This window comes from Thioalkalivibrio sp. ALJ12 (assembly GCF_000378305.1).
Lineage (GTDB): Bacteria > Pseudomonadota > Gammaproteobacteria > Ectothiorhodospirales > Ectothiorhodospiraceae > Thioalkalivibrio.
On the sequence record NZ_KB899538.1, the window covers coordinates 619,908 to 731,931 of the forward strand.

The 112,024-nt window shown below is 65.8% G+C and carries 105 protein-coding genes, 1 tRNA gene, 3 pseudogenes and 1 riboswitch (2 of these 110 only partly in view); of the genes and pseudogenes, 59 read left to right on the forward strand and 50 right to left on the reverse strand.

Annotation, left to right across the window (positions count from 1 at the left end):
• On the reverse strand, positions 1–792 hold the 5' portion of the coding sequence (locus tag F467_RS0102960; protein WP_018137573.1) for an autotransporter domain-containing protein. It extends 3,258 nt beyond the left edge of the window; only the first 792 of its 4,050 coding nucleotides appear in the window; its start codon is at positions 790–792; the stop codon falls past the left edge of the window.
• Positions 793–1,060: 268 nt separating this feature from the next.
• On the opposite strand from F467_RS0102960, the pseudogene F467_RS13785 reads away from it, so the two are divergent.
• Positions 1,061–1,348, forward strand: a pseudogene (locus F467_RS13785) (DUF5362 family protein); the annotation flags it as partial.
• Between the two features lie 111 nt (positions 1,349–1,459).
• Positions 1,460–2,527 (forward strand): diguanylate cyclase, encoded by a 1,068-nt coding sequence (locus tag F467_RS0102975; RefSeq protein ID WP_012981553.1) that lies wholly within the window; start codon positions 1,460–1,462, stop codon positions 2,525–2,527.
• Between the two features lie 59 nt (positions 2,528–2,586).
• On the opposite strand, the gene F467_RS0102980 is transcribed toward F467_RS0102975, so the two are convergent.
• Both F467_RS0102980 and thiC read right to left on the reverse strand, forming a co-directional pair.
• Complete coding sequence (locus tag F467_RS0102980) at positions 2,587–3,246, reverse strand: hypothetical protein (protein ID WP_018138206.1); 660 nt, start codon at positions 3,244–3,246, stop codon at positions 2,587–2,589.
• Between the two features lie 153 nt (positions 3,247–3,399).
• Complete coding sequence (thiC, locus tag F467_RS0102990; protein WP_018138208.1) at positions 3,400–5,289, reverse strand: phosphomethylpyrimidine synthase ThiC; 1,890 nt, start codon at positions 5,287–5,289, stop codon at positions 3,400–3,402.
• A gap of 77 nt (positions 5,290–5,366) precedes the next feature.
• Positions 5,367–5,465: riboswitch (TPP riboswitch) on the reverse strand.
• A 100-nt stretch (positions 5,466–5,565) separates the two neighbouring features.
• Between thiC and F467_RS0102995 the strand changes: the two genes are divergently transcribed.
• Positions 5,566–6,246 carry a TIGR00153 family protein gene (locus F467_RS0102995; protein ID WP_012981556.1) on the forward strand — a complete coding sequence of 227 codons (681 nt, stop codon included), beginning with the start codon at positions 5,566–5,568 and terminating at the stop codon, positions 6,244–6,246.
• 27 nt (positions 6,247–6,273) lie between these two features.
• Positions 6,274–7,530: an inorganic phosphate transporter gene (locus F467_RS0103000; RefSeq protein WP_018138209.1), complete on the forward strand. Its 1,257-nt coding sequence runs from the start codon at positions 6,274–6,276 to the stop codon at positions 7,528–7,530.
• Between the two features lie 102 nt (positions 7,531–7,632).
• Here F467_RS0103000 and moaA read toward each other — a convergent pair whose 3' ends face one another.
• Positions 7,633–8,637 carry a GTP 3',8-cyclase MoaA gene (gene moaA, locus F467_RS0103005; RefSeq protein WP_012981558.1) on the reverse strand — a complete coding sequence of 335 codons (1,005 nt, stop codon included), beginning with the start codon at positions 8,635–8,637 and terminating at the stop codon, positions 7,633–7,635.
• Between the two features lie 229 nt (positions 8,638–8,866).
• Between moaA and F467_RS0103010 the strand changes: the two genes are divergently transcribed.
• The 3 genes from F467_RS0103010 (at position 8,867) to F467_RS0103020 (ending at position 13,611) form a co-directional block, all read left to right on the forward strand.
• Complete coding sequence (locus F467_RS0103010; protein ID WP_012981559.1) at positions 8,867–11,773, forward strand: molybdopterin oxidoreductase family protein; 2,907 nt, start codon at positions 8,867–8,869, stop codon at positions 11,771–11,773.
• Positions 11,774–11,840: 67 nt separating this feature from the next.
• Positions 11,841–12,536, forward strand: a complete 696-nt coding sequence (locus tag F467_RS0103015; RefSeq protein ID WP_018175142.1) for a 4Fe-4S dicluster domain-containing protein — start codon at positions 11,841–11,843, stop codon at positions 12,534–12,536.
• A 25-nt stretch (positions 12,537–12,561) separates the two neighbouring features.
• The gene (locus F467_RS0103020; protein ID WP_012981561.1) at positions 12,562–13,611 is read left to right on the forward strand and encodes a DmsC/YnfH family molybdoenzyme membrane anchor subunit; all 1,050 of its coding nucleotides are present in this window, start codon (positions 12,562–12,564) and stop codon (positions 13,609–13,611) included.
• 136 nt (positions 13,612–13,747) lie between these two features.
• On the opposite strand, the gene F467_RS13865 is transcribed toward F467_RS0103020, so the two are convergent.
• Together F467_RS13865 and F467_RS0103030 are read right to left on the reverse strand one after the other, a co-directional pair.
• A complete protein-coding gene (locus F467_RS13865) occupies positions 13,748–13,882 on the reverse strand; it encodes a hypothetical protein (RefSeq protein WP_012981562.1) in 135 nt (44 codons plus the stop codon).
• A 637-nt stretch (positions 13,883–14,519) separates the two neighbouring features.
• Positions 14,520–14,596, reverse strand: a tRNA-Arg gene (locus tag F467_RS0103030).
• A gap of 190 nt (positions 14,597–14,786) precedes the next feature.
• On the opposite strand from F467_RS0103030, the gene F467_RS0103035 reads away from it, so the two are divergent.
• The gene (locus F467_RS0103035) at positions 14,787–15,650 is read left to right on the forward strand and encodes a c-type cytochrome (RefSeq protein ID WP_012981564.1); all 864 of its coding nucleotides are present in this window, start codon (positions 14,787–14,789) and stop codon (positions 15,648–15,650) included.
• A gap of 64 nt (positions 15,651–15,714) precedes the next feature.
• Here F467_RS0103035 and F467_RS0103040 read toward each other — a convergent pair whose 3' ends face one another.
• From F467_RS0103040 to F467_RS0103050, 3 genes are read right to left on the reverse strand one after another with little or no spacing between them, the layout of a single operon-like run.
• Positions 15,715–17,220 (reverse strand): YifB family Mg chelatase-like AAA ATPase, encoded by a 1,506-nt coding sequence (locus F467_RS0103040; protein ID WP_012981565.1) that lies wholly within the window; start codon positions 17,218–17,220, stop codon positions 15,715–15,717.
• Positions 17,221–17,279: 59 nt separating this feature from the next.
• Positions 17,280–17,534, reverse strand: a complete 255-nt coding sequence (locus F467_RS0103045; RefSeq protein WP_012981566.1) for an accessory factor UbiK family protein — start codon at positions 17,532–17,534, stop codon at positions 17,280–17,282.
• A gap of 58 nt (positions 17,535–17,592) precedes the next feature.
• Positions 17,593–18,315, reverse strand: coding sequence for a pteridine reductase (locus F467_RS0103050; protein ID WP_018138211.1), 723 nt, complete (start codon positions 18,313–18,315; stop codon positions 17,593–17,595).
• A gap of 133 nt (positions 18,316–18,448) precedes the next feature.
• Between F467_RS0103050 and F467_RS0103055 the strand changes: the two genes are divergently transcribed.
• Both F467_RS0103055 and tsaD read left to right on the forward strand, forming a co-directional pair.
• Positions 18,449–19,582, forward strand: a complete 1,134-nt coding sequence (locus F467_RS0103055) for a class I SAM-dependent methyltransferase (RefSeq protein ID WP_018138212.1) — start codon at positions 18,449–18,451, stop codon at positions 19,580–19,582.
• A 70-nt stretch (positions 19,583–19,652) separates the two neighbouring features.
• Positions 19,653–20,663 (forward strand): tRNA (adenosine(37)-N6)-threonylcarbamoyltransferase complex transferase subunit TsaD, encoded by a 1,011-nt coding sequence (gene tsaD / locus F467_RS0103060; RefSeq protein WP_018138213.1) that lies wholly within the window; start codon positions 19,653–19,655, stop codon positions 20,661–20,663.
• Positions 20,664–20,672: 9 nt separating this feature from the next.
• On the opposite strand, the gene plsY is transcribed toward tsaD, so the two are convergent.
• On the reverse strand, positions 20,673–21,293 hold the full coding sequence (gene plsY / locus F467_RS0103065) for a glycerol-3-phosphate 1-O-acyltransferase PlsY (protein WP_018138214.1): 621 nt from the start codon (positions 21,291–21,293) through the stop codon (positions 20,673–20,675).
• A 105-nt stretch (positions 21,294–21,398) separates the two neighbouring features.
• Here plsY and F467_RS0103070 point away from each other — a divergent pair, with 105 nt between their 5' ends.
• From F467_RS0103070 to ccoS, 10 genes are all read left to right on the forward strand, one after another.
• The gene (locus F467_RS0103070) at positions 21,399–22,145 is read left to right on the forward strand and encodes an alpha/beta fold hydrolase (RefSeq protein ID WP_018138215.1); all 747 of its coding nucleotides are present in this window, start codon (positions 21,399–21,401) and stop codon (positions 22,143–22,145) included.
• Between the two features lie 10 nt (positions 22,146–22,155).
• Complete coding sequence (gene bioC, locus F467_RS0103075; protein WP_018138216.1) at positions 22,156–23,028, forward strand: malonyl-ACP O-methyltransferase BioC; 873 nt, start codon at positions 22,156–22,158, stop codon at positions 23,026–23,028.
• Positions 23,029–23,234: 206 nt separating this feature from the next.
• Positions 23,235–24,722 carry a cytochrome-c oxidase, cbb3-type subunit I gene (gene ccoN, locus F467_RS0103080; RefSeq protein ID WP_018138217.1) on the forward strand — a complete coding sequence of 496 codons (1,488 nt, stop codon included), beginning with the start codon at positions 23,235–23,237 and terminating at the stop codon, positions 24,720–24,722.
• Between the two features lie 18 nt (positions 24,723–24,740).
• Entirely contained in the window at positions 24,741–25,475 is a 735-nt protein-coding gene (ccoO, locus tag F467_RS0103085; RefSeq protein WP_018138218.1) for a cytochrome-c oxidase, cbb3-type subunit II, read from the forward strand.
• 29 nt (positions 25,476–25,504) lie between these two features.
• Positions 25,505–25,723, forward strand: coding sequence for a cbb3-type cytochrome c oxidase subunit 3 (locus F467_RS0103090; RefSeq protein ID WP_018138219.1), 219 nt, complete (start codon positions 25,505–25,507; stop codon positions 25,721–25,723).
• The gene (gene ccoP / locus F467_RS0103095; RefSeq protein WP_018138220.1) at positions 25,720–26,643 is read left to right on the forward strand and encodes a cytochrome-c oxidase, cbb3-type subunit III; all 924 of its coding nucleotides are present in this window, start codon (positions 25,720–25,722) and stop codon (positions 26,641–26,643) included. Before F467_RS0103090 ends, ccoP begins: the two co-directional genes overlap by 4 nt.
• A 160-nt stretch (positions 26,644–26,803) precedes the next feature.
• Positions 26,804–28,204 (forward strand): cytochrome c oxidase accessory protein CcoG, encoded by a 1,401-nt coding sequence (ccoG, locus tag F467_RS0103100; RefSeq protein WP_018138221.1) that lies wholly within the window; start codon positions 26,804–26,806, stop codon positions 28,202–28,204.
• A 276-nt stretch (positions 28,205–28,480) separates the two neighbouring features.
• On the forward strand, positions 28,481–29,308 hold the full coding sequence (locus F467_RS0103105; RefSeq protein WP_018138222.1) for a FixH family protein: 828 nt from the start codon (positions 28,481–28,483) through the stop codon (positions 29,306–29,308).
• 15 nt (positions 29,309–29,323) lie between these two features.
• A complete protein-coding gene (locus F467_RS0103110; RefSeq protein ID WP_018138223.1) occupies positions 29,324–31,885 on the forward strand; it encodes a heavy metal translocating P-type ATPase in 2,562 nt (853 codons plus the stop codon).
• Positions 31,886–31,916: 31 nt separating this feature from the next.
• Complete coding sequence (gene ccoS, locus F467_RS0103115) at positions 31,917–32,138, forward strand: cbb3-type cytochrome oxidase assembly protein CcoS (RefSeq protein WP_018138224.1); 222 nt, start codon at positions 31,917–31,919, stop codon at positions 32,136–32,138.
• A gap of 291 nt (positions 32,139–32,429) precedes the next feature.
• On the opposite strand, the gene rpoH is transcribed toward ccoS, so the two are convergent.
• The 4 genes from rpoH to ftsY all read right to left on the reverse strand — a co-directional run bounded on the left by rpoH (position 32,430) and on the right by ftsY (position 36,049).
• Positions 32,430–33,299, reverse strand: a complete 870-nt coding sequence (rpoH, locus tag F467_RS0103125; protein WP_018138225.1) for an RNA polymerase sigma factor RpoH — start codon at positions 33,297–33,299, stop codon at positions 32,430–32,432.
• A gap of 103 nt (positions 33,300–33,402) precedes the next feature.
• Complete coding sequence (locus F467_RS0103130; RefSeq protein WP_018138226.1) at positions 33,403–34,332, reverse strand: ABC transporter permease; 930 nt, start codon at positions 34,330–34,332, stop codon at positions 33,403–33,405.
• On the reverse strand, positions 34,329–35,000 hold the full coding sequence (gene ftsE, locus F467_RS0103135; RefSeq protein ID WP_018138227.1) for a cell division ATP-binding protein FtsE: 672 nt from the start codon (positions 34,998–35,000) through the stop codon (positions 34,329–34,331). The genes F467_RS0103130 and ftsE overlap by 4 nt, the downstream gene beginning before the upstream one ends.
• A gap of 5 nt (positions 35,001–35,005) precedes the next feature.
• Complete coding sequence (gene ftsY / locus F467_RS0103140; RefSeq protein ID WP_018138228.1) at positions 35,006–36,049, reverse strand: signal recognition particle-docking protein FtsY; 1,044 nt, start codon at positions 36,047–36,049, stop codon at positions 35,006–35,008.
• 89 nt (positions 36,050–36,138) lie between these two features.
• On the opposite strand from ftsY, the gene F467_RS0103145 reads away from it, so the two are divergent.
• From F467_RS0103145 to F467_RS0103165, 5 genes are all read left to right on the forward strand, one after another.
• A complete protein-coding gene (locus F467_RS0103145) occupies positions 36,139–37,527 on the forward strand; it encodes a pitrilysin family protein (RefSeq protein WP_018138229.1) in 1,389 nt (462 codons plus the stop codon).
• Positions 37,527–38,861: a pitrilysin family protein gene (locus F467_RS0103150; protein ID WP_018138230.1), complete on the forward strand. Its 1,335-nt coding sequence runs from the start codon at positions 37,527–37,529 to the stop codon at positions 38,859–38,861. The genes F467_RS0103145 and F467_RS0103150 overlap by 1 nt, the downstream gene beginning before the upstream one ends.
• Positions 38,862–38,889: 28 nt before the next feature.
• Complete coding sequence (gene rsmD, locus F467_RS0103155; RefSeq protein WP_255349322.1) at positions 38,890–39,456, forward strand: 16S rRNA (guanine(966)-N(2))-methyltransferase RsmD; 567 nt, start codon at positions 38,890–38,892, stop codon at positions 39,454–39,456.
• Between the two features lie 182 nt (positions 39,457–39,638).
• Positions 39,639–41,264 (forward strand): BCCT family transporter, encoded by a 1,626-nt coding sequence (locus F467_RS0103160; RefSeq protein ID WP_018138232.1) that lies wholly within the window; start codon positions 39,639–39,641, stop codon positions 41,262–41,264.
• Between the two features lie 9 nt (positions 41,265–41,273).
• Positions 41,274–42,155, forward strand: a complete 882-nt coding sequence (locus F467_RS0103165; protein ID WP_018138233.1) for an NAD(P)-dependent oxidoreductase — start codon at positions 41,274–41,276, stop codon at positions 42,153–42,155.
• 4 nt (positions 42,156–42,159) lie between these two features.
• Here the strand turns inward: F467_RS0103165 and F467_RS0103170 are convergent, their stop codons facing one another.
• From F467_RS0103170 to purH, 3 genes are read right to left on the reverse strand one after another with little or no spacing between them, the layout of a single operon-like run.
• Positions 42,160–44,646 carry a glycogen/starch/alpha-glucan phosphorylase gene (locus F467_RS0103170; protein WP_018138234.1) on the reverse strand — a complete coding sequence of 829 codons (2,487 nt, stop codon included), beginning with the start codon at positions 44,644–44,646 and terminating at the stop codon, positions 42,160–42,162.
• 40 nt (positions 44,647–44,686) lie between these two features.
• Positions 44,687–45,976 carry a phosphoribosylamine--glycine ligase gene (gene purD, locus F467_RS0103175; RefSeq protein WP_018138235.1) on the reverse strand — a complete coding sequence of 430 codons (1,290 nt, stop codon included), beginning with the start codon at positions 45,974–45,976 and terminating at the stop codon, positions 44,687–44,689.
• An 8-nt stretch (positions 45,977–45,984) separates the two neighbouring features.
• Complete coding sequence (gene purH / locus F467_RS0103180) at positions 45,985–47,550, reverse strand: bifunctional phosphoribosylaminoimidazolecarboxamide formyltransferase/IMP cyclohydrolase (RefSeq protein WP_018138236.1); 1,566 nt, start codon at positions 47,548–47,550, stop codon at positions 45,985–45,987.
• Between the two features lie 496 nt (positions 47,551–48,046).
• Between purH and F467_RS0103185 the strand changes: the two genes are divergently transcribed.
• A complete protein-coding gene (locus F467_RS0103185; protein WP_018138237.1) occupies positions 48,047–48,865 on the forward strand; it encodes a class I SAM-dependent methyltransferase in 819 nt (272 codons plus the stop codon).
• Positions 48,862–49,710 carry a methyltransferase domain-containing protein gene (locus tag F467_RS0103190; RefSeq protein ID WP_018138238.1) on the forward strand — a complete coding sequence of 283 codons (849 nt, stop codon included), beginning with the start codon at positions 48,862–48,864 and terminating at the stop codon, positions 49,708–49,710. The genes F467_RS0103185 and F467_RS0103190 overlap by 4 nt, the downstream gene beginning before the upstream one ends.
• 25 nt (positions 49,711–49,735) lie before the next feature.
• Here the strand turns inward: F467_RS0103190 and F467_RS0103195 are convergent, their stop codons facing one another.
• Entirely contained in the window at positions 49,736–50,476 is a 741-nt protein-coding gene (locus F467_RS0103195) for an arginyltransferase (protein WP_018138239.1), read from the reverse strand.
• Positions 50,477–50,627: 151 nt separating this feature from the next.
• On the opposite strand from F467_RS0103195, the gene metH reads away from it, so the two are divergent.
• Complete coding sequence (metH, locus tag F467_RS0103200; RefSeq protein WP_018138240.1) at positions 50,628–54,419, forward strand: methionine synthase; 3,792 nt, start codon at positions 50,628–50,630, stop codon at positions 54,417–54,419.
• A gap of 75 nt (positions 54,420–54,494) precedes the next feature.
• Here metH and F467_RS0103205 read toward each other — a convergent pair whose 3' ends face one another.
• On the reverse strand, positions 54,495–55,256 hold the full coding sequence (locus F467_RS0103205; RefSeq protein ID WP_018138241.1) for a sulfite exporter TauE/SafE family protein: 762 nt from the start codon (positions 55,254–55,256) through the stop codon (positions 54,495–54,497).
• Here F467_RS0103205 and F467_RS0103210 point away from each other — a divergent pair.
• Positions 55,249–55,905, forward strand: coding sequence for a DUF4124 domain-containing protein (locus tag F467_RS0103210; RefSeq protein WP_038049545.1), 657 nt, complete (start codon positions 55,249–55,251; stop codon positions 55,903–55,905). The genes F467_RS0103205 and F467_RS0103210 overlap by 8 nt on opposite strands.
• 24 nt (positions 55,906–55,929) lie before the next feature.
• On the opposite strand, the gene argB is transcribed toward F467_RS0103210, so the two are convergent.
• The gene (argB, locus tag F467_RS0103215) at positions 55,930–56,808 is read right to left on the reverse strand and encodes an acetylglutamate kinase (RefSeq protein WP_018138243.1); all 879 of its coding nucleotides are present in this window, start codon (positions 56,806–56,808) and stop codon (positions 55,930–55,932) included.
• A gap of 169 nt (positions 56,809–56,977) precedes the next feature.
• On the opposite strand from argB, the gene hmpA reads away from it, so the two are divergent.
• Positions 56,978–58,159 (forward strand): NO-inducible flavohemoprotein, encoded by a 1,182-nt coding sequence (gene hmpA / locus F467_RS0103220; RefSeq protein ID WP_018138244.1) that lies wholly within the window; start codon positions 56,978–56,980, stop codon positions 58,157–58,159.
• On the opposite strand, the gene F467_RS0103225 is transcribed toward hmpA, so the two are convergent.
• Both F467_RS0103225 and F467_RS0103230 read right to left on the reverse strand, forming a co-directional pair.
• The gene (locus tag F467_RS0103225) at positions 58,160–58,954 is read right to left on the reverse strand and encodes a gamma-glutamyl-gamma-aminobutyrate hydrolase family protein (RefSeq protein ID WP_018138245.1); all 795 of its coding nucleotides are present in this window, start codon (positions 58,952–58,954) and stop codon (positions 58,160–58,162) included.
• Positions 58,955–58,964: 10 nt separating this feature from the next.
• Positions 58,965–59,957 carry an amidoligase family protein gene (locus F467_RS0103230; protein WP_018138246.1) on the reverse strand — a complete coding sequence of 331 codons (993 nt, stop codon included), beginning with the start codon at positions 59,955–59,957 and terminating at the stop codon, positions 58,965–58,967.
• A 111-nt stretch (positions 59,958–60,068) separates the two neighbouring features.
• On the opposite strand from F467_RS0103230, the gene folB reads away from it, so the two are divergent.
• From folB to fetB, 6 genes are all read left to right on the forward strand, one after another.
• Positions 60,069–60,434 carry a dihydroneopterin aldolase gene (folB, locus tag F467_RS0103235; protein WP_018138247.1) on the forward strand — a complete coding sequence of 122 codons (366 nt, stop codon included), beginning with the start codon at positions 60,069–60,071 and terminating at the stop codon, positions 60,432–60,434.
• Positions 60,435–60,688: 254 nt separating this feature from the next.
• Entirely contained in the window at positions 60,689–61,426 is a 738-nt protein-coding gene (locus F467_RS0103240; protein ID WP_018138248.1) for a TorF family putative porin, read from the forward strand.
• Positions 61,427–61,491: 65 nt separating this feature from the next.
• Positions 61,492–61,830, forward strand: coding sequence for a P-II family nitrogen regulator (locus tag F467_RS0103245; protein ID WP_012981610.1), 339 nt, complete (start codon positions 61,492–61,494; stop codon positions 61,828–61,830).
• Between the two features lie 37 nt (positions 61,831–61,867).
• On the forward strand, positions 61,868–63,121 hold the full coding sequence (locus tag F467_RS0103250) for an ammonium transporter (RefSeq protein WP_018138249.1): 1,254 nt from the start codon (positions 61,868–61,870) through the stop codon (positions 63,119–63,121).
• Positions 63,122–63,323: 202 nt separating this feature from the next.
• Positions 63,324–63,944: an ATP-binding cassette domain-containing protein gene (locus tag F467_RS0103255; RefSeq protein ID WP_018138250.1), complete on the forward strand. Its 621-nt coding sequence runs from the start codon at positions 63,324–63,326 to the stop codon at positions 63,942–63,944.
• On the forward strand, positions 63,935–64,741 hold the full coding sequence (gene fetB, locus F467_RS0103260) for an iron export ABC transporter permease subunit FetB (RefSeq protein WP_012981613.1): 807 nt from the start codon (positions 63,935–63,937) through the stop codon (positions 64,739–64,741). The genes F467_RS0103255 and fetB overlap by 10 nt, the downstream gene beginning before the upstream one ends.
• 288 nt (positions 64,742–65,029) lie before the next feature.
• Here the strand turns inward: fetB and F467_RS0103265 are convergent, their stop codons facing one another.
• From F467_RS0103265 to speE, 3 genes are all read right to left on the reverse strand, one after another.
• The gene (locus F467_RS0103265) at positions 65,030–65,314 is read right to left on the reverse strand and encodes a type II toxin-antitoxin system RelE/ParE family toxin (RefSeq protein ID WP_012981614.1); all 285 of its coding nucleotides are present in this window, start codon (positions 65,312–65,314) and stop codon (positions 65,030–65,032) included.
• Complete coding sequence (locus F467_RS0103270; RefSeq protein ID WP_012981615.1) at positions 65,314–65,541, reverse strand: ParD-like family protein; 228 nt, start codon at positions 65,539–65,541, stop codon at positions 65,314–65,316. The genes F467_RS0103265 and F467_RS0103270 overlap by 1 nt, the downstream gene beginning before the upstream one ends.
• A gap of 318 nt (positions 65,542–65,859) precedes the next feature.
• Positions 65,860–66,711 carry a polyamine aminopropyltransferase gene (speE, locus tag F467_RS0103275; RefSeq protein WP_018138976.1) on the reverse strand — a complete coding sequence of 284 codons (852 nt, stop codon included), beginning with the start codon at positions 66,709–66,711 and terminating at the stop codon, positions 65,860–65,862.
• Between the two features lie 313 nt (positions 66,712–67,024).
• Between speE and speA the strand changes: the two genes are divergently transcribed.
• The 3 genes from speA to typA all read left to right on the forward strand — a co-directional run bounded on the left by speA (position 67,025) and on the right by typA (position 71,420).
• The gene (speA, locus tag F467_RS0103280; RefSeq protein ID WP_018138977.1) at positions 67,025–68,929 is read left to right on the forward strand and encodes a biosynthetic arginine decarboxylase; all 1,905 of its coding nucleotides are present in this window, start codon (positions 67,025–67,027) and stop codon (positions 68,927–68,929) included.
• Between the two features lie 4 nt (positions 68,930–68,933).
• Positions 68,934–69,182, forward strand: a complete 249-nt coding sequence (locus tag F467_RS0103285; RefSeq protein ID WP_018138978.1) for a YcgL domain-containing protein — start codon at positions 68,934–68,936, stop codon at positions 69,180–69,182.
• A gap of 417 nt (positions 69,183–69,599) precedes the next feature.
• Positions 69,600–71,420, forward strand: coding sequence for a translational GTPase TypA (typA, locus tag F467_RS0103290; protein ID WP_018138979.1), 1,821 nt, complete (start codon positions 69,600–69,602; stop codon positions 71,418–71,420).
• A gap of 225 nt (positions 71,421–71,645) precedes the next feature.
• Here the strand turns inward: typA and F467_RS0103295 are convergent, their stop codons facing one another.
• Together F467_RS0103295 and F467_RS0103300 are read right to left on the reverse strand one after the other, a co-directional pair.
• Positions 71,646–71,993 (reverse strand): DUF86 domain-containing protein, encoded by a 348-nt coding sequence (locus F467_RS0103295; RefSeq protein ID WP_018875235.1) that lies wholly within the window; start codon positions 71,991–71,993, stop codon positions 71,646–71,648.
• Entirely contained in the window at positions 71,983–72,294 is a 312-nt protein-coding gene (locus tag F467_RS0103300; RefSeq protein WP_018138981.1) for a nucleotidyltransferase family protein, read from the reverse strand. The genes F467_RS0103295 and F467_RS0103300 overlap by 11 nt, the downstream gene beginning before the upstream one ends.
• 330 nt (positions 72,295–72,624) lie before the next feature.
• On the opposite strand from F467_RS0103300, the pseudogene F467_RS13900 reads away from it, so the two are divergent.
• A pseudogene (locus tag F467_RS13900) lies at positions 72,625–72,732 on the forward strand (GTP-binding protein TypA); the annotation flags it as partial.
• Positions 72,733–73,612: 880 nt separating this feature from the next.
• Here F467_RS13900 and F467_RS0103305 read toward each other — a convergent pair.
• The 4 genes from F467_RS0103305 to F467_RS0103320 are packed head-to-tail and all read right to left on the reverse strand — an operon-like array spanning position 73,613 to position 77,322.
• Positions 73,613–74,767, reverse strand: a complete 1,155-nt coding sequence (locus F467_RS0103305; protein WP_255349325.1) for a prepilin-type N-terminal cleavage/methylation domain-containing protein — start codon at positions 74,765–74,767, stop codon at positions 73,613–73,615.
• Complete coding sequence (locus tag F467_RS0103310; RefSeq protein ID WP_231362265.1) at positions 74,764–75,972, reverse strand: PilX N-terminal domain-containing pilus assembly protein; 1,209 nt, start codon at positions 75,970–75,972, stop codon at positions 74,764–74,766. Before F467_RS0103310 ends, F467_RS0103305 begins: the two co-directional genes overlap by 4 nt.
• A gap of 16 nt (positions 75,973–75,988) precedes the next feature.
• Positions 75,989–76,777 carry a prepilin-type N-terminal cleavage/methylation domain-containing protein gene (locus tag F467_RS0103315; protein ID WP_081601211.1) on the reverse strand — a complete coding sequence of 263 codons (789 nt, stop codon included), beginning with the start codon at positions 76,775–76,777 and terminating at the stop codon, positions 75,989–75,991.
• Entirely contained in the window at positions 76,771–77,322 is a 552-nt protein-coding gene (locus F467_RS0103320) for a Tfp pilus assembly protein FimT/FimU (RefSeq protein WP_018138985.1), read from the reverse strand. Before F467_RS0103320 ends, F467_RS0103315 begins: the two co-directional genes overlap by 7 nt.
• Before the next feature lie 189 nt (positions 77,323–77,511).
• On the opposite strand from F467_RS0103320, the gene F467_RS0103325 reads away from it, so the two are divergent.
• The gene (locus tag F467_RS0103325; protein WP_026182212.1) at positions 77,512–77,928 is read left to right on the forward strand and encodes a type IV pilin protein; all 417 of its coding nucleotides are present in this window, start codon (positions 77,512–77,514) and stop codon (positions 77,926–77,928) included.
• Between the two features lie 31 nt (positions 77,929–77,959).
• Here the strand turns inward: F467_RS0103325 and F467_RS0103330 are convergent, their stop codons facing one another.
• Positions 77,960–78,493 carry a Tfp pilus assembly protein FimT/FimU gene (locus tag F467_RS0103330; protein ID WP_018138986.1) on the reverse strand — a complete coding sequence of 178 codons (534 nt, stop codon included), beginning with the start codon at positions 78,491–78,493 and terminating at the stop codon, positions 77,960–77,962.
• 163 nt (positions 78,494–78,656) lie between these two features.
• Here F467_RS0103330 and F467_RS0103335 point away from each other — a divergent pair, with 163 nt between their 5' ends.
• The 3 genes from F467_RS0103335 (at position 78,657) to F467_RS0103345 (ending at position 80,265) form a co-directional block, all read left to right on the forward strand.
• Positions 78,657–79,523 carry an SUMF1/EgtB/PvdO family nonheme iron enzyme gene (locus F467_RS0103335; protein ID WP_018138987.1) on the forward strand — a complete coding sequence of 289 codons (867 nt, stop codon included), beginning with the start codon at positions 78,657–78,659 and terminating at the stop codon, positions 79,521–79,523.
• Between the two features lie 139 nt (positions 79,524–79,662).
• The gene (locus tag F467_RS0103340; RefSeq protein ID WP_012981637.1) at positions 79,663–79,941 is read left to right on the forward strand and encodes a type II toxin-antitoxin system RelE/ParE family toxin; all 279 of its coding nucleotides are present in this window, start codon (positions 79,663–79,665) and stop codon (positions 79,939–79,941) included.
• A 24-nt stretch (positions 79,942–79,965) separates the two neighbouring features.
• Positions 79,966–80,265, forward strand: a complete 300-nt coding sequence (locus F467_RS0103345) for a HigA family addiction module antitoxin (protein WP_012981638.1) — start codon at positions 79,966–79,968, stop codon at positions 80,263–80,265.
• 96 nt (positions 80,266–80,361) lie between these two features.
• Here F467_RS0103345 and F467_RS0103350 read toward each other — a convergent pair whose 3' ends face one another.
• Together F467_RS0103350 and F467_RS0103355 are read right to left on the reverse strand one after the other, a co-directional pair.
• Positions 80,362–80,901, reverse strand: coding sequence for a protein disulfide oxidoreductase (locus F467_RS0103350; RefSeq protein WP_018138989.1), 540 nt, complete (start codon positions 80,899–80,901; stop codon positions 80,362–80,364).
• Entirely contained in the window at positions 80,898–81,329 is a 432-nt protein-coding gene (locus F467_RS0103355; protein ID WP_018138990.1) for a hypothetical protein, read from the reverse strand. The genes F467_RS0103350 and F467_RS0103355 overlap by 4 nt, the downstream gene beginning before the upstream one ends.
• A gap of 135 nt (positions 81,330–81,464) precedes the next feature.
• Here F467_RS0103355 and nadA point away from each other — a divergent pair, with 135 nt between their 5' ends.
• The 3 genes and pseudogenes from nadA (at position 81,465) to F467_RS13140 (ending at position 83,249) form a co-directional block, all read left to right on the forward strand.
• Entirely contained in the window at positions 81,465–82,547 is a 1,083-nt protein-coding gene (nadA, locus tag F467_RS0103360; protein ID WP_018138991.1) for a quinolinate synthase NadA, read from the forward strand.
• A 44-nt stretch (positions 82,548–82,591) separates the two neighbouring features.
• Complete coding sequence (locus F467_RS0103365) at positions 82,592–82,903, forward strand: nucleotidyltransferase family protein (protein WP_026182213.1); 312 nt, start codon at positions 82,592–82,594, stop codon at positions 82,901–82,903.
• A 4-nt stretch (positions 82,904–82,907) separates the two neighbouring features.
• A pseudogene (locus F467_RS13140) lies at positions 82,908–83,249 on the forward strand (DUF86 domain-containing protein).
• A gap of 88 nt (positions 83,250–83,337) precedes the next feature.
• On the opposite strand, the gene F467_RS0103375 reads toward F467_RS13140, so the two are convergent.
• The gene (locus F467_RS0103375) at positions 83,338–83,544 is read right to left on the reverse strand and encodes a hypothetical protein (protein ID WP_017926221.1); all 207 of its coding nucleotides are present in this window, start codon (positions 83,542–83,544) and stop codon (positions 83,338–83,340) included.
• 86 nt (positions 83,545–83,630) lie between these two features.
• Here F467_RS0103375 and F467_RS0103380 point away from each other — a divergent pair, with 86 nt between their 5' ends.
• Positions 83,631–83,987, forward strand: coding sequence for a hypothetical protein (locus F467_RS0103380; protein ID WP_018138995.1), 357 nt, complete (start codon positions 83,631–83,633; stop codon positions 83,985–83,987).
• 206 nt (positions 83,988–84,193) lie between these two features.
• Here F467_RS0103380 and F467_RS0103390 read toward each other — a convergent pair whose 3' ends face one another.
• A complete protein-coding gene (locus F467_RS0103390; protein ID WP_018138997.1) occupies positions 84,194–84,724 on the reverse strand; it encodes a hypothetical protein in 531 nt (176 codons plus the stop codon).
• Positions 84,725–84,805: 81 nt separating this feature from the next.
• The gene (locus F467_RS0103395) at positions 84,806–85,387 is read right to left on the reverse strand and encodes a thioredoxin family protein (protein ID WP_018138998.1); all 582 of its coding nucleotides are present in this window, start codon (positions 85,385–85,387) and stop codon (positions 84,806–84,808) included.
• Positions 85,388–85,530: 143 nt separating this feature from the next.
• On the opposite strand from F467_RS0103395, the gene F467_RS0103400 reads away from it, so the two are divergent.
• On the forward strand, positions 85,531–86,271 hold the full coding sequence (locus F467_RS0103400; protein ID WP_018138999.1) for a ferredoxin--NADP reductase: 741 nt from the start codon (positions 85,531–85,533) through the stop codon (positions 86,269–86,271).
• A 102-nt stretch (positions 86,272–86,373) separates the two neighbouring features.
• Here the strand turns inward: F467_RS0103400 and F467_RS0103405 are convergent, their stop codons facing one another.
• Positions 86,374–87,144 carry a carboxylesterase gene (locus tag F467_RS0103405; protein ID WP_018139000.1) on the reverse strand — a complete coding sequence of 257 codons (771 nt, stop codon included), beginning with the start codon at positions 87,142–87,144 and terminating at the stop codon, positions 86,374–86,376.
• Positions 87,145–87,233: 89 nt separating this feature from the next.
• On the opposite strand from F467_RS0103405, the gene F467_RS0103410 reads away from it, so the two are divergent.
• Positions 87,234–87,434 (forward strand): YdcH family protein, encoded by a 201-nt coding sequence (locus tag F467_RS0103410; RefSeq protein WP_017926214.1) that lies wholly within the window; start codon positions 87,234–87,236, stop codon positions 87,432–87,434.
• Between the two features lie 78 nt (positions 87,435–87,512).
• On the opposite strand, the gene F467_RS0103415 is transcribed toward F467_RS0103410, so the two are convergent.
• Entirely contained in the window at positions 87,513–88,808 is a 1,296-nt protein-coding gene (locus tag F467_RS0103415) for an NAD(P)/FAD-dependent oxidoreductase (protein ID WP_018139001.1), read from the reverse strand.
• 18 nt (positions 88,809–88,826) lie between these two features.
• Positions 88,827–89,141 carry a c-type cytochrome gene (locus F467_RS0103420; protein ID WP_018139002.1) on the reverse strand — a complete coding sequence of 105 codons (315 nt, stop codon included), beginning with the start codon at positions 89,139–89,141 and terminating at the stop codon, positions 88,827–88,829.
• A gap of 228 nt (positions 89,142–89,369) precedes the next feature.
• Here F467_RS0103420 and F467_RS0103425 point away from each other — a divergent pair, with 228 nt between their 5' ends.
• On the forward strand, positions 89,370–89,681 hold the full coding sequence (locus F467_RS0103425) for a PilZ domain-containing protein (RefSeq protein ID WP_018139003.1): 312 nt from the start codon (positions 89,370–89,372) through the stop codon (positions 89,679–89,681).
• A gap of 29 nt (positions 89,682–89,710) precedes the next feature.
• Here the strand turns inward: F467_RS0103425 and F467_RS0103430 are convergent, their stop codons facing one another.
• On the reverse strand, positions 89,711–90,106 hold the full coding sequence (locus F467_RS0103430) for a DUF3775 domain-containing protein (protein WP_018139004.1): 396 nt from the start codon (positions 90,104–90,106) through the stop codon (positions 89,711–89,713).
• A gap of 7 nt (positions 90,107–90,113) precedes the next feature.
• A complete protein-coding gene (locus tag F467_RS0103435) occupies positions 90,114–90,428 on the reverse strand; it encodes a DUF2288 domain-containing protein (RefSeq protein WP_018139005.1) in 315 nt (104 codons plus the stop codon).
• A gap of 96 nt (positions 90,429–90,524) precedes the next feature.
• On the opposite strand from F467_RS0103435, the gene F467_RS0103440 reads away from it, so the two are divergent.
• The 3 genes from F467_RS0103440 to F467_RS0103450 are packed head-to-tail and all read left to right on the forward strand — an operon-like array spanning position 90,525 to position 92,927.
• On the forward strand, positions 90,525–90,851 hold the full coding sequence (locus F467_RS0103440) for a PepSY domain-containing protein (protein ID WP_018139006.1): 327 nt from the start codon (positions 90,525–90,527) through the stop codon (positions 90,849–90,851).
• Complete coding sequence (locus tag F467_RS0103445; RefSeq protein WP_018139007.1) at positions 90,848–91,564, forward strand: response regulator transcription factor; 717 nt, start codon at positions 90,848–90,850, stop codon at positions 91,562–91,564. The genes F467_RS0103440 and F467_RS0103445 overlap by 4 nt, the downstream gene beginning before the upstream one ends.
• Positions 91,565–91,604: 40 nt before the next feature.
• Positions 91,605–92,927, forward strand: coding sequence for a HAMP domain-containing sensor histidine kinase (locus F467_RS0103450; RefSeq protein WP_018139008.1), 1,323 nt, complete (start codon positions 91,605–91,607; stop codon positions 92,925–92,927).
• Positions 92,928–93,044: 117 nt separating this feature from the next.
• Here F467_RS0103450 and F467_RS0103455 read toward each other — a convergent pair whose 3' ends face one another.
• The 8 genes from F467_RS0103455 to F467_RS0103490 form a co-directional block, all read right to left on the reverse strand.
• Positions 93,045–94,301 (reverse strand): FAD-dependent oxidoreductase, encoded by a 1,257-nt coding sequence (locus F467_RS0103455; RefSeq protein WP_018139009.1) that lies wholly within the window; start codon positions 94,299–94,301, stop codon positions 93,045–93,047.
• A gap of 25 nt (positions 94,302–94,326) precedes the next feature.
• Positions 94,327–98,250, reverse strand: coding sequence for an ATP-dependent RNA helicase HrpA (hrpA, locus tag F467_RS0103460; RefSeq protein ID WP_018139010.1), 3,924 nt, complete (start codon positions 98,248–98,250; stop codon positions 94,327–94,329).
• On the reverse strand, positions 98,250–98,834 hold the full coding sequence (locus F467_RS0103465; RefSeq protein WP_018139011.1) for an SPOR domain-containing protein: 585 nt from the start codon (positions 98,832–98,834) through the stop codon (positions 98,250–98,252). Before F467_RS0103465 ends, hrpA begins: the two co-directional genes overlap by 1 nt.
• A gap of 3 nt (positions 98,835–98,837) precedes the next feature.
• Positions 98,838–100,601 carry an arginine--tRNA ligase gene (gene argS / locus F467_RS0103470; protein WP_018139012.1) on the reverse strand — a complete coding sequence of 588 codons (1,764 nt, stop codon included), beginning with the start codon at positions 100,599–100,601 and terminating at the stop codon, positions 98,838–98,840.
• A 75-nt stretch (positions 100,602–100,676) separates the two neighbouring features.
• Entirely contained in the window at positions 100,677–102,872 is a 2,196-nt protein-coding gene (locus F467_RS0103475) for a primosomal protein N' (protein WP_018139013.1), read from the reverse strand.
• A 377-nt stretch (positions 102,873–103,249) separates the two neighbouring features.
• The gene (locus F467_RS0103480) at positions 103,250–104,638 is read right to left on the reverse strand and encodes an NAD(P)(+) transhydrogenase (Re/Si-specific) subunit beta (RefSeq protein WP_018139014.1); all 1,389 of its coding nucleotides are present in this window, start codon (positions 104,636–104,638) and stop codon (positions 103,250–103,252) included.
• The gene (locus F467_RS0103485; protein WP_012981664.1) at positions 104,635–104,946 is read right to left on the reverse strand and encodes an NAD(P) transhydrogenase subunit alpha; all 312 of its coding nucleotides are present in this window, start codon (positions 104,944–104,946) and stop codon (positions 104,635–104,637) included. The genes F467_RS0103480 and F467_RS0103485 overlap by 4 nt, the downstream gene beginning before the upstream one ends.
• Positions 104,943–106,076 (reverse strand): NAD(P) transhydrogenase subunit alpha, encoded by a 1,134-nt coding sequence (locus F467_RS0103490; RefSeq protein ID WP_018649190.1) that lies wholly within the window; start codon positions 106,074–106,076, stop codon positions 104,943–104,945. The genes F467_RS0103485 and F467_RS0103490 overlap by 4 nt, the downstream gene beginning before the upstream one ends.
• Positions 106,077–106,466: 390 nt before the next feature.
• Here F467_RS0103490 and F467_RS0103495 point away from each other — a divergent pair, with 390 nt between their 5' ends.
• The 5 genes from F467_RS0103495 to F467_RS0103515 form a co-directional block, all read left to right on the forward strand.
• Complete coding sequence (locus tag F467_RS0103495; RefSeq protein ID WP_018139016.1) at positions 106,467–107,048, forward strand: HNH endonuclease; 582 nt, start codon at positions 106,467–106,469, stop codon at positions 107,046–107,048.
• 109 nt (positions 107,049–107,157) lie between these two features.
• Positions 107,158–108,252 (forward strand): ferrochelatase, encoded by a 1,095-nt coding sequence (hemH, locus tag F467_RS0103500; RefSeq protein ID WP_018139017.1) that lies wholly within the window; start codon positions 107,158–107,160, stop codon positions 108,250–108,252.
• A 6-nt stretch (positions 108,253–108,258) separates the two neighbouring features.
• Positions 108,259–109,038, forward strand: a complete 780-nt coding sequence (locus F467_RS0103505) for a molybdopterin-binding protein (protein ID WP_018139018.1) — start codon at positions 108,259–108,261, stop codon at positions 109,036–109,038.
• 118 nt (positions 109,039–109,156) lie between these two features.
• Entirely contained in the window at positions 109,157–109,876 is a 720-nt protein-coding gene (locus F467_RS0103510) for a 2OG-Fe(II) oxygenase (RefSeq protein WP_026182214.1), read from the forward strand.
• Between the two features lie 108 nt (positions 109,877–109,984).
• On the forward strand, positions 109,985–112,024 hold the 5' portion of the coding sequence (locus tag F467_RS0103515; protein ID WP_018875233.1) for an adenosylcobalamin-dependent ribonucleoside-diphosphate reductase. It continues 96 nt past the right edge of the window; the window shows 2,040 of its 2,136 coding nt (coding positions 1–2,040); its start codon is at positions 109,985–109,987; its stop codon lies beyond the right edge, outside the window.

The following is a 112,024-nucleotide window of genomic DNA, read 5'->3' on the forward strand; positions in this document are numbered from 1 at the left end:
CTCGTTGGCCTGCTCGACTGAGACATCACCCAGGATCACTCCCGAGCCGTCCCCGGTGATTTCGGTGCCCGTTCCCACGAAGTCCTGCCCCGAAGTATTGACCTGGTCCGTGTCGAAGACCTGGACCCGAGACGCCGATTGGTCGGCGCGCAGTCCGGCACCTCCGGCCGTTATACGGCCCTTATTCACCAGGCGGGAGCGCCCGACCGTGCTTTCCGACACCACCCGGTGCTGCCTCAGGGTATTTCGCTGCAGGCTGGACTGAATGCCTGCAGAGAGGCTGTTCTCGCCCGCCTCGGCCTGCGCTTCGAGTTCCGCAACGTTGACCTGACCGGCGCCCTGCGTCTGCAGGGTCCGTGCGCGGGAGATCAGCCGCAGGCCGTCGTCACCCGCTACGGCATGCCCGGTGTTTTCCAGGGACGTCCAGCCGGCTTGGCTTTGCACGACCATCAGGTCGCGTTCAATGTGGTTTTCCTGATCCACGTCCTGAATGACCAGCGCCGTCGCATCCACCTCGGACACGGTGGATGCCATCCCCACCATGAAGGCCGCGTTCTCTTGCTGGGGCTCGTGGTCCTCCTGCGACTCGATCCAGTCGTGCACGAGCTCGATGCCTGTGGCTTCACGGGTGAGAGGCAGGCTGTTGCGGCGGGTCAGCCACCCCTCCGACTGTTCGACGATCCGGGCTTCCATCCGGTCATCGTTAATCTGGAGGACCATCTCGATCGTCTCGTCATCGGCATGCAGTGGGGCTGCGATACTGGCACCAAGCGCGGCAGCAACCGCAAGCACGAGCGTCCGGGGCTGCGGGTAAGCGCCAAGGACTCGCTGAAATGATGTCCGACAACATGCGAACCCTTGTTCGGAAATGACGCGCATGCTGGTCCCCCTATTTGTGACAGTCGGCCCGGCCCGCTTGAGGCGGGTTCTCGAGCCTACAAGTCCCATAAATAGGTATTCGAGTGAAAGGTGACGCGTGAGTCCGGCGTTAGGTTTCGCAGCGACCGCTCGTTGGGGTACCCCCCGTACGCGTGGGCGAGCCGTAGCACGGTGCGAAAGGCTGATCCGCTCGGACGTGCTCACCGCCCTGTCCATTGTCGGCATCATCATCGCCTGGACCCCGATCTGGGCCGGTGTGATGCTCATGCGGGCGGCGGGTGTCTGGCATTGCGCATTCGACAGCAAGGACCCGTTAGAGATTTAATACGCGCTGAGCCGACTGCGCATCTACTTCACCATCTTCGGCGTGCTGCTGCTGATCTACCTGGCCCTGATGATCGTCGGCATGCTGTTCGGCATTGGCGCTGGCATGATGGGCCTCGGCGCCATGGGCGAACACATGCAGTAACCGCAGGGCCATCTCCCGCCCGGAACGGCTTCCGCAAGCCGGGGTCATAACGGCCGACCCTGGCAAGCAAGGAACAGGATCTTGGATATAGCAAGGCGACTGCGGGGACGGATGGATCCGCTATACGCGGAGGGCGAGGACACACGGCGAGGGTTTGCGGCCTGGCTGCGTGCCACGCGCATTCCGCAGGTGCGCTACATCGCGTTTCTGACCGCTGCGCTATATCTGTTGTATGCCGCCATCGAGCAGACGGTAGCCGTCGATGCGTCGGGCCAGCGGCTGCTGGCCCATGGCTTGCTGGTGCCCGGCATGTTGCTGGCCGTGGCGGCGATGACTTTCCGCGCGTCGCTCCAGCGTCCGATGTGGGCCTTGCTGATTATCGCGCCAGTGGTCGCGAATGCCGCCAACCTCTACCTGAATGCCGGTTCGCCACAGTTTCTGGTGTTCGCCCCCGAGATCTATCTGAGCATCATGTGGACCTTTGCGATCTCGGGCCTGGCCCTGCGTCAGGCCGCACTGGCCGCTACCGGGATCGTGGTGCTGGTCGTGGCGGCCAGTCTCCTCCAGACCCTGGAGACCGGCTTGCTACAGCTGCACCTGCTGTGGGTGCTGGCGGCGTTTTCGTTTGGTTGCCTGAGTGCCTTCGTGCTGGAACGGGCCCTGAAACTTACCTTCCTGCAGCAACGGGAGCTGGCGCATTCGGCGCAGGTCGACGAGCTGACCTCATTGTCGAATCGTGCGCATATCGAGCAGTTGTTCGAGGAGGAGTGTGCGCGCACCGAGCGCTATGGCCAGCCATTTTCTGTGATCCTGATCGACATCGACTACTTCAAGGCCGTGAACGATACCTGGGGCCACAGGACCGGTGACACGGTCCTCAAACAGTTCGCCGAGCTTCTGCGCCAGAACCTGCGCAAGGTGGATGCCATTGGGCGTATTGGCGGCGAGGAATTCTTCGTGCTGCTGCCACAGACCGACGCCGAGCAGGCGCAGGCGGCGGCCCGCGACCTGCAGGCCCGGATCAACGCCTTTGACTTTGACGCCGTCGGGCGGCGCACCGCGAGCTTCGGTGTGACCGAATACCGCCCGGGCGAGCGCCGGGTCGATACCTTCGACCGGGCCGACCAGGCCCTGTACGCGGCCAAGAAGAACGGACGCAACCGCATCGAGGTGCGTTGAGCCCGGACAAGGGCACAGTAGTGGATTTCCGACGGCCGCTGGTGTGGCCGGTTAGCGTGTTATCGAGGGCCGAAGTGAAAGCGGACACCGGTGCCGATGAAATTGGAACCGCTGGCATCGCTGACCACACCAAAGACGCCGGAGCGGTGATGGATACGCAGGAAGGCCTCCCAGGAACTGTCTCGTGACGCGGACGGCGCGAAGGTGACTTCGGCCATCATGAACGCCTGGGTGCGGCTGGGGCGGCGATCCTCGATGACCGGATCGCCGAAGGCACGCGAGGGGCCGATGCCCCAAGCGGCCGAGGTGTCCACCAGGTGGTCCCAGGGGAAGCGGGTCCAGCGCAGGTTGGCGGCCGCGTTTAGTTCGAAGTGATCCTGCTGACCCCAGTGCCGGGCGACATTGATCTCGCCTTCGAGATGCAGATGGTCACTGAAGCGGTGGAGGCGGCGAGAGATGCCCACGGCCGCCAGGTGCGAGTCCTGCATCGCGGTCTGGAACTGGAGGATCTCGACGAAGCGGGTGTCGGTCCAGCGAGCGCCATAGGCGAAGACCGAGATGTCTGGCCGCTGCTGTACGGCCGCTCCGTCGTCTCGGGCTGTGGCCGCCCCAATCTGACAGGCGGCCAGCAACGCGGCGAGGGCGCTGGCGCTGCGATAGCGGCTGGCGGTCGCGATGCCGTGGTCCTCCTGGCGGTACTTGTGCCGGGCGCAGTACAACAAGCGTAGACGCCCATTCTGCGCGGGGCGAGCGATCGGTTAGTGGCTCGTCACAGAACCCGCCTCCCCGTCAGCCGATAACGCCGCCATGATCGCCTCTTGCGATTGAATCAGCGTGTCCCGGGCTGCCACCCGGGTTTCGTTGTTGGGGCCTCAGGTCTTCCGGTAGATCTCCGCGCCCTTCTCGACGAATTCCACCGCCTTCTCCTGCATGCCCTTCTGCAGGGCCTCGTCAGCGCTGATGCCCTGGGCCGCGGCATAGTCGCGCACGTCCTGGGTGATCTTCATGGAGCAGAAGTTCGGGCCGCACATGGAGCAGAAGTGGGCGACCTTGTGCGCCTCCTTCGGCAGGGTCTCGTCGTGGAATTCGCGCGCGCGCTCCGGGTCCAGTGCCAGGTTGAACTGGTCCTCCCAGCGGAACTCGAAGCGCGCCTTGGACAGGGCATTGTCCTGCAGCTGCGCGCCGGGGAAGCCCTTGGCCAGGTCGGCGGCGTGGGCGGCGATCTTGTAGGTGATGATGCCGTCGCGCACGTCCTGCTTGTTGGGCAGGCCCAAATGCTCTTTCGGTGTCACGTAGCAGAGCATCGCGGTGCCGTACCAGCCGATGTTGGCCGCGCCGATGCCGGAGGTGATGTGGTCGTAGGCCGGGGCAATGTCGGTCACCAGCGGGCCAAGGGTGTAGAACGGCGCCTCGAAGCAGTCCTCCAGCTCCTTGTCGACGTTCTCCTTCACCTTCTGCAGCGGGACATGGCCGGGGCCCTCGATCATCACTTGCACGTCGTGTTTCCAGGCCTTCTGCGTCAGCTCGCCCAGGGTCTCCAGCTCGCCGAACTGGGCGGCGTCGTTGGCGTCGGCCAGGCAGCCGGGGCGCAGGCCGTCGCCCAGCGAGAACGAGACGTCGAAGGCCTGCATGATCTCGCAGATCTCGTCGAAGTGCGTATAGAGGAAGTTCTCCTGGTGATGCGCCAGGCACCACTTGGCCATGATCGAGCCGCCGCGGGAGACGATGCCGGTCACGCGGTCGGCGGTCAGCGGCACGTACTGCAGGCGCACGCCGGCGTGGATGGTGAAGTAGTCCACGCCCTGCTCGGCCTGCTCGATCAGGGTGTCGCGGAACAGCTCCCAGGTCAGATCCTCGGGTTTGCCGTCGACCTTCTCCAGCGCCTGGTAAATCGGCACGGTGCCGATCGGCACCGGCGAGTTGCGCAGGATCCACTCGCGGGTCTCGTGGATGTTCTTGCCGGTGGACAGGTCCATCAGGGTGTCGCCGCCCCAGCGCGCGGACCAGACAAGCTTTTCTACCTCCTCCTCGATCGAGGAGGTGACCGCGGAGTTGCCGATGTTGGTGTTCACCTTCACCCGGAAGTTGCGGCCGATGATCATCGGCTCGAGTTCCGGGTGGTTGATGTTGGCGGGGATGATCGCGCGGCCGCGGGCGATCTCCTCGCGCACGAACTCGGGCGTGATCTCGTCCGGGATCGCGGCGCCGAACGACTCGCCGGCGTGTTGCCGCAGCAGCTTCCGGTAGCGCGGGTCGGCGCGCAGCTCCTGCAGGCGGTTGTTCTCGCGGATCGCGACGTACTCCATCTCCGGGGTGATGATGCCCTGGCGAGCGTAGTGCATCTGCGAGACGTTCGCGCCGGCCTTCGCGCGGCGCGGCGGGCGGATGTGCTCGAAGCGCAGGCGGGCCAGTTCCGGATCGGCGGCGCGGGCGCGGCCGTACTCGGAGCTCGGGCCGTCCAGCCACTCGGTGTCCGCGCGTTCGTCGATCCAGGGGCCGCGCAGGTCCGCCAGCCCCCGGTGCAGGTCGATGCTTGCGTCGGGGTCGGTGTAGGGGCCGGAGGTGTCGTAGACCGGGATCGGCGGGTTCTCTTCGGGGGTGCCGGAGGTCATCGTCGGCGTCTGCGCGACCTCGCGATACGGCACGCGGATGTCCGCGCGCGAACCCTCGACGTAACGCTTCTCGGAGTTCGGGAACGGGCGGGTGACCTCCGCGGAGACCTCGGCGGTCTTGCGGGCAAACGACTCGGGGATGGCGCTCATGATCGGACCTCTGCTGACGCGTGGGGCGAAGGGAGCGCGGGCAGGGCGATCGCGGGGGCAGGAACCCCAAGTACAGCAGACCGTTGACCGAGCTTCCCTCCGCCGGTGTTAACCGGTTCAGGTTCAAGGGGACTCTCTCAGCCCGACATGTGGTACGGGCACCCCCAGCTCTGGGCCACGATTGTAGCGCACGCGGCACACATTCGCCTGCAGGCGACAGGGTATCGAGGGTTGTTTTGCGGTACATTGCGCCTTTGTGACATTCTTCGCGCCGCCATGAGCCCCAAGAACTTCGTCTTCGAACTGTTTGGCCGTTCGCCGGTGCGCCCCCTGCAGGCGCACATGGAGAAGGTGCGCGCCTGCATCGCCGAGCTCCCGCCGTTCATCGAGGCCATGGCCCGGGACGACTGGGACACCGCGCGCGTTCAGCAGAAGAAGATCGTCAAGCTCGAGCACGAAGCCGACCGCCTGAAGAAGGACCTGCGGCTGCACCTGCCCAAGGGCATGATGCTGGCGATGTCGCGCCGCGACGTGCTCGACACCCTGCTGATCCAGGACCGCATCGCAAACATGGCCAAGGACATCGCGGGGCTGATGCTGGGCCGCCAGATGCAGTTCCCGGCCAATATGCAGGGTCCATTGCAGCGCTTTCTGGATCGCAGTGTGGATGCGGTCAATCAGGCCGGGCGCGCGGTCAACGAGCTGGACGAGCTGGTCGAGGCGGGCTTTCGCGGACACGAGGTCGAGGTGGTCAACGACATCCTGACCGAGCTGGACCAGATCGAGCACGAATCCGACGAGGCCCAGCGCGAGGTACGCGAGATCCTGTTTGCCCAGGAGGCGGAGCTGCCCCCGGTGAACGTGATCTTCATGTATCGCGTGATTGATTCCATAGGCGAGCTGGCCGATCTGGCCCAGCGCGTGGGCAGCCGCCTGCAGCTGATGCTGGCCAAGTAACCACTCGCACCACGTACCGAGGACCGCATGGAATACGGCACCCTGTTGCTCGGCCTTGCAGTCATCTTCGGGCTCTTCATGGCCTGGGGTATTGGCGCCAACGATGTCGCCAACGCAATGGGTACCTCGGTCGGCTCGCGGGCCCTCAACATTCGCCAGGCGGTCTTTGTGGCCGCGGTGTTCGTGTTTGCCGGGGCGTGGCTGGCGGGCGGCGAGGTGACGCAGACCATCCGCAGCGGGATGGTGGACTCGGCACTGCTCGCGGACAGTCCTTCGCTGCTGGTCTACGGCATGCTCGCGGCGCTGGCGGCGGCGGGCACCTGGCTATTGACCGCTTCCTATTTCGGCTGGCCGGTCTCCACCACGCACTCCATCATCGGCGCGATCATCGGCTTTGCGGTGGTGGGCCTCGGATTTGAAGTGGTGCGCTGGGAGCGCGTCGGGACCATCGCGATCTCCTGGGTGCTGTCCCCGATGATCGGCGGGATGATCGCCTTCGCGCTGTTCCGCAGCATCCAGTTGCTGATCCTCGACACCGTCGACCCGTTGAAAAACGCCAAGCGCTGGGCGCCGCTGTATATCTTTCTGACGGCCTTCGTGACTGCGCTGGTCACGATGTTCAAGGGGCTGACGCACGTCGGGCTGGACCTCACTAGCGCCCAGGCCTACAGCTTCGCCGTACTGATCAGCGTGGCGGTGGTGGTGGTCGGACTCTTCGCGATCCGGCGCCTGCGTTTCGAGGAGGCCTCCTTGCAAGCCCACGGCTCGCACTTCAGCGATGTCGAGAAGGTCTTCGGCGTGATGATGGTCGTCACCGGTTGTGCGATGGCCTTCGCGCTGGGCTCCAACGATGTCGCGAACGCGGTCGGGCCGCTGGCCGCGGTGGTGGACGTGATCCAGACTGGCGAGGTGGACCCGGAGACCGTGGTGCCGATGTGGGTCCTGCTGCTGGGCGGCTTCGGGATCGTGTTCGGGCTGTTTACCTATGGCCACAAGGTGATCGCCACGGTCGGCACCGGCATCACCCAGCTGACGCCCAGCCGCGGTTACGCGGCCACCGCGGCGGCGGCTGCGACCGTCGTACTGGCCTCCGGTACCGGGCTGCCAATCTCCACCACCCATACGCTGGTGGGGGCGATCCTGGGTGTCGGCATGGCGCGCGGGATCGCCGCGATCGACCTGCGCCTGGTGCGCATGATCTTCATGTCCTGGATCGTGACCCTGCCGGCCGGGGCGATCCTGGCCATCGTGTTCTTCTTCATTCTGCGCGGGTTGCTCGGTTAGCTGCAGAGGCGGCAAGCCCTGGCCCTAATAAAGCGGCCCCCCTAACAAGAAAGGCCCGTCTCGCTGGACGGGCCTTTCTTGTTAGCAAGCCTTGCGGTGGTGTCATCCGCCGGTCATGGACATGAAGCGCATGACCTTCTCCGGGCGTTCCGAGAACTCGTGACGCTCGGGTTTCAGGTTGATCGCCTGGATTACCAGGTCTTCCAGCTCCGAGTCGCTGCAGCCTTCGCGCAGGTAGGGGCGCAGGTTCAGGCTGTGTTCGTTGCCCAGGCAGGTGTAGATGGTGCCATCCACCGACAGGCGCACGCGATTGCAGGTGTCGCAGAAGTGCTGCGAGATCGGGGTGATGAAGCCGATGCGCACGTCGGTATCCGGGATCTGCATGTAGCGCGCCGGGCCGCCGCCGGGCATCACGCCGGGGACGAGGTTGTAGCGCTGCTCCAGACGGGCGCGCACGTCCTGCAGGTTCACGTAGTGACCCTCTTTTGCCTCGCGGCCAGTGTCGCCCATCGGCATGGTCTCGATGAAGCGCAGAGTGAAGCCGTGTTCGATGCAGAAGTCGACCATGTCCTCGACCTCCGGCTCGTTGATCCCGCCCATCACCACCATGTTGATCTTGATTGGGTCGAGCCCGGCGGCCTTGGAGGCCATCAGGCCGTCCAGCACCTTCTCCAGCTTGCCGCCGGTGATCTCCTTGAAGACCTCGGGTTTGAGCGAGTCGAGGCTGACGTTGATGCGGGCCACGCCGGCGTCCTTCAGCTCCTGGGCATGGCGCGCCATGCGCGTGGCATTCGTGGACAGCGAGATGTCGTCGATGCCGGGCAGGGCGTTCAGGCGCGCGGCCAGATCCGGGAGGTTCTTGCGCACCAGCGGCTCGCCGCCGGTCAGGCGCACGCGGCGGGTGCCGAGTCGCCCGAAGGCCCCCATCACGCGCTCGATCTCCTCGAAGCTCAGCCAGTGCTCCGGCTCCTCGAAGTCACGAAAGCCCTTGGGCATGCAGTAGAAGCAGCGCAGATCGCAGCGGTCGGTAACCGAGAGACGGACATATTCGATGCGGCGGCCGAAGGCGTCGACCAGGGCGTTCTCGTCCTTGAGGGCGTGTTGCATACGGTGTCCCGTCCTGCCGCTGGGGGCGATATGTTTCATGGTACACATCGTAGACCACTTTTCCGTGATTGCCACAACAAGGCCCCAGATTCGATGCGGCAATAAATAAATTCTCTCGCAGATTATTTCTGCTTATTCCTAGATAAGAACTTTTCGTTAGCCAAAAGGCTTCTTTATGGCCAATATGCCCAGCGTGAATAAGCAAACCATAATCTATGGGGTCGCCTGAATGAGTGCCTTACCCGAGTTCGAGAACCACAGCGAGCAGGAGATCAAGTACACCACCTGCTACATGTGTGCCTGCCGCTGCGGCATCAAGGTTACGGTCCAGAACAACAAGGTCCGTTATATCCAGGGCAACCGGCACCACCCGATCAACAAGGGTGTGCTGTGTGCCAAGGGCAACGCCGGCATCATGAAGCAACAGTCCCCGGCGCGCCTGCACCAGCCGATGCGCCGCAAGCCGGGTACCGAGCGCGGCGCCGGCGAGTTCGAGCCGATCTCCTGGGACGAGGCCCTGGACATGCTGTCCACGCGTCTGCAGAAGATCCGCGAGACCGACCCGCGCAAGCTGGCGTTCTTTACCGGCCGCGACCAGATGCAGGCCCTGACCGGCCTGTGGGCGACCCAGTTCGGTACCTACAACTGGGCGGCCCACGGCGGCTTCTGCTCGGTCAACATGGCCACCGGCGGCCTGTACACCACCGGTTTCGCGTTCTGGGAATTCGGCGACCCCGACTGGGACCGCACCAAGTACCACATGCTCTGGGGCGTGGCGGAAGACCATGCCTCCAACCCGATCAAGATCGGGCTGGAGAAGCTCAAGCGCCGCGGCGGCAAGTTTGTCGCCATCAACCCGGTGCGCACCGGCTACCAGGCGATCGCCGACGAGTGGGTGGGCATCAAGCCCGGTACCGACGGCCTGTTCGCGCTGTCGATGCTGCACGTGCTGCTGAAGAACGATCAGTTCGACTGGGATTTCCTGGTGCGCTACACCAACGCCACCCAGCTGGTCGTGCAGACCCCGGGGCAGAAGGGCGATGGCCTGATCCTGCGTGACGAGGCCGGCAACCCGCTGGTCTGGGAACTGGAGCAGGAAGCGTTCGTCGACGGCACCCAAGTCGATATCAAGCCGGCGCTGTTCGGCGAGTACACCGCGCCCGATGGCCGCCCGGTCAAGACCGTGATGACGCTGCTGGCCGAGCGCTATCTGTCGGAGGAGTATTCCCCGGAAAATACCGCCAAGATCACTGGCGTGCCGGCCGACCAGACCGAGCGTCTGGCGCTGGAGATGGCGCACGTCGCGTTCAAGGAGACGATCGAGCTCGACATCGAGTGGACCGACTCCTGGGGCCGCAAGCACGACAAGGTGTTCGGCCGTCCGGTCTCCATGCACGCGATGCGCGGCATCTCCGCGCACTCCAACGGCTTCCAGACCTGCCGCGCGATCCATCTGCTGCAGATCATGCTGGGCTCGGTGGACTGCCCTGGTGGTCACCTGGCCAAGCCGCCGTACCCCAAGCACGTCCCGCCGGGCATCAAGCCGGCCAAGGAATGCGCGCCGAACACCCCGCTGAAGAGCCCGCCGCTCGGTTTCCCGACCGCGCCGGAGGACCTGGTCATCGATGACGACGGCAACCCGCTGCGCATCGACAAGGCCTTCTCTTGGGATGCCCCGATCTCCAACCATGGCCTGATGCACATGGTGGTGACCAACGCGGTCAACGGCGATCCCTACCCGATCGACACGCTGATCTTCTTCATGGCGAACATGTCCTGGAACTCCTCGATGAATACCGCCGAGGTGATGGACATGCTGCGGGCGAAGGACGACAGCGGCGAGTACAAGATCCCGTTCCTGGTGGTCGCGGACGCGTTCCACTCGGAGACGGTCAACTTTGCCGATCTGGTGCTCCCGGACACGACTTATCTGGAGCGTTACGACACGATCTCCATGCTGGACCGCCCGATCTCCGAGCCGGCCGCGGCGGCGGACTCCATCCGCCACCCGATCCTCGAGGTCGACCGCGACGTGCGTCCCTGGCAGGAGGTCATGGTCGAGCTGGCCGGTCGTCTGAAGTTCCCGGCGTTCACCAACGACGACGGCAGCCGCAAGTTCGACGATTACAAGGACTTCATCGTCAACTTCGAGAAGGAGCCGGGGATCGGCTTTTTGTCCGGCTACCGCGGCAAGGACGGCAAGAGCCATCTGCGTGGCGAGCCGAACCCGAAGCAGTGGGAGGCGTACATCGAGAACCAGGGGTTCTTCGTGCATCACCTGGCGCCGAACCAGCAGTTCTACCGCTACGCGAACAAGGAGTACTTGGAGCTGGCCAAGCACGCCGGCTGGGTGGGCAAGACCGATCCGATCACGATCGAGCTCTATTCCGAGACCCAGCAGCGCTTCAAGCTGGCCGGCCAGGGCCTGTATGACGGTCCGCAGCCGACCAAGCAGGAGCACAAGGATCGCCTGACCCAGTTCTTCGATCCGCTGCCGATCTGGCACAAGCCGCTGGAGCAGACCCGTATCGACGAGGACGAGTACCCGTTCTACGCGGTCAACCAGCGCCCGATGTTCATGTACCACTCCTGGGACTCGCAGAACGCCTGGCTGCGTCAGATCTGCGCCCAGAACTACCTGTACATGAACCGTGGCAAGGCCGAGTCCATGGGCATCGAGGACCTGTCCTGGGTGTGGATGGAATCGCACAACGGCAAGGTCCGTGTGCAGGTCAAGCTGATCGAGGGCTGCGAGCCGAGCACCGTCTGGACCTGGAACGCGATCGGCAAGCAGAAGGGCGCCTGGGGCCTGAAGCCGGACGCGAACGAGTCCAACAAGGGCTTCCTGATGAACCACCTGATCAGCGAGCTGCTGCCGAAGAAGGGCGATCCGGTGGACAACATCACCAACTCCGACCCAGTAACCGGCCAGGCCGCGTGGTACGACCTGAAGGTCAAGATCACCCCGGCCGATCCGGAAGAGGCCAGCACCTGGCCCGACTTCGACACGGTCAAGCCGGCCCCCGGCATGTCCGAGGCCCCGGATCAGCTGCGCTACGCCGCGCACAAGCCGGTGCACCTGAATCGTTCCATCCGTGACGTGCTGACCCGCGGCTCGCTGGACGAAGACCGCTAGGCATCACGGATCCGGGCCATGCCGCCGGCCCCGGCCGGCGGCCCGAGGAAATTTGAGGAGTAGTTGTATGCGACTTGGACTCGTAATCGACATGGACACCTGCGTGGGCTGTCACGCCTGTGCGGTGGCCTGCAAGCAGTGGAACACCAGCGGCACCACCGGTGCGCTGACCGACTATCGCCCGTACGGCGAGGACCCGAGCGGCGTCTGGTTCAACCGCGTGCGCCACTACGAGGTCGGGGACTACCCCAACAACAAGACCGTCAACATCCCGATGTCCTGCATGCACTGCCAGCATGCCGACTGCGTGAATGTCTGCCCGACCGGCGCTTCCTACAAGCGTCCGGAAGACGGCATCGTGCTGGTCGACCAGGACAAGTGCATGGGCTGTAACTACTGTGCCTGGGCCTGCCCCTACGGTGCGCGCGAGCTGGACCGCGAAGACGGCGTGATGAAGAAGTGCACGCTGTGCGTGGACCGCATCTACGACGAGGCCCTGCCGCCGGAAGAACGCCAGCCGGCCTGCGTGATCACCTGCCCGGCCCATGCCCGGTTCTTCGGTGACTTCGACGACGACAACTCCGAGGTCAGCCGCCTGGTGCGCGAGCGTGGCGGCGTGAAGCAGATGCCGGAGCTGGGCTACAAGCCGGTCAACACCTATCTGCCCCCGCGTATCACCCGTCCCATCCCCATCGACGACGTGCGGGCCAACCGTCTGGTCAGCTCGGTGAAGGACTGGGTCAACAAGATGGTCGCGCGCTAGGCGCGGCCCGATCGGGAGAATTCATATGCATCCGGCATTTTCCGTCATCCTGTTTACCGTCATCTCCGGTGCGGGCTACGGCCTGTTCATCCTGCTGGCGGCCTTCCACCTCGCGGGCATCGGTCCGGCCATGAGCCACGGCGAGCTGCTGGCACACGGCGCGGTCTCGCTGGGGATGATCACCCTGGGGCTGATGCTCTCCACCGGCCACCTGGCGAACAAGAAGAACGCCTGGCGCTCGTTTATGCGCTTCAAGACCTCCTGGCTGTCGCGCGAGGCCGTGTTCGCGGTGCTGTTCTATCCCTTCGCCGGGATCTATGGCCTGGGCGTCCTGCTGCAGGGCGCGGCCATCGGGCCGTTGCCGGCGCTGGCCGGCGTGATCGCCGCCGTGCTGGCCGTGATCACCCTGTTCTCCACGGGGATGATCTACGGTTGTCTGAAGACCATCCGCCAGTGGAACACCGCGCTGACCCCGGCCAACTACATCATGCTGGGCATCGCGACCGGCACCACGCTGTTTGCCGCCATTGCCACCGTGTTCGGCAATGCCACGGCGATGCATGCGGGTGTCGCGATGGTCGCGCTGGTTGCTGCCGCCGTGCTGAAGGCGATCTACTACTTCTGGATCTCGCGCGTGAATGGCCCGACGATCAATACCGCCACCACCTTCAACCGTGCGACCGTGCGCCTGCTGGATACCGGCCACACCGCCGGCACCTTCCTGACCGACGAGTTCGGCTACGACCCGCGCAAGGACACCATCGACAACGTGAAGATGGGCGTCTTCCTGCTCGGCTTTGTGGCCCCAGTCCTGGTGTTCGCGTCGATCCTGTCAGGCGCCCCGGCCGGCATCGCCTGGCTGGCCGCTGTCTCGAGCCTGATCGGTATCGGCATGGAGCGGTGGCTGTTCTTCGCCGAGGCCAAGCACGTCGTGCGCCTGTACCACGGTGCCCAGACCTGCACCAACTCCCTGGCCGAGCCCGCTCGCGGCCGTACCTCGGTCGCGCCGGTCACGGACCCGACCGACGCGCGCCGCTGGGAGCTGGGGGATACCCCCGGGGGCTCCGGCTCCTGATGTCAGCCGGCCTTCGGCGGTTGCCGGGCGCAGTTGCCGGGTGACCACCGAGGGGGGGCTCGTCAGGGAATACCCAACTAAAACGGGCCAGCATGCTGGCCCGTTTTTTTATGGTGCCTGGTTTCCCCAAGGCGGGTTATTTCGCCTTGTCGTCCTCGTGCATGCCATGAAGGATGAAGTAGCCGACGTACACGAAGAACGCCACGATGCCCACCAGGGTCAGGATCGTCAGGATCCCGATGGGCGATTGAAACATGATTTCAGTCAACATCACGCACTCCCGGTTGCAGTGGTCACCTTCAAGCTAGCGCTGCTGCCGGGGCTTCGATTTGATCTGGATCAAGGGAGTGGCGGCATTTGCCGGTCAGGATGCCGGATCGCCGCGCTGGCCGGGCCAGGGCATGTTGGAAGCGGAACTGATGTTGCGCCCGAGAGGGTGAGCCGGGGTTTCGCGAAGCACGGCTTCGCGCCGGCGAACGCCCCGAGGCTGTCGCCGAGGGGGTGACTTGCGATGCCGTGCCGCTGCGCAGGCCTTGATTCGACGGGGGCGCGGCGTTGGGCTCGGGGGTGTTCAGGCGGCGCGCCCGAGAGGATGGCTTCGCCGCCTTTGGCGGCTCGGTCCTTCGGACCGGTGCAGCCGTTGGCTGCACCGCGATGTCGGCCCGCTTCGCGGGCCTCGATTCGAACGGGAGGTTCGCGGGGTTGGCTCCGAGGGCGTTTAAACGTCGCGCCCGAGAGGATGGCTGCGCGACCTGCGGTCGCTTGGCCCTTCGGGCCGGCACCGCCTGCGGCGGTACCGCGCGTCGGCCCGCTGCGCGGGCCTCGGCTCGAACGGAGGTTCTCATCGGGCCCTCGGGGCACACCCCCATAAAGAAGAAGGGCCCGCTAGGGGCCCTTCTTCTTTATGATGGCGCGCCCGAGAGGATTCGAACCTCTGACCTCTGCCTCCGGAGGGCAGCGCTCTATCCAGCTGAGCTACGGGCGCAAGACGAGTAATGATACGGGGCGCTGAGCGGATCCGTCCAGCGCATTTTTGACTGCCCTACTGGGTTTGTGGTCTCGAGAGGGACGATGCCCTATACTCGGCGCCCGATTTGCGCGCCTGGCGCGTGGGAATACTTGGGCTAGGAACCATTACGGCCGCGCGCGGCCCGCACCTTTCGGAGGGAGAGCAAGTGGCGAATCAACCGATCAAGATGGACACCGGTAACAAGGTGTTGATGTTCATCGCATCCGTGGCGCTGCTCGCCACTGTGATCTACCTGTTGATCCAGTTGGCGAACTTCATGGGAGGGCTCCAGCTAGGCGAGCCCAGTGAGGCCGAGCGCGATCGGATCGTCGAACGCATCCAGCCGATCGGTCGCGTGGCCTCCGGTCCGGTCGATATGGAGGAAGAGACCGCCGACCTGAGTCCGGGTGACATCTACAGCAATGTCTGTGCGGCCTGTCACGACACCGGGGCCTCCGATGCCCCGATCAAGGGCGACTCCGACGCCTGGGCCGCCCGCCTCGACGAGCGCAGCCTGGACGAGGTGTTCGACAACTCCATCAACGGCATAGGTGCGATGCCGGCTCGCGGCGGTGATTCCAGCCTGAGTGACGAGGAAGTGAAGCTGGTGGTGGTCTACATGCTGGACGAAGCCGGTATTGATCACGGCTGGGAGCCCGAAGACGCCAACGGCGATGAGAACGGCAATGGTGACGAAAACGGTAACGGCGAGGCCGTGACCGAAGATGACGATGCCGCTGTCGAGGACGACGAAGCACTGGAAGGGATTGCCCTGGATACCGGTGACGTGAGTCGTGGCGAGTCCCTGTACAGCACCTGCATCGCTTGCCATGGTGCCCAGGGTCAGGGTTCCCCCGCGTTCCCGAAGATTGCCGGCCAGACCGCCGAGTACACCGCCGACAAGCTCGTGCGCTACCGTGCCGGCGAGACCGTGGGTGACCGCACGGCCCTGATGGCGCCGAATGCGGCCCGCCTGTCGGACCAGGACATTGCCGACCTGGCGGTGTACGTCGCGACCTTCGAAGACTGATCGGTTTCGATCCGATCTCAAGGCCCGCGTCGGCAGCTGCCGTGCGGGCCTTTTCTTTGCCTGGTTACTGGGTGCGCCAGTGATCCAGCGCGCGATAGCTGAGCGCCTCGGTCAGGTGACCGGTCGTGATCGGGTCGCTGGGTTCGAGGTCGGCGATCGTCCGCGCGAGGCGCAGGATGCGGTGGTAGGCGCGTGCCGACAGGCGAAAGCGCTCCGCAGCGCGGTCCAGCAGGGCGCGATCACCTGCCTCCAGGGTGGCGTGCTGGTCCAGCATCTGGCCCGCCAGTTCGCGATTGAGGGAGCCCTGGCGTTGCCGCTGGCGTTCCTGCGCCAGGGCGACGCGTTGCGCGACGGTCCTGGAGTCTTCGCCGGGTTCGCCATGCGAGGCCAGTTCGGGCGGCGGGATGCGCGGGACCTCGATCGCCAGGTCGATGCGGTCCAGTAGTGGCGCGGACAGGCGTCGCCGGTGGCGCGCCATCTGTTCCGGGGAGCACTGGCAGCGCGCCCCGAGGTCGCAGTCGAAGCCCTGTGGACAGGGGTTCATCGCCGCTACCAGCTGGAACCGGGCGGGAAACTCGGCCTGCCGGGCGGCTCGGGCGATATGAATCGTCCCGGTCTCAAGCGGCTCGCGCAGGACATCGAGCACACTGCGCTGGAATTCGGTCAGCTCGTCCAGAAACAGCACGCCGTGATGCGCCAGCGAGATCTCGCCCGGGCGTGGTGTGGAGCCACCACCGACCAGTGCGACCCCCGAGGCCGTGTGGTGGGGCGAGCGGAACGGTCGGGCGCGCCAGTCGCGCTGCAGGTGGCCGGTGTCGCGCAGACTGTGGATCGCGGCGGTCTCCAGTGCTTCCGCCTCGGACATCGGTGGCAGGATGCCCGGTATGCGTGCGGCCAGCATGGACTTGCCGCTGCCGGGCGGGCCGACCATTAACAGGTGGTGGCCACCCGCGGCCGCGATCTCCAGTGCGCGACGTGCCTGGTGCTGACCGCGCACATCGGCCAGGTCGGGGTAGCGATCCGGTTCCGCTTCGACGGGTCGGCCCTCGTCCAGCTCCCCTTGACCCTGCAGCCCGGCGCAGACCGCGATCAGGTGGTCGGCGGTGCGCACCCGCGCGGCGCTGGCTAGTGCCGCCTCGGCCCCGTCCTCGGGGTTCACGATCAGCTCGCGCGCCTCATTAGCGGCTGCCAGTGCGGCGGCCAGCGTCCCGCCGACCGGCCGCAGGGTCCCGTCCAGTCCCAGTTCGCCCAGAAACTCGCGCCCTTCGAGGGCGCTGCCCGGGATCTGCTGGCTGGCAGCGAGGATGCCCAATGCGATGCCGAGGTCGAAACGCCCGCCGTCCTTCGGCAGGTCGGCCGGGGCCAGGTTGACCGTGATGCGGCGGCGGGGAAAGTCGAAGCCGCTGGTCTGGATGGCCGCGCGGACGCGGTCGCGGCTCTCACGCACGGCCGCCTCCGGCAGGCCGACAATCTGGAATGACGGCAGGCCGTTGGCCAGGTGAGTCTCGATGGTGACCAGCGGTGCCTGGATTCCGGCGACCGCACGGGCATGGCTGATGGCAATGGGCATCCTTGCCCTCCCTGTTGCGGGTCCGGGCCTCCGTGCCCGGTGGTTCTATGGGGAGTGTGTTACTCCGCGGTCTTGCGTTCGGCCTCGAGGGCCTCCACGCGGGCTTCCAGCTCGGCCAGGCGTTCGCGGGTGCGTTCCAGCAGCGCAACCTGGACGTCGAAGTCCTCGCGGGTGACCAGGTCCATGCGCTCGAAGCCGTGCTGCAGCGACGAGCGGACCTGACGCTGGACATCCTCCTGCATGTGGCGCACCGACTCCGGCAGGCTCTCGGTGATCCGGCGCGCGAGATCGTCAAAGCGTTTGGGGTCGATCATGGGCCGTTCTCTTCTTTTGATTCGAGGATGTATTCAGTGTAGCGCGTCGCGCGGATCGTTACTGCGAGGCGGAGCGCCCGCCATCCACCGGGATCACCTGTCCGGTGATGTAGGGCGCATCCAGCAGCAGAAAGCGTACCGTACGGGCGATGTCGTCGGGGTGGCCCTCGCGTTTGAGGGCGGTGCGCTCGACCATCGCTTCGTGCGTCCCGGCATTGTTCGGATCCTCGGGCGAGAGGATTGCGCCGGGTGCGACGCCGTTAACACGCACGTCCGGGCCCAGTTCGCGGGCATAGGCCTGGGTCAGGGCCCAGAGTCCCGCCTTCGCCGCGGAATACACGGGGTAACCCTTCAGCGGGCGCAGGGCATGAATGTCCACGATGTTGACCACTGCGCCCCGGGTGCGCGCGAGCGCCGGCGCACAGGCCTGGGTCAGAAATGTGGGGGCCTTCAGGTTGGACCCGACCAGGTCATCCCATGCCTGCGTATCGATCGCGCCGACCGGGGTCGCGTAGAAGGTCGAGGCATTGTTGACCAGGTAATCCAGCCGCCCCCAGGCCTCTTCCGCCTCGCGTGCCAGGCGCTGGATGTCGTTCAGGTTCAGCAGGTCGGCTTGCAGGATGCGCGCGCTGTCCTCGCGCCGGGCATTCAGCGAGTCGGCCAGGGCGGCAGCGTCGTCGCGCGACCCTCGATAGTGAATGAGCACGCGCAGGCCCTCGCCGTGCAGCCAGCGCACGATGGTCGCGCCGACCCGGCGCGCGGATCCGGTGACCAGCACCACGCCGGTTTCCGATCGCTCTCCCTGTGTGTGTTCCGTCACGTCATGCCTCGCCTTGGTACCATTTGTCGCCATGCTGCCGCCGAAACCTAGCACACCCACGCCGGATGACCCGGCTGCCGCCATCGCGCGGCAGATGCACGACTCCCTGCAACAGAGTATCGCCGCGCACGGCGGGTTCCTCCCGTTTGTCGATTACATGCACCAGGCGCTGTATGCGCCGGGGCTCGGCTATTACGTGAACGGGGCGCGCAAGTTGGGCGCGGGCGGTGATTTCGTGACCGCGCCGGAGCTGTCCTCGCTCTTCGGCGAGACCCTGGCCAGCTGGCTGGCCCCGCTGCTGCGCGACGAACTGGCGGGCGGCGGGCAGCTGTTGGAGTTTGGCGCGGGCAGCGGCCGGCTGGCCGGCGATGTGCTTGTGACGCTGCGCGAGCTGGGCGTGGGCTGGCAGTGCTACAAGATCATCGAGGTCAGCCCGGACCTGCGGGCCATGCAGCAGGAGCACCTGGCGGAACGCCTGGAGCCGGAGGAGTACGCCCGGGTGGAATGGCTCGATGCCCTGCCCGAGGAGCCGATCCGGGGTGTGGTACTGGCGAACGAGGTGCTCGACGCACTGCCGGTGGAGCTCTTTCGCTGGCGCGAGGGCCAGCCCTGGCAGATGGGCGTCACAGTGGATGGCGACGGCAGGCTGGTGCTGGCGGAGCAGTCGGCCCCCGAGCCACTGGCGGCCGTCGTGCGCGGGCTGCAGGCGGTGCATGGCCCCTGGCCCGACGGATACACCTCCGAGTGGCGTCCGGCTCAGGCGGCCTGGGTTGCGAGCGTGGCCGCTTGTCTGGAGCAGGGTGTAGCGTTGCTGGTCGACTACGGGTTTCCGCGGGCCGCGTATTACGCCGCGGAGCGCCACCAGGGCACGCTGGTTGGCTATTACCGTCAGCAGATGATGCTGGACCCCCTGGCGCAGCCCGGGCTGATGGACCTGACGGCCAGCGTCGATTTCACTGCGGTGGCCGAGGCCGCGGATGTGGCGGGGCTCGATGTGCTCGGTTATGCCGCGCAGGGCGAGTTCCTGCTGGGTGCGGGCCTGGCGCAGCGCTTCGAGGCGCGCGTCGGCAGTGGCGAGGATGCCCGCAAGACCATGCAGGCCGCCCAGGCCGTGCGCATGCTGACCCTGCCCGGAGAGATGGGCGAGCGCTTTCAGGTGATGACCCTGGGTCGCGCCTGTGCTGCGCTCGACTTCTCCGCGATCCCCGATCGGCGCGGCCGCCTGTGAGGGACTCGCAATCCCGTCCGGTTCGCCCGGAATCCTTCCCCGTACCCGCGCCCCGAGGCATGCTGCTCCTATGAAAGTCCTGGGTATCGAGACCTCCTGCGACGAGACGGGCGTGGCGCTGATCGATGATCAGCGCGGCCTGCTCGCGCACCGGCTGTACAGCCAGACCGACCTGCATGCGGTCTACGGCGGCGTGGTACCGGAGCTTGCTTCGCGCGATCACATCCGGCGCCTGCTGCCGCTGCTGCGGGCGGTGCTGGACGAGGCGGGCGTGAAGGGGCCCGAGCTGGATGCAATCGCCTATACCGGCGGGCCGGGACTGCTGGGGGCCCTGCTGACGGGGGCCTCGGTCGCGCGCTCGCTCGCTTGGGGCTGGGGCGTGCCGGCGATGCCGGTGCACCACCTCGAAGGTCACCTGCTGGCCCCGTTCCTGGAAGACGCCGGGCTGGATTTCCCGTTCCTGGTGCTGCTGGTCTCCGGCGGGCACACGCAGCTGATCCATGCCCGTTCCCTGGGCGACTACGAGCTGCTGGGCGAGAGTATCGACGACGCCGCTGGAGAGGCCTTCGACAAGACCGCCAAGCTGCTGGGGCTGGGCTATCCTGGTGGTCCCGCCCTGTCGCGCCTGGCCGAGCAGGGGGTGAGCGATGCCCTGCGTCTGCCGCGCCCGATGCTCGACCGGCCGGGGCTGGACATGAGCTTTTCCGGCCTGAAGACGGCCGTGCTGACGGCCCTGAACAAGCAGGAATACCGCCCGCAGGATGTCGCGCGCGCATTCGAGGAGGCGGTCAGCGAGACCCTGGTGGAGAAGACCCGGAGGGCGCTGGAGCAGAGTCAGGCCCCGGCGCTGGTGGTCGCCGGCGGGGTGGCCGCGAACACCCGGCTGCGCGCGGGACTGCAGGCGATGGCCGCGCAACAGGGGGTGCCGGTGTATTTCCCGCGGATCGAGTTCTGCACGGACAACGGGGCGATGATCGCGCTCGCCGGGCTGCGCCGCCTGCAGGCGGGCTGGGCGCCCGACGACCAGGCCCCGGCGATCACGGCGCGTGCCCGCTGGCCGCTGGCGGAGCTCTCCGCCTGAGGCAGATCGCTAGTCTCGCGGCGGTTCTGCCGCCTCGTCCTTCTTGTAGCCGATCTTCCCTTCCTCCCCGCGCATCAGGCGGCGGATGTTGGTGTCGTGGCGGATGAACAGCACCACCGCCATGGCCGCCACGATCAGCGCGAGCCAGAAATCCGGTTCCAGGAACACGAAGTAAACGGGTGCCAGCGTCGCCGCGACCAGGGCCGACAGCGAGGAGTAGCGCCAGATCGCGGCGACCACGAGCCAGGTCAGCAGCGTGAGCCCGCCGACCAGCGGGTTGAGTGCCAGAAGCACGCCCAGCGCGGTGGCCACGCCCTTGCCGCCGCGAAAGCCGTAGTACACGGGAAACACATGTCCGAGGAAGGCGGCCAGGCCGACCAGGCCGAGGGCCCAGGTCGGAAAGATGCCGAGCTGGGCGGCGACGAACACCGGCAGCCAGCCCTTGCCGACATCCCCGATCAACGTGATGATGGCCGCCTTCTTGCCTCCGTAGCGCAGTACGTTGGTCGCACCGGGGTTGCCCGAGCCTGTGTGACGTGGGTCCGGCAGCCGCAGCAACTTGCTCACGACGATGGCCGTGGAAAGCGATCCCAGCAGATACGCGATGACAATGCCCAGTACGATGTCCATGCAAACTCGACCTGAAGATTCGGTTGGGTGGGGTGTGGCGCGAAACGGCGCCCATGATACGCAAGCCGGGGCGCTGCGTTCAGGGTGGCGGCGGGTTGGCCCGCGATGAAGCGCCCGACCCTTGTGCTGCTGCACGGCTGGGGGTTCTCCCCGGCAGTCTGGGCGCCTTTGCGTGCCGCGCTGCCCGGGTTCGAGATCCACGCGCCGGCCCTGCCGGGGCACGGGGAACTCGCTGGTGGAGAGGCCCTGGGCGATCCTGTGGCTACCTGCGAGGCCATCCGGGCTCAGCTGCCGCGCCCGCTGTCGCGCCCCATCTGGCTGGGCTGGTCGCTCGGCGGGCTGGTTGCGCTGGAGCTGGCGCGCCAGATACCGGATACCCGGGGGCTCGTGCTGCTCAATTCCACGCCGCGTTTTGCAGCGGCCCCGGACTGGGGCCATGCGCTGCCGGCCGCGGAGCTTGCGGACTTTCAGTTGGCCCTCGAGGGGCCCCGGCGGCGACTGCACCGGCGACTGGCCATGCTCTGCGCCAGGGGCTCGCCGGAAGCGGCCTCGCTGGCCGCCGATCTGACGAGCGAGCTGGAGGGTGCCCCGGCGACCGATCAGGGCCTCGCGGCCGGGCTGGCCTGCCTGATGGAGTGTGACCAGCGCGTCTACTGGCAATCCAGTTCGGTGCCGCTCGGGGCCTGTCTCGCCGAGGGAGACGCGCTGGTACCGTCCACCGTGGCGGATGACCTGCGCGGCCTGCGCCCGGACGCCCGGCTGGTCGTGCGGCCCGGGGGCCATGCGCAGTGGTGGCAGGACCCGGCGCCCGTGGCGGCCTTTATAAACGAGTTTCTAGCGGCACTGGAGTGATCGGCGATCCATGACGGGGGCGGATGAATACGCACTGGACAAGGCGCGCGTACGCGAGGCCTTCGGGCGGGCGGCTGCGGGCTACGAGGCCCATGCGGTGCTGCAGCGCGAGGTCCAAGGACGGCTGCTCGAGCGACTCGATCTGGTCAAGCTGCAACCGGCCCGCGTGCTCGATCTGGGTTGCGGGACCGGGGAGGCGCTGGATCTCCTGCGGCGGCGCTACCGCAAGGCCGAACTGACCGGTGTCGACTTTGCCCCGGGGATGGTCGCGGCGGTGCAGCGCCGCGGCCGCTGGTGGCGACGGCCGCTGGCCGTGTGTGCGGACATCGAGGCTTTGCCCCTGCCGGAGGCGCACTACGATCTGGCGATCTCCAGTGCGGCGTTGCAGTGGTGTTCCAGCCTCGATCAGGCCTTTTCCGAGGTGCGGCGTGTGCTGGCGCCGGGGGCGCTGTGGACCTTTTCCACCTTCGGCCCGGATACCCTGCGTGAGCTGCGCGCGGCCTTTGCCGAGGTCGACGGCGGGAACGCGCAACACGTGAATGCCTTTGTCGATATGCACGACATCGGTGATGCCCTGGTGCGTGCGGGGTTCGCGGACCCGGTGATGGATCAGGAGAGCCTGACGCTCACCTATGGCGATTTCGACACTCTGTTGCGTGATCTGCGTGGGGTGGGGGTGCGCAATGCGCTGGCTGGGCGTGGGCGCGGGCTGCTGGGTCCGCGTCGGCTGCAGGCCGTGGCCGAGGCCTATGCGCGGGCGTTTGCGGTCGAGGGTCGACTGCCGGCGACCTGGGAGATTGTGTACGGCCATGCCTGGGTGCCGGAGGCTCCGCCGCCCTCGAAGCCGCAAGGCCGGGTGATTCCCGTTCGGCCCGTCTCTTGATCCAGATCAACCCGGGGCGATTGGCCCCTCGCAGAGCAAGGCCATAAAGATGTATTCTCTCTGGCGCTGAAAGTTCCGCCTGACTTGGGGCTAATTCCGAGTGTTACAGGCGGTATTGGTTTTTTGTGCGTCTGGAATGGGGTAAAGTTCACGCCCCCCGAAACCATCGGGACATCCGTGTTCCCCGCAGCAAGGTGGAAAAAGTCATGTCGCAAGCAGCCACTACGGCGGGTTCCGTACCCGCAACGTCAGTCGCTTCAACCGAGCAGTACAACTACGCGATCGTCAAGCGTTTCGCGATTGCCGCCGTCCTCTGGGGCGTGTTTGGCATGGCGGCCGGGGTCTGGATTGCCTCGCAGCTCGCGTTCCCGTTCCTGAATTTCGATATCGCCCAGATCACCTTTGGCCGATTCCGTCCGGTACATACCACGGCGGTCATCTTTGGTTTTGGTGGTAATGCCCTGTTTGCGACGTCGTACTATGTCGTCCAGCGCACCTGTCAGACACGGCTGTACGGTGATTCGCTGGCGAGCTTCACCTTCTACGGGTGGAACCTGGCACTGATCCTCGGCGTGATCACCTACACCATGGGGATCACCCAGGGTCGCGAATACGCCGAGTTCAACTGGCAGATCGACCTGATCATCCTGGTCGTGTGGGTGGTCTACTTCTGGATCTACCTGCAGACCCTGCTGCGCCGGACCCAGCCGCACATCTATGTGGCGAACTGGTTCTTCATGTCGTTCATCCTGGCGACAGCCCTGCTGCACATCTTCAATAACCTGGAAGTGCCGGTCGGCATCTTCCACTCGCACTCCTACCCGCTGTTCTCCGGCGTGCAGGATGCGATGCGTCAGTGGTGGTACGGCCATAACGCGGTGGGCTTCTTCCTGACCGCGGCCTTCCTCGGGATGATGTACTACTTCGTGCCCAAGCAGGCCGGTCGACCGATCTACTCGTACAAGCTGTCGATCATCCACTTCTGGGCGCTGGTGTTCCTGTACATGTGGGTGGGCGCGCACCACCTGCACTGGACCGCCCTGCCGGACTGGGTCTCCACCCTGGCGGCGACCTTCTCCATCCTGCTGCTGCTGCCCTCCTGGGGTGGCATGATCAACGGCATCATGACCCTGTCGGGGGCCTGGGATAAGCTGCGCACCGACCCGATCATGCTGTTCCTGATCACCGCGCTGTCGTTCTACGGCATGTCGACCTTCGAAGGTCCGATGATGTCGCTGAAGAGCGTGAACGCGCTGTCGCACTACACCGACTGGACCGTCGGCCACGTGCACTCCGGTGCGCTGGGCTGGGTGGCGATGATCACCTTCGGTTCGCTGTACCACCTGATCCCGCGTCTGTGGGGCGTCAACCTGTACAGCCTCAAGCTTGTGTACGTGCACTTCTTCCTGGCGACCATCGGGATCGTGCTGTACATCACCGCGATGTGGGTGGCCGGTATCGGTCAGGGCCTGATGCTGCGTGCCTTCGACCAGTACGGGAACCTTGCCTACACCTTCACCGAGTCGGTGGTGTTCCTGCATCGTCCGTATGTGGTGCGTGCCATTGGTGGCGGGTTCTTCCTCGCCGGCATGCTGATCATGGCCTGGAACGTCGCCATGACTGTCCGCATGGGCATCAAGTCCGAAGCTCGCGAGCGTGAAGAAGCCCGCGCGGCCGAAGCCCGCACGGCCTGATAGGGAGAGACTAGATCCATGAAGCACGAAAGCGTTGAAACCAATGCCGGCCTGCTGATCATCCTGACGCTCGCGGTGATCAGTGTGGGCGGCCTGGTCGAGATTGTCCCGCTGTTCTACATCGACGATACGATCGAAGAAGTAGACGGCGTGCGCCCGTACACCCCGCTGGAGCAGCGCGGGCGTGACATCTTTGTCCGCGAGGGCTGCTACACCTGCCACTCGCAGATGGTGCGCCCGTTCCGTGACGAGATGCTGCGCTACGGCCACTACTCGCTGGCGGCGGAGTCCAAGTACGACCATCCGTTCCAGTGGGGCTCCAAGCGTACCGGGCCGGACCTGGCGCGCGTCGGTGGCAAGTACTCCAACGAATGGCAGGTCCAGCATCTGATTGACCCGCAGTCGCTGGTGCCCGAGTCGATCATGCCCGGTTATCCTTGGCTGGCGACCACGCCGCTGGACTACTCCGATGTCGCGGCGCGCATGCGTGCCCTGAAGCGCGTCGGCGTTCCGTACTCGATTACCGAGGAAGAGTACGAGGCCAATGTCGAGAAGTTCGGCGAACAACACGCCCGGATGTTCGACATCAACAACGCCGAAGAGATGCTGATCGAGCAGGCGCAGGCCGAGAACTTTGACGGCGACTCCTCGTTCATCTCCGAGATGGATGCCATGGTGGCCTACCTGCAGGTGCTCGGCACCATGGTTGATTTCAGCGAATACGACGACGGCCACTTCGCCGAATTCCGTTAGGGAATTCGGCCCGGCCAAGGTTGGGAGACATGGCAGCAGCCTGGGAATGGATTACGGATCTCGGCAACAGCAAGATGTTTGCGCTGGTGCTGTTCATGAGCACGTTCATCGGGATCGTGATTTACCTGTTCGCCAAGCCGAGCCGGGCCAAGAAGTTCGAGACGTATCGCTACATTCCTCTGGAAGAAGATGATTCGCACCTGGAGCCCACGGCCCGGCGCGACAAAACCGAGAGCGAAAAGCAATGAGCACACAGGACAACCGCGATAAGAACCAGGTCGAGACCACCGGGCACGTCTGGGACGGGGACCTTCAGGAATACAACAACCCGCTCCCGCGCTGGTGGCTGTGGGGCTTCTACGCCACGGTCGTGTTCGCGCTGGTCTACTGGCTGATCTATCCGGCCTGGCCTATCGGCGACAGCTTCACCAAGGGCTTTGCCACCATCACCTACGAGGTGAACGGCGAAGAGCGCACCACGCACTGGAACACCCGTGCCCTGCTGGCGCGCGACATGCAGACCGGCGAGTACGCGGTGCGCCAGCGCGAGATGCTGGAGCAGGTCGCCAGCCAGGACTACGAGACGATCCTGGCCGATGCCGACTCCATGAGCTTCGTCAACGCGTACGCCCAGGGTTCCTTCGGGACCTGGTGTGCGGCCTGTCACCAGGTCGGCGGCGCGGGTGTGATCGGGCAGTATCCGAACCTGCGCAACGACCACTGGAAGTGGGGCGGCACGGTCGAGCAGATCGAGCACACCATCCGTGAAGGTCGTCTGGGCTACATGCCGGGGTATCGCGACACGCTGACCCGCGATCAGATGAACGAAGTGGCGGCCTACGTCCTGTCGCTGAATGATTACGACGTTGACTCCGACATGTCCGATGCCGGCGAGCGGATTTTCGCCGGCATGGAAGGCGGCTGCTTCCAGTGCCACGGTGAGGATGGCCAGGGCCTGGCCTCACAGGGCGCGCCGAATCTGACCAACAACATCTGGGGCCTTATCGACGTGCAGGGTGCGGAGAGTGACTCCGAGCGCCTGCGCCTGGTGGCCAACTTCGTCCGTGATGGCATCCAGCGCGAGATGCCGGGATTTGCCGACCGCCTGTCGGACGACGAGATCAAGATGCTGACGGCGTACGTCCATTCGCTGGGCGGCGGTCAGTAAACGCATTGCTCCCGGGGTTCACCAGCGGGTGAGTCCCGGTTCGCACTACAGGGGTTCCGCACGGGTTTCTTGACGGCCGTCCGGGCCCCTGCTTCCGTTGGGGAGACACTCCCTCGCACATGGTGGTGTGCGCACGCCGGGTTCATTCCCGGGAGGATTCATGGCGCAAGGCCAGCCAATCTACGAGGCTCGCATTCCGATCCACCCGCGATCGGTCAAGGGCCGTTTTCGCAACCTCAAGACCGGGATCCTTCTCCTGGCCTACGGGGTGTTCTTTGGCCTCCCCTGGCTGCGCTGGGACCGAGAATACGGTCCGAGCCAGGCGGTGCTGTTCGATATCCCCAACCGACAGTTCTTCCTGTTTGATCTGGTCGTCTACGCCCAGGACATCTTCTGGCTGGCGGGCTTCCTGGTCGTCGCGGCGCTATTGCTGTTCTTTGTCACCGGCGTGCTGGGTCGGGTCTTCTGTGGCTATTTCTGCTTCCAGACGCTTTGGACCGACGTGTTCATGTACCTGGAGCGCAAGATCCAGGGCGAGCGGCCGGCCCGTCTCCGCCTGTCCAAGCAGCCCTGGAATGTCGAGAAGCTCTGGAAACTGGGCGCGACGCACCTCTCCTGGCTCCTCGTCGCCTTTGCCACGGGGCTCGGCTTCGTCCTGTACTGGGCTGATGCCCCGACTCTGGCACGCGACTTCTTCAGCGGTGATGCCCGGTTCGCCGCGTACGTGACTGCGGGCCTGCTGACCGCCACCACCTATACCTTTGCCGGGTTGGCGCGCGAACAGGTCTGTACCTTCATCTGTCCGTACGCCCGATTCCAGAGCGTGATGTTCGATCGCGATACCCTGATCGTTTCCTATGACCAGAACCGCGGCGAGGGCTCAGCGGGTCGCGCGAAGGTGAAAGCGGGCCTGAAGACCCGAGAGGGGCGACAGGCGGCCGGGGTCGGTGACTGCATCGATTGCGGGTACTGCGTCCAGGTGTGTCCTACAGGGATCGACATCCGCGATGGGCTGCAGGTCTCGTGTATCCACTGTGCCCTGTGCATTGATGCCTGCGACACCATCATGGACAAACAGGGCTGGCCCCGCGGCTTGATCGGCTATTCGTCGGAGCGTGAGCTCGAAGGCGGCAAGACCCGCTGGCTGAAGGGCAAGACGCTTGGATACGGGGCGGCGGTGCTAGTGGTCGTCGGTGCGCTGGTCTTCAGTATCCTCGAACGCCCGCCGGTCGATGTGAACGTCAACCAGGTGCGACAGCCGCTATTCGTGCAGATGTCCGACGGTCGGGTGCAGAACAGCTACGAATTGCGCCTGAACAACGTCTCCGACCAGAAGCTCGATTTTACGCTCGATATCGATGGGCTCGAGGGCGCGACGCTCGACCTGGGCCAGGTCGAGCAGATCCGGCTTGAACCCGGCCAGCGGCTGACCGTACTGGCCCGCATACGCCACGACGTGGAGGCCGGGGCGGATTCGCCGCTCCGCTTCTATTTCGTGATCCGCGATCGCGAGGGACGGATCGACCCGGTCGAGGCCGATGCCCGCTTCAGCCACCGCTGACCGCGCGGCCAGGGAAACGCTGAATTATCGGCGTTTCCCTGCGGCACATGGACGTGCCGCCGGAAATCGACCACCGCAGGTGGTTGATTTCGAAGCAAGCTGCAAATCCCTTTGCTCGTGCAAAGGCCGAAAGACGGTGAAGCGCCGCGTGCGGCTCTGAAAGCCAGGACGGCTTTATTGAGCGCTTTTATAAGATACGACAATCCGGCTGGCGAAACTGGCGCGCCGCCAACCGAGTGATACCCTGCTGCGCCGGAACGACACGATGAAGACATCATGAGCAATCTCGTCATCTCCCTTGGACTGGGCAGCGCCGCGCTCGCGCTGCTGTTTGCGCTGATCTACAAGTTCACCCGTCTGCGCGCCTACAACACGGCCGCCGTGGTGGTGGCGATCATGCTGTTCGTGTTCATCCCGACCTCCATCCTCACCTGGCAGGGCGCGGATGTGTTCGCGATCCATCTCGCGCTGTACATCATCGTGCCCTACGGGCTGGGCATCATCCTCACCCAGAAGGAGGCGGAAGCCGAGGACGGACAGAAGGGATCGTTCAGCCTGCACTGGGCGCCGCTGGTGATTGTCGGCTTTTTTACGATCATCGCGTCGGTCCAGGCGGTCCTGATCACGCTCGCCCACAACGGCATGCCGGAGCGCTTTATCGGCACCCTGCTGCCCGAGCCCGAGACGCCGGCCGAGCGCGTGACCTCGGCCTTCCCCGGGACTGTCGGCGGCATCCAGGAGCGCGACGAGGCCCTCGCCGTGCACCGCATGACGCGGCTCCAGGAACAGCGCGAACTGGGCTGGCAGGTGCGCCAGGGCTGGGTGGAAACCCCGGTCGAAGGGGAGAGCGCCACCTTCCAGGTGGAAGTCCTGGATGCCGAGGGGCGTCCGATCTCCGATGCCGATATCAGTGGCCTGTTCATGTGGGTCGCCGACGAACGCCGCGACCAGGCCTTCGAGATGCAGTCGATCGGTGAAGGGCTCTATCAGGTCGAGCTGTCACTGCCATCGCCGGGGCGCTGGGACCTGCGCTTCCATATCGAACACGACGGCCAGCTGGTCGAACAGCAGGCGCGCACCCGCGTTCGCGGCCAGTCCAGCTAATCTCGCCGACCGCCGGTGAGCGGATCACGCCCCGAGCCCGATTCCACGGCCACGCCCGCTGACACGGGTGGTGGCTGTTTTCACTGTGGTCTGCCGATTCCGGGCGGTGCGCATTACCCGGTCCTGTTCGAGGGACGCGAGCAGTCAACCTGCTGTCCCGGCTGCCAGGCGGTCGCCGGGGCGATCATCGAGCGCGGCCTGGGCGCTTACTATCACCATCGTCCGGCGCCGCCCGGGCAGGCCGGCGAACCCCTGGTCCCCGACGAGCTGCGGGAGCTCGAACTCTTCGATACCGAGGCCGTCCAGCGTTCGTTCGTGACACCGGCATCAGACGCCGCCACCAGCGGCGGCCCCCGGCTCGAGGCGGCACTGATCCTCGAGGGGATCACCTGCGCCGCCTGCGTCTGGTTGAACGAGCGCCATGTGCAGTCCCTGCCGGGCGTGATCGCCTTCAGCATCAACTACTCGACCCATCGCGCCCGCCTGGTCTGGGACCCGGAGCGCATCGCCCTGTCCGCGATCCTCAAGGCGATCCGCGATATCGGTTACCACGCCCACCCGTACGATCCGGGCACCCGCGAGAAGGCGATTGCCCGCGAACGCGGTGTGGCGCTGCGCCGGATCGGGGTGGCCGCGCTCGGCATGATGCAGGTGATGATGCTGGCCCTGGCCATCTGGCTGGGCGAGGACGACGCCCAGCATGCCGACCTGATGCAGTTCATGCGCTGGGTGGCAGCGGCCCTGACTACCCCCGTGGTCTTCTACTCGGCCATCCCGTTCTACCAGAGCGCATGGCGCGATCTGCGCCAGCGAAGGCTCGGCATGGATGTTCCGGTGAGCCTGGCGATCATCGTGACCTACGTGGCCAGTCTTTACGCGGTCCTGCTCGGGACCGGCGAGCATGTCTACTTCGAGTCGGTCGTCATGTTTGTCTTCTTCCTGCTGACCAGTCGCTACCTCGAGTTGATCGCGCGACAGCATGCGAGCCAGGCCATCGATCGCCTGGATCGACTGGTGCCGGCCCTGGCCCATCGACTGGATGCCGGCGGCCAGGAGGAGCCCGTGGCCCTTGGCGACCTGAGCCCCGGCGACCGTGTACGCGTCCGGCCCGGAGAGTCGGTCCCGGCCGATGGCGTGGTCGCCCAGGGGCGTTCCACCATTAACCGTGCCTTGCTGACTGGCGAACCGGATCCCGAGCCGGTTGCCGCGGGCGACGAAGTCGTGGGCGGCACCGTCAATGTCGATGGGCCGCTGGTCGTGGAGGTCCGCCGCGTCGGCGCCGAGACCACGCTGGCCGCGATCCAGCGCCTGCTCGATCGCGCGCAGAGTGAGAAACCCCGGATCGCCCGTCTCGCCGAGACCGGGACCGGCTGGTTTGTCGGGGCGGTCCTGCTCCTGACCGCCCTCGCAGGCCTCGTCTGGTATGCCTGGATCGACCCCAGCCGGGCGCTGTGGGTGATGGTGGCGATGCTGGTCGCCACCTGTCCCTGCGCATTGGCGCTGGCAACACCCGTCGCGCTCACCGCGACCACGGGCACGCTGTCACGCCTGGGGCTCCTGGTAACGCGCGGCCGCACCCTGGAGGCCCTGGCGCGTGTCGATACCGTCTGCCTGGACAAGACGGGCACCCTGACCGAGGGCCGCCCGCGCCTCGTGGCACAGCAGGATCATGTGGCGCCGCCACCAGGGCAGGACTGGCGCACGTGGGCCGCGGCGCTGGAGGCCCATTCGGAACACCCTCTATCGCGGGCCTTCCGTGAGGCCGTGCCCGCCCCCGGCGTGGCTGCCCGGGCCGTCCATAACGAGCCGGGCAGTGGACTGGTCGGCCAGATTGACGGGCGCGAGGTGGCGATCGGGGGGCGCGGAATGCTGTCGCAAGCGGACCCTCCGGCCGCCGAGGCCCCGGCGGATAGTCCGTTCGCCTCGCCGGTCTGGCTGGTGGTGGATGGTCAGCCGGTTGCGACCTTCTGGCTCGCCGACACGCCACGACCCGAGGCGGCCGAGACGGTCGCGACGCTGCGCGCGCGCGGGCTCGAGGTGATACTCCTGACCGGCGACCGTCCGGAGGCGGGGCAGCGCTTCGCTGAGCACCTGGGTATCGACCGGTTCCATGGCGGCCTGACGCCGGAGGACAAGCTGCGCCATGTACGCGACCTCCAGGCTGAGGGCCGCACCGTGCTGATGGCCGGGGAGGGAATCAACGACGCGCCGGTGCTCGCGGGGGCGGATGTCTCCCTGGCCATGGGTGGTGGTACCCGTCTGGCGCAGACCCAGGCCGATCTCGTGCTAACTTCCGACCGCCTGGATCGGTTGCCGGAAGCACTGGATCAGGCCCGCCGCACGACGCGAATCGTGCGCCAGAACATTGCCTGGGCCATCGGCTACAATGCAGTCGCCCTGCCGTTTGCCGCTGCCGGCCTGCTCACGCCCTGGCTGGCCGCGTTGGGGATGTCGATGAGTTCCCTGCTGGTGGTGGGCAATGCCCTGCGTCTGCGTCCGGGGCGCGACCGTGTGGCCGCTCCGCGCGAGCACGCCAGTCGTGCGCCTGCCGAGGCGTCTGCCTCGCCCCCGGGTTGAGGCTCGGCGCAGGACGGGTAGACTGGTCGCCATGTCGATTCTTTACCTGTTGATCCCGCTGGCGATGCTGTTTGCCCTGGTCGTGGGGATGGTCCTGCTGTGGGCGATACGGTCGGGTCAGTACGATGACCTCGAGGGTCCGGCGCACCGTATCCTGATGGATGACGATGATCCGCGGATCCCGACTACCGAAGACGACGAGAAGGACCAGACTTCCAGGGAGACGCAGCGACCGGAAGACCGACCGCGCTGATCCGGAAACTTGCGCCGGGGCCTCCTGCCGCTTAACCTTTACCCATTCTTAAATCGATGTGTGTTGAGGGCTTTGGCTATGCGTGAGTGGTTTACCTTTGCGAACTTCCCGTTGACGTTCACTGCCGCCCTGATCATCTGGTCCTGGATCAGCTTCTTCTCGGTGATCCTGTTCGGCGGCTGAGCCAGGGATTCCCGCGCGCCGCGTGAGCGGCGCCGGAAGCCATCAAAAAGGCCCCGATCGCATAAGCGGTCGGGGCCTTTTTCGTTGGGGGGTTGCCTGGGTAGCGAATCAGTCGGCGAACGCGGTGCGGATGCGCTTGATCGCGTTGTTCTCGATCTGTCGGATGCGCTCGGCGGAGACGCCATACTCGGCCGCCAGTTCATGCAACGTCGCTTTGGGCTCGCTCATGTAGCGGCGCGCCAGGATGTCGCGGGAGCGTTCGTCCAGCTCGCCCAGGGTGCTTGCCAGCCGCTCCTGGTAATGGCGGTCCCAGTCCTCGTCCTCGGCCACCTGCGCCGGGTCGTCGCTCATGTCCTCGAGGCTCAGCCGCTGGGCCGGGGCCAGGTAGCTGTGCTCGTCGTCGCTGTCGGGCGCGGGATCAAAGCTCGCGTCCTGACTGGACAGGCGCCGTTCCATCTCCCAGACGTCATTCTCGGATACCCCGAGGTCCCTGGCGACCGCCGAGACCTCGTCGTTCGACATCCAGCCGAGGCGCTGCTTGGCGCTGCGCAGGTTGAAGAACAGCTTGCGCTGCGCCTTGGTCGTCGCCACCTTCACAATGCGCCAGTTGCGCAGGATGAACTCGTGGATCTCGGCGCGGATCCAGTGCACCGCGAACGAGACCAGGCGCACCCCCTGGTTCGGGTCGAAGCGCCGCACGGCCTTCATCAGGCCGACGTTACCTTCCTGGATCAGGTCGCCCAGGGGCAGGCCGTAGCCCTGGTAGCCGCGGGCCACATGCACGACGAAGCGCAGGTTGTGCAGGATCAGCTGGCGCGCCGCGTCCAGGTCGCTGCGTTCTTGCAGCGACCGGGCGAGTTCGCGCTCGTGTTCCGGGTCCAGAACCTCGATCCGGCTGACCGCCTGCATGTAATGGTCCAGGTTCCCGACGGGAACGGGCAGGTCTGCATGCACGGTTGCCAGGGCCTTGCTGTTCATCGTGATGGATGCCTCCTGAGAATAAAGCCAGAGATTAGCACTCGTGTCAGTAGAGTGCTAAACCCGCTGAAAGTTCCGGGAGTTATTGCTGTTTCGCATGCGCTCAAGGCGCGTCGCGCAGCGCGTGGCCGCTGCCCAGTCGGGCACCCAGCCAGCCCAGTATCAGGCCCACCACGATCAGGCCCAGAAGATCTCCTGCATGCGGCAGGCGCAGGGTGAACTCCAGGTCGAATGCGGCAGCCGCCTCGGTCAGCGGTTCGCGGCTCAGCGCGACCCCCACCAGCAGCAGGATAACGCTGAAAACACCCCCACCGAACCCGGTCAGCACACCCCCGTACAGCGACGGACGGCGCAGAAACCGGTGGGTGGCGCCACTGATGCGCGAGATCGCGATTTCTTCCTGGCGCTCGCGCAGTTCCGAGGCGGTGGCGAGCGCCAGGATCAGTACGGCGCCGAGCCCCAGCAGCGCGGCAACCACGGACAGGATGCGCAGGCCCAGCTCGTGCAGGCTGTTGAGTTGGCGCACCCACTCGTCGTCGGCGACTACCCCGGCCTCGGGCGCTAACGCCCGCAGGTCGTCACGCAACGCCGCCACCGTATCCGGCTGGGTGCTGGCGGGAACGACGTCAATCACGTCCGGTAACGGGTTGTCCTCCAGCCAGTCGAGCAGTTCCGGGTCCGGCAGGCTGTCGCGGTAGGCGCCCAGTGCGGTGTCGGCGTCGATGCGCTCCCAGCGAGCAACACGTTCGTCATCGTCCAGCGCATCCTCGAGCCGCCCGGCCGTCTCTTCGTCGACATGATCGAGATAGAGCGCGATGCGCGGGTCGTGGTCGACATGCGCTGACAGGGCGCGCGCGTTGTCCAGCAGGACCCAGAGATAGGCAGGGAGCGCGAGGATGAAGCCCAGTACCGCGATGGTGATCAGGCTCAGGACCGGGGCCTGCAGTCGCCGGCCAAGACTGCGCCGGGCGGCATCGCGGTGGCTGTCCAGCCAGGCCGGTAGGGCATCAATCAGGCGGCGCCCGGGTCTCATGCGCTCGCCCCGCCGCGAGCCTCGATGCGGCCATTTTCCAGGTGCAGCACCGGTTTGCCCATGCGGCCGATCAGTTCCTGGTCATGGCTCGCGATCAGGGCGGTCATGCCGACGCGGTTGAAGTCGTCGAACAGCGCGAGGATCTCCTCCGAAAGGGCCGGGTCCAGGTTGCCGGTCGGCTCGTCCGCAAGCAGCAGTACCGGCCGGTGCACGATGGCCCGGGCGATGCCGACGCGTTGCTGCTCCCCTGCGGACAGGGTGCGCGGGTTGACCGTCTCCTTGTGCAGCAACCCGACCTTGTCCAGCGCCGCGCGCACCCGCTTGCGCATCTCCGGGCGACGGTAGGCCAGGATCTCCAGCGGCAGGGCGACGTTGTCGAACACGGGGCGGTCGAACAGCAGGCGATGGTCCTGGAAGACCAGGCCGATGCTGCGGCGAAAGCGCGGGATGGCCCGAGCCGACAGGCGGTCCAGTTCGTGCCCGTTCACGCGGATGCGGCCGCGGGTCGGGCGTTCCAGACCGGCGATCAGGCGCAGCAGCGTACTCTTGCCGGCCCCGGACGGGCCGGTGACAAAGGCCATCGCGCCGGCATCCACGCGCAGGCTGACATTGGACAGCGCATCGGCCGCGCTGCCAAAGCGCTTGGTTACGCGCTGCAACTGGATCATGCCGGCTAGTTTTCCTCGCGACCCAGCAGTGCCCGGACGAACGCGCGGGCATCAAAGCGCTGCAGGTCTTCGGCCTTCTCGCCCACGCCGATAAAGCGCACCGGTACCCCCAGTTGCTCGGCCAGCGCGAACAGAACGCCGCCCTTGGCGGTACCGTCCAGCTTGGTGACCACGATCCCGGTCAGCCCCAGGGCCTCGTGGAACTGCCGTGCCTGGCTCAGCGCGTTCTGGCCGGTGCCGCCGTCGACCACCAGCAGCACCTCGTCCGGGGCGCTTTCGTCCAGCCGGCCCATCACGCGCTTCACCTTGCGCACTTCGTCCATCAGGTTGGTCTGGGTGTGCAGGCGTCCTGCGGTATCGGCGATCAGGATTTCGGTCTTGCGCGCCTGGGCGGCCTGGAGGCCGTCGTAGACCACGGAGGCCGAGTCGGCCCCGGTCCCCTGGGCGATCACCGGGACGCCATTGCGTTCGCCCCAGGTCTGCAGCTGTTCCACCGCGGCCGCGCGGAAGGTGTCCCCGGCGGCCAGCAGCACCGAGCGGCCCTCGTCCTTGAAGCGATGCGCCAGTTTGCCGATCGTGGTGGTCTTGCCAGCACCGTTGATGCCGACCACCAGGATCGAAAACGGCCGCTCGGCCTGCGGGATATCCAGCGGCCGCGAGACCGGTTCCAGGATCTCCACCATCGCGGTCTCGAGCGCGTCCATCAGCGCGTCGGCGTTGTCCAGCTCGCGCCGTTTTACCTCGCGGGTGATACGATCCATGATCCGCTGGGTCGCATCCAGGCCGACATCGGCCAGGAGCAGGCGCTCTTCCAGTTCCTCGAACAGCTCGTCGTCGATCTTGCGCCGGAACAGGCTCTTGAGGTCGCCGCCGAGGGCCTGGCCGGTCTTGGCCAGGCCCTGGCGCAGGCGCTGGAACCAGCCGCCACGGGCCGGTTGCGCGTCGGGTTCCGGCTCGGGTGCCGCCGCGGTTTCCGGCGGGGCCTCCGGCGTGGTATCCGGGCTGGGCGTGGCGGATTCTTCGGATTTCTTCTTGCGGAAACCGAACATGTTTCAGGTGGTCCAGTAGAAAGTGTTCATGCTAGCACGGGGATCGTATTGCAATGCGTAGAGCAGTGCTCGGAAGTCTCGTTGGATGGATGGCCGTCTGGCTGATCAGTGCCAGTGTCGTGGCCGGGGAGTTGGAGATCGAATCGGATGTGGTGGAAGCCACGCTCGACAACGGTCTGACCGTGCTGGTCCTGGAGGACCGGCGTGCACCGGTGGTGGCCAACATGGTCTGGTACCGCGTCGGCTCCGCCGATGAACACAGCGGCATCACCGGTATCTCGCACATGCTGGAACACATGATGTTCCGCGGTTCGGAGAAGTACGAGCCGGGCGAGTTCTCGCGGATCGTTGCGCGCCTGGGCGGGCGCGAGAACGCCTTTACCGGGCGCGACTATACCGGCTACCACCAGGTGATCGGCTCCGACCACTGGGAGACCGTGATGGCCATGGAGGCCGAGCGCATGCGGCACCTGAAGCTGCAGGAAGACGAGTTCCGTCCGGAGCTGCGGGTCGTGCAGGAGGAGCGGCGCCTGCGTGTGGAGGATCAGCCGAATTCTCTGCTGCGCGAGCAGTTGATGGCGACGGCCTTCTTCAACCACCCGTACGGCCAGCCCGTGATCGGCTGGATGACCGACATCGAGGCCTACACCCTGGAAGATCTGCAGGACTGGTATGACCGCTACTACCACCCCAGCAACGCGGTGGTCGTCGTCGTCGGCGATGTCGATGCCGACGAGGTCATCGCGGCTGCCGAGAAGCACTTCGGTGCCATCCCCAGCGGCAATGTGCCCGAGGCCAAGCCGCGCCGGGAGACCCCGCAGGCCGGGGAACGCCGGATTACGGTGCAGGCCCCGGCCCAGGTCCCGTTTCTGATGATGGGCTGGAAGACCCCGGTGCTGAATACACTGGACTCGCACGAGGACGCCTACGCTCTGCTGGTGGCTGCCGGGATCCTGGATTCGGGCGAGGCCTCGCGCTTCGCGCGCGAGCTGGTCCGGGGGCAGGAGCTGGCGAGCGCCACCTCGGCGCGCTACAGCCCGTTCGCACGGCTGGACGACCTGTTCATGGTCGCCGCCGTGCCGACCTCGGACACGGATGTCGAGACCCTGGAGCGGGCCCTGCTGGACGAGATCGATCGCCTGGCCGAGGAACCCGTGGATGATCGCGAACTGGAGCGCGTGCAGGCGCGGGTGATCGCCTCGGAGGTCTTTGAACGCGATTCCGTGCGTGCCCAGGCCTTCCAGCTGGGCATGCTCGAGACTGTTGGCGTTGGCTGGCGGGAGAACGATCGTTTCCTGGAGCGGGTACGCGAGGTGACGGCCGAAGATGTCCAGCGCGTGGTGCGCGAGTACCTGGTGCCCGAGCGGCGCACGGTCGGGATCCTCGACCCGCAGCCGATGGATGACGAAGAGGCCCCGGCACCCGGGCCTTACGGCGCCCCGGATCTCGATGGCGGCTATCCGGAGGGGGATCACTAATGCTGCACGCACTCAAGAAACTCTCGCGTCGTTCCCGGTTGGCGGCGCTGGCCCTGGTCCCGCTGACCCTGCTGGTGATGCCGGTGCAGGCGGTGGAGATTGATCGCTGGGAAACCGACGAGGGTCTGCGCGTCCTGTATGTCGAGGCGCCGGACCTGCCGATGGTGGATCTGCGCCTGACCTTCGATGGTGGCGCGGCACGCGATGGTGATCTGCCCGGGCTGGCGATGATGACCTCCCGTGGTCTGCGCCACGGCACCGAGGAGATGGATGCCTCCGAACTGGCCGAACGCTTCGAATCGGTGGGCGCCCGCTTCAGTACCAGCTCCCTGCGGGATATGGCGATCGTCAGCCTGCGCACCCTGACCGAGCCGGACTGGATGGAGACGTCGGTCGGCACCCTGGCCGACGTACTGTCCGCCCCCGCCTTCCCCGAGGGCGATTTCGAGCGCAGCCGCCGACAGGCCCTGCAGTCCCTGCAGCGCGAGCGCCAGGAACCGGCCGTGGTGGCCAGCCGGCGATTCTACGAACTGATGTATGAAGACCACCCCTATGGCAGCTGGCCGGGCGGCGAGGTCGATACGCTGGAGGCGATCACGCGCGATGATGCCCGGGCCTTCTTCGAGCGTCACTACGCGGCGGGGAACGGCTCGCTGGCGATCACCGGCGGGGTAAGCCGCGAGCAGGCCGAGGAGCTGGCCGCCCGGATCTCGGCCGCGCTGCCCCGTGGCGATGCAGTTGACCCGTTGCCGCCGGTGCCAATGCGCGAGGAGCCGGTGGAGGAGCGCATCGCGTTCCCGTCGGAGCAGGCGCACATCTTTATGGGGGCCCCGGCCCTGCGCCGCGGCGACGAGGCGCACTTCGCCCTGACGCTGGCCAATCATGCCCTGGGCGGGGGCGGATTTACCTCGCGCCTGTTCCAGGAGGTGCGCAGCGCCCGCGGGCTGGCCTACTCGGTGCACAGCCGCTTCCAGCCGATGGCGGTCGAAGGCCCGTTCGTGATCAATATGCAGACGGGCGTGGACCAGACGGACGAGGCCGTGGAGGTCCTGCGCGAGCAGGTCCTGCGCTGGCACGCCGAGGGGGTGGACCCTGAAGAGATGGAGGCCTCGCGCGAGAACGTGATCAACTCGTTCCCCTTGTCGCTGGCCTCCAACAGCGACATCGTCAGCCTGCTCGGCATGATCGGTTTCTACGGACTCTCCGATGACTATCTGGAGCGCTATGTCGAGCGCATGCAAGCGGTGGAGCTGGAGACTATGAACACCCAGCTGGCCGACCGTCTCAACCCCGAGGCCCTGGTCACGGTCATTGTCGGTGGCCAGGAAGACTAGGCGCGGCCCGCCAGGGCGCAGCGCGCGTATCCGCATCATTGGGGGTGCCTGGCGCCGCCAGTGGTTGCCGGTGCCGTCCGTCGGGGGGCTGCGCCCGACCGCGGATGCCCAGCGCGAGACCCTGTTCAACTGGCTGCAGCCGCAGCTGCCGGGGGCGCGAGTGCTGGACCTGTACGCCGGCACGGGTGCCCTGGGGTTCGAGGCCGCCTCGCGGGGCGCGCGTCAAGTCTGGCTGGTCGAGCGCGACGCGCGGGCGGCGGCCCAGCTCGAGGCCAACCGTGAACGCCTGGGGGCCACCCAGGTGCATATCCGGTGTGATGATGTGGCCCGTTTGCTGGGCCAGCCCCCGGAGGGCGGCCCCTTCGATGTCGTGTTTCTCGACCCTCCCTTTGGTCAGGGCCGGGTGGCCCCGACGCTCGCCGCGCTGGCCGCCCAGGGCTGGTTGAGCCTCGGTGCACGCGTCTACGCGGAACTGGAGTCGGAGGTCGACCCGGGCTTCGTGGAGGAGGGGGGGTGGGCGATCGAGCGCGAACGCGTGTGCGGGCAGGCGCGCGGCCTCCTGCTCACACGCAGCGGCGGCGAGGACGACCCGTGAAGTGTTTTGCAGTTTGCCGGGGCATTGGCTACGGTAGGAACGTCGTCCGCCGGCCCTGTTTCGCCGGCTGAGCGCGTCCCCGAACGTCAGGCGCACGGGAAGGCTCGGGATGCAAGGTCCCGAGGTGTGCCCAACACGCCGGTGCGGCGTTTGAACGCAACACAAGAATAGGGGAGCCAAGCATGGAAGAACCGTCTTCAAGCCCGGGGCTGAACCAGACCCGGATCGCCGGCTTCGGCATCATTTGCAGCCCGGTGTTCTGGATCTCCAGTGCCGTGATCGCGGCATTCGTCCTGTTCGGGGCGATCTTCCCGGACACGGCGGAGCGCATCTTCGAGAAGCTGCAGACCGGTATCTCCGAGTATCTCGGCTGGTACTACGTGCTGGTCGTGACGGTCTTCCTGGTCTTTTCCGTGTACCTGATGTTCTCGCGCTACGGGGGCATACGGCTCGGAGACCAGTTCGAGGCGCCGCGTTTCAGCTACGCCGCGTGGTTCGCGATGCTCTTCTCCGCAGGCATGGGGATCGGGCTGCTGTTCTGGAGCATTGCCGAGCCGATGTACCACTACCTGGATCCGCCGCATGCCGATGGCGAGACCAGCGCGGCCGCGGCCGAAGCGATGCGCTACACCTTCTTCCACTGGGGGCTGCATGCCTGGGCGATCTACATCGTCGTTGGGCTGTCGCTGGCCTACTATGCCTACCGGCATAACCTGCCCCTGCTGATTCGCTCCTCGCTTTATCCGTTCATCGGGGACCGCATCTATGGCCCCTGGGGGCACCTGATCGACATCGTGGCCCTGTTCGGGACCATGTTCGGGGTGGCCACCTCGCTGGGCCTCGGGGTCATGCAGATCAACTCGGGTCTGAACTACGTGTTCGGGATCGAGGAATCCACGGCCATGCAGATCATCCTGGTCGCGATCATTACTCTGATCGCAGTGGGCTCGGTCGCCCTCGGGGTAGATCGCGGCATCAAACGGCTTTCCAATTTCAATATCGGGCTGGCGGTGATCCTGCTCGCGCTGTTGCTGATCATGGGGCCGACACTGTTCATCCTGCGCTTGCTGGTGGAGTCGACCGGTGTTTACGTGCAGCACCTGCCCGAGATGAGTCTGTGGGCCGATACCATCGACGAGACTGGCTGGGCCACCGCCTGGACCATCTTCTATTGGGGCTGGTGGATCTCCTGGGCCCCGTATGTCGGCATGTTCATCGCCCGTGTCTCGCGCGGGCGCACGATCCGTGAATTCGTGGCCGGCGTGCTGCTGGCGCCGACGGCCGCCGCCTTCGTCTGGCTTTCGGTGTTCGGCGGTACCGCGATGGGCTACGAGGTGGGTGGCGTGGCCAATATCTCCGGCGCGGTCGAGGAGAGCGTGTCCACCGCGTTGTTCGCGACGATCGAGGCGATGCCGCTGTGGGACTGGCTGGCGGTGCTGGCCATGGCCGCGGCCACGGTGCTGATCGTGACCTTCTTCGTCACCTCCTCGGACTCCGGCTCGCTGGTAATCGACACCCTGGCCTCGGGTGATGTGCGCAACCCGACCGTGACCCAGCGGGTCTACTGGGCGATCCTTGAGGGGATCGTGGCGTCGATCCTGTTGCTGGCGGGGGGGCTTGCCGCCCTGCAGGCAGCGGCGATCAGCGTCGGCCTGCCGTTCTCGGTGGTGATGCTCGTGATGGTGGTCGGGCTGTGGAAGAGCCTGCATTCCACCGAGGCCGTGACGCCCACCAAGTACCAGAAAGAGGCGCCACCGCCGCATACCCTGCTGGGGTATACGGAGGACCTGGACGACAAGATCAAGTAGGAGGTCACTATGGCTGCGTCCCGCGTGGCGCTGCTGGGCTGCGGGCTCATGGGGCAACCCATGGGCCTGCGTCTTTTGCGCGCCGGTTTTTCCGTCGAGGCCTACAACCGCACCCCGGAGCGTGCCAGCGACCTGGCCAGCGAGGGGGTAACGGTACACACCGAGCCGGCGGCGGCCGTCGCCGGAGCCGATACCCTGGTGCTGATGCTCTCGGATGCCGCCGCGATCCAGGCGGTGCTGAGGGCGTTGCCGGAAGGCGCGCTGAACGGGCGTTGCGTGATCCAGATGGCGACGATCCTGCCGGCCGAGAGCCGCCAGCTGGCCGAGCACCTGCGCCGCTCTGGGGCCTGTTATGTCGAGGCGCCAGTACTGGGGTCGGTCCCGGAAGCGCGCGAGGGCCGCTTGCTGGTCATGGCCGGCGCCGATACGGAGGCGGATTTCGATCGCGCGCGTCCGGTCCTCGCGGCGCTGGGCGAGAACCCGCGGCATGTCGGTCCGGTGGGGCAGGGCGCGGCCCTGAAGCTCGCATTCAACCAGCTGATCGCCAGTCTGACCGCCGCCTTTTCCCTGAGCCTGGGGCTGGTCCGCCGTGAAGGGGCGAACGTTGATACCTTCATGGATATCCTGCGCGAGTCGGCGCTGTATGCGCCGACCTTCGACAAGAAGCTCGACAAGATGCTCTCCGGTGACTTCGGTACGGCGAACTTCCCGGTCAAGCACCTGCTGAAGGACGTGCGCCTGGCCGAGCGCGCCGCAGAGGACGCGCAACTGATCGGCCCGTGGCTCCCACTGCTGGCGGAGCTACTGGAGCAGGCGCAGGATCGCGGGCTGGCGAATGCCGACTACTCCGCGATCTACAGCGCGATCGCCCCCGAGCCCTCGGCACACTGACCCGTCAAGCGGCCCCGTTGGTCTTGGAGGGGGCAACCGGCTCCGGGGTGACGTCCCAGATCTGGTTGGCGTAGTCGCGCACCGTGCGGTCGATGGAGAAAAAGCCCATGCGAGCGACATTGTGGATCGCCGCCTCGGCCCAGGCGGCCGGGTCCGCGTACAGGGCATCGGCCCGATCACAGGCCTCCGCGTAGGCCGAGTAGTCGGCCAGTACGAAGAACGGATCGTCTTCGCGCAGGTAGCGCCCCAGTTCGCGGTGGGTATCCGCGTCGTTGCAGGTAAAGAACCCCGACTCGATCATGTCCACCGCGGCTGCCAGGTCGGGTGTGCGCTTCAGGATGGCGGATGGTTGTTCGCCACGGGCGCGGTGCTCGACCACTTCTTCGGCGGTCATCCCGAAGATGAAGACGTTCTCGTCGCCAACCGCATCGCGGATCTCGATGTTGGCGCCATCCAGCGTGCCGATGGTCAGGGCCCCGTTCAGCGCCAGTTTCATGTTGCCGGTGCCGGAGGCCTCGAAGCCGGCGGTGGAGATCTGCTCGGAGATGTCCGCGGCCGGGATGATGATGCTGGCGGAGCTGACCTCGTAGTTCGGGAAGAACACGCACTTCAGGCGATCGCCAACGGCCGGGTCGTGGTTCACGATGTCGGCCACCTCGTTGATCACCTGGATGATCGCCTTGGCGCGGGCGTAGCCCGGTGCGGCCTTGCCGCCGAACAGCACCACGCGCGGCGGGATGTCCTCGCCGGCGCGGATGCGACGGTACAGGTCCACCACGTGCAGGAGCTTCAGCAGCTGGCGCTTGTACTCGTGGATGCGCTTCACCTGAACGTCAAACAGCACGTCCGGGTTCAGCTCCACGCCGGTGCGTTCGCGCACCAGGTCCGCGAGCCGGGCCTTGTTGGCGCGCTTCACCGCCATGAATTCGCGCTGCAATTCCGGATCGGTGGCGTAGGGTTCCAGTGCGCGCAGGCGCTCCAGGTCGTATTGCCAGTCGTTGCCGATACGTCGGCCCAGGAGCTCGGTCAGGGCCGGGTTGGACTGGATCATCCACAGCCGTGGCGTCACGCCGTTGGTTACGTTGACGAAGCGCTCCGGCCAGAGCTCGAAGAACTCCTCGAACAGGGTCTCCTGCAGCAGGCGCGTATGCAGTGCGGCGACGCCATTGATGTGGTGCGAGCCAACCACCGCCAGGTGCGCCATGCGGACCCGGCGCTCGCCTTCCTCGTCGATGATCGACAGGCGCGCCAGGCGGTCGTTGTCCCCCGGGTAGCGATGCCGGACCTCTTCCAGGAACTCGTGGTTGATCTGGTAGATGATGCCCATGTGGCGCGGCAGCACGTGCTGCATCAGCGGGACCGACCAGGTCTCCAGCGTCTCGGGCATCAGGGTGTGGTTGGTATAGGCAAAGGTCCGCCGGGTCAGATCCCAGGCGCGATCCCAGGCTACTTCGTGGTGATCGACCAGCAGCCGCATCAGTTCGGCCACGGCGATCGCGGGGTGGGTGTCGTTCAGCTGGATCGCGGCCTTGTCCGGCAGGGCGTCCAGCGGGTAGCCCAGCCCCAGGTGGCGTTCGAGGGCGTCCTGCAGCGAGGCAGAAACAAAGAAGTATTCCTGCTTCAGGCGCAGTTCCTTGCCGATCGCGGTGGCGTCGTTCGGGTACAGCACCATGGAGATGGTCTCGGACTCGTTCTTGTCCGCGACCGCCCGGATGTAATCCCCTTCGTTGAAGTAGCGCAGGTCGAAGTCGCGGGTTGCCTTGGCGGCCCACAGGCGCAGGTTGTTCACGTTGCGTCGCCCGTAGCCCGCGGTCGGATAGTCGTAGGCCATGGCCAGGACTTCCTCGCCGTCTTCCCAGGTGTAACGGGTCTCGCCGTTCGGATGATGGTGCTCGACCACGTAGCCGTAGAAGTGGATCGAGTACTTGCGATCCGAGCGCGGGAACTCCCAGGGGTTGCCGTAACGCAGCCAGTTGTCCGGGTGTTCGACCTGGCGGTGGGGCTCGAACTCCTGGCGGAACATGCCGTACTCGTAGCGGATGCCATAGCCATAGCCGGGATAGCCCTGGGTGGCCAGTGACTCCAGGATGCAGGCCGCGAGTCGACCGAGGCCGCCGTTGCCCAGAGCCGCGTCGTCCTCGAGATCCACGATCTGGTCGAGATCCACGCCGAGGTCACTCATTGCCTGGCGCGCCTCGTCGAGGATGCCCATGTTGCGCAGATTCGCCTCGAGCATGCGCCCGATCAGGTACTCCATCGACAGGTAGTAGACGCGCTTGACGTCTTCTTCGGCGAACTGGCGGCGGGTCAGCAGGCGGCGTTCCACCATGCGCTCGCGGATGGCGAAGGCCAGGGCCTCGAGCCAGTCGCGGTGGGTGGCTTTGCGCGGGTCTTCACCCACCACGCGGACGATGGCATCGCGAATCGATTGCCGCAGGCCCTCCACGTCATTGGGGAGGTGAGGCAGGTGCGTTACTTCGGGGGCGGCCATTCGGCGGTCTCCAGAATAGGGTGTGGGCCGCCGCCCGGGATCATCCCTCGCGAGCGACGGCGCGATAGCCGATATCTGTCCGGCAGTATATATCCTCGAAGTGGATCCGGTGCACGGCCTCGTAGGCCTTTTTTTGGGCGGATCTCACGTCCCTTCCAAGGCCCACGACGCAAAGCACGCGGCCCCCGGCGGTCACGACCGCGCCATCTTCGCGCGTTGCGGTCCCGGCATGAAATACGTAGGCCTCGGGGTCATTCTCCACCGCTTCGAGCCCGGTGATCGCGTCGCCCTTGCGGTAGGCGCCCGGGTATCCTCCGGCGGCCAGTACCACGCCGAGGGCGACGCGGGCATCCCAGTGTGCTTCGATCTGGTCCAGGCGCCCGTCCAGCGCGGCCTCGACCAGATCGGTCAGGTCCGACTCCAGGCGACTCAGGATCGGCTGGGTCTCCGGGTCGCCGAAGCGGCAGTTGAACTCCAGCACCTTCGGATTGCCCTCGGCGTCGATCATCACGCCGGCATAGAGAAAGCCGCTATAGCGTTCGCCATCGGCGGCCATACCGCGCACGGTCGGTTCGATGACCTCGCGCAGGATACGCGCGTGCAGCGCGTCTGTGACCACCGGGGCCGGCGAGTAGGCGCCCATGCCGCCGGTGTTCGGCCCCTGGTCTCCATCGTCGCGTGCCTTGTGGTCCTGTGAGGAGGCCAGCGGCAGCACATGCTCGCCGTCCACCATGCAGATGAAGCTGGCCTCCTCGCCGCGCAGGAATTCCTCGATCACCACACGATGACCCGCTTCGCCAAAGGCGTTGCCGGCCAGCATGTCGCGCACCGCTGCGCAGGCCTCGTCCTCGGTCTGCGCGAGGATCACGCCCTTGCCGGCGGCCAGCCCGTCGGCCTTGACCACGATCGGGGCCCCGTGGGTCTTGATGAAGTCCAGCGCGGCCGCCTCGTCCTCGAAGCTGCCGTAGGCGGCGGTGGGGATGCCGTGGCGCTGCATGAAGTCCTTGGCGAAGCTCTTGGAGCCCTCGAGCTGCGCGGCCTTCGCCGTCGGGCCGAAGCAGCGCCGGCCCGCGGCGCGGAAGGCATCCACCACGCCGGCAACCAGCGGCGCCTCCGGGCCGACTACCGTGAATGCAATGTCTTCGCGCTCGGCCAGGGCCAGCAGGCCATCGATGTCGGTGACGTCCACCGCGTGGTTCTCGCACTTGTCCGTGCGCGCGGTGCCGGCATTGCCGGGGGCGACCAGCACGCGCTGTACGCGCGAGGACTGGGCCAGTTTCCAGGCCAGGGCATGCTCGCGGCCGCCGTTCCCAATAACGAGTACGTTCATCACGGACCTCAGTGGCGGAAGTGGCGCATGCCGGTGAACAGCATCGCGATGTCGTGTTCGTTGGCGGCGGCGATTACCTCATCGTCGCGCATCGAGCCGCCCGGCTGGATCACGGCGGTGATGCCGGCCTCGGCGGCTGCGTCGATGCCGTCGCGGAATGGGAAGAAGGCGTCCGAGGCCATCACCGAACCGGCGACCTGCAGGCCCTCGTCCGCCGCCTTGATGCCTGCGATCCGCGCGGAATAGACCCGGCTCATCTGGCCGGCGCCAACCCCGATGGTCTGTTCGTCACGCGCATAGACGATGGCATTCGACTTCACGTACTTCGCGACCTGCCAGGCGAAGCACAGGTCCCGGGTCTCCTGCTCGGAAGGGGCCCGCGCGGTCACGGTCTTCAGTTCCGCATCCGCGAGCGAGCCACGATCGGCGTCCTGTACCAGCAGTCCGCCCCCAATCCGCTTGTAGTCGAGCCCCAGGGCCGTGGCGGCCGGCGGGATCTCCAGTACCCGGACGTTCTTCTTGGTGGCGAGGGCGCGCAGCGCGCCCGGGGTGATTTCCGGGGCGATCACGACCTCCACGAACTGGCGGCTGACGATTGCGTGTGCGGTATCGCCATCCAGCGGGCGGTTGAAGGCGATGATGCCGCCGAAGGCCGAGGTGGGGTCGGTCTGGAAGGCGCGTTCGTAGGCCATCAGCTGGGTCGGGGCGACGGCCACGCCGCAGGGGTTCGCGTGTTTCACGATCACGCAGGCCCCGGCCTCGAACTGGCGCACGCATTCCCAGGCCGCGTCGGCATCGGCCAGGTTGTTGTAGGACAGGGACTTGCCCTGGTGCTGGCGGTAGCTGGCCAGCGAGCCGGGTGCCGGTGCGGGATCGCGATAGAACGCGGCGCGCTGGTGCGGGTTCTCGCCGTAGCGCAGCGCCTCGACACGCTCGAAGGTGGCATTAAGCTGGCCCGGGAAGGATTCCGCCTCGCCGTCCTCGTCCAGCGCCGAGAGGTAGTTGCTGATCGCCGCGTCATAGCGGGCGACATGGTCGAAGGCCGCCACCGACAGGCGAAAGCGCAGGGGCGCCGGGACCTCGCCGTGCTCGGTCAGGGTATCGACGATGGCGCCGTACTGGTCCGGGCTGGTGGCGACGGCCACGTCGCGATAGTTCTTGGCCGCCGCGCGCAGCATCGCCGGCCCGCCGATGTCGATGTTTTCGATCGCCTCCTCCAGTGTGCAGCCGGGCCGCGCGACCGTCGCCTCGAACGGATAGAGGTTCACGACCAGCAGGTCGATCGGCGGGATCTCCTGCTCGGCCATCACGTCGGCGTCGATATCGCGCCGCCCGAGCAGCCCGCCGTGGATGCGCGGGTGCAGGGTCTTCACCCGGCCATCCATGATTTCGGGGAAGCCTGTGTGCTGCGAGACTTCGGTCACCGGCAGGCCTTCCTCGGCCAGCAGGCGGGCGGTGCCGCCGGTGGACAGGAGTTCGACGCCCCGTTCGTGCAGGGCGCGCGCGAGCTCCGCTACGCCGGTCTTTTCGGATACGGATAACAGGGCGCGGCGGACGGGGCGGCTGGCGGTCATTCGGGGGCCTCTGGGAAAGGATCAAAAGCCCCCATTATAGCGAAGCTCGTCGGGAGGGGTGGTCCGTGTTCGAGGCCCCCGTGGCGGCCGCTCGCTCGTACTTTTGCGCAAAACAACTTGTAATTTTTGTGCAAAACCTTCAGGGTATTAAAACGATTTCGGAACCAAATCGCCCGCGACCCGACGCGTTGCGAGGCGCCGTTACCGTTTCCCCGAACCAGGCGGGTGGGCCCGCCAGACCACGGTTCGGCATCCGGGCCCGATTGCCCTTCCGGATGCAAGGGAAAACCGGCTTCGGCCGGCCGCAGGCGCTGCCCGACAACGCGCGTGTGGGAGAGGACGCCTGATCGCCGGGCGCAGTCAGCCCGGTCCGGATCATCGTCGATGTGCCGCCCGAGCGAGGTGCGCGACGGCGTCCGGTGGGCTTGGTTCCGGCGGTCCGGCCGAAGGTCGGCTGGACCGCGTGAATAACGCAGTACAGCCAAGAGGAATCAGCATGTCCGCGAACATCAAGAATGATCAGGATTTCGGCGAGAAGCCGACCGAACGTCGCGATACCGAGAACTATCTCAACGAATACACCACCGGTTTTGTCGACAAGTGGGACGACCTGATCGATTGGGATAACCGCGCCAAGAGCGAAGGCACCTTCTTCATCGAAGAGCTGAAAAAGCGTGGCGCCAAACGCGTGCTGGATGTGGCGGCCGGGACCGGCTTCCATTCTGTGCAGCTGCGTGAGGCCGGTTTCGATGTGGTGGCCGCCGATGGTGCCCCGGAGATGCTGGCCAAGGCCTTCGAAAACGGTCGCAAGCGGGGTCACATCCTGCGCACCGTGCAGGCCGACTGGCGCATGCTGAACCGCGACATCTACGGCCGCTACGACGCGGTGGTCTGCCTGGGTAACTCCTTTACCCACCTGTTCAACGAACACGACCGCCGCAAGGCCCTGGCCGAGTTCTACTCCGCCCTGAACCACGATGGCGTGCTGATCCTTGATCAGCGCAACTACGACACCATCATGGATCACGGCTACTCGTCCAAGCATACGTACTACTACTGCGGCGACGACGTCCAGGTGCAGCCGGCGCATGTGGATGAGGGTCTGGCCCGCTTCCAGTACCGCTTCCCGGATGGCTCCGAGTACTTCCTGAATATGTTCCCGCTGCGCAAGGCCTATGTGCGTCGCCTGATGCGCGAGGTCGGCTTCCAGCAGATCGAGACCTACGGCGATTTCCAGGAAACCTACCGCGAGACGGATCCGGACTTCTTCATTCACGTCGCCGACAAGCGTTACATCGAGGACGAGAACCGATGAGCAACCAGTATTCCGACGTCGTCGAGACGGCGCGCGACTACTACAACAGCGAAGACGCCGATACCTTCTACAAGCTGGTGTGGGGTGGCGAAGACCTCCACATCGGTATGTACGAGTACCAGGGCGAGCCGATCGGTGACGCCAGCCGGCGCACCGTCGCGCACATGTCCGACCTGCTCGGCGAGCCGCAGCCGGAATGGCGCGTGCTCGACATGGGCGCCGGGTATGGTGGCGTGGCCCGCTATCTGGTCGAGAACTACGGCTGTGACGTGACCGCGCTCAATCTCTCCGAGAAGGAGAACGAGCGTGATCGCGAGATCAACAAGGCGCGTCATCTCGACCACAAGATCACCGTGGTCGACGGCTCCTTCGAGAAGGTCGACGAGCCGGATGCCTCCTACGATGTCGTCTGGTCGGAGGACTCGTTCCTGCACAGCCAGAACGACAAGAAAAAGGAAGTGATCAAGGAGGCCGCGCGCGTGTTGAAGCCGGGTGGCTGGCTGATCTTCACCGATCCGATGCAGACCGACAACTGCCCGGATGGCGTGCTCGATCCGATCCTGGCCCGCATCCACCTCGACTCGCTGGCCAGCCCCTCGCTTTATCGCGAGGCGGCCAAGGAAGCGGGGCTCTACGAGGTCAGCTTCGAGGAGCACTCCAACCAGATCGCGACGCATTATGGTCGTGTGAAGCAGGAACTGGAGTCGCGCGAAGAGGAGCTGCGTGGCTATATCTCCCAGGACTACATCGACCGCATGAAGCAGGGTCTGCAGCACTGGGTGGATGGCGGCAAGTCGGGTTATCTGACCTGGGGCATCTTCCGCTTCCGCAAGCCGGCCGAGTAAGTCGACCGGGGAGGGCTGGCGGCCGCTACGGGTGGGTCGTCAGCCGCTTCCAGACCCCGTTCACCCGGCCCTCGATGGGCCGGAATCGGGTCTTGTAGGCCATCTTCGGGGCCTGGTCGATCCAGTACCCGAGATAGACATGCGGCAGGCGCTGCCGCCGGGCATGCGCGATCTGCGTAAGCACGGCGAGGGTGCCCAGGCCGCGATCCGGGGTCTCCGGATCGAAAAAGCTGTACATGGCCGACAGCCCCTGTGGGGTGCGGTCGGTGAGCGCAACGGCCACCAGCTCGTGGTCCCGGCGGAATTCGAGGATATCCACCGGACCGTTGCGGTGGCTAAGCATGCCCGCGTAATCGTCGCGCCCCATGCGTTCCATGCCGCCGCCGGTATGGCGGTGGGCGAGATAGCGTGAGAACAGCGGCATGTGCTCGTCGAGATCCGCGCAGGGCGTATGCCCGGGCTGGTCCGGAGGGCGCGTAATTGTGACCGCGAGATCATGATTGCGTTTCAGGCAGCGGCGCTGACTGCGGCTGGGTGCGAAATCCGCAACCGGGATCCGCACCGGAACGCAGGCCGAGCACGTCGGGCAGTGGTGGCGATAGACGAACTGGCCGCTGCGGCGAAAGCCCTCGGCGAGCAGTTGCCCATAGCGCGCCCCGCCCAGGCTGACCGCGGGGTCGACCAGCAGGCTCTGCATCTCGCGGTCGTCCAGATAGGGACAGGCCTGTGGGGCCGTAACAAACCAACGGATCGGGTGCTCCTGCATACGGCTATCGTGACACGACTCGCGACGGGCGCAAAAGAGGAGACCGGGCCCGTACATCAACATCCGGAACACCGCCCCAAAGGCGGGTTCCCGCCGGGCCTGGACGCCCGGTCATGACCATGAATCCATTCAACACAATGGTGTACCGCACATGACGGCAACGCGAAACGACATCGAGAAAGCGCTGAAAGAGCGCATCCTGATTCTGGACGGCGGGATGGGCACGACCATCCAGCTGTACAAGCTGGAGGAGGCCGATTACCGCGGCGAGCGCTTCAAGGACTGGGAGTCCGATCTGAAGGGCAACAACGACCTGCTGTCGCTGACCCGTCCGGACATCATCGAGCAGATCCACAACGACTATCTCGAGGCCGGCGCCGACATCATCGAGGCCAACACCTTCAACGGTACCCGCATCGCGATGGCGGACTACCACATGGAGGACCTGGTCCCCGAGCTGAACCGCGAATCCGCGAAGCTCGCGCGCAAGGCCGCTGATGCCTGGACGGAGAAGACCCCGGACAAGCCGCGCTTTGTCGCCGGCATCCTCGGGCCGACCAACCGCACCGCGTCGATCTCGCCGGACGTGAACGACCCGGGTGCGCGTAACGTCGACTTCGACACCCTGGTCGATTCCTACAAGGAGGCTGCCGAGGCCCTGGTCGAGGGCGGCGTGGACCTGCTGCTGATCGAGACGGTGTTCGACACCCTGAACGCCAAGGCCGCGATCTTTGCGGTGAAGACCCTGGAAGACGAGCTCGGGAAGGAACTCCCGATCATGATCTCCGGGACGATCACCGACGCCTCCGGCCGTACTCTGTCCGGGCAGACCACCGAGGCCTTCTGGAACTCGGTACGTCACGCGAACCCGGTCTCCATCGGCCTGAACTGCGCGCTGGGCGCGAAGGAAATGCGCCAGTACGTGGAAGAGCTGTCGCGCATCGCCGACACCCACGTGTCCGCGCACCCCAACGCCGGTCTGCCGAACGAGTTCGGTGACTACGACGAGTCCCCGGAACAGATGGCCGAGGACGTCGGCCCCTGGGCCGAGCAGGGCATGCTGAACATCATCGGCGGCTGCTGCGGCACGCTGCCGGAGCACATCCGCGCGATGCGCGAGGCGGTCGAGAAGCACGCCCCGCGCAAGGTGCCGGAGATTGCCCCGGCCTGCCGCCTGTCGGGTCTCGAGCCGTGCAACATCACCGACGACTCGCTGTTCGTGAACGTCGGCGAGCGCACCAACGTGACCGGCTCGCGCAAGTTCCTGCGTCTGATCCAGAACGAGGAATTCGACGTCGCGCTGGAAGTCGCGCTGAACCAGGTCGAGGGCGGCGCCCAGATCATCGACATCAACATGGACGAGGGGATGCTGGAGTCTCAGGACGCGATGGTGCGCTTCCTGAACCTCCTGGCCGGCGAGCCGGACATCGCCCGCGTGCCGGTGATGATCGACTCCTCCAAGTTCGAGATCATCGAGGCCGGCCTGAAGTGTGTTCAGGGCAAGCCGGTGGTCAACTCGATCTCCATGAAGGAGGGCGAGGAAAACTTCATCAAGCAGGCCCAGCTGTGCCGTCGCTACGGCGCCGCGATCGTGGTCATGGCCTTCGACGAGGACGGCCAGGCCGATAACGAGGACCGCCGTGTCGAGATCTGCACCCGCGCCTACAAGCTGCTGACCGAGAAGGTCGGCTTCCCGGCCGAGGACATCATCTTCGACCCCAACATCTTCGCGGTCGCGACCGGTATCGAGGAGCACAACAACTACGGCGTGGACTTCATCGAGGCCACCCGTCGCATCAAGCAGGACCTGCCGCACGCGCTGGTCTCCGGCGGCGTGTCCAACGTGTCGTTCTCCTTCCGCGGCAACGAGCCGGTGCGCGAGGCGATCCACGCGGTGTTCCTGTACCACGCCATCAAGGCGGGTATGGACATGGGGATCGTCAACGCCGGCCAGCTGGCGGTCTACGACGACATCGACGAGAAGCTGAAGGAAGCGGTCGAGGACGTGGTCCTGAACCGTCGCGATGACGCGACCGAGCGGCTGCTTGACCTGTCCGAGGAGTACAAGGGCCAGGGCGGCGGCAAGAAGGAAGAGAACCTCGAGTGGCGTGAATGGGAAGTCACCAAGCGCCTCGAGCACTCCCTGGTCAAGGGCATCGACACCTACGTGGTCGAGGATACCGAAGAGGCACGCCAGCAGTACGACCGCCCGATCCAGGTGATCGAGGGCCCGCTGATGGACGGCATGAACGTGGTCGGCGACCTGTTTGGCGAGGGCAAGATGTTCCTGCCGCAGGTGGTCAAGTCCGCGCGCGTGATGAAGAAGGCCGTGGCCCACCTGATCCCGTACATCGAGGCCGAGAAGACCGGCACCGAGAACAACGGCAAGATCCTGATGGCCACGGTGAAGGGCGACGTCCACGACATCGGCAAGAACATCGTCGGCGTCGTGCTGCAGTGCAACAACTTCGAGGTCATCGACATCGGCGTGATGCAGCCGGGTGCCGAGATCCTGAAGGCCGCCAAGGAACACGATGTGGACGTCATCGGCCTGTCCGGCCTGATCACCCCGTCGCTGGAGGAGATGGCCAACTTCGCCGCTGATCTCGAGCGCGAAGGCATGAGCACACCGCTGATGATTGGCGGTGCCACCACCTCGCGCGCCCATACCGCGGTCAAGATCGAGCCGAACTACTCCGGCCCGGTGGTCTGGGTGAAGGACGCCTCGCGTGCCGTGGGCGTGGCCCAGAGCCTGATCAGCCCCGAACTGCGCGAGAACTACGCCGCCGAGATTCGCGAGGAATACGAAAAACTGCGCGTGCAGAACGCCGGGCGCAAGAAGAAGACCCAGTGGGTCAGCCTGGAGAAGGCGCGTTCCAACAAGCCGCAGATCGACTGGTCGAGCTATACCCCGACCAAGCCGAAGGCGCTGGAGACCGACCAGCTGCCGGGCGAGCCGAAGGTGTTGCACCCGCATGGCGACGGTTCCGTGCTGCTGCGCTTCGACGACTTCGACCTGAACGAGGTGAAGAACTTCATCGACTGGACGCCGTTCTTCCACTCTTGGCAGCTGCACGCCGCCTACCCGCGCATCCTCGATGACGAGAAGGTGGGCGAAGAGGCGCGCAAGCTGTTCAAGGATGGGCAGGAGATGCTCGATCGCATGATCGAGGAGAAGTGGGTCACCCTGCGTGGAGTGGTCGGTTTCTTCCCGGCGAACACCGTTAATGACGACGACATCGAGGTCTATACCGACGAAAGCCGCTCGAAGGTGCTGAAGAAGCTGCACCACCTGCGTCAGCAGACCGAGAAGCGCCGGGGGCAGCCGAGCCACTCGCTGGCCGACTTCCTGATGCCGAAGGAGGCCGGCGGCCCGGACTACCTGGGTGCGTTTGCGGTCAGCGCCGGTGGCGATGTCGACGCGAAGGCCGAAGAATACGAGAAGGCCAACGACGACTATCACGCGATTCTCGTGAAGAGCCTGGCGGACCGCCTGGCCGAGGCCTTTGCCGAGTGCATGCACCAGTACGTGCGCAAGCACTACTGGGGCTATGTCCCGGACGAGGCGCTGCCGAACGAGGACCTCATCGACGAGAAGTACCAGGGCATTCGCCCGGCCCCGGGCTACCCGGCTTGCCCCGAGCACACTGAGAAGGGCACGCTCTGGGAGCTTCTGCAGCCCGAAGAGCACGCGGACATGACGCTCACCGAGAGCTACGCGATGCTGCCGGTCTCGGCCGTGTCCGGTTGGTACTTCGCCCATCCGGAGTCGCGCTACTTCGGTCTGGGCAAGGTCAACCGCGACCAGGTCGAGGACTACGCCAAGCGCAAGGGCATGTCGTTCGAAGATGCCGAGCGCTGGCTCGCGCCGAACATCGGCTACGACGACAGCGACGAGGCCAAGGCGGAAGCCAAGGCCGAGCGCGAGGCCCGGTCCGCCTGATCGGCTGCAAGATGTGCCGCTAACGGAAGCCCCGCCTCGTGCGGGGCTTCTTTTTGTCTGCGTGTTCGCCCGTGATCAGGGCACCGGGGCCAGTAGCGCGATCCCGGTCAGCACGGTCACCACCTCGAACGTCCGCTTGACCAGTCGATTGCCGTAGCGGTGGGCCAGGGCCGCCCCCAGATAGCCGCCAATGAAACTGCCGACCAGCAGCGCCGGCAGCCAATCCCACTGGACGGTGCCGAAGGAGCCGAGCAACAGGGCCCCGGCGCCATTCCAGACCAGTCCCACCAGCACCATGGTGTATCCAACCGCTTGGGTGTAGCTCATCCCGTACCAGCTCACCAGCCAGAGCGTCACCATCAGTCCGGTGCCGGAGGCCAGCGAGCCGTTCAGGATGCCGATGATGAACAGCCCCAGTGCGCCGATCACGGCGTGCTGCAGGGTCTTGTCGGTCTCGCGCACGGCCTGCCCTAGTTGCGGCCGGCGCCAGGAGTACCAGCCCAGGGCAATTGTCAGCAGGCCCAGGGCGATCTCGCCGGCCCGTGGAGGGATTCCCAATACCAGCCAGGCACCGATCAGCACCCCAGGAAGACCGGCCGCGAGAATGACGGCTAGGCGCGCCGGTTCGAATGTGCTTTGCTTGAGGTGCCGCAGACTGGCCCCGGCGCCCAGCGCGACGGTGGCGATCTTGTGTGTGGCCAGGGCAACGGGATAGGGGAGTCCCAGAAAAATGAGGACCGGCAACTGCAACAGGCCGGCCCCGCCGCCCGCAAGGGCGGAGAATCCATTCGCCAGGATGGCGATGAAGAGCAGGCCGAGGTGTTCGAGTATGGTCATGTCAGGGGGCAGAAAGCGCGGTTCCGTGTGGTGGCGCGGCGTTTTTTGGGGGGTGCTGGCACTGGTGCTGGCGCTGCCGGCGCACGCGGATATTTATCGTTGGGTCGATGATGACGGCACCGTGCATTACTCGAACACCCCACAGCCCGAGGCCAGCCAGCGCGAGCGCCGCGTGTTTGATTCCCGTGGCCTGATGCGGGAGATCATACCCGCTCCCCCTACCGCCGAGGAGCGTGAGCAGGCCCGGGCCGAACAGGAACGTGCGCAGCAGGAGTTGGAGGCCGCGCGCCAGGCGCGGGCCGACCAGGCGGCGCGCGAGCGTCAGCTGCGTCAGGCCTACGAGAATCTGGACGAGATCGAAGAGCTGCGCGCGCGCCGTGTGGCGGCCATTGGCGGGGATATCGCGCGCTCCGAGGCGCAGGAGATCACGCTCTTGCGCGAGCGCGAACGTATTCGTCGTCAGTATGAATCCAGCGAGTCGGCTTCGGCGCGCGCACGGTTCGAGGTGCAGCTGGAGGATCTGGAGGCGCGTATTGACCGCGAGCGCGCGTACCGCCGGGGGCAGGAAGACCGCCTTGCCGCCATCCAGCAGAGGCTGGATCTGGACCGTGAGGACTATCAGCGCCTGGTCGGCAACGGCGAAGGCTAGAAACGCCCGTAAACGTCCGTCGGTCTAGCGACTGATCAGGGTGCCCACGCCCTCGTCGGTCAGAAGCTCCAGCAGCACCGCGTGTTCCACGCGGCCATCGACGATATGCGTGGCATTGACGCCGCTGCGCACCGCATCCAGCGCGCACCGGATCTTCGGGATCATCCCGCCGTGGATCGTCCCGTCGCGGATCATCTCGTCCACCTGCGGGGCCGACAGCTTGGGCAGTAGTTCCCCGTTGCCGTCCAGTACCCCCGGGGTGTTGGTCAGCAGGAACAGCTTTTCCGCGTCCAGCACCACTGCGAGCTTCTCGGCCGCCGTGTCGGCATTGATGTTGTAGGCCTTGCCCTCTCGATCGAAGCCGATTGGCGCGATCACCGGGATGAAGTCGCTCTCGTCCAGGGTATGCACGATGGCGGGGTCCACCCCTTCGACCTCGCCCACATGGCCCAGGTCCACGGTCGGCTGACCCTCGGACGCGCCGTAGTCGCGCAGCGGGTTTGCGCGGATCATCTGGCCGTCCTTGCCGGTCAGGCCCACCGCGCGCCCGCCGAAGCGGTTGATCAGCGAGACGATCTCCTGATTCACGATCCCGCCGAGCACCATCTGCACCACGTCCATGGTCTCGCGGTCGGTCACGCGCAGGCCGTTGACGAACTCCGTCTGCTTGCCCAGCCGTTCCAGCAGCTGCCCGATCTGCGGGCCGCCGCCATGTACCACCACCGGATTCACGCCCACCTGCTTGAGCAGCACGATGTCGCGCGCGAACGAGGCCTTCAGGTGGTCCTCGGTCATGGCGTTGCCGCCGTACTTGATCACGATCGTCTTGCCCGCGAAGCGCTGGATATAGGGCAGCGCCTCGATCAGGACATGAGCTACGGAATGGGCCGTCTGGGTATCCATGGCGGTTTTGGCTGTTGAGGAATGCGGGCGCGCAGTTTACCACCGTGACAGAGGCAGGCGCCTGAGGTGGCGGTACCCGGTTTTAAGGTGCATTGAGCATGCATCGTTTGACGGCAGATTCCCGCTCCCGTATAAAGCTGCATGCGAAAAGCACCATAAGGAGGTATACATGCTGTCGGACGACCACAAAGCCATCATCCAGAAGACCGTCCCTATCCTGGAGTCCGGGGGCGAGGACCTGACCCGCCACTTCTACAGCATCATGTTTCGCGATTACCCCGAGGTGCGGCCCCTGTTCAATCAGGCCCATCAGGCGAGCGGCCAGCAGGCGCGGGCGCTGGCGAATGCGGTGCTGCAGTACGCGCGGCACATCGACGAGATGGAGGCCCTGGGCCCGCTGGTCGGGCAGATCGTGAACAAGCATGTGTCGCTGCAGGTGCAGCCGGAGCACTACCCGATTGTGGGTGAGTGCCTGCTGCGGGCAATGCGCGAGCTGCTGGGCGAGGAGATCGCGACCGATGCCGTGCTGGAGGCCTGGGGTGCGGCCTACCAGCAGCTGGCGGATATCCTGATCGCTGTCGAGGAGGATGCCTATCAGCAGGCCGAGGCGCAGGCGGGCGGCTGGCGCGGACTGCGTTCGTTTGTCGTGCGGCGCAAGGTGCCGGAGAGCGAGGAGATCACCTCGTTCTATCTGGAACCCCAGGACGGCGGGCCGGTCCCCCCGTTCCAGCCCGGCCAGTACATCGGGCTGAAGGTCGACATTGATGGCGAAGAGCTGCGCCGCAACTACTCGCTCTCCATCCCGCCGGGCGCGGACGGGTTGCGCATCAGCGTGAAACGGGAGCCGGAAGGCCGGGTATCGCGTTTTCTGCACGACCGCATCCAGGAGGCCGATGTACTGGAGCTTACCCCGCCGTCCGGAGATTTCGTCCTGCGCGAAAGCAGTCGTCCGCTGGCCCTGATCTCGGCGGGTGTGGGGATTACCCCGACCATGGCCATGCTGGAGCCGGCACTGGAGGCTGGGCGCCGGGTGCACTTCATCCATTGCGCCCGCCACGGCGGGGTCCATGCCTTTCGCGAGCAGGTTGAGGCGAGGGCACGGGAGCACGATCACCTGCGCCCGTACTTCTGTTACAGCGAGCCCGGGGCCGATGACGCCGCCGACGCGACGGGCTTCCTGACTCAGGAGAAGCTCGCCGAGTGGCTCCCGCATCGCACGGAGGTCGACGTCTACTTCCTGGGGCCGACGCCCTTTATGCGGCAGGTGCGTCAGCAGTTGCGTGAACTGGGTGTGCCGGACGAGCGTTGTTTCTTCGAGTTCTTTGGCCCGGCCCGGGCCCTGGAAGCTTGATCAGATCGACTGGGTGGCCGCCACCAGCGCACGGAACAGGCGCTGGTGGCGGGTCTTCTGCGGCAGGTATTCGGGGTGCCACTGCACGCCGATACACCAGCCGTTTTCGGCCTCGATCGCCTGGACGACGCCCGTCTCCTCGCGCCCGACGATCCGCATCCCCTGGCCGAGTTGGTCCACCGCCTGATTGTGCAGCGCGTTCACATGGATCGTGCCCGCGCCCAGTATCTCGGCCAGATGGCTGCGGCCATCGAGCAAGACCGGCTTGACCGGCAGCAGACTGCGCGCTTGCGGGGTCTCGACATAGAACTCGGCCAGATCCTGCTGTAGCGTCCCGCCGCGCACCACGTTGACCAGCTGCATCCCGCGACAGATCCCCAGTACAGGACGGTGCTCGTCCAGCGCGCGATGGATCAGCGCCTTCTCCAGCCGGTCACGTTCCACATCCAGCACGCCGCCATGCGACTGGAACAGCCGCCGCAGCAGCCAGAGCGCGGGATAGAAAAGGTACCCGATCAGCCGCTGGGACAGGCGCCGTTCCGCGCCGCGAATGGCCTCGGGGTTCGGGCCCTGAGGCAGCGACTCCCCGTACAGTTCGGGATCGACATCCGCACCGCCCCCGACCACCAGTGCGTCGAACGATTGATGGGGGCGCGGCTTGCCGGGGCGTACGCGCAGGGGTCGACCGCCGGCGCGCCAGACGGCCAGCGCGGTGAACAGCCAGGCGGGGCCTCCGCCCTGGTCGGGTCCTGTGATCGCGACCACCGGACGCCGCGCCGGTCCGGCGTTGCTCATGGTGTCGTACTCAGAACCAGCCACGCAGCTTCCTGGCCCAGTCGTCGGCCCAGCGACCCAGTGCCTGGGTGGGGCGTTCCAGGTATTCACGGCTCATCCGCTGCAGGCGTTCCCGGTCCGCGGCGAGCCGTTCCACTTCGACCCAGCCGTTAAAGGGGTGGGCCAGGCTCCATTCGGGATCGTCGATCTCGCAGTTGGGCAGACGATAGTGGAACGCGGGCCGGGCCTTGACCAGCTCATGTTCGACCGGGGCCGCGTCGATCCGCTCCTGATCCAGTTCGGCAAACAGCGGCAGCATGTCCAGCGGCCGATTACGCGTGGTGTTGTGCGCGAGGTAGTGGTCAATCAGTTCCCCCTGGTCCGGCTGGAAGTCCGGGTTCAGGGTCTCGCGGACGAAGGTGCCTGGGAATGCGCGGATGTAGGGCGACAGGCGTCTGGCCAGGTCGATCTCGCCCGCGTTCGTCAGCATCTCGTAGAGCAGCAGGAAGGCCCGCAGGACATCGAGGATCCAGGCGGCATCGGTGCTGTGGACCTCGATATTGAGCTGCAGCCCGAACGCGTAGAGCAGCGAACGCTCGGTCCCAAGGGCACCGTCTTCCTGCAGTGCGGCCCGAACGCGATCCAGCCGGGGAAGCGCCGAGGCCGGTATCGGTGGTGCGACGATCTCGTGCGGTACCAGGCGCCCGGCGGCATCGGCCAGCCAGCGGTCGAGCGCCGCCTCGTCGGTGTCGTCGAGCTCGATGCCCAGCCGCCGCAGGTGGCTGCGATACGCCCGGTCCTTCAGTACCCGGGCATCCAGCTCCACCTGGAAATCACCCTGGTCCGTATCGCAGACCCGGGCGACGAACGGGCTTTCGCAGCGGACCTGCCCGCCGAACTCGGCGCGGATGGCCTCGGCCATGCGTTCGAGCGAGACGCCGGCCATCTCGATCTCCACGCCGACCTTTCGGGGTGACCCTTCCGGATTGTCTGGCCAGGGCAGATCGTGAAAGCGCTCGGGCATCAGGAATGTCCTTGGGAAGCTGCCGCGCCATGATACCGGTTCGGTGTACCTGCTGTGGGCAAGCCAGTACGATAGGCGCCGGCCGCCAGGGCCGGACCGCAAAGGTACGGGATGGATCGAATCTACCTCAAGGATCTGCGCATTGATGCCGTCGTCGGCGTCTATGATTGGGAGCAGCGCATCCAGCGCCCCCTGCGCTTTGATATCCAGCTAGCTACCGACACGCGCATCGCTGCGCACTCGGGCGAGATCACGGACACGGTCGATTACGAGGCGGTGGCCAATGCCGTGCGCGCGATCGTCACGCGCGAACCCCACGCGCTGCTGGAATCCCTGGCCGAGGAGATCGCGGAGGCCCTGATGGCCGAGTTTCGCACCCCGTGGGTGCGCATCGAGCTGGGCAAGCCCGGCGCGGTCGCCGGTGTGGCCGAGGTCGGCATCGTGGTCGAACGCGGCACCCTGCCAGCCTCTACCTGATCCCTTTGCGTCGGTTCCTGTCCTAGTTCGCCTCGACCCCGGCCGTGCGGCCGGTCACAGATTTATCATTCCTTGACCCAATATGGTGCGTGTGCACTTTTAGTGCGCACCGCTTTTGTGCGTGCTGGCGTCGTTCACCTGCAACAGGTGTTGTGAAAAGCCGATCTGGCTCCGTTTTCCCGATATGGCACGGCCTGTGCAAGGACCGGGTGTCGACTACGCGACACTCGATTGCACAACTGGGAGAACACAATATGAAGAAGTTCACTCGTTCCGCGCTGGCCGCCGCCATCGTCACTGTCGGCTCCACCGGTGGTGTGGCCTTTACCTCTACTGCCACCGCGGAGCTTTCCGTGAACATTGGGGCAGTCTCCAACTACTACTTCCGTGGTGGTTCCGAAACCGATGATGGCGCCGCAATTCAGGGCGGCATTGATTACGAACATGCGTCCGGTTTCTACGTCGGTACCTGGGTCTCGAATGTGGACTTTGGCACTGACGATGAAGGTGTCGAAGACCAGACGAGCTATGAGCTCGATTTGTATCTCGGGTTTGCCGATGACTTTGACAACGGTCTTGGCTACGACGTTGGCTACGTCTACTACGCCTACCCCGATGCCCGTGCTGGTGGCAGTTCCCTGAGCGCCGACTTCGGCGAGATCTACGGCGAGCTGAGTTTCGATACCGGCCCGGTCGGTCTGTACGCCGGTATTGCACACGTCGTCACCGACAGCTCCGACTCCGCCCTGGAGCGCAAGGACACCTACTACTACGGCGGCCTCGATATCCCGTTCATGGATGTCTACAGCGTCGGCTTCCTGGTCGGTCGCCAGACCTTCGACGACACCGACGAGAACGACAACTACACCCACTACACCGCGAGCCTCACCCGCGATGCGGGCGACTGGGGCGAGTTCAGCTTCAACCTTGAATACGTCGACGAGTCCGACGAGGACGTTGGCGCCTGGGTGGGCTGGACCAAGACGTTCTAAACCCGGCTTTTCCACTCAAGTAACTGCGGGTCCGCCCTCAGGCGGCCCCGCTCAAGGAGTCCGACATGAAGATGATTACCGCCGTGATCAAGCCGTTCAAGCTTGATGATGTCCGCGAGGCGATCTCGGAGATCGGCGTGCAAGGAATGACCATGACCGAAGTAAAGGGTTTTGGTCGTCAGCGCGGCCATACCGAGCTCTATCGCGGCGCCGAATACGTGGTCGATTTTCTGCCCAAGGTGAAACTGGAAGTGGCTGTCGACGAAAACCTGGTCGATCAGGTGGTCGAGGCCATTTCCAAGTCTGCCAGTACGGGCAAGATCGGCGACGGCAAGATCTTTATCACCCCGGTGGAGCAGGTCGTGCGTATTCGCACGGGCGAGACCGGCCCGGAAGCCCTTTAAGGGTTTTCCCTCTTCCATCGAATGAGGAATTTCAATCATGGAAATTGAACAACAAGTTGTCGAACTCGCCTATGCGATGGACACCTTTTATTTTCTGGTGGCCGGTGCACTGGTGATGTGGATGGCCGCGGGCTTTACCATGCTCGAGGCCGGGATGGTGCGCACCAAGAGTGTCGCCGAAATCGCGACCAAGAATATCGCCCTGTATTCGATCGCCAGCATCATGTACATGCTGATCGGCTACAACATTATGTACGGCGATGGCCTGAGCTCCGTGATCCCGAGCCTGGGCTTCCTGATCACGGGCGACAACGCCGTGGGTGACGTGCTGGGTAGTGATGGCGACATCTACTACTCCGATCGTGCCGACTTCTTCTTCCAGGTCGTGTTCGTGGCGACCGCGATGTCCATCGTCTCGGGTGCCGTAGCCGAACGGATGAAGCTGTGGGCCTTCCTCGCCTTTGCGGTCGTGCTGACCGGCTTCATCTACCCGATCCAGGGCTTCTGGAGCTGGGGCGAAGGCTTCCTCGACCAGATCGGCTACCTCGACTACGCCGGTTCCGGCATCGTCCACTTCACGGGTGCCGCTGCGGCGCTGGCCGGTGTGCTGCTCCTTGGGGCGCGCAAGGGCAAGTACGGCAAGGACGGCCAGATCAACGCGATCCCGGGCTCCAACATGCCGTTGGCCACTCTGGGCGTGCTGATCCTGTGGTTGGGCTGGTTCGGCTTCAATGGCGGCTCCGAGCTGAAGGTCTCGGACATCGAATCCGCCAACGCCGTGGCCGCCGTGTTCGCCAACACCAACCTGGCCGCGGCCGGGGGTGTGATCGCTGCCCTGATCACCACTCGTCTGGTGTTCGGCAAGGCCGATCTGACCATGGCGCTGAACGGCGCGGTCGCGGGCCTGGTGTCCATCACCGCCGAGCCGCTGATGCCCAGCCCGTTCCTGGCGATGATCATCGGTGCCATTGGTGGCGTGATCGTGGTCTTCTCGATCGTCGCGCTGGACAAGCTGAAGATCGACGACCCGGTCGGGGCGATCTCCGCGCACGGTACCGCCGGTATCTGGGGTGTGATGGCGGTGCTGCTGTCCAACCCGGACGCGACGTTCTTCGGCCAGATCGCGGGCCTGCTCGCCATCTTCGCCTTCGTCTTCACGGCTTCCCTGATCGTCTGGGCCATCCTGAAGGCGGTGATGGGCATTCGCCTGAGCGAAGAGGACGAGGATATCGGTGCCGACATCACCGAGTGTGGCCTCGAGGCCTACCCGGAATTCACCGGGAAGCAGTAAACACTCGAAACGCGCGCAGGGGTTCGGCCTGGAGGGCCGGGTCGAACCCCCAAAGTGTCTCCTCCGACGCCGACAGCAACAGTCTCCCAGGACTCAAGGATGTTGGCTTTCAGGGCGCCTCCCCGGCGCCCTCTTTTTTTGCCCCCGCGAAGCCCCGCGGGTTCGGTTACGATTCCGCTTTCGCCTGACCGGAACCGCCAGCATGGATCGCCTGTTCGAAGCACATGAGCTGAAAACGGCCCACCTGGGCCCGCTGGAACTGCAACTCCAGCCCGGCGAGCTGGTGCAGCTTACCGGTGCTTCAGGCTCCGGCAAGTCTCTGCTGCTGCGCGCGCTGGCGGACCTGGATCCGAATACCGGCGAGGTCCGCCTGGCTGGTGTGCCCCGCGACTCGATGACTCCGGTGCAATGGCGCCGGCAGGTCGCCTATGTGCCGGCCGAGACCGCCTGGTGGAGCGAGCGCGTGGACGAGCACCTACCCGCCGATTTCTCGCGCGAGACGGCGCTGCACCTGCTGGAGCAGGTTGCCCTTCCGGAAGAGTCCCTGCACTGGGAGGTCGAACGCCTCTCCAGCGGCGAGAAGCAGCGCCTGGGCCTGTTGCGCGCATTGCTGAACCAGCCGCGTGTCCTCCTGCTGGACGAGCCCACCGCCAACCTTGATCTGGAAAACACTAGGCGCATCGAACGCGCGGTACGCACATATCTAGCGGAGGAAGAGGCGGCGGCCCTTTGGGTCAGCCATGACACGCTGCAACGCCAGCGCCTCGGTGGACGCATCCTGACCATCAGCAACGGCAAGCTGGAGGCCCCCGTATGGAGCTGATCTCGCTTTCTCCGTTCGATCTGAGTCTGGCGGCGCTGCTGGTCGTCGCGCTGGCCGGGGTGACGGTCTGGGCGCGCATGGGCCTGGGGCGCAGCCTGCTGATCGCCGGGGCGCGTACCGTGATCCAGCTGCTGCTGGTCGGGCTGATCCTGCAGACGCTGTTCGACCACGCGCAGCTTGGCTGGGTGGCGCTGATGGCCGTGGTCATGCTCGCGGTGGCCGGCTACGAGGTGATGGCGCGCCAGCAGCGCCGCTTCGCCGGGCTGTGGGGCTACGGGATCGGCACCGTGACCATGTTCATCTCGGCATTCGCGGTCACGGTGCTGGCGCTGACCACCATGGTCGGGCCAACCCCCTGGTGGGAGCCGCAGTACGCGATTCCGCTACTGGGCATGCTGCTCGGCAATACCATGACCGGTATTGCATTGGGGCTGGACCGCCTGACCCAGACCGTCTGGCGCGAGCGGCGCACCATCGAGGGCCGGCTGGCAATGGGGGCCTCCTGGAGCGAGGCGGTCACGACCATGCGCCGCGAGGCCGCGCGCTCCGGCCTGATGCCGACCATCAACGCCATGGCCGCCGCCGGCATCGTCAGCCTGCCGGGCATGATGACCGGCCAGATCCTGGCCGGCGCCCCGCCAGTGGAGGCCGTGAAGTACCAGATCCTGATCATGTTCCTGATCACCGCCGGTACCGGCTTCGGCACCCTGGGCGCTGTCTGGTTCGCCTCCCGCCGCCTGTTCGACACCCGCGAGCGCCTGCGCCTCGACCGCCTCAAGGCCGGCCGCCACGCCTAGTCACGAGCTCAATGCACCCTGCGGCGTTTGTGGTGCCCGTCATCGCGAGGCGCGCAGCGCCGTGGCGATCTCCGTGGGCGGCCCTGACGCCGGCCGGGGAAGGCGTCGGGGGGTTCGTTGGGAGATTACTCGCTGCGCTCGCCCTTCGGGCCGGCCGGCGGCCGTTCAACGCGCTTCGCGCTTTTGTGCCACGGCCCCTGCGGGGCCTCGCAATGACGGGTTATTGAAGCCCCGTAGGATGCGCTGAGCGCAGCGAACCGCATCGGTCAGATACACGTCCGGGCGGCATTAAGAATCGCGTTTCAGGTCCCGGTAGAAGTTCTCGTGTGTCCCCAGCAGGAGCAGGTGGCGCGTGCGAGGATCGTACTCATAGGCGAGCAGCATCAGTTGCCCGCGTGATTTGAACTTGTAAACCATGACCCCCGCCAGATCCCCTTTCTTGCTGGTACCCAGCTCGGGGTCGCGGATGATGTCGGCGACCGCGTCGTCCACGTCCGCCTTCTGGGCAGGGTGCAGGCGCTTGTAAGCGCGTCGGAATCGGGTGCTTTGCAGCACCTCCACGCCTGTAGTCATCAGTCGCGCTGGCCCTCGGGCGTGAACGGCGTGGCCAGCTCCCGGCCCTCGGCACGCGCGATCAGGAGTTCACAGATGAAGTCGATGGGCAGGTCGGGATTGTCCATGGCGGTACGCCCGACCTCGGCCCAGAACTCGATCTGGCCGGCGATGGTTCGGTGCTCGGCCTTCGCGTGGGCGCGGGCCTGCTGGTAGAGCGTTTCATCAATGCGGACGGGCAAACTCATGGCCTGCTCCTATTGCTACAAATGTAGTAATGGTAGCGCGCGCCCGAATTGCCAGCAAGAAAACGCCCGGATTGGTGCACCCTGCGGCGTTTGTGGTGCCCGTCATCGCGAGGCGCGCAGCGCCGTGGCGATCTCCGTGGGCGGCCCTGACGCCGGCCGGGGAAGGCGTCGGGGGGGTCGTTGGGAGATTACTCGCTGCGCTCGCCCTTCGGGCCGGCCTGCGGCCGTTCAACGCGCTTCGCGCTTTTGTGCCGCGGCCCCTGCGGGGCCTCGCAATGACGGGTTATTGAAGGGCCCCGCCAGGGGCCTGGCGCGCGATCAGGCGAACAGCTTGCGACGGAAGAACTCCGGAGTAGCACCGGCGGCGCGGTGGATCGCGGCGTTGTAGTAGTGCGTGACAAACGGCAGTTCCTCGGCCGCCTCTTCGCGCAGGAATGACACCGGGCAGTCCTTCGCGGCGATGGTGCAGGTCCACCAGCCGGAGGGGTAGGTGGCCTGCGGGAAGTGCATCGTCAGGGCGTCGATGAAATTCGCCGCGCGCAGGCTGTCGTGCATCGGGCGGATGATGCTGTCGGTGTGCAGCAGCGGCGATTCGCTCTGCTGCACCAGCAGGCCGTCCGGGCCCAGGGCCTTCACGCAGTCCTTGTAGAACGCGGTGGAGAACAGGCCTTCGGCCGGGCCGACCGGGTCGGTGGAGTCGACAATGATCACGTCGATGGAGCCGGGGGCGGCGTCCTTCAGGTACTGCACACCGTCATCGAACAGCAGCTCGGCGCGCGGGTCGTCGTTGGCGTCGCACAGCTCCGGGAAGTACTGCTCGGACAGGCGGGTGACGCGCTCGTCGATATCCACCTGTACGGCGTGCTCGACCTCGTCGTGCTTGAGCACTTCGCGCAGGGTGCCGCAGTCGCCGCCGCCGATGATGACCACGTTCTTCGGGGCGCTGTGCGAGTACAGCACCGGGTGCGACATCATCTCGTGGTAGATAAAGTTGTCGCGGCCGGTGAGCATCACGCAGTCGTCGATCACCATCAGGTTGCCGAAGGCCTCGGTCTCGTAGATCTCGATCTTCTGGTACGGGGTCTGTTCCTCGTGCAGCTTCTGCTTGATGCGCAGGGACAGCGCCATGTCTTCGTGCGGTTCGCTGAACCAGTTGTTGTCGAGTGCCATTGGCGGCTCCCCTTGCCGGTGCGGTGGACGGTATGATGCGCCGCTATGATAGTGCCCTGTATCCTGCGGGCAACTCCGCTCTTCTCGTCATTGCGAGGAACCGTAGGCGACGACGTACAAAAGCAGCGAAGCTGCGTTGAACGGCCGCCGGCCGGCCCGAAGGGTGAGCGTAGCGAGTAATCTCCTGAATGAGGGCAGTGCGCTTGGGTGCCCTGCTTGCCCCTGGTGTTCGGTGGATCATGAAGGCGATTGCCACGTCGCTTCGTTCCTCGCAATGACGGGGCTTTCCTAGCTTTTAAAATCCGGGAATACCATGACCGTCACGCCCTGGAATCTGGATGAGGCCCGCGCCACCTACGGTATCGATCACTGGAACGGTGGCTTCTTCGAGGTGAACGCCGCAGGCCACGTGGCGATGCGCCGTGCGGACTGGCCGGATCACCCCGGCGTGGATCTGTACGAGCTGGCGGGTCGTCTGCGCGAGGAGCATGTGGGTCCGCCGGTGCTGGTGCGATTCCAGGATGTGCTGGACGGCCGGGTGCGCCGCCTGGCGCGGGCCTTCGACACCGCCGCGCGCGAGCTGGAGTACGAAGGTGCGTTCACCGCCATCTACCCGATCAAGGTCAACCAGCAGCGCAGCGTGGTGGATCAGATCCTGGCGGCCGGCGATCAGCCGGATGCCGAGGGGCTGACCCCACGCGTGGGGCTGGAGGCCGGCAGCAAGCCGGAGCTGATGGCCGTGCTGGCGCAGTCGCGCCCGGGTGCGGCGATCATCTGCAATGGCTACAAGGACCGCGAATACGTGCGCCTGGCGCTGATCGGCCGGCAGCTCGGGCATCGCGTGTATATCGTGATCGAAAAGCCCTCCGAGCTGGAGGAGGTGATCCGCCAGGCCGAGGCCATGCAGGTCGAGCCACTGCTGGGCCTGCGCGTGCGCCTGGCCTCAATCGGCAAGGGCAAGTGGCAGAACACCGGCGGCGAGAAGGCCAAGTTCGGCCTGTCCGCGGCGGATGTGCTGGGCATCCTGGAGCGCCTGCGGGGTCTTGGCTGGCTGGACCGGCTGCAACTGCTGCACTTCCACATGGGCTCGCAGATCGCGAACATCCGCGACATCCAGAATGGCATGGGCGAGGCGGCCAGCTACTTCGCCGCGCTGACCGAGGCCGGTGCGGCCCTGCGGGTGGTGGATGTCGGCGGCGGTCTCGGAATCGACTACGAGGGCTCGCGTTCGCGCAACGAGTGCTCCATCAACTATTCGGTGGAGGAGTACGCGCTGAACATCCTGCGCCCGCTCAAGCGCATCTGCGAGGAGCAGGGCCTGGTCATGCCCGAGGTCTTCAGCGAGTCCGGCCGCGCCCTGACCGCGCACCACGCGGTGCTGATCACCAACGTGATCGACTGCGAGCCGGCCCCGGGTGATGGCGACGTCCCGCCCGCCGAGAATGTCGAGCTGCCCGAGATCGCCGCCATGCGCGCCCTGCTGGAGGACGGCGAGCGCCCGGCCTCCGAGATCTACCACGATGCCGCCTACGGCCTGTCCGAGGTGCAGGCACGCTTTGCCCGCGGGATGCTGTCGCTGGCGGACCGTGCCCGCGCCGAGGCGATCTACTTCGCCCTGTGCCAGCGCCTGCTGGCGCGGCCCGAGGCCCTGCCGGCGGAGATCCACGCGGAACTGACCGACAAGCTGGCGGACAAGGTCTTCTGCAACTTCTCCGTGTTCCAGTCGATCCCGGACACCTGGGCGATCAACCAGATCTTCCCGATCATGCCGCTGCACCGGCTGGCCGAGCGGCCGACCCGGCGCGCGGTGCTGCAGGACCTGACCTGCGACTCCGACGGCCACATCGAGCACTATGTGGAGCGCGAGGGCACGCACACCACGCTCGCCCTGCACCCGTGGAACGACCGCGAGCCGTACTACCTCGGCATCTTCCTGGTCGGTGCCTACCAGGAGATCCTGGGCGATCTGCACAACCTGTTCGGGGACACCGACACCGTAAACGTGGAGCTGCTGCCGGAGGGCGGCTACCGTCTGGTCGACCCGGAACGGGGCGACACCGTCGACGAACTGCTCTCCTATGTGCACTTTGCCCCGGATGACCTGCGCCGCACCTTCCGCGCCAAGATCGACGCCGCCGGCCTGCGTGGCGAGGCCGCGGGCCGGCTGCTGGCGGAGCTGGAACAGGGCCTGACCGGCTACACCTATCTCGAGGACTGAACCCATGCAGTGCTATGTCTACCGCGCGACCCGGCGCGCCGATACCTACGTCTACCTGCCGCAGAAAGACGACTTCTCCGAACTCCCCGATGGCCTGACCCGTGCACTCGGGCGCCTCGAGTTCGCCCTGGAGTTCGAACTGACCCCGGAGCGCAGCCTGGCCCAGGAAGACCCGCAAAAGGTCCTGGCCAACCTCAAGGAGCAGGGCTTTCACCTCCAGCTCCCGCCCCCGGAAGACGAACCCAGCACCTGATCTCCCGCGCGGTCGCCCGCACATGGCGCCGCCAACCCCCTCGAACCGACCCTTGCTCGGGCTATCCCGGACCCTCGAAGCCTCCACACGGTCATCCCGGAAACCGCCAAGCGGTTATCCGGGATCTCATGCGTCGGGGTATTCCCAACCCTTGAGGCCGATCCGGCGCGGGAGATCCCGGCTCTTCGCTGCGCTGCGGCCGGGATGACCGGGGCAGGGTGACTGTGGGCGGGGTAACGAGGTGAATCGGTTGCGGCCGAGGGCGCCGGTTACCGATGCAGGGCAGGTGGTCGATGTGCTGCGCTGGCGGCGCGTGAAGGCGAAGGAGCCTGCGCACAAAACAGGGAAGTCGCAGCGCGGTCACGAATAAGTCTGTATAGTGTCGGCCCTTTTGCCAGTATCCAGAGTTCGTATTCCATGACCGAGAAGCTTCGCAACATCGCCATCATCGCCCACGTTGATCATGGCAAGACCACGCTGGTCGACCAGCTCCTGCGCCAGTCCGGCACGCTTGATGCGCGCGGCGACCACGGCGAGCGGATCATGGATTCGAACGCGATCGAGAAAGAACGCGGGATCACCATCCTGGCCAAGAACACGGCCATCGAATGGCAGGACTACCGCATCAACATCGTCGACACCCCCGGACACGCCGACTTCGGTGGCGAGGTCGAGCGGGTGCTGTCCATGGTCGACTCCGTGCTGCTGCTGGTGGACGCGGTCGACGGCCCGATGCCGCAGACCCGCTTCGTGACCCAGAAGGCCTTCGCGATGGGCTTCAAGCCGATCGTGGTGGTCAACAAGGTCGACCGCCCCGGCGCGCGCCCGGACTGGGCCGTGGACCAGGTGTTCGACCTGTTCGATCGCCTCGGCGCGACCGACGAACAGTTGGACTTCCCCATCGTGTTCGCCTCCGCCCTGAACGGCTTCGCCGGCATGGATTCCAGTGTCACCGAAGGCGACATGACCTGTCTGCTGGAGACGATCGTCGAGCATGTGTCCCCGCCGAACGTCGACGCCGACGGCCCGTTCCAGATGCAGGTCTCCTCGCTGGACTACAATTCCTACCAGGGCCTGATCGGCATCGGTCGCGTGAAGCGCGGGCGCATCAAGCCGAACACCCCGGTCAAGGTGGTGGACCGCGAGGGCAAGGTACGTAACGGCCGCATGTTGCAGATCATGGGCTTCCATGGCCTGGAGCGTGTCGAGGTCGCGGAGGCCCGCGCCGGTGACATCATCACCTTCACCGGCATGGACGAGCTGTACATCTCCGACACCCTGTGCGATCCGAATAACGTCGAGGCGATGGAACCGCTGACCGTGGACGAGCCGACGGTGACCATGACCTTCCAGGTCAACACCTCGCCGTTCGCCGGGCGCGAAGGCAAGTACGTGACCTCGCGCGTGCTGCGCGACCGCCTGCTGGAAGAGCTCAAGCACAACGTTGCCCTGCGCGTGGAAGAGACTGACGACGCCGACAAGTTCAAGGTCTCCGGGCGCGGCGAACTGCACCTGGGCATCCTGATCGAGAACATGCGCCGCGAGGGCTACGAGCTGGGCGTCTCGCGCCCGGAAGTGGTCATCAAGGAAGTGGACGGCGTGAAGCAGGAGCCCTACGAGGCCGTCACCGTTGACGTCGAGGAGCAGCACCAGGGCACGATCATGGAAAAGCTCGGCGAACGCCGCGGCGACATGACCAACATGGTGCCCGACGGCAAGGGCCGAGTGCGCCTGGACTTCATCATCCCGTCGCGCGGGCTGATCGGCTTCCAGACCGAGTTCATGACCGCGACCTCCGGTACCGGCATCCTGCACCACATCTTTGACCACTACGGCCCCTATCAGCCGGGTGCGGTCGCCTCGCGCCAGAACGGCGTGCTGATCGCCAACGCCGCCGGCAAGGCGCTCGGCTTTGCGTTGTTCAACCTGCAGGATCGCGGCAAGCTGTTCATCGGCCCCGGCGACGAGGTCTACGAGGGCATGGTGATCGGCCTGCACTCGCGCGAGAACGACCTGGTCGTCAACGCGCTCAAGGCCAAACAGCTGACCAACATCCGCGCCGCCGGCACGGACGAGAACATCCAGCTGACCCCGCCGATCCGCATGACGCTGGAACAGGCCATCGAGTTCATCGACGACGACGAACTCGTCGAGGTCACGCCGAAAAACATCCGCGTCCGCAAGAAGTTCCTGCTCGAGCACGAACGCAAGAAGGCCGCCCGCGCCGCCTCGGCATAAGGCCTACGCCAGCGCCCCGTCAGTGGGCCAGGCAAAAAGAAGCGCCCGGTCGGATCATCCGCCGGGCGCTTTTTCGTGTCATGTCCGCTGGAACCAGGTTCTTTGCCACCCCGGGAATTGCAAAGCGTTTATCCGGGACCTGTATGTGGTGCTCCGCCGAGGGGCAACGTAGGCAAGGTTTCCCAAACAGCTAGCAGCCCAACGTGACGGCCGCTATTGCGGGCCTCACTCATCCAATTGCCGCAGTAAACTGTCCAGTTCTCGCGCCATAACCGGGACGTCGGTCGTGGCAGTGCTCCAGACAATACGGCTATCGATCTTGGCATAACCATGGATCAACAGGTTTCGCAGATCCACGGCCGCCCTCAACTGTGGAATCTGTCGGGCCAGATCGGGATCCGCCTTTTCCAGCTGCCCCAGCGCCTCGCCCAGAATCTCCAGCTGCCGCTCAACGGCGGAGCGCATCAGGTCGCTGGCCATGTAGCCATCTTCGTTTGCGTCCTCCACGAATTCCGCCACGCGTCTCGCGGCTTCACGTGCATCCCAAACGTAAGCACGCGGATCACGCCGCATGGACCGCTTCCCGGGTTCGCTCGATATCCGCGAGGACATACGGATTGCTCACGCTTTCCGGCGTCACCAGGTCCACGGGCCGTCCAAGAATGTCGCTCAACTCTCTGCGCAGACCGAGGAAGTGTTCCAGGGACAGTCTGGTCTGATCCGGCCCGAATTCCACGAGGAAATCCACGTCCGAACGTTCAGGGTCGAAATCTTCGCCGCGAGCTGCAGATCCGAAAACGTCGAGCCGCGAGACGCCGAAGTCACGGCATACCGATTCGAGGGCGCTGCGATGTTGTTCAATCAATGGATGCATGCCCGAGCCTCCTTCCGGAATACGATACGACAGTCACTCCCTAAGCGCAGCCGTCACATGATTCCGCTTGGGCGTGATTCCGGTCGAGTCGAGTACAAATCTACCGCGGTCGTGCAGCTGCCGAACAATTTGGAGCTCTGGGGGCGACCTATCCGGGGGCAAAAGGCAAGCTCTGACCCCGTGCACTCCCGAAGGCGGCATTTCAGAACCGAGCACCTCCAAGCGGAGTGCGGACCCCACAAGCCACACCTCCGCCGCCGTCTCGAGTCTAGAACACCTCAACACCCTTCGCCGGCCTGCGAAATCCAAAGGTAGACCCCGTGCACTCCCATCGACGACGACGAACTGGTCGAGGTCACCCCGGAAAACATCCGCATCCGCAAGAAGCTCCTGCTCGAGCACGAACGCAAGAAGGCCGCCCGCGCCGCCTCGGCGTAATGGCTGACGCCAACGCGTCTTCTTTGGGGTAAAGCCAAAAAAGCGCCTGGTCGGATCAGCCGCCAGGCGCTTTCTTGTGTGTATAAATAATGAATATGTTGCAGGTGCAGGGTCTTAGGCAAAAAACGAACTCTGACCCATTCCGCGCTAAATGTGGAAGCGGAAACTAAATCCGTGCTCCCCCTCCCCCCTTTTTTTATCGCCTCACTGAATTCGCCATCACTCCTGGGGGCCTATCGTTCAGGGGCATAGGCGTATCGATTCTTCAGTTGGGCCTGGGAACTCGAACTCCGTTTCACTTGTGGGGATATCCCTGAACTCAATTCGGGTGTAGCCCTGATTAGGGTGATCTCGTTCCCCAACACGGATGCTACCTCCGCCATTTTCTTCATAAGGGAATGCGGAGTCGAGGTCTTGGCCGGCACACAGCAGGTCGCCTTGGTTTGAAATTTGGATGTACTCACCCGGGTTGTTCCCCTGCGGTTCAGCCCAGCGGTCTGCGGCATCCGGAGGTACTGCCGTACATTCGATAGTCCACTCATCTTGTGGGTCAAGTTGTGTCCAAGTGTCGGGGTCGCAAGTCAACGCTTCACTGCTGGTGGTGAACGGAGATTCCAAGACAGGTATGTTCGGCACATCAGAGTCACTTTGGAAGCGAAGAGTAATGCTAACCGAAGCGACACTGGCGCCAGTGTCGTCGTCTTCAAGACATTCACCGGGCCCAATTAGGCAAACATTTCGACCCGGGTTATCCCAAGGGTTCTCGTCTGACTCCACTAGAATCCCCGATCCGGATATCATATCTCTAACACTCGAATCTAGGCTGTCGAAGGTGTCAATACAAGCTTGGTCGCGGTTACTCGGGTTGCCTCGGATCCGATCAAGATGGAAAAAATCCTGCCGGGCAAAGTATCGGCTTCCATTGTCGCCCAAGCCGGTGACCCCCCACGAATTCGCCATCATCCTGTTCGGTCTGGAATCCCCGGTACCGACGGATCGGGCTCCATTGAATGTCTACGGAGTCCCAATCTTCATAGCCGAGATTCGGGGTCGGATCTGGATCTCCGGCGCAGATGGTTGATGAAAGGTTTCCAGTTTCTGTTACTACTCCGATGTTGCCGTACCATCCAAGACCGAAAAAGCAAACGTACTCGAAGTATGTGACATCGTCGTTGGTGCCTTCTATTTCGAATGGCTCGTTCCTATCGTCGAAAGCCGTACCGCAGAATGCAGCATCGGAGGAGAGGATGAACCAGTTATCCGGATCATCAATGTCTGAATCAGTGAAAATCCGACCGCTAATGGAGCCAAGGTGAGCGTTTCGGGTAGTGAGAACCGGTTGCCCGTCGGACAGAACCTGGAAGCTCCCGTCTTGCTCGCGGATGTCAACTCCGATCCGCTGGGCTAGTGTATCGAGTGTTTCGCGTTCTGAATCCGAGAGATCGTCGGCTCCATCAAGGCCACCATCAAACACACCCCTCCCGTCATCGCCAGTTGTGGCGCGCCCCGTTGGGCGCGCGATTGGGTCTTCGCCAGTCGAGAGGCGCCCTTTCGAGATATTGGTGACGGTTCTCGGGTCCATCCAGGCCACACTACTCGAGACGTTCACGCGCTGCGTGTCGCCTCGCGCGTCCTCCCATTCGACTGTCATCAGTACGTCGAGCCGATTTTGACTGTCCACGTCGTCCCATTCGAATGAGGGCTCAACCTGGAATGTCGCATTGGTGCCGACATGTTCGTCGCTACCGATGTTTTCCAACGCTTCGAACTCGCCCCGTTCCATTGCAGCTCTGAGGCGCTCAATGCGCTGCTCCGCAATCTGGACAGCTTCCGTGCGCGCTTTGCTTTCCGCGGTGCTGGCAATCAGTTCGCCATATAGCTTGGCAATCGCGAGCACCCCGAGCGAGATGACCGCCAGCGCAATCAGGGCTTCAATCAAGGTGATCCCTGCTTGACGGCGCTTGGACGGAGCTGTAGCGGGCAACCGCGAGTTGGGGCCATCTTGAATGCCCGATTTTCTGCAAAGATTTTTCATTGTTCATGTACCCAGTCGCGCCAAGTCCCCGTGACGATGCCTCGTGCCCCGACATTGCTTGCGCCGTAGGCAATGTCCGGGTCGAAGATGAAGTATGGGTTGCCCCCAATATTCGTTTCACCTTCAACGATCGCGGCGCCATAGTTTGTGAAGGTCCCGCTACCACCCAAGTCGCCACGGACGTACAGAACCCCATAGAGATCAACATTGCCGGCGACATCGAGGTCTCCGTCAACGACCAAGACTACGGGTTCGTCTCTTGTCCCAATTTGTGTGTTGCCTTCAATGGAAGTGTCGCCATCGACCCATACTGCCTGGCCCCTTAGTCCATCAAGGTCAGCGCCCGCCTCCATTTCTAGGGATTGTGCCTTGTAGTCTTCCCGTGCGGCACCCATGAAGTTTTCGAAGTAGGCATCACCCCCGCGGTCCTCGAGTTGCCGTAGCGATAGATCGGCATCAATTACGTCTGGACCGATGGCTTGCCTGTCCGTCGTCTGGCTGTAATAGCGATTGATCTGTGATTGCCCCATATCCTCGGTCACCAGACGCAGGTCCGAAGGGGGGGGTTCCGATTGGTTCCGCACGTACGTCGTGCCCGGGTTGCCCGTTACGTCGACTGCGGCTGCGGTCCAGATAGTGAGATTGTTGAAATAGTTGAATACTCGTGCGGCACCGTTTGTGTTTACGCCCGACAAAGAGGTTAGGGGGTTAGTGGGTGGATCCGCCATGGAGGGGCTGGCCCGCATAGAGACACTAATGCCTTTGCGTGCAGAGGCGTCATCGCTCCAACCACAAGAGAAAATAACGACTTCGCTAGTATTTGGCGCGGAGTCACCTGGGAAAGTCCCATCGTCAGGAGTCGCAGGGCATGATTCGACCTCGTCATTTGGGTCCAGGAAGGCGACCCTGAAAACGGCATTGCTCTGATTGTCGCCGTCGAAAGTGCGATGAAGCTGTTCGGAGGGGAGGCCCTGGCCGCTGTTGAGTTGTGCGGTCGCGAACTCCACTCCGGCTTGGGCAGCGCTTGCGGCGTGTTTCATTCGAAGCTCGTTGGCGGACATTCGCTGGTCCAGGATTGCTGTTTGGGCCGCGAAGATCACCATGAGCGTGATCGCCACCAGGATGACCACGGTGATCAGAAGTGTCGCCAGGCCGCTTTGGCGTTGACGGCCAAGGTGGCCTGGGTGCGTGTGGCGTGAGCTCATCAGTTTGTCCCGTGTGTCACTCTGCGGCATAGACGTGGTCGTTTCGCACCGCGACACTCTCCTCGAGCTGGATGCGTGTATCTGGGTTCTGAGCGTGTTCGGCTACCAGCGTGATGTTCACGCGGCGTTTCTCGATCAGGACGTCTCCGCTGCTGGGGGATGCGCAATTGGTGTCATCGTCGTCCGTCGTGTTCAGGCAGAAGGTCTCGAGGTCGAATTCGAGGGAGGTCACGTTGGTGGTATTGGGGTCAGTAAGGCTTGCCCACGGACGGTCGGGGCAGTTCCCGGTGCTCGTGGTTTGCGACTCGTTCGTCAGCAATTGAATGGCATTCCCGTTTAGGCGGTAGCCGAATACATACTGGACTTCGGCTGCATCCAGGTCTGACAGGTCTCTGCTCATGCTGGAGGGGTCAGGTGGATATCGGAACGTGGGGTCGTAGCTCAACATGAGGCAGCTTCCACCGTGTATGCCGATATTCAGGTCAGCGCTCATGAAGGGGTTGAGTGGGAGGCCAGTGTCCGGGTCTTCATCGATACGGTTCGGATGTGGAAATACATATCCGGCGCGCCGGATGTCGTTGACCATCAGGTCCATCGCAATGCGGGTTTCCTGGGTGACTCGTGTCTCCTGTGTTACCGCAATGGCCCCTCGAATGGCGGTGACGTAAAGAGCAATTACAGCGGCGATCACGATCGTGCCAACAAGGATCCCGATCATGAGTTCGATCAGTGTGAAGCCATTACAATGCTGTCTTGGCGTCCGGCTCGAATGAACGAAGCTCCTTGTGCGCTTGTGGTTCAGCATTGGCTATAAGCTCCCATCGCACGCCCGACGCCGCATGCGCTCGGCCGGCCAATCAGGTTGATCCGCACTTCCAAGCCGAAGCTACTGGGACTGGAGGTGAAAACCATGTCTTCCGGGTCGCCGCCGGATACGGTGCCGCGGACATGATCGAATCGGAGTTCCTGTCCTCCGGTCATGGCGATATTTCGGAACTTGTCGGAATGCGTTGTGCGCAGAACGGGAGTGTCGTCGCCGGCCATTGTGATCTCGCACGCATCCCCAGCGCCCGCCGGTTCGAAGCAGTTACAACCGGCCACCTGCGAGATGCCATGGCACCACTCGTCGCCATCAGTCTGGCTGACGAACCAGATGTCGCGCCCCTGCTTGATGGCCTCGGAGCGCGCGGTCTGAATCTGGTCGAGCGCGCTTTCTCCGGCGGCGACTACGCGCCGTTGTTCGGCTAGGTTGAAAGCAGGCACGGCCAGCGTGATCAGGATCACCAGGACGGCGATGGTGATCATCAGCTCGATCAGGGTGAATCCGGGCTGTCGGGAGGTTGCGGCCATGCACGGGTCCTGTTCGGAATGCAGGAAGGTATCGACTCCCATTATACGGTTTGGGGTATGTTGGGCATGGGGCGTAGCTACCGCTCACGGGGCGAAAGAGACCCTTCGTCGATCTGGGAGGGGGCGCGGGGCTCGGCTTATGGTGGAATCGGGATAGCCGCACAGCTCTTTGCAGAGGGAGAGATCGGGATGGACCAGACAAAACGCCGGATGGCTGGATTTACGCTGATCGAGGTGATGATCGTGGTGGTGGTGATCGGAATCCTCGCGGCGATCGCCTATCCCTCGTACCAGAACTACATCCTCAAGTCGCAGCGGGCCGATGCGCACGATGCGCTGCTCCGGATCCAGCTGGAGCAGGAGCGGTGGCGGGCGAATAACCCGGAGTACACCGGAGATCTTTCGGATCTGGGACTATCTTCCCTCTCAGACGATGAGCATTACGAGTTGACGATCTCCGATAGCTCCGGGTCGAGCTTTACGGCGACGGCCTCTCCGCAAGGGCGTCAAGCCAATGACTCAAGGTGTCAGACCATTACTCTCACGGTTGCCGGCGGTTCTGCTGACCGCGACGGGTCTCCAGGAGGAGAGGAAGAATGCTGGTGAGGTGCTGCCCACATGGCTGTTTGAACCGAGCTTAAGGTTCGATTTGGCAGTCGGAACGAAGCTCACTACGCGGCCGCCCGATGCTGCTGACGATCACGCGCCGGCCTTCCTCGGCGCGGCCGCATACGGTGAAGCTTCCCATCTGAAGAGCGCCATTGGTGCGCTGGGTCGTGCCACGCGGTACGTACGAGACGTAGTTACGAACCGGTGAATTGCCGCTGACATGGACGTTGGGCAAGTTCGGGGCAGCGTGCCCGATCAGCGGGTCTTTGTCGGCGCGCTTCCCCGTGCTTCCTGTATCTGCAAACCAGATCCAGCCATCTGACCAGATGCCGTCATCACGGCAGGTCTCGCCGTCGCTGGAGGGGCACAGGGTGACGCGCTCGTTGCGCTTGAGCGCCTCGCTTCGCGCCAGGTGCATGGCGTTGAGCAGGCTGTTGGTGGCGCCGATGACGCGCTGGCGCTCGAGCATCTGGCTGAAGGCCGGGGCGGCCAGCATTGCCAGGATGGCGAGCACGCCAATGGTGACCATCAGTTCGATGGCCGTGAGGCCCTGGTGGCGCATCGCTTCTCCTCCCTGAGATCACGTGCAAGCCCGAGCCTAGACCACCTTGATGTCTCTCACCAGTGCTTACCGGGGAACGGCCCCAGGCGGATGTTGCCTATAGAATGAGCGCGCCCGACTGGCGGGCGCCCTATACGGTTCAAGCACGGGTTGGAATGAGCCAATGGCCAAGAGCGTTCAGGAACTGGAGCAGGCGGATCTGCTGGATCTGCAGCAGCGGGCGGCGCGCAAGGCGCGGCTGGATATCACGTTTCGTGACGAGGCGCGTTCGGGTGCGCTGACGCCTGAGCTGCAGGTGATCCCGGTGGGCGAGTGCGAGATCGGTTCCGACGCTTCGGAGTACGGGCATCAGGAGCACGAGTCGCCGCGGCGCTATGTTGTGCTGGAGAAGCCCTTTGCCCTGGGCCGCTTTGCCGTCACGCGCGAGGAGTGGGATGCCTTCGCCGAGGCGGCAGGCTGGGAGCCCTGGGACTGGCTGGTGTGGCCGCGGACCCCGCGCACGCCGATCTTCAACATCAAGCCCGCGTCGATCCAGCAGTATCTCGAATGGCTGAGCGAGGAGACCGGAAAGCGCTACCGCCTGCCCACCGAGGCGGAGTGGGAATACGCCTGCCGGGCCGGTACGCGCACGCCTTTTGCCTTCGGCGAGGTGGTGGGCTGCCGCGACGTGCACTTCAACTCCCTGTTCCCCTATGAGGAGCGCCGCCAGCGCCGCAGGTGGTACATCCCGGCTTGTTTCCCGCTGTCCCGTCCGCTGGATGTCGGCAGCTTCCAGCCGAACCTGTGGGGCCTGTACGACATGCACGGCAACGTGCAGGAGTTCACCTCCTCACCCTGGCATGACAACCATGCCAGCCTGCCGCGCGATGGCGTCTATCGTCGCGACCCGGACAACGAGTGGGTCGTGGTCAAGGGCGGCTCGTGGTTCGACCCGGCCGTAAACACCCGCAGCGCTGCCCGGCGCCGCCGCAACATCGACGAGATGGATACTAACCTCGGCTTCCGCGTCCTGCGGGAGTTGGATGATTAAATACTTGGTTGCCTGAGCACGATGCGTTTCGCTTTGCTCAACGCATCCTACGGTCGGGTGGCGATGCGTAGGGTGCACTGAGCGCAGCGAACTGCACCATTAGTTTGCTGCTTACCGTTAAGCGTTATATTCTGTTTCCATGATCAGAAGCTTTCGGTGTAGGGAAACCCGGGCGCTGTTCGAAACGGGCAGGAGTCGGCGTTGGTCGAGCGTCCGAACAATCGTGGAGCGCAAGCTGATTCAGCTTCAAGCGGCGGAGACACTGCAGGATTTGCGCTCTCCGCCGGGGAACCGGCTGGAGGCCCTGTCTGGCGACCGCGAAGGGCAGCACAGCATCCGAATCAACGCCCAGTGGCGCATCTGTTTCCGGTGGACGGACGAAGGTCCCGAGGATGTGGAGATCGTCGATTACCACTGAAGGGTTCCGGAAGGAGGTTAGACCATGAGCACAAGCGGTATGCGACCCATCCATCCAGGTGAGGTCCTGCGCGAGGAGTTTCTTGCCCCGTTGGGTCTCAGTGTGAACGCGCTTGCTGGGGCATTGCATGTTCCGACGACGCGCATGAACGACATTGTGCGCGAGCGTCGTGGCATTTCGGCTGACACGGCCATGAGGTTGGCGCGTTATTTCGGCACTTCCGAGCGTTTCTGGCTGAACCTCCAGCTCGAGTATGAACTGAGGCAGGCGCAACTCGAACTTTCGGAACGCGTGCGTCGTGAAATTGAGCCGCGGGCGGCTTGAGTGGCGGCAGCGAGGGCGCGGGTGGACATGAGGTCGGCGTGGGGTGCGCTGAGCGCAGCGAATTGCACCGTCTCGACGTGAGACTGCTCAGTTTCCCTACAGCCAACGAGCGAGCCAGAGGCGCAGGCGCAGTTCCAGGGGCGGGGCGTAGCCCTGCTTGCGGAAGACGATCTCGCCGTCGGGGTTGATGATGAAGGTCGCGGGAACGCCGCGGACGTTGTATTGCGAAGCGAGTTCGCCCTGCGGGTCGTTGACCACGGCCAGTTCGCGCTCGCGTTCGTTCAGGTGCTCCAGCACCTCCTCCGGCGTGCCGGACTGCATGGCGACCGTGAGCACCGGGTGGCTTTGCGACAGGCGCACGATCTCGCCTTCCTCCAGGCGGCAGATCGGACACCAGGTGGCCCAGAAGTGCAGCAGCATGGGCTCGTCCGCGTAGTCCGCGAGCGTTACCGGCGTGCCATCCAGCAGCTGTGCCTCGAACTCGGGGGCCGGGCCCTCGACCATGTCGCGCGCCATCCAGGCGCGCACGGCCAGGAAGATCACCAGCGCGATCCCGATCTGGATGCCCCAGCCCAGGGCGCGGCGGCGCCGGGAGGGCTTCGGGCGTTTCGGTTTTTCGGGGCGGGTCTCGGTCAACGGATCATCTCGGCTTGTCCGGGGCGGGCGCGGGTCCCGCGTTTTTTCGGGCCCTTGCGCACCGCGATGCGCACCAGTTCGTCTTCGTCGTCCATCAGGCGTTCCCGCTGGGCTTCGGTCAGAAGCGGATTGCGCGCGACGAAGTAGCGCAGGTTCGGGTCGCGGTCGTTCACGCAGGCCTCGACCTGTTCCGGTGTCAGGTCGGGGCGCTTGGCGCAGTTCAGGCGCACGGTCTGGTTGGGGTCGGCCAGCAGCAGGGCGACCTCCTCGGGTGTGAGATCCATGCGGCGGGAGAAGTAGGCCTTCACCTGGGCGTGCTGGTCGCGCACCAGCAGGGGTCGCCAGTGCGCCTCGAGGTTCGCGGACAGGGCGAGGTCCATGCGCTCCTCGAATGTCATCGCCTTGTATTGCTGCTTCAGGTCGGTCATGGCCGGGGCATTATAGGCGCCGGGGTTGGGATGCGCGGGGACGCCCCCACAATGTGTAGGAACGACAGCGCGCGCGAGCGTGTCGTACTATTAGTCAACGATAATCTACCCCGCATGCCGGGGTGTCGAGGACCCATGACTGCACCGGTGGCCGAAATTCCGATCTTCCAGGTTCCGCGCACGGATCACGTGACGGCCTCGCTGCATGCGTTGACCGATGCCCAGCGCGACGAGCTGGTGCGCCGCATCAAGCGCCTGCTGATTGAGCGCAACGCGGTACTGGTGGCCCATTACTACGTGGACGAGTCGTTGCAGCGCCTGGCGGACGAGACCGGCGGGTGCGTGGCCGACTCCCTGGAGATGGCACGTTTCGGCAAGGAGCACCCGGCCGAGACGCTGGTGGTCGCCGGGGTGCGTTTCATGGGCGAGACGGCCAAGATCCTGAGCCCGGAGAAACGTGTTCTGATGCCGACGCTGGAGGCCGAGTGCTCGCTGGATCTTGGCTGCCCGGCCGAGGAGTTTGCGAAATTCCGCGCCCAGTATCCGGACCACACGGTGGTGGTGTACTCCAACACCTCGGTGGACGTGAAGGCGCAGGCCGACTACGTCGTCACCTCGAGCATTGCCGTGCCGCTGGTCGAGCATCTGCGCGATCAGGGCAAGAAGGTGCTGTGGGCCCCGGACAAGCACCTGGGCGACTACATTCGCCGCACCACTGGTGCCGACATGGTGCTGTGGGACGGCTCCTGTGTGGTGCACGATGAGTTTCGCTCCTGGGCGCTGGAAGATCTGCGCGGTCGTCATCCCGGTGCGGCGGTGCTGGTGCATCCGGAGTCTCCGCGCGAGGTGATCCATCAGGCCGATGTGGTCGGTTCCACCAGCCAGCTGATCGCGGCGGTGAAGAACCGCCCGGAACAGGAATTTATCGTCGCCACGGACAAGGGCATCTTCTACAAGATGCAGCAGGCGGCCCCGGGCAAGACGCTGATCGAGGCCCCGACCGGCGGCCACAGCGCCACCTGCACCAGCTGCGCCCACTGCCCGTGGATGGCCATGAACGACCTGGTCTCGCTGGCCGAGACGCTGGAAGACAACGCCGAGCCAGCCAAAAACGAGATCTTCGTCGACGACACCGCGCGCCAGAAGGCCCTGGTGGCCACGCAGCGCATGCTCGACTTCGCCGCCGAACACCGCAAGGCCACCGAAGGCGACGCCTGAATATTTGAAGGGGTAAGACCGCCGTGCAACAACAGGACGAGGCAATGGATCAACCATCTCGCAGGCTGAGTCGTGCTGCCGTATTGCAGGCGCTACGGGAGCATCGGACCCATCTCGAGCGTGAATTCGGTGTACGTGGGCTGGCGTTGTTCGGATCGTTGGCCCGTGACGAAGCCGGCGAGCAGAGTGATGTGGATATTCTTGTCGGCTACGACGGTCCGGCCTCAGCCCAGCAGTATTTTGGCGTTCAGTTCTATCTTGAAGACCTGTTAGGACACCCGGTGGATCTGATCTCCGAAAAGGCCCTGCGCGCCGAGCTGCGTCCGTACGTCGAGCGCGAGGCGATTCGTGTCTGACTCAATGGCGGCGCGCGAGTGGCGCTTCTATCTTGACGACATGATTCGATTTGCACGCAAGGCCATGGCTTATACGGATGGCCTTGATCGTGATGCGTTCGTACAGAATGAGCTGGTCTACGATGCGGTGCTTTGAAACCTCGAATTGATCGGTGAGGCGGCCGGGCATATTCCTTCCGAAGCGCGGGAGGCGCACCCGGATATCCCCTGGCGAATGATTGTCGCGACCCGAAACCGGCTGATTCACGCGTATCTGGGTATCGACAGCGATACGATCTGGAACCTGGTAGATGAGCACCTGCCCGCTTTGGTCTGCCGCCTTGAGAACATGCAGCGAGCGTTGTAGTGATCAGTGCCTTTCTGTGGCGGGCCCCGTTGTAGGAGGCCAGCCCTCTGGCCGATCAGGCGCTGGTGCGCAGTGATGCTCTTGGGGCTCAGCGGTCGTTCAGCCAGGCGGCCCACTGGGAGTGGGTGGAGACGTCCACGCCGTCGGCCTTGGCGGCCTTTTGCAGGTGGGTCTGCAGGTCATCCATCAGTTGCGAATCCATCAACTCCGGCGCCAGCGTCAGCTGCGCGTGCAGCGTGCTGTAGACGAGCTTGAGTTCATTCACCGGATAATGCGACCAGTCGAGGTGGGCCATGCCGTCCGTTCTCCGTTGTCATCCATTGCGTTATAGCCTGCCGCCGGTTGGTGGTGCCATTCAAAAGCACCTGCCCGGAGGCGGAGATGTATAAGCGTCGTGCGCGACTGCTGGTGGCCGCGGAACTCCCCGACGGGCGCGCCGCGCGCGTGGCGGAGCTGGCCGCGGCGGCCGAGTTCGAGGACTGGATCGAGGTGCGCCCGGCGCACACGATGGCCGAGGTGGCGGACGCCGATCTGGCATGGGCCGATCTGCTGGTGGCGCTGGACACGGCCGCGGCCCGCGCCATGCCGGCGCATCGGCCCGCGACCTGCCGGCCGAAGTACTGGCAGTTGCCCGGCGAGACCGGGGCAGATTTCGATCTGCAGACCCTGGAGGCGCTGCGCTGCATGGTCGGCGGTATGCGCATGTTGGCGCGCGTGGATGCTGACGACGACGCCTGAGGCACTGTCTTTTTCCGGTCAGTGCGCTTCCCGTGTCATTCCGGCCGGAGCGCAGCGTAGAGCCGGAGTCTCCCGCGGTTCCCATCGCCTTGGCGCACGAGATCCTAGATAACCGCGGCGCGGTTTCCGGGATGACGGCGAGAGGGCATGGACTCATGCTGCTCCAAGAGATGGCCACGGCGCTGCGCGCCTCGCGGTGACAAGTGCTATTCGGGGTGGTACGGGACCGGTGCGCGGGCGTGCAGCTGGGCCAGGTGGTCTTCGTAGAGGGCCCAGATGCGCGGAGCGATGGCGCCGCGCGAACCGGGGTAGGTCAGGCGGTCGGGGTTGAAGCTGGCCAGGCGCTCGATCTCGGTGCAGCGCAGTTCCTGGTCGACCACGTTGAAGATCAGGATCTGTGTGCCCTGGTCGGCGATCGGCAGCAGGGCCCCGATGATCCCGGTGTCATTGAGCCCGGGCTCGCCACGGGCATCGCCCAACTCGGCTGGCGGGCGTACCAGCGTGCCCAGCAGCTCATGGTAGGCCTGGCCGCAGGCAAAGCAGATCTCCGGCGCACGCAACCCCTGCACGCGTTCACAGGCCTGACGCACGGTATTGTCCGGCAAGACCATGCGCGCGGGCGGGATCGGGATGCGGTTGCTCTCGCCATTGGGCAGCAGGCGCGGGACGGCCTCCTGGCAGGAGGGACAGCGCCAGGTGGCGACCCGCGGGCCGTCGATCACGTTGCTGGGCGGCATGCGGTGGCCATGGTTCAGGGTGTGCGTTCAGTATACGGCGGGCGCGGCCGCTGCGCGGGCCGGCCCGCTCCGGCAGGTGCGTCAGCCGTAGTAGTCTGGTTCGTTGCCCGGGCGCCACTTGATGTTGCAGCCGAGGCTTGGATGCTGCGGCTCGGGGGCCGGCTGGCCGGCCAGCAGGGCATCGCTGGCGGCGCGCAGGTCACGCCCGGTGACCGGTGTGTCGGAGCCGGGGCGGGTCTCGTCGAACTGGCCGCGGTAGTACAGCTTGCGGTCGGCATCGAACAGGTACAGGTCCGGGGTGCAGGCGGCGTGGTAGGCCTTGGCCACGGACTGGTCCTCGTCCAGGCAGTAGGGGAACTTGTAGCCGAAACGACGGGCGTCGTCGCGCATCTTGTCCGGGGCGTCGTCCGGTACCGCCTGGATGTCGTTGGAGTTGATTGCGATCACCGCAATGCCCTTGTCCGAGTATTCGCGGCCGTAGCGCGCGAACTCGTGGCGGATCAGTTGCACGAACGGGCAGTGATTGCAGATGAAGGCAATCATGTAGCCTTTCGCGTCAGGGAAGCTGTCGAGGCTGATGGTGTCGCCGGAGATGGCGTCCGGCAGGGAGAAGTTCGGGGCCTCGGTGCCCAGTTCGATCATCTGCGAGGGGGTGCGGGCCATGGTTGCTCCAGTGCCTGTTAGGTTTGGGCGACGATTATACGGATTGGGACTGGTTGGATTAATCCGCATCGTCTGAACGACAGCTTGAAACCATCCGGGCGCGGCACCAGTCTGGATAATACTTGAGTCATGGAGTCGGAAATATGGGCTGGGTCACGGGGACCGTGCAGGAGTGCAAACAGTGGACGGATCGCCTCTTCTCGCTGCGGGTAGAGGCGGATGTGGAGCCGTTCAAGGCCGGGCAGTTCAACCGGCTGCGCCTGGAGATCGACGGCGAGCCGGTCGCACGCCCCTATTCCTATGTGAACGCGCCGGACGAAACCCCGCTGGATTTCTACCTGATCACGGTGCCGGAGGGCCCGTTGTCGAACCGGCTGGTGCAGCTGGAGCCCGGGGATACGGTTGAGCTGATGCCTCGCGCCACGGGGTTCTTCACCCTGGACGAGCTGCCGGACAGTCGCGACCTGTGGTTGCTGTCCACCGGCACCGCGCTGGGGCCCTTCCTGTCGATGCTGAAGACCGACACCCCGTGGGAGCGCTTCGAGAACATCCGGCTGGTCCACGCCGTGCGCAAGGCGGACGAACTGACCTACCAGGATACGATCCGGCAGTTCCAGGAACGCGCCCCGAAACAGTTTCAGTACATCCCGTTCGTTAGCCGCGAACCCTGCCCGGGCGGGCTCGAGGGCCGCGTCCCCGCGGCGATTGCCGAGGGCCGCCTGGAGCATCACGCCGGGCTCGAGATCGCGCCGGAGCACTCGCAGGTGATGCTGTGCGGCAACCCGGCCATGGTAAAGGACACCGCCACCATCCTCCGCGAGCGCGGGCTGGAGAAGAACCGCCGCCGCAAGCCGGGACACATCACCACCGAGAATTACTGGTAGGCCCTGGGTCATGGTGTAGGAGGCCAGCCCTCTGGCCGATGGTTTTTTCCGGCGTCCGATCGGCCAGAGGGCTGGCCTCCTACAGTTCGGCGTGCGCTGGGGCTAATCGAGCAGGTTGGCGGCCCAGGCGTGGATCAGCCCGGCGACATACCGGGTGTGCTCCGGGCGCGAGAGCAGGTGGTCGGTCTGGTGCAGGGCGACGAAGCTCTTGGGGTGGTGGGCCTGCTGGAAGATCCGGCGGGCGTGATCGACGCTCACCACCGTATCGCCGGGGGCGTGCAGCAGCAGCAGCGGCTGCGTCATGCGTTCCAGGGCACTGTCCAGTGTCGGCTCTTCGATCGAATCCAGGAATGCCCGTCCGATCTCGACCGGGCGGCCGCCAATATTGACGCGGGCGAAGCCTTCGCGCTCGATGGTGTCAGCGATGTCACCAAACAGGTGCGCGACATGGCCGGGCCGGCTGGGTGCGGCGATGGTGACAATGCCGCCCAGTTCTTCGCGCTGGCTGCCGACGTGGATGGCCATGGCCCCGCCGAAACTGTGGCCAATCAGGAGGTCGGTGGGCTCGCCGGTCGCCTGTTTCAATGCATCCAGGGCCGCGTTCAGGTCCTCGCAATAGGTATCCAGCGTGCTGTCGCGAAACCGGCCCTCGGAGTCGCCCAGGCCGGCGAAGTCGAAACGCAGCGTGGCGATGCCTTCCTCCGCCAGGGCGCGCGCCAGGCGTACGGTCGCGGGGAAGTCCTTGGAACAGGCGAAGCAGTGTGCGATACAGGCCTGGCCCAGCAGCGGACCGTCATCCGGTTCGACCAGGACGCCGTTCAGGCGTATGCCGCGGGGGGTGTCGATAGGCAGGCTGGTGTTGCGGATGGCCATGGGCGCGGGATGGTCCGGGCGGGGTGGGTCTGCGATGATACGCGAGCTGGAAGTATCTCGTGACCGCACAGACAAGCGAGGAGGGGCTGTTGGAGACGGAGAGTCAGATTCGTGCACGACTGGCGGAGCTTGAGTCCGAGCATCGGGCGCTGGATTCCGCGATCGCGGTGATGCACGAGCAACCGGCGCCGGATGCCTTCGCGATCCAGCGGCTGAAAAAGCGCAAGCTGCAGCTGAAAGACGCCATCCAGCGGCTGCGCAGTCGCTTGATCCCTGACTTGAACGCCTGAGCCGCCCCACAAAAGAAGACGGCGCCCGCAGGCGCCGTCTTCATCCGTCGTTTACAGCCGTCATGGCTGTGAGTGAGGCTAGCCCCAGATGTCCTGGGTGATCCCGGCGTACCACGCCTGAGTGTACGCGGCCTCGCGAGCGCGGAAGCTGGAGGTCTCGCCCGAGGGGCTGACACCGCCAGAGCCTTCGACGCCTGCTTGAGCACCATCCTGGTACTTGTACACGGCCGCCACGCTGATCCCGTGTTCCGGGGTGATCAGGCTGTAGCAGGTGTTGGCCGACGAGGGATCGAGCGGCTCCTGGTCCATCAACTCGCGCACAATCGCCGCGGCGACGATCTTGCCCTGGTTGTTGGCCGAGTGGCCGGACTTCGGCATGGCGCCCGCCACGCTGGCGTCCCCCAGTACGTAGATGTTGTCGTCCATCTCCGACTTGAAGGTTCGCTGGTCGACCGGGACCCAGCCTTCGTCGTTGGTCAGGCCGACATCGTGGGCGATCTGGCCGGCCCGCTGCGCCGGGATGAAGTTCATCACGTCCGCGCGCACGCGTTCGAAGCCACTGTCGGCCCGGGCGGTCATCTCGCCGACATCGATTTCCTCGACCAGGCCACCATCCGACGCGGCACGCCATTCGATCATGTCGCCGTAGTGCATCTCCCAGCCTTCCTCGAACAGGCCCTGCTTGGAGAAGTTGTCCTTGGCGTCGAGCACGATGATCTTGGAGCGCGGCTTGTGCTCCTTCAGGTAATGCGCGATCAGCGAGACGCGTTCGTACGGCCCCGGCGGGCAGCGGAACGGGTTCGGCGGCGCGACCATGACGAACACGCCACCGTTCGGCATCTCCAGTAGCTGCGAGCGCAGCAGCTCGGTCTGCGAGCCGGCCTTCCATGCGTGCGGGATCGTCTCCGCGTCGGCCTCTTCGATGCCGGGCATGTCGTCGTACTTGAAGTCGATTCCCGGCGACATGACCAGCTTGTCGTACTGCAGGCTGTCGCCGCTTTCGAGCCGGACGGTGCGGCTGTCGGCGTCCACGCCAACGACCTTGTCTTCGATCACGTCGATGCCGTCACGGTCGCGCAGGTTGTCGTAGCCGTGCGTGATTGCATCCATGCTCTCGAATCCGCCGATCACCCAGTTGCTGCCGTAGCAGGTGACGTAGGTGGCGTTGGGTTCGATCAGCGTGACCATCATGTCCGGAGAGAACTGTTTCAGGTAGCGCGCCGTGGTGGCACCGCCGGAGCCGCCCCCGACCACGACCACATGGGCCTTGGCGCCGTTACGGGCGGCACGCGGGGCGCAGCCAATACCGGTCAGGGCGGCCGCGCTGGTGATCCCGAAGGCCTTCAGGAAATGGCGTCGAGTAAAATTGTGCATTGTTGTCATCCCCCGTGATCAGAAGCGCGAGAAGTAGACCGACATCGCTTCGATCTCTTCGTCCGTGTAGCCCTTGGCGTGACGATCCATGATGGTCGCGTCACGGTCGCCATCGCGGAATGCGCGCATCTGGCTCTGGATTACCTCCGGCGGGATTCGGCCCAGATCGGGCACGCCCTTTTCGGCGCCGGCGGCGTTGTGGCAGGCCTTGCAGGAAGCGGCCATCAGCTGGCCACGGGTGATTTCGTCATTGTCGGCGATAGCCTGGGATGCGGTACCCGCCATCGCCAGCGAGGCCACCAGCCCCGCCACGAACAAACGTGATTGCTTCATGTGAACGGACTCCTCCGTCGTGAAGTGACTTTGTTATATGGCGACAGCTATCTCGGTACTGCCTTGTTTCTACTGCCCGGTGCGGTTGCCGGGCCGGTATGCACTTCCGGGTGTGTTCGCCCGGAGTTGCGCCTGATCGTGTGATGGAACGATCATTGTTCTGGGATATAGCACAACGTATCCATCTTTTCGATGCCTTGAGAAGGCATCTGCAGCAGGAGAGAGGCCATGACAGGGGAACGTCGGCGCCATCCGCGCATCCCGATGACCGTCGAGGTGGTGGCGGAATGCAGTGATGGAAGCCAGGTACGGCTCACCACAAACGATATCTCCGGCGGTGGGGCCTTCCTGGCCTGGGAGGATCGTGATCAGGCCGGGATTGATGTCCTGAAGGGGCTGAGTCCGGGCGATCAGTTTATGTTGCAGGTGTTCGGCCTGCTGGGGGATGGCGGTGAACCGCCGCGGGTGCAGGCGCAGGTGGTGCGAGTGATGGAAGACGGGGTCGCCGTACAGTTCGATTCTGCCGCGCTGGGGGTGTAATTCGACTCCGGCTGAGCCCGGAGCGCTTTTTACTGATCGGCGGCCTGCATCTGTTCCAGCCCGGCCTCCCATTCGTCCGCGATCATCGGATTGGCAACCAGGCGGTGGGCTGTGTCCGGGCTCCAGTCGTCGCGGGCATCCTCCAGAGCGCTTTCCCATTCCTCGACTGCGTAGTCGCCTCGGCCGACCGCACTGAGCGCTTGCAGCTCCGCCTGGTATTCCGGCCCGAGCCCACTCATTGTGTCCTCCAGCTCGCGCAGGGTCAGATCGCCCGCGTGGTCCGCCAGGACCTGCATGGCCCAGTCATCGTCCGAGGTGTCGGGGTTCGAGTCGGGGAACACGACCTCCTCCTTGGCGTGGAACTCCCGCGCCGCCTGGATCAGGCGGGCCAGCGTGTCGTCCTCGATGCCCAGGGGGGAGGCCATGGCCGGGTCAGTGCGCCGTGCTGCGCTCCTGGGCGAGTACCCAGGGGGCGGCGACGATGGCGGTAAAGACGGGGTTGTTCGCCGCCCAGCGCCGTGCGTCGTCATCTGTGGCACGGGCGACCTGATCACTGGCCAGCCATTCGCTGACCTGATGCGTGGCATCGTCGCGAATTGCGCGGGCCACCTCGATCAGGTCCAGTTCGGGGGCCACGCGAATCACCACACCACGGGCGAAATGCGGCATCAGTTCGTCCCAGCGCAGGGGGCCGGCTTCTTCCTCCAGGGGTACCTCGGGTTCGGAGGGGGCAGGGGCTTGGGTCATGACGGGAACATCCGGTTTCAGATAACGTTCAGGCTAGGCCTATAGCCTTGTAGCTGCAAGAGTTTGTTCGCCCACACCGTCACGGAGACTACCGCTATGCGCCCCGGACCGGAGACCGTTGCCAAAGGCGGTGGCCGGAGACGCCGAGTCATCGGCGGCGCGGGTGTGCTCGGGCTTCTGCTGGCGATCCTGGTGGCGCCCTTCGCGGCGCAGGCCCAGTTCATCACCGAAGACCCGCGCGCGGCCGTCTGGACCCTGGACGAGGCGGTGTCGCGGGTGGAGGCCAACTACCCGGGGCGAGTCCTGTCCGCACGCGAAGATTTGACCGAGTACGGGAATCGCGTGTTTATCGTGCGTATCCTGACCGACAACCAGCAGGTACGAACGATCAAGATCGAGGAAGGGACGGAGCTCGACCCATGAATCTGCGCGTGGTAGTAATCGAGGACGACCTGGCTCTGCGCAGCCAGATCGCCGAAGAGATGGAGAACAATGGCTGTCGCGTGGATACCGCCTCGGACGGCGACACCGGCCTGTACCTGCTGACCGAGTACCACTGCGATATCGCGGTGGTGGACCTGGGGCTGCCGGGCATGGACGGGCTCGACGTCATTCGCAAGGCCCGCGAGGTCAAGCCACAACTGCCCATCCTGATCCTCACGGCCCGTGACCGCTGGCAGGACAAGGTTGAAGGGCTCGAGGCCGGGGCCGATGACTACCTGACCAAGCCATTTCACATCCAGGAGCTGGTCGCGCGCCTGCGCGCCCTGGCTCGCCGCAGCCTGCAGGCCGGCCGCGAACGGCTGTTGTTCGGGCCGCTGGTGATCGACACCGCCACCGACGATGTCCGCCTGAACGACGAGCCGGTCTCGCTGACCACCTTCGAGTACCGCCTGCTGCTGACGCTGGTGCGCCAGCCGGGGCGCGTGCTGAGCAAGGAGGTGCTGGCGGACTACCTCTACGAGCACGACGAGGATCGCGAGAGCAACGTGATCGAGGTGTTGATCGGCCGCCTGCGCCGCAAGCTGGACCCGGACGGCAGCCTGGGCCTGATCGAGACCCTGCGCGGTCGGGGCTACCGTTTCGTGCGCGAGGCGGATGCCACGACCCCGTCCGATTCCACCTCGGACTCATGACGCCGCATACAGGCTGCATCGCCCCTTCGTCCGCCATCTCATGAGACGCCCCCTGCGCCAGATCCGCAGCAGCCTGACCCTGCGCCTGGCACTGGTCGCGGGGGCTACCGTGCTGGTGTTTTCCCTGCTGACGGCCTGGGTGCTGGAGGCCGCCTTTCGCGACAACGCGGCAGATGCCGTCGAGACACGCCTGGAGGCCCAGGTCCTGCTGTTGATGGGGCTGGTCGAGGTCGTCGGGCGCAACGAGGTCCGCGTCCCCGATATGCTGCCCGAGAGCCGCCTGCAACTGCCCGCCAGTGGCCTCTATGCCCGCATCCTCGGTCCCGACGGTCGCACGCTCTGGCGCTCCCCGTCCGCGGTGGGGGTCTCCCTGCGCGGCTGGTCGGAGGACGACTTCTTCGCCTTCAGCCTCCCCGTGCAGTGGGAGCTGGACGGTGGCCAGGTCGGGCTGACCTTCCAGATGCTGGAGGACCGAGAGGCCTTCGAGGAACAGGTGGAGCAGTATCGCGCCAGCCTCTGGCAGGGGCTGATGACGATGACGTTCTCGCTGATCGTCGCCCTGGGGCTGGCGCTGTGGTTCTGGGGGTTGTGGCCGCTGCGCCGCGTACAGGGCGACCTGGAGGCGCTGCGGCACGGGGATCATGGGCGACTGGAGGGCCCGTACCCGACCGAGGTGCAGGCCCTGACCGGAAGCATCAACGATCTGATCGAGTTCGAGCGCGCGCGGCTGAACCGCCAGCAGAACGCCCTGGCTGACCTGGCCCACAGCCTGAAGACCCCGATTTCCGCGCTGCGTCTCAACCTGGAGAGCCAGAACCCCGACCCCGAGGACATGCGGCGCCAGGTCGACCGGCTGCAGGCCATGGTGCAGCACCAACTCAGTCAGGCGCAGCGCCTGGGTCCGGCGCCGTTCCAGGCGCCCGAGCCGCTGGCCCCCATCATCGAGCGTACCTGCCAGGCGCTCGGACGGCTCGCCAGCCAGCAGGGCGTGGACCTGGACAGCGAGCTCGACCCTGGCTGTGCCCTGCGCATGGAGCCGGGTGCGATTTTCGAACTGCTGGGCAACACCCTGGACAACGCGATCCGCCATGCGACCAGCCGGGTGCGGATCTCGACGCATTGCACGCCGCAGGCCGTCACCCTGACCATTGATGACGATGGGCCCGGCATCGCGCCAGCGGATCGCGCCCGGGTACTGGAGCGGGGAGAGCGCGCCGACGTGCGCGGCGATGCCGAGGCCGGCCAGGGCCTGGGGCTCAGCATCATCCAGGCCCTGGTGCAGGACCACGGTGGCGAGCTGCATATCGAACAGGCACCGGAGCTGCATGGTGCCCGCATCCGGATGGTGTTCCCGGCGTCTTAAACCGGGTGGCCTGTATGGCCTCATGATGCGTTTCGCGTTGCTCAACGCATCCTACGATAGGCAGGGCGGGCTGTAGGATGTGTTGAGCGCAGCGAAACGCATCGCCCCGGGCCGAGATCAAAGCCTAAGGTCTTCCATCGGAAGGGACGGCGATTCGTTCAGCACCCCCGCACGAACCAGCGCTGCCGCGCCGCAGGCAAACGTCCAGCCCAGGTGCCCGGACCCGGTATTCAGGTGCAGGCCCTCGATGGCGGTCGGGCCGAGGATCGGCGTGCCACGGGCGCTCATCGGGCGCAGCCCGGTCCAGGGTGCCATCGTCAGCGGGTCGAAGGTCGCGGGCAGGCCGGTCAGGGTGCGCCGGCACTGATCGAGGACATTCGCCGCGCGTTCGACATTCAGGTAACGGTCGCGGCCGGCGAATTCGGCGGTGCCGGCCAGGCGCAGGCGTTCCCCCAGCGGGGTCATCACCACCTTGTTGGCGTCATCGATCAGCGGCAGGTTCAGCTGGCAGTCGGCGTTCATCGGGAGGGTCAGCGAATAGCCCTTCACCGGGGCGACGGGCAGATGCAGCCCCAGCGGGCGCAGCAGGTCCGGGGCGTGGTAGCCGTTGGCGACCACGCAGGCATCCGCCGCGATCGGCCCTTCGGAGGTCTCCACCGCATCGATGCGGCCACGGTGGGTGCGCAGGCGCCGCACGGTGACGTTCGGGTAATAGCGGATGCCCCGGCGCTGGCCGATCGCGAGCAGCTGCTCGGTGAAGCGGGCGGCGTCGCCGATTGCATCCCCGGGGAAGAACAGCCCGCCGCACAGGCGGTCGCGCACCGGGGCCAATGCCGGCTCCTCGGCGATGATCCGTTCCACGTCCCAGTCCTCGAAGCGCACATCCTCATCACGCATCGCCTCGCTGGCGGCACGGTTGTGGGCCTGGCTGGCCGGGTCCTGGAACAGCTTCAGGATGCCGCAGCGGCGAAAGTCGAAGTCCAGCCCCGCGCTCGCCAGTTCCCGCTGCAGCCGGTCGATCTCACGGAGCGAGAACGCGGCCAGGCGGGCATTCAGGCGGGTGTGCTGCTCGAACAGCGAACGGCGGCTGTGCCACAGAAAACGCAGGCCCCAGCCGGCCAGCCCCGGCAGGGCGCGCGGGCGCAACAGCAGCGGCGACTCCGTGCGGCCGAGAAAGCGCAGCAGGTCCAGCCCGACGCCGGGGGTGTTCCAGGGTTCGGCGTGGCTCGCATGCAGCATGCCGCCATTGGCCTGGCTGGAGCCGGTGGCGGGGGTGGGGGCGGCGTCCACCAGCACGACCTCGGCCCCGGCCTCCTGCAGGTACCAGGCGGTGGTCACACCGATCACGCCGGCCCCGATCACGACTACGCGCATCCGCTGCTTCCCTTATCAAGAACGCTCATGTACCACTTGCCAGTCGTTGGATCACGTCCGCGTATTCGCGTTCCAGCCGTTTCGGCGACACCTTCTCGCGCGTGCCCAGTTCCTGGGCGAACTGCGAGACGCGAAACTCCTCGATGCGGTAGCGAAACGCGAGCACGTCCGGGTGGTCCGGCGCCCGCGCGATCAGCTCCTGGGCCTGCTGCCACAGCGGCTCGACCGCCACACGACGGGCGCGGTCCTTGTCCGGCGCCTGGGTCAGGCGTTCCAGGCGCTTGTCGATTGCCTGCAGGTAGCGCGGCAGCTCGGGCAGCACGTCATGCGGGGTACGCAGCAGGAAATCGGCCGGGACCAGGGCCTCGAGCTGCCCGCGGATGTCGCGTGCGGCCTCGATCCAGGAAAGCGGCAGATCCCCCTGCAGCCGGGTGCGCAGGTCGTGCCAGTGGCGCAGGATCTCGGCGGCAAGGCGCGAGAGCTCCATCACCGTGGGCGAGAACTCGGGCAGGCGACCCTCCAGGCGTTCTTGAAAGGCTTCGGCATCGCGTGGCCAGGGATCGGCCAGGAACACGCGGTCGGCCGCGGCCTCCAGGATCTGGTCGCGCAGGGCCTCGCAGCTGCCGAGCGTCGAGTAGTTCAGGCAGGCGCGTTCGATCTCCGGAAGCTGGCGGCGCAGATCGCGGGCGGTCTTGCGCGCGCCCAGCAGGAACAGCCGGCGCAGCCCCGCGCGGTGCGCCCGCGCGGCCCGCGCGGGGTCCGGTTCCAGCTCCAGCGAGACGGCGTCGCCGCGATCGACCAGGATCGGGAAGGCGCGCAGCTGCGCCCCCTGGTGATCGAATTCGACGCTCTCCGGCAATGCGCCGAAGTCCCATTCGGTGATCCCCTCGCGGGTGATCTCGTCCGGGCGGCTGGCGTCGAAGTGGGCCTCGGCGCTGTCGCCCAGCCGGCGCTTCAGCGCGGCCAGGTCGCGGCCGCTGGCCTGCTCGTTGCCTTCCGGGTCGAGGATGCGGAAGCGCATCACCAGGTGTGGCTCCAGGTTCTCCGGGCGCCAGGCATCCAGCGGGATCTCGGTACCGGTCATCGCGCGCAGGGCCTCGGCCAAGGCCGGGATCAGCGGGCCCTGGCGGTGCTCGATGCGCGCGAGCGCGGCCTGCGCGAAGTCCGGCGCGGGCACGAACTGGCGGCGCAGGCCCTTGGGCAGGCTCTTCAAAAGGCCGGTCACGCGCTCCTCCAGCAGCCCCGGCACCAGCCAGTCGCCCAGCCAGTCGGGTACCGCGTTCAGCGCCGCGATCGGGATGGTCACGGTCACGCCGTCGTCCGGCTGGCCCGGTTCGAAGCGGTAGGCCAGCGGCAGGCGCAGGCCCTCGACCTCCAGGTGGTCAGGGTAGGCCCCTTGTGGGAGTGCGGTGTCCGGTTCGTTCAGAAGTTCCGCACGGTCGATCCGCAGGGCGTCCGGGTCCTTCTTCTCGGTCTTGCGTGCCCAGGTCTCGAAGCTCGTGCCGTCGGTGATCTCCGCCGGCAGGCGGGCATCATAGAAGTCGAACAGGCGATCCTCTTCCACCAGCAGGTCGCGCCGGCGCCCGCGCGCCTCCTGCTCGGCGATCTCGGCCACGGCCTCGCGGTTGGCCTGTACCCCCTTCGAGCGGGTGCGCAGCTCGCCGCCGACCAGGCCCTCGCGGATCAGGATGCGCCGCGCCTCGGCCGGGTCGTGCTTCGCGAAGTCCACCGGCTTTTTAGGGGCGACGACCAGGCCATACAGGGTGATGCGGTCGAAGGCCCCGACGCGCCCGCTGCGGCGCTGGAAGTGCGGCTCGAAGATGTGGTGCTTGAGCAGGTGGGGGGCCGCGCCCAGGATCCAGTCGGGCTCGATACGGGCATTGTCGCGGGCGTAGACGCGCGTGGTCTCGGCGATCTCCGCGCTCATCACCCAGGCGGGTTTCTTCTTCGCCAGGACCGACCCGGGATGGATCTGGAAGCGGCGGTTGCGTGCGCCTAGATAGTCGCCGCGCTCGGTCTTCTGTCCGATCTGGCTGACCAGTCCGGTCAGCAGCGCGCAGTGCACGGGCTCGGCGTCGGCGGACTGGTGGTTCGGCTTCAGGTCCATCTCGCGGGCCTGGCGCAGGAGCTGCACGCGCAGCTCCTGCCACTCGCGCATGCGCAGGAAGTTCAGGAAGTGCTCGCGACACCAGCGTTTCAGCGCATTCGAGCCAAGGTCCTCGCGTGCGGTGTGCCAGGCCTCCCACAGCCTCAGCATGCCCATGAAGTCGGAGCCCTCGACCTGAAACTCGCGATGGGCCTGGTCCGCGGCCTGCGTGGCCTCGGCCGGGCGCTCGCGCGGGTCCTGCAGCGACAGGAAGGCGGCGATGGTCGCGGTCTCGGTCACGCAGCCGTGATCGGCCCCGGCCAGCAGCATCGCGCCGTGGCGCGGGTCGATGGGCATGCGCGCCAGCTGGCGGCCGCGCGGGGTGATGCGCCCGCGCGCATCCACCGCGCCCAGCTCCTCCAGCAGGCGGTAGCCGTCCTTGACCAGGCGCGGGTCGGGCGGGTCCACGAACGGGAACTGGCGCGGCTGGCCGAGCTTCAGCGCGGCCATCTGCAGGATCACCGAGGCGAGGTTGGAGCGCTGGATCTCCGGGTCGGTGAACGGGGGGCGCAGGTTGTAGTCGTCCTCCGCGAACAGCCGGATGCAGATGCCGGGGCCGAGCCGTCCGCAGCGCCCGGCGCGCTGGTCGCAGGCGGCCTGCGAGATCGGCTCCAGGCTCAGGCGCTGCACCCGCGAGCGCCAGGAGTAGCGCGAGACGCGGGCCAGCCCCGAGTCGATCACGAAGCGGATGCCGGGGACCGTCAGTGCGGTCTCGGCGACGTTGGTGGCCAGCACGATGCGCCGCCCGGCGTGGGACTGAAAGACCCGCGACTGCTCGCGGGCGGACAGGCGCGCGTACAGCGCCAGGACCTCGGTGTCCGAGCGCACCTGGCCGCGCAGGGCCTTGTGGGCGTCGCGGATCTCGCGCTCGCCGGGCAGGAACACCAGGATGTCGCCGGGGCCGGCACGCTCGCATTCGGCGACCGCGTCGCGGATGCCGTCGAACAGGTCGCGTTCGCCGCGGCCGGTGTTCTCGTCCTCGCCAGTCTCTTCCGGCTCGATCGGGCGGTAGCGCAGCTCCACCGGGTAGGTGCGTCCCGCCACGGTCAGGATCGGGGCGTCGTCGAAGAACGCCGACAGCCGCTCCGGGTCCAGCGTGGCGGAGGTGATGATGATGCGCAGCTCCGGGCGCTTCTTCGACAGGCGCTTGAGCACGCCCATCAGGAAATCGATGTTCAGGCTGCGTTCGTGCGCCTCGTCGACGATCAGGGTGTCGTAGGCGCGCAGTTCCGGGTCATGCGCCAGCTCCGCCAGCAGCATGCCGTCGGTCATCAGCTTGACCCAGTTGTTCGGCCCGGTCTGGTCGGAGAAGCGGACCTTGAAGCCGACGGTGGAAGTCTTGTCGCCCCCGAGCGTGGTGCCCAGCTCCTCGGCGATGCGGCTGGCGACCGAGCGGGCCGCGATACGGCGCGGCTGGGTGTGGCCGATCAGCCCGGCCTCGCCGCGTCCGGCCTCGATGCACAGTTTTGGTAGCTGGGTGGTCTTGCCGGAGCCGGTCTCGCCGCATAGCACCAGCACCGGGTGTTCGCGGATCGCGGCGATAATCCGTTCGCGCTCGGCATGGATCGGCAGGTCGCCGGCATAGACGGGCTGCGGGCGCAGGCGTTCGCGTTCGGCGGCGCCCTGTTCGGCGTGTGCAAGGCGTTCGGTCAGGGTGGAGACGAGCCGGTCGCAGGGCTGGCCGCGCTTGTGCCGCTGGCGGGCCCGGCGCAGCAGTTCGCCCAGTTCGCGGCGTTCGCTGCCCTGCGGCAGGGCCTCTACGGTCCTCGCCAGTGCGTCCAGGTCCGGGCCGGCCGCGGCCATCAACCGTCCCGATGACGCAGGCGCAGGGCCTCGATGTTCTCCGAGCGCAGGCGGTCCAGGGCGCGGTTGACGTCGTCCTCCTGGGTGAAGGGGCCGACAAAGACGCGGTGCCAGGTGTCGCCCTCGATCTCGACCTCGTGCACCTGCGGGCTCAGGCCCAGCAGAGAGATGCGGGCCTTCATCTCGTCGGCCTGTTCGAACCGCCGGAACGAGCCGATCTGCAGGATCACAGGATCGCCCTCGGCCGGGGAGGCCGGGGGCGGGACCACCTGATCCTGCGGGACTTCGCGTTCGCCCCGGGGGACGCGAACCTCGTCTTCGGGCAGCAGCTCGTAGTAGCGAAACCGCGGCTCGTCATCGGTGGGCAGGCGCTCCGGCTCCGCTGCCGGTGCGCGCTCGGCCGGGGGCTCCGGTTCGCCGAACAGGGCACCGATGTCGGGTGAACGATCGGCCCCCTGGAGATAGAGCACGGCGGCGATCCCGAGCCCGATCAGCAGGCCGGCGAACATCCAGACCCAGCCCGGGATCGGTCGCGAGGCGCGGGCGGGGGTCGTCTTGCGGCGCTTGCGGCGGGCCTGGGCCATGGGCTACATCCGTTCGGGGGCGGTGACGCCGAGCAGGCGCAGCCCATTGTGCAGCACCTGTTTGATGCCGGTCAGCAGCGCCAGGCGCGCGCCGATGACGTTGGCGTCCTCTGCATTCAGGAACGGCACGGCGTTGTAGTAGGTGTGGAAGCCGGCGGCCAGCTCGCGCAGGTACTGGGCGATCTGGTGTGGCTCGCAGGTCTCGGCGGCTGCCGCGATCACCTCGGGGAAGCGGTCGAGCCGATCCAGCAGGTCGTCTTCCTGCGGCTCGGTCAGGCGTGCGGACAGCCCGGCGTCGTCCAGCGCGCTGGCGGTATGGCCGCGCTCGGCGGCGGTACGCAGCACGCTGGCGATGCGCGCGTGGGCGTACTGGATGTAATACATCGGGTTGTCGTTGGACTGCGACTTGGCCAGGTCCAGGTCGAAGTCCAGGTGCTGGTCGCAGCGCCGCTGTACATAGAAGAAGCGCGCGGCATCCGACCCGACCTCGTCGCGCAGCTCGCGCAGGGTGACGAACTGCCCGGCGCGGGTGGACATCGGCAGGCGTTCGCCCCCGCGGTAGAGGATCGCGAACTGTACCAGCAGCACGTCCAGGCGATCGGCCTCCAGGCCCAGGGCCTGCAGGGCGGCACGCACGCGCGGGACGTAGCCATGGTGGTCGGCGCCCCAGATGTTGATCACGCGCTCGAAGCCGCGCTGGAACTTTTCGCGGTGGTAGGCGATGTCGGAGGCGAAGTAGGTGTAGTCGCCGTTCTCGCGGCGCACCACGCGGTCCTTGTCGTCGCCGTAGTCGGAGGAGCGGAACCACAGGGCCCCGTCCTTTTCATAGAGCGCGCCATGCGCCTCGAGGTCCTGCACCGCGGCATCGATTGCACCGGAGTCGGCCAGGCTGCGTTCGGAGAACCAGCACTGGTATTCGACCCCGAACTCGCGCAGGTCGTCGCGGATGTCTTCAAGGATCGCGTTCAGGCCGCAGTCGAACACCGTGCGGTACAGCGCCACGCCCAGCAGTTCGCGGGCGCGGGCGATCACCGCGTCGATGTAGACCTCCTTGTCGCCACCGGCCGGCTCGTCCGGCGGCAGGTCGCGGGTCACGGCCTCGGCCGGATGCACGGCCTGGTCGCCGATCTGTGCGGTCAGGGCCTTGGCGACCGGATAGAGGTAGTCGCCCTGGTAGCCGTTGGCCGGGAACGGGACCTGTACGCCGTGCTGTTCCAGGTAGCGCAGCCAGACGCTGGCGGCGAGGATGTTCATCTGCCGCCCGGCGTCGTTCACGTAGTACTCGCGGGTGACGTCGAAGCCGCAGAAGTCCAGCAGGTCGGCGACGGTGGCGCCGAAGGCCGCGCCGCGCCCGTGGCCGACATGCAGCGGGCCGGTGGGGTTGGCGGAGACGAACTCCACCTGCACCGGGCGCCCGTTGCCTACGCTCGAGCGGCCAAAGTCGGCAGCCTGGGTGGCAATGCGGCCCAGCACCTGGGTGCGGGCATCCGCGGCCAGGCGGAAGTTGATGAAGCCGGGGCCGGCGATCTCGGTGCCGGCCAGGCCGGGCACGGCCGGCATCGCGGCGCACAGGGCCTCGGCCAGGTCACGGGGCTTGGTCTTCGCCGGGCGCGCGAGCTGCATCGCCAGGTTGCTGGCAAAGTCGCCGTGTTCGCGGTCGCGGGCACGCGTCACCTGCACCTCGACACCGTGATCGGCGGGTACGCGGCCATCGGCCACCAGGGTCTCCAGGGCGGCCGCGAGGGCCTGGGTAAGGGCGTCTTTCAAGGGAACCGAGTCCGTCGTCTCAAAAGCCCGGCATTCTAACCAGAATGCCGGCCCGATGCCTGTTCTGTGCGGGTTTCAGGCGAGCGAGACCGGGTCCACGTCGATCGCGATGCGAACCCCGCGCGGCAGATCCTCGGTCTGCCAGGAATGCCGCGCCTGCGCGAGCGTCCGGTGCAGGGCCTGGCGCTCGGCCGCGCGCAGCAGGATCTGCTCGCGGAAACGCCGGTTCACGCGGTGGCGCGGGGCGGGCGCCGGACCCAGCACGCGCAGGTCCCCGTGCCGCGTCGCGAGCAGGTGTCCCGCGATGGTCTCCGCGTGGCGATGCGCCGCCGCGGCCTCGGCGGCCTCGACGCGGACCAGGGCCAGGTGCCCGTACGGCGGCAGCCCGGCCGCCTCGCGTTCGGCCAGCAGCGGCTCCAGCATCGCCGGGTAGTTACCGGCATCCAGCCCCCGCATCAGGGGGTGATCGGGGTGGCCGGTCTGCAGCAGTACCCGCCCGCCCCCGTCGCCCCGGCCCGCGCGCCCGGCGGCTTGCACGATCAGTTGCAGGGTGTGCTCGGTGGCACGCAGGTCCACGCTGAACAGCCCCTGATCGACGTCGACCACGCCGACCAGTCCGACGCGCGGGAAATCGTGCCCCTTGGCGAGCATCTGGGTGCCGACGACGATTGCGGCATCCAGCTGCCGGATGCGATCCAGTGCGGCCTCCAGGGCCCCCTTGTGACGCACGCTGTCGCGGTCCAGGCGGATGATTGGTGTCTGCGGGAAGTGCCGAGCCAGCGCCTGTTCCAGGCGCTGGGTGCCCAGCCCGCGGTGGGCCAGGGTCTCGCCGCATTCCGGGCAGTGTTCGGCGCGGGGCTCCTGGTGCCCGCACAGGTGGCAGATCGCGCGGCGATCATGGGCATGCACGGTCAGGTGGGCATCGCAGTCCGGGCAGTCGGCGACCCAGCCGCAGGCCTCGCAGGTCAGCACCCGGGCAAAGCCGCGCCGGTTGAGCAGGACAAAGCACTGCTGGCCCTCGGCCAGGGTTTGCTGAATCGCATCCAGCAGTGGAGCGGTCAGGCCCTCGTCCGGGCTGTGCACGCGGGTGTCGATCGTCTCCACGCCAGGTGGCTGCGTGCCATCCGGGCGGGTGCGCAGATGTACATGGGTGTAGCGGCCCTGGCGCGCGGCGTGCAGGGTCTCCAGGGTGGGCGTCGCCGAGCCCAGCACGACCGGGGTGCGTTCCAGTTGCCCCCGCTTGACTGCCAGATCCCGCGCGCTGTAGCGAAAACCGTCCTGCTGCTTGAACGCGCTGTCGTGTTCCTCGTCGACGATGATCAGGCCCGGCTCGGGTAGCGGGACGAACAGGGCTGAACGGGTCCCGACGACGATGCGGCGCTCCCCGAGACGGGCGGCCTCCCAGGCGCGCAGGCGCTCGCCCTCGGCCAGGCCGGAGTGCAGCAGTGCGACCTGTCCCGGAAAGCGCTGCTGGATGCGCCCTGCAAGTTGCGGCGTCAGCGCGATTTCCGGGATCAGGAACAGGACCTGACGGCCACACGCGACCGCATCGGCGGCCATGCGCAGATAGACCTCGGTCTTGCCGCTGCCAGTGACGCCCTCCAGCAGCATCGGGCGGGGATCGTCCGGCGACACCGCCGCGATGGCCGTCTCCTGCTCGGGGGTCAGGGTGTAGCCGATGCCGGTGGGGGGCGCTGGGGCGCGTGGATTGGCACGCGTCTGTTCCAGCCAGCCGTGTGTCTCCAGCTGTCGCAGGTCCTTGGCGGTGATCTGCAGGGCGGCCGTGGTGGACAGCGTCGTCCGGTCCAGCGCGGCCCCGAGCGCGGGCAGGGCACGAAGGATGGCGAGCTGGCGGCGGCCCCGTACCTGCCCTTCCGCCAGCGCTGTGTGGCCAGCCGGGGTGAGCCGCCAGAGGGGTTCAGGGGTCAGGGTGGGTAGAAGGTGGCCCCGCCGCAGGCCGGGTGGCAGCGCGCCGAGGAGGGCCTCGCCCAGCGGGTGGTGATAGTAGCGGGCACCAAAGCGCAGGAGTTCCAGAACCGTCGGCGTTAGGATCGGCCCCGGATCGGGGGAGGGCAGTGCCTCGCGCAGCTTGTTCTCGGGCACGTCGCTTTGGTTCGCGAGTGCGACGACGATGCCGATCGCCTCGCCACGCCCGAAGGGTACACGGACCCGTTGCCCGGGCCTCAGATCGGTGTCGTCGGGGATCCGGTAGTCGAACAGGCGGTCCAGCGGTCGGTCGAGTACGACCTGGGCAATTCCGTTCTCGGGCATGCGACTAGTCTACGCCAGTCCGCAGGGGCGCAAGAGTGTGACCGTTATCCACAAAACCTGTGGATAACTCTGTGGAGGAAATGGGGTGAAACGCGCTAAACGCCTGTTGCTGCTTGGTTCGTATCAGAATGGCCAAAAAGCGACCAAAGTGTTTTTGTGTATTTAGATCAACAGCTTGTGAGGTATTGGTGATATCGGTTGGCTGTTGTGTCACCTAACTGCCATCGTTTGTATCCGCCTGTGGGTATCCTGTACAGGTCGTGTACAGGGATTGGTCCGGTATTGATCTCCCGGAGGGCTGCGCACAAAAAAGCCCGGCCGCCGAAAACGGGGGCCGGGCTCGCAAGCGAGGACCGGGCGCCAGGCCCGGTCCGGGCCTAGCCGAGGGCCTTGACCGAGGCCACCAGTTCGGCGGCCACCTTCTGGCCGTCGCCGTACAGCATCTGGTTGTTGTCGGCATAGAACAGGTGGTTCTCGATGCCCGAGAACCCCGCGCCCTTGCCGCGCTTCACGCAGATGACGTTCTGGGCCTGGTCGGCGTTCAGGATCGGCATGCCGTAGATCGGCGACTCCGGATTGGTCCGAGCCACCGGGTTCACGACGTCGTTCGCGCCGATCACCATTGCGACATCCGCGGTCTTGAACTCCTCGTTGATCTCGTCAAGATCGAAGATGATGTCGTAGGGCACGCCGGCCTCGGCCAGCAACACGTTCATGTGCCCGGGCATGCGGCCCGCGACCGGGTGGATCGCGAACTTCACGTCCACACCACGCTTCTGCAGCAGCTGGGTGAACTCCCAGATCTTGTGCTGCGCCTGCGCGACGGCCATGCCGTAGCCCGGCACGATAATGACCTTCTCGGCGTAGGCCATCATGATCCCGGCATCGTTGGCCTGGATCTCCTTCATCGTGCCTTCGATCTCTTCCTCGGCACCCCCGGAGGAGCCGCCGAACTGGCTGAACAGGATGTTCTTGATCGGACGGTTCATCGCCTTGGCCATCAGCTGCGTGAGCAGCGTACCGGCCGCACCGACCACGATACCGGCGATCATCAGGGCCGGGTTGTCGAGGACGATCCCCTTAAGGCCGACCGCGAGGCCGGTCAGCGCGTTGTACAGCGAGATGACCACCGGCATGTCGGCGCCGCCGATCGGGAGGGTCATCAGTATGCCGAAGGCCAGCGACAGCACGAAGAACAGCAGCAGAGTGAACGAGCCGATCTCGCCGCCACTGGTGGCCATCATGAAGCCCAGCAGCACGGTGATCGCGAAGATCGCGATGTTCACGACCTGCTGGCCGCCGAAGGTGAAGGTCTTCTTCATCAGGCCTTCAAGCTTGGCGTAGGCCACCAGCGAGCCGGAGAAGGCCACCGAGCCGATCAGCGAGCCGGTCACGGCGATCGCCAGACCGGTGTTGGTGACGGTTTCCGGGGTGGCCTGCAGCAGGTAGATCGCGCCGATACCGGCCGCGGCGCCGCCGCCCATGCCGTTGTACAGCGCGATCATCTGCGGCATGTCGGTCATCGCGACCTTCTTGCCGCTCCACCAGGCCAGCGCACCACCAATGGCGATACCCAGGATGATCAGGGTGTAGTTCACGCCGCCGGAGATCTCCGGATGCACGAAGGTCACGAGCGTGGCGATCACCATGCCCACGCCGGCCCAGATGATCCCCGGACGCGCGGTGGTCGGGGAGGACATCTGCTTGAGGCCGACGATGAACAGCACCGCCGCCGCGAAGTAGGCGAGGTTGATGATCAGACTCATGCCTTATCTCCCTTCTTGTCGTCCTTTTTGCTGGTCGTGAACATCTCCAGCATGCGTTCGGTGACGACATAGCCACCCACGGCGTTGCCCGCGGCCAGGATTACGGCGACAAAGCCGATGGCCTGTTCCAGCGGCGTCTGGGCATGGCCCAGCGCGACCATGGTCCCGACCAGCACGATGCCGTGGACAAAGTTGGAACCGGACATCAGCGGGGTGTGCAGGATGACTGGCACCTTGGAGATGATCTCGTAGCCGGTGAAGGCCGCGAGCATGAAGATGTACAGCGCGATAAAGCCTTCGATGATCATGATTGCGCTCCCTTCAGGGCCTCACGGGTGGCCTCGTGCACGATTTCGCCGTCGCGGGTCAGCACGCTCTTGGCGATGACCTCGTCTTCCCAGTCCGGCTTGAATTCGCCGCCCTCGGCGATCATCGGCGTGAGGAAATTGAGCAGGTTCTTGGCATACATCTCGGAGGCGTGCAGCGGGACCTGCGAAGGCACGTTCAGCGGCGCGTGAATGACCACGCCCTTGTGCTTGCTGGTCTTGCCCGGCTTGGACAGCTCGCAGTTGCCGCCGCCCTCGGCTGCGAGATCCACGATCACCGCGCCTGGCTTCATGCCCTCGACCATGTCCTTCGGGATCAGCTTCGGGGACTCGCGGCCCGGGATCGCGGCGGTGGTGATCAGCACGTCCGCCTTGGCGATGTATTCGCCCAGGGCGTCCTGCTGCTGCTTCTTCTCTTCCGCGGTCAGTTCGCGGGCATAGCCGCCTTCGCCCTCGGCGGAGACGCCCAGATCCAGGAACTTCGCGCCCAGCGATTCGACCTGCTCCTTGGTCGCGGAGCGCACGTCGTAGGCCTCGACCATCGCGCCCAGGCGTTTGGCCGTGGCGATCGCCTGCAGCCCGGCCACGCCGGCGCCGATCACGATAACCTTGGCCGGGCGGATGGTGCCGGCCGCGGTGGTCAGCATCGGGAAGAAGCGGCAGGACAGATCCGAGCCCATGATCGCGCCTTTGTAGCCGACCACGGCCGCCTGCGAGGACAGCACGTCCATGCTCTGCGCGCGCGAGATGCGCGGGATCAGTTCCATCGCGAAGCTCAGGATCTTGCGTTCCTGCATCGCCTTGACCACGTCCGGGTTGCGGTGGGCGTGGAACAGGCTGACGACGGTCGAGCCCTCCGGCAGCTGATTGACCTCTTCCACCGTCGGCGGCGCCACGCGGACCATCAGGTCCGACTGGCCGTAGGCCGCTTCGGTGTCGACTACGGTAGCCGACTCGTAAGAGTCATCCGGGAAATGGGCGTTGGTGCCAGCCCCTTTCTCCAGTTGCACGGTGACGCCCAACTGGGCGAACTTGGCCGCCACCGTCGGATCCAGGGCCACGCGGCGCTCGCCGCTGGCACTCTCCTTGGGAACGGATAATTTGATTGCCATGCGCTCTCTCCCCGGGCCAAGCGTTCCCGCAATCCCTCCGGGACGTTCGGCCGCGCTCGCGGGTGGTAATAAGGACGCCGAATAAGGCTTTTGTGGCCCATTCGGCGGAAAAAACGGCCAGCAAGTGTAGCGGAATCGCCTTCGCGCTTAAACAGCCCACCCATTTGTCGCGAATTCCGGGCCACCGCCGGCGGCTCAAACCGGTATTTATGCCCTTGTAATTGCGTTGAACGCCCGGCCTGTTTATTGTCAAGCAAGTTTCGTGCGATCCCGCGCCGCGCCAGCGGTCGACTCGGCGAAGGGGACATGGATTTGCTCACGCCCGGGGCGTCGGGCCTGCTCAAATTCCGCGTGAGCAAATCCGTGTTTCCTTGGAGACGGGACGAGGTCATGTTGCCGACCGAGCATCAGGTCCTGCGTACGGACGCTGCGGGCATGCCACTGGAATGGATCGGCCTGGAACAGGCCGTGCGCCTCTATTACACCGAGCAGGTCGCCTACGCCTGCGGGAGTCTGCTGTATCGCGTGCGCGGCGGCATCAACGCCCGCACCGGGCTGCAGTCCCGAGTCGAGGTCAACTCGATCATCGCCACCTTCGGCACCCGCCAGTCCCGCTTCAATCACTACATCCCGCCGCTCAACAACACCACTCTGTTTCGCCGCGACGCACATCTGTGCCTGTACTGCGGCCAGCACTTCTGCGAGCGTGATCTCTCGCGCGACCACGTCACCCCGATCAGCCAGAACGGGGCGGATACCTGGAACAACGTGGTCACCGCCTGCAAACGCTGCAACAACCACAAGGCCGGGCGCACCCCCGAGCAGGCCGACATGCAGCTGCTGGCGATTCCGTTCACGCCCACCCACGCGGAGTACATCTATCTGAAAGGCAAGCGGGTGCTGGCCGACCAGATGGAGTTCCTGCTGGCGCATTTCCCCCGGACCAGCCCCCTGCGCGGCCGCCTCGGCTGATCGCACCCGCGCGCCTCGTGCGCGGCTCGCGCTATCCTTGGCAGGGAACCAACGCAACTGGCGTGACTCCGACAGGAGTCATCCACCCTCTATTGCCGCAGGGAGCACCATGAAGTACTTCGGAGAAGCGGATTACCGCCACGGCCAGCCGCGCAAGGCGGGCGTACTGCTGACCAACCTCGGTACGCCGGACGAGCCCACCGCCCCGGCGCTCAAGCGCTATCTGAAGGAATTCCTCTGGGACCCGCGCGTGGTCGAGTTCCCGCGCCCGCTGTGGTGGCTCATTCTCAACGGCATCATCCTCAATATCCGCCCGAAGCGTTCGGCCGCCAAGTACGCCACCGTCTGGACCGACGACGGCTCACCGCTGCTGGCCATCTCTCGGCGCCAGGCCGAGGGCGTGCGCAAGCGTCTGGCCGACCAGGTCGGCGAGGAGGTACCGGTCGCGCTGGGGATGCGCTACGGCAACCCCTCCATCGAGGCGGGCCTGGACGAGCTGCGCCGCCAGGGCGTTCGCCGCGTGATCGTGTTGCCCCTGTACCCGCAATATTCCGGGAGCACCACCGGCTCCACCTTCGATGCGGTGGCCGACGTACTGAAGGGCTGGCGCTGGGTCCCGGATCTTCAGTTCCTCGCCGCCTACGACGCCGAGCCCGGCTATATCGAAGCACTGGCCAGCAGCGTGCGCGAGCACTGGAATGCACACGGCCGGGCGGACCGCCTGGTGATGTCGTTCCACGGCATCCCGAAGCGCTATCTGCTCAAGGGTGACCCGTACCACTGCCTGTGCCATGCCACCGGCCAGAAACTGGCTGCAAGGCTGGGTCTGAACGACGACCAGTGGCAGGTGACCTTCCAGTCGCGTTTCGGCCGCGAGGAGTGGCTGAAGCCCTATACCGACAAGACGATGAAGGCGCTGCCCAAGGAGGGCGTGCGCTCGGTGGACGTGATCTGCCCCGGTTTCTCGGCCGACTGCCTGGAAACCATCGAGGAGATCGGCGACGAGAACCGCGAGATCTTCCTCAAGGCCGGTGGCGAACGCTTCCACTACATCCCGGCGCTGAACGACCGGTCCGACCACCTCGACTTCCTGGCCGGACTGGCCCGCCAGCACATCGCCCCGTGGCTGGACGATCCGGACAATGCCCCCGAGGCCCGCGCCGCCGCCCGCGAACGGGCGCTGGCCCTGGGCGCGCAGCAGTAGGCCGCGATGGACGAGACCACCGCGCCCGGGCGAGTCGGCGAACCCGGCGAGACCGAGATCGGCGCCGTGATCATCGGCGACGAGCTGCTCAGCGGGAAGCGCCGTGACCGGCACCAGGAACACCTCACCGCGGCCCTGGCGGAGAAGGGGCTGGAGCTGGCCTGGATCCGTATTGTCGGGGACCACGCCGGCCGCCTGACGCAGACCTTTCGCGAGACGCTGGCAACCGGGGCGGAGGTCTTCAGCTTTGGCGGGATCGGGGCCACGCCGGATGATCGCACCCGCGCCTGCCTCGCCGAGGCGCTTGGGCTTCCCCTGCGGCCGCACCCGGATTTCATGACTATCCTCGAGGAACGCTTTGGCGCAGAGGCCTGGCCGCATCGCGTGCGCATGGCCGAATTGCCGGAAGGGGCCAGCCTGATCCCGAATCCGGTCAACGGCATCCCGGGGCTCAGCTGCCAGCGGCATCACTGCGTGCCGGGATTCCCGGTCATGGCCGAACCGATGGTGCGCTGGGTGCTGGACCAGCGTTTCCCCGGGCGCGATGCCGCCGCCGGCTCGATCGAGGAGGTCCTGGTGCTCGAGAACGTGACCGAGAGCCGCCTGGTCCCGGTGCTCGAGGCCATGGAGGCGGCATTCCCCGATTTGCGCATCTCCTGTCTGCCACGGATGGACCGCCAGGCCCCGCAGGTCGAGCTGGGCCTGCGCGGCCCCCGCGCCCGCGTCACCGAGGGGCAGGCCGCGCTGCGCCAGCAGCTAATTTCCGGGGGCTTTCTGAGCCACTGACAGGGTAGTGTCGCGCGGTCCAGTGGGGGGCTTGCGCGCCCCTGCTTTCCCGGTATATTGCATTGGGCAGGCACTTGCCTGCGTGCCGCGTTCGCGGCCCGAATGGAAGACCCCGCCCGTGAACCTGCCTGTTCTTGACCCCGTGTGGTCGGACCCTGTCGAGACGCTTCCGGCGCGTGCGCCGGGTGTAATCGAATCCCGAGTTCCCGAAGCCTGCGAGCCGGAGGGCTGGCTGGATGCGCTGGTGCACGATCAGCGGTGCGTCTGGCCTGACTTCCTGCCTGCGGAGACCGTCGATGCGCTGCACGACGAGGTCTATGCCCTGCGTGATGCCGCGCAGCTGGCGCAGGCGCGGATCGGTCGGGGTGGCGAGCGCCATCGCGACCGATCCACCCGCGGCGACTGGATCCACTGGCTGGATGGCGCCAGCCCGGCGCAGCAGGCGTTCATGGCACGCCTGGATGAGATCCGTCTGCAGGTGAGCCGGTCGTTGATCCCGGGGCTGTTCGAGACCGAATCGCACTTTGCCCTGTACCCGCCCGGGACCCACTACGAGCGCCATGTAGATGCCTTCCAGGCTGGCAATTGCCGCCGGCTGTCGCTGGTGTTCTATCTGAACCGCGACTGGCGCGAGCAGGACGGCGGCCAGCTCGCGATCTACGACGATGCGGACCGCGAATGCCAGCGCATTCAGCCGACGGCCGGTACCCTGGTGATGTTCCTCAGCCAGACCGTGCCGCACGCAGTGCTGCCCACCCGCCGCTGGCGCGCCAGCATCGCCTCCTGGATGCGTGTGCGCGACCTTGCCAACCCGCTCGCCGGGCTCGACCGCTTCTGACGCTTCTGACACCGGCCGCGGCGCGTTCTTGCAGCCTGCGGCGACGGCGCCCATGATCGGGGAAGGGCGCTCCGCGCCCTTCGGTCGAGCGCAATGCGGCGGGCCAATATGGGCAAGATCCGGCAATGGCAGGACAACGATCGCACCTCACGAGACACGTCGCCCGACGTGCCCCTGCAGCCCTCGTCGGCTTCGATCTGGGCCGAGCGCTATCAGCTGCGTGACGCGCGGGGCGAGCCGGTGGATGCCTCGGTCGGGGCGATGTTCGACCGTGTCGCCGGGGCCCTCGCCGCGGTCGAGGCGCCGGACAAGCGCGCGTCGATCGCGCGCGAGTTCCGCTGGGCGCTGGACAACGGCGCCATCCCGGCCGGGCGGATACTGTCCAATGCCGGGGCCGAGGCGTACAAGCCGCAGACCACACTGATCAACTGCACCGTCTCGCGCACGATCCGGGATTCGCTGCAGGCCATCCTCGATGCCAATACGGCTGCCGGGCTGACGCTCAAGGCCGGGGCCGGCATCGGCTATGACTTCAGCACCCTGCGCCCGAAGGGTGCGCTGGTCGCGGGTGCGGGCGCGTCGACCAACGGTCCGGTCGCGTTCATGCAGATCTTCGACCAGACCTGCCGCACCATCGGCGCGGCCGGAGGTCGCCGCGGGGCACAGATGGCAACGCTGGATATCGGCCATCCCGATATCGAACGCTTCATCCTCGCCAAGCGCCGCAAGGGGCGGCTGACCCAGTTCAACCTGTCCGTGCTGGTGCGCGATGCCTTTCTGGAGGCGGTGGAGCGCGACGACGAATGGGCGCTCGCCTTCCCGCTGTTGCCCGTGGAACAGGACGCGGTGGCCGCCTCCGATCTCGTCTATCGCGACTGGCCGGTGGTCGAGGACGGCTACCGCGTGGACGACCAGGGCCGGGTCGCCTGCCGTATCTACCGCCGCGTGCGCGCCCGCGAGCTGTGGGACACCCTGATGCGCAGCACCTATGACGTCGGCGAACCCGGCGTCATCCTGATCGATCAGGTCAACCGCCAGAACAACGCCTGGTTCGACGAGGTGATCCGGGCGACCAATCCTTGCGGGGAGCAACCGCTGCCACCGGACGGGGCCTGTCTACTGGGGTCGGTGAACCTGACGCGGTTCGTCTCCGCGCCGTTCACCGCAGACGCCGCCTTCGACTGGGCGCGTTTCGAGCGGGTGGTGCGCGTGTTCACGCGCATGCTGGACAACGTCGCGGACATCTCCGGGCTGCCGCTGCCGGAACAGCGCGCCGAGATGCTGCGCAAGCGCCGCCACGGCATGGGCATCCTCGGGCTCGGGTCGGCTCTGGCGATGCTGGGGGAGACCTATGGCTCGGAGTCGGCCGCCGACTTCACCGTAGAGGTCTGTCGCCGCCTGGCGCTGGAGAGCTGGCGGGCCGGGCTGGATCTGGCACGCGAGAAGGGTCCGGCCCCGATCATGGACGAGGACTTCACGCTGACCGCGGACATGCTCCGGCGTCAGCCGGCGCTGGCCGAGGCCGGCTATCAGGTGGGCGACGTGCTGAAGGGTCGGGAGCTGCATGCCCGCTTCAGCCCCTACATGCAGCGCATCGCCGAGGAGGACCCGGCGCTGGTTGCGGCGCTGGCCGAGGAAGGCGCGCGCTTTACCCACGCCACCTCCATCGCGCCCACCGGGACCATCAGCTTCTCGGTCGCCAACAACGCGAGCAACGGCATCGAACCGACCTTTCTCCATCACACCACGCGCAACATCCGCCGCCCCGGGCGGCGTACCCGCGAGGCCGTGGACTGCTACTCGTTTGAGTTGCTGGCCTACCGCGCCCGGGTCGATGCCGAGGCGGGGCCGGGGGATCTTCCCGCCAACGCGATCACCGCGGACCGGGTCAGCGTGGATGCCCACATCCGCATGCAGGCCGCCGCGCAACCGTGGGTGGACTCGGCCATCTCCAAGACGCTCAACGTCCCGAGCGATATCCCGTTCGAGGACTTCCAGCAGGTCTACCTGCAGGCCTGGCGCGCCGGGCTCAAGGGCTGCACCACCTACCGGCCCAACCCGCAGGCGCAGATGGGCGTGCTGGTGGACCCCGAACGCCTGCGTAGCACCTGGTATACCTTCGCCCTGGCGGATGGCCGGGAGCTGACC

Bases quoted from the DNA above. Each gene is read 5' to 3' on its own strand.
- F467_RS0103480 (WP_018139014.1), bottom strand. From the start codon at position 104,638: ATGAGTCTGATCATCAACCTCGCCTACTTCGCGGCGGCGGTGCTGTTC.
- ccoP (WP_018138220.1), top strand. From the start codon at position 25,720: ATGAGCACACAGGACAACCGCGATAAGAACCAGGTCGAGACCACCGGG.
- F467_RS0103440 (WP_018139006.1), top strand. From the start codon at position 90,525: ATGCGCCCCGGACCGGAGACCGTTGCCAAAGGCGGTGGCCGGAGACGC.
- F467_RS0103495 (WP_018139016.1), top strand. From the start codon at position 106,467: ATGTTGCCGACCGAGCATCAGGTCCTGCGTACGGACGCTGCGGGCATG.
- F467_RS0103430 (WP_018139004.1), bottom strand. From the start codon at position 90,106: ATGGCCTCCCCCCTGGGCATCGAGGACGACACGCTGGCCCGCCTGATC.
- F467_RS0103435 (WP_018139005.1), bottom strand. From the start codon at position 90,428: ATGACCCAAGCCCCTGCCCCCTCCGAACCCGAGGTACCCCTGGAGGAA.
- F467_RS0102975 (WP_012981553.1), top strand. From the start codon at position 1,460: ATGGATCCGCTATACGCGGAGGGCGAGGACACACGGCGAGGGTTTGCG.
- argB (WP_018138243.1), bottom strand. From the start codon at position 56,808: ATGGATACCCAGACGGCCCATTCCGTAGCTCATGTCCTGATCGAGGCG.
- F467_RS13865 (WP_012981562.1), bottom strand. From the start codon at position 13,882: ATGTTGACTGAAATCATGTTTCAATCGCCCATCGGGATCCTGACGATC.
- F467_RS0103320 (WP_018138985.1), bottom strand. From the start codon at position 77,322: ATGGCCGCAACCTCCCGACAGCCCGGATTCACCCTGATCGAGCTGATG.
- F467_RS0103395 (WP_018138998.1), bottom strand. From the start codon at position 85,387: ATGGCCCGCACCCCCTCGCAGATGATCGAACTGGGCACCGAGGCCCCG.
- F467_RS0103485 (WP_012981664.1), bottom strand. From the start codon at position 104,946: ATGATCATCGAAGGCTTTATCGCGCTGTACATCTTCATGCTCGCGGCC.
- ccoG (WP_018138221.1), top strand. From the start codon at position 26,804: ATGGCGCAAGGCCAGCCAATCTACGAGGCTCGCATTCCGATCCACCCG.
- F467_RS0102995 (WP_012981556.1), top strand. From the start codon at position 5,566: ATGAGCCCCAAGAACTTCGTCTTCGAACTGTTTGGCCGTTCGCCGGTG.
- F467_RS0103340 (WP_012981637.1), top strand. From the start codon at position 79,663: ATGATCAGAAGCTTTCGGTGTAGGGAAACCCGGGCGCTGTTCGAAACG.
- thiC (WP_018138208.1), bottom strand. From the start codon at position 5,289: ATGAGCGCCATCCCCGAGTCGTTTGCCCGCAAGACCGCCGAGGTCTCC.
- hemH (WP_018139017.1), top strand. From the start codon at position 107,158: ATGAAGTACTTCGGAGAAGCGGATTACCGCCACGGCCAGCCGCGCAAG.
- F467_RS0103325 (WP_026182212.1), top strand. From the start codon at position 77,512: ATGGACCAGACAAAACGCCGGATGGCTGGATTTACGCTGATCGAGGTG.
- speE (WP_018138976.1), bottom strand. From the start codon at position 66,711: ATGGCACTCGACAACAACTGGTTCAGCGAACCGCACGAAGACATGGCG.
- F467_RS0103420 (WP_018139002.1), bottom strand. From the start codon at position 89,141: ATGAAGCAATCACGTTTGTTCGTGGCGGGGCTGGTGGCCTCGCTGGCG.
- F467_RS0103380 (WP_018138995.1), top strand. From the start codon at position 83,631: ATGTATAAGCGTCGTGCGCGACTGCTGGTGGCCGCGGAACTCCCCGAC.
- ftsY (WP_018138228.1), bottom strand. From the start codon at position 36,049: ATGTTCGGTTTCCGCAAGAAGAAATCCGAAGAATCCGCCACGCCCAGC.
- hmpA (WP_018138244.1), top strand. From the start codon at position 56,978: ATGCTGTCGGACGACCACAAAGCCATCATCCAGAAGACCGTCCCTATC.
- F467_RS0103295 (WP_018875235.1), bottom strand. From the start codon at position 71,993: ATGCGGCGTGATCCGCGTGCTTACGTTTGGGATGCACGTGAAGCCGCG.
- ccoS (WP_018138224.1), top strand. From the start codon at position 31,917: ATGTCGATTCTTTACCTGTTGATCCCGCTGGCGATGCTGTTTGCCCTG.
- bioC (WP_018138216.1), top strand. From the start codon at position 22,156: ATGACGGGGGCGGATGAATACGCACTGGACAAGGCGCGCGTACGCGAG.
- purD (WP_018138235.1), bottom strand. From the start codon at position 45,976: ATGAACGTACTCGTTATTGGGAACGGCGGCCGCGAGCATGCCCTGGCC.
- F467_RS0103105 (WP_018138222.1), top strand. From the start codon at position 28,481: ATGAGCAATCTCGTCATCTCCCTTGGACTGGGCAGCGCCGCGCTCGCG.
- F467_RS0103450 (WP_018139008.1), top strand. From the start codon at position 91,605: ATGAGACGCCCCCTGCGCCAGATCCGCAGCAGCCTGACCCTGCGCCTG.
- F467_RS0103455 (WP_018139009.1), bottom strand. From the start codon at position 94,301: ATGCGCGTAGTCGTGATCGGGGCCGGCGTGATCGGTGTGACCACCGCC.
- metH (WP_018138240.1), top strand. From the start codon at position 50,628: ATGACGGCAACGCGAAACGACATCGAGAAAGCGCTGAAAGAGCGCATC.
- F467_RS0103285 (WP_018138978.1), top strand. From the start codon at position 68,934: ATGCAGTGCTATGTCTACCGCGCGACCCGGCGCGCCGATACCTACGTC.
- F467_RS0103505 (WP_018139018.1), top strand. From the start codon at position 108,259: ATGGACGAGACCACCGCGCCCGGGCGAGTCGGCGAACCCGGCGAGACC.
- F467_RS0103165 (WP_018138233.1), top strand. From the start codon at position 41,274: ATGGCTGCGTCCCGCGTGGCGCTGCTGGGCTGCGGGCTCATGGGGCAA.
- tsaD (WP_018138213.1), top strand. From the start codon at position 19,653: ATGAAAGTCCTGGGTATCGAGACCTCCTGCGACGAGACGGGCGTGGCG.
- F467_RS0103390 (WP_018138997.1), bottom strand. From the start codon at position 84,724: ATGCCGCCCAGCAACGTGATCGACGGCCCGCGGGTCGCCACCTGGCGC.
- F467_RS0103445 (WP_018139007.1), top strand. From the start codon at position 90,848: ATGAATCTGCGCGTGGTAGTAATCGAGGACGACCTGGCTCTGCGCAGC.
- F467_RS0103010 (WP_012981559.1), top strand. From the start codon at position 8,867: ATGAGTGCCTTACCCGAGTTCGAGAACCACAGCGAGCAGGAGATCAAG.
- F467_RS0103315 (WP_081601211.1), bottom strand. From the start codon at position 76,777: ATGCTGAACCACAAGCGCACAAGGAGCTTCGTTCATTCGAGCCGGACG.
- ccoN (WP_018138217.1), top strand. From the start codon at position 23,235: ATGTCGCAAGCAGCCACTACGGCGGGTTCCGTACCCGCAACGTCAGTC.
- folB (WP_018138247.1), top strand. From the start codon at position 60,069: ATGGATCGAATCTACCTCAAGGATCTGCGCATTGATGCCGTCGTCGGC.
- F467_RS0103365 (WP_026182213.1), top strand. From the start codon at position 82,592: ATGGATCAACCATCTCGCAGGCTGAGTCGTGCTGCCGTATTGCAGGCG.
- moaA (WP_012981558.1), bottom strand. From the start codon at position 8,637: ATGCAACACGCCCTCAAGGACGAGAACGCCCTGGTCGACGCCTTCGGC.
- F467_RS0103405 (WP_018139000.1), bottom strand. From the start codon at position 87,144: ATGGCCATCCGCAACACCAGCCTGCCTATCGACACCCCCCGCGGCATA.
- F467_RS0103045 (WP_012981566.1), bottom strand. From the start codon at position 17,534: ATGATCGACCCCAAACGCTTTGACGATCTCGCGCGCCGGATCACCGAG.
- F467_RS0103055 (WP_018138212.1), top strand. From the start codon at position 18,449: ATGCACGACTCCCTGCAACAGAGTATCGCCGCGCACGGCGGGTTCCTC.
- F467_RS0103130 (WP_018138226.1), bottom strand. From the start codon at position 34,332: ATGAGACCCGGGCGCCGCCTGATTGATGCCCTACCGGCCTGGCTGGAC.
- F467_RS0103310 (WP_231362265.1), bottom strand. From the start codon at position 75,972: ATGAGCTCACGCCACACGCACCCAGGCCACCTTGGCCGTCAACGCCAA.
- F467_RS0103160 (WP_018138232.1), top strand. From the start codon at position 39,639: ATGGAAGAACCGTCTTCAAGCCCGGGGCTGAACCAGACCCGGATCGCC.
- F467_RS0103090 (WP_018138219.1), top strand. From the start codon at position 25,505: ATGGCAGCAGCCTGGGAATGGATTACGGATCTCGGCAACAGCAAGATG.
- F467_RS0103255 (WP_018138250.1), top strand. From the start codon at position 63,324: ATGGATCGCCTGTTCGAAGCACATGAGCTGAAAACGGCCCACCTGGGC.
- F467_RS0103070 (WP_018138215.1), top strand. From the start codon at position 21,399: ATGAAGCGCCCGACCCTTGTGCTGCTGCACGGCTGGGGGTTCTCCCCG.
- F467_RS0103250 (WP_018138249.1), top strand. From the start codon at position 61,868: ATGGAAATTGAACAACAAGTTGTCGAACTCGCCTATGCGATGGACACC.
- F467_RS0103270 (WP_012981615.1), bottom strand. From the start codon at position 65,541: ATGAGTTTGCCCGTCCGCATTGATGAAACGCTCTACCAGCAGGCCCGC.
- F467_RS0103190 (WP_018138238.1), top strand. From the start codon at position 48,862: ATGAGCAACCAGTATTCCGACGTCGTCGAGACGGCGCGCGACTACTAC.
- F467_RS0103425 (WP_018139003.1), top strand. From the start codon at position 89,370: ATGACAGGGGAACGTCGGCGCCATCCGCGCATCCCGATGACCGTCGAG.
- purH (WP_018138236.1), bottom strand. From the start codon at position 47,550: ATGACCGCCAGCCGCCCCGTCCGCCGCGCCCTGTTATCCGTATCCGAA.
- F467_RS0103240 (WP_018138248.1), top strand. From the start codon at position 60,689: ATGAAGAAGTTCACTCGTTCCGCGCTGGCCGCCGCCATCGTCACTGTC.
- F467_RS0103170 (WP_018138234.1), bottom strand. From the start codon at position 44,646: ATGGCCGCCCCCGAAGTAACGCACCTGCCTCACCTCCCCAATGACGTG.
- F467_RS0103300 (WP_018138981.1), bottom strand. From the start codon at position 72,294: ATGCATCCATTGATTGAACAACATCGCAGCGCCCTCGAATCGGTATGC.
- fetB (WP_012981613.1), top strand. From the start codon at position 63,935: ATGGAGCTGATCTCGCTTTCTCCGTTCGATCTGAGTCTGGCGGCGCTG.
- F467_RS0103145 (WP_018138229.1), top strand. From the start codon at position 36,139: ATGGCCGTCTGGCTGATCAGTGCCAGTGTCGTGGCCGGGGAGTTGGAG.
- F467_RS0103150 (WP_018138230.1), top strand. From the start codon at position 37,527: ATGCTGCACGCACTCAAGAAACTCTCGCGTCGTTCCCGGTTGGCGGCG.
- F467_RS0103400 (WP_018138999.1), top strand. From the start codon at position 85,531: ATGGGCTGGGTCACGGGGACCGTGCAGGAGTGCAAACAGTGGACGGAT.
- F467_RS0103330 (WP_018138986.1), bottom strand. From the start codon at position 78,493: ATGCGCCACCAGGGCCTCACGGCCATCGAACTGATGGTCACCATTGGC.
- ccoO (WP_018138218.1), top strand. From the start codon at position 24,741: ATGAAGCACGAAAGCGTTGAAACCAATGCCGGCCTGCTGATCATCCTG.
- hrpA (WP_018139010.1), bottom strand. From the start codon at position 98,250: ATGGCCGCGGCCGGCCCGGACCTGGACGCACTGGCGAGGACCGTAGAG.
- F467_RS0103205 (WP_018138241.1), bottom strand. From the start codon at position 55,256: ATGACCATACTCGAACACCTCGGCCTGCTCTTCATCGCCATCCTGGCG.
- F467_RS0103040 (WP_012981565.1), bottom strand. From the start codon at position 17,220: ATGCCCATTGCCATCAGCCATGCCCGTGCGGTCGCCGGAATCCAGGCA.
- ftsE (WP_018138227.1), bottom strand. From the start codon at position 35,000: ATGATCCAGTTGCAGCGCGTAACCAAGCGCTTTGGCAGCGCGGCCGAT.
- F467_RS0103355 (WP_018138990.1), bottom strand. From the start codon at position 81,329: ATGACCGACCTGAAGCAGCAATACAAGGCGATGACATTCGAGGAGCGC.
- F467_RS0103305 (WP_255349325.1), bottom strand. From the start codon at position 74,767: ATGAAAAATCTTTGCAGAAAATCGGGCATTCAAGATGGCCCCAACTCG.
- F467_RS0103465 (WP_018139011.1), bottom strand. From the start codon at position 98,834: ATGGCCCAGGCCCGCCGCAAGCGCCGCAAGACGACCCCCGCCCGCGCC.
- speA (WP_018138977.1), top strand. From the start codon at position 67,025: ATGACCGTCACGCCCTGGAATCTGGATGAGGCCCGCGCCACCTACGGT.
- F467_RS0103490 (WP_018649190.1), bottom strand. From the start codon at position 106,076: ATGGCAATCAAATTATCCGTTCCCAAGGAGAGTGCCAGCGGCGAGCGC.
- typA (WP_018138979.1), top strand. From the start codon at position 69,600: ATGACCGAGAAGCTTCGCAACATCGCCATCATCGCCCACGTTGATCAT.
- F467_RS0103000 (WP_018138209.1), top strand. From the start codon at position 6,274: ATGGAATACGGCACCCTGTTGCTCGGCCTTGCAGTCATCTTCGGGCTC.
- F467_RS0103185 (WP_018138237.1), top strand. From the start codon at position 48,047: ATGTCCGCGAACATCAAGAATGATCAGGATTTCGGCGAGAAGCCGACC.
- F467_RS0103245 (WP_012981610.1), top strand. From the start codon at position 61,492: ATGAAGATGATTACCGCCGTGATCAAGCCGTTCAAGCTTGATGATGTC.
- F467_RS0103020 (WP_012981561.1), top strand. From the start codon at position 12,562: ATGCATCCGGCATTTTCCGTCATCCTGTTTACCGTCATCTCCGGTGCG.
- F467_RS0103225 (WP_018138245.1), bottom strand. From the start codon at position 58,954: ATGAGCAACGCCGGACCGGCGCGGCGTCCGGTGGTCGCGATCACAGGA.
- F467_RS0103265 (WP_012981614.1), bottom strand. From the start codon at position 65,314: ATGACTACAGGCGTGGAGGTGCTGCAAAGCACCCGATTCCGACGCGCT.
- F467_RS0103195 (WP_018138239.1), bottom strand. From the start codon at position 50,476: ATGCAGGAGCACCCGATCCGTTGGTTTGTTACGGCCCCACAGGCCTGT.
- F467_RS0103015 (WP_018175142.1), top strand. From the start codon at position 11,841: ATGCGACTTGGACTCGTAATCGACATGGACACCTGCGTGGGCTGTCAC.
- F467_RS0103335 (WP_018138987.1), top strand. From the start codon at position 78,657: ATGGCCAAGAGCGTTCAGGAACTGGAGCAGGCGGATCTGCTGGATCTG.
- F467_RS0103475 (WP_018139013.1), bottom strand. From the start codon at position 102,872: ATGCCCGAGAACGGAATTGCCCAGGTCGTACTCGACCGACCGCTGGAC.
- F467_RS0103345 (WP_012981638.1), top strand. From the start codon at position 79,966: ATGAGCACAAGCGGTATGCGACCCATCCATCCAGGTGAGGTCCTGCGC.
- F467_RS0103210 (WP_038049545.1), top strand. From the start codon at position 55,249: ATGGTCATGTCAGGGGGCAGAAAGCGCGGTTCCGTGTGGTGGCGCGGC.
- plsY (WP_018138214.1), bottom strand. From the start codon at position 21,293: ATGGACATCGTACTGGGCATTGTCATCGCGTATCTGCTGGGATCGCTT.
- F467_RS0103415 (WP_018139001.1), bottom strand. From the start codon at position 88,808: ATGCACAATTTTACTCGACGCCATTTCCTGAAGGCCTTCGGGATCACC.
- rpoH (WP_018138225.1), bottom strand. From the start codon at position 33,299: ATGAACAGCAAGGCCCTGGCAACCGTGCATGCAGACCTGCCCGTTCCC.
- nadA (WP_018138991.1), top strand. From the start codon at position 81,465: ATGACTGCACCGGTGGCCGAAATTCCGATCTTCCAGGTTCCGCGCACG.
- F467_RS0103230 (WP_018138246.1), bottom strand. From the start codon at position 59,957: ATGCCCGAGCGCTTTCACGATCTGCCCTGGCCAGACAATCCGGAAGGG.
- F467_RS0103375 (WP_017926221.1), bottom strand. From the start codon at position 83,544: ATGGCCCACCTCGACTGGTCGCATTATCCGGTGAATGAACTCAAGCTC.